We start from the raw sequence: 92,407 nt of genomic DNA, 5'->3' as shown, positions 1-92,407 counted from the left end.
GTTGCGCTGTGCGGCATTGAACCGGATGACCCATCTGGGAATGCCCGACAGCTATGCCGTATGAAGCGTTTTCTAGTATAACCTTGTGGAAGATTGTTTCCATTTTTATTTATGCAACAAAGCCGTTCGGGACTAAATCAGTCATATATGGCGGACGGAATTTCCAACCGCGAGATTGCCGTCAAAAAAATACTGAATGAGTCATTGGAATTTGAATCGGGGACTGATTTTGGATACAGCAATGAAAATTTTGAGTTGTTGGCGGCAATTATCGAAGTTGTCTCAACAATGGTTCGGACACTTTTTGAAATAGGAAGCTCACAAGTTGTTGAATCTGCAAAGTAGGGTTGAATTACCTTAAAGTTAGGTGGCAGGCTAACTTTGAGAATATTCTATTAGGCAATTCCAAGTCGTTGATTCCATTGACCTGTAACGGTTACATAATCGCTTAAAACCTGTCCGAAGTATTGCTCAAAAAAGTCTTATGAAGAATTTATCCGTGCGGAAATTCTTCGACCTGCCGGAATGAAGAACACTTATTTTTGGGGTGAGATTGACGATTTGAATGCAAGAAAAGTTGGGCAAAAGCTCGATAATCTTTCTGTTCAATCCAGAGGGCGAAATTGGGGCCACATCGGTTCCGGCGGAATCTATTCAACTTCGGCTGATTTATTCAAACTTTATCTGGCAATCAAATCCAATAAATTGCTGAGTGCTGAGACGACCAAATTGTTTTTTTTAAGTCATCGAAAATCATCAAGCGGAATCGGCATCGGTTATGGCTGGTTTATTAGCCAAACCATCCGAAACACAACAGAATATTGGACACGAGGCAACGAAGATTGGGGACATAACGCGGTTTTAAGATGGTTTCCCGATGAAAATATTGTCGTCATTGTTTGTTCAAATGCCGGTGAAAAATTAGAAAAGACAACCGCCAACCGAGTTATCAGCGACGAAATTATCAAAACAATTTTCGATAAAGGATTCTAATTTTTTAATCTTCCCGAAATTTATTCCTAACGAGTGATATATGCCAAGATATTTAATATTTTTATTTGCAATTTTCTTAACAGTTTCAACCGATTTAGTTGCCCAAAACTCGCTTTGGGGAAATCTTGAAAAAGGTAAATATGAAGTCGGTTTGAGACTAAAAACTATAAAAGATTCGGAAGGGCGTCCGATTGAGATTTTTCTCTGGTATCCAGCGAAAAATTCTAAAAACGTAAAATCAATGACCTTTGTCGAATATTACAAACTGTCTGAAAAAAATCTGAAAGATGTCCAATTGAGCGAAAGTTTAGCACAAGACATAACAGGCGATAGCAAAGGAATTGATAAAGATACTACTGACAAAATCTTAAATTCAAAAATGAAAGCAAGTCGCGAAACGCCAATGATTAAGGGGAAATTTCCGCTGATTTTGTGGAGTTCGCGGCATTCAACCGTCGTTTCACAATCGGTTTTGTCTGAATATTTGGCAAGCTATGGTTTCATCGTCGCTTTTGCTCAATATGCCGGCGAACCTTTACCGTTTCCTTTTCAAATCAACGAGCCTGAGAAAAAATTGGAAGTTTTGGAAACTCACGTAAAGGGTTTGGAGTCTGCTTTATCGAATTTGCGATTGATGAAAAATGGGGATGCCGAAAAAATCGCAGTAATTTCGTGGAGTTACGGCGGCGAGTCTGCTCTCAAATTGCAAATGCGGCAATCGGATATTGATCTAGTTATCGGTTTAAGCTCGATTCGTTTCGACCGCGGGCCATACCAAGGTAGATTTATGCTTGAAGCGAAGAAGTTAAATATTCCCTACGTCTTACTTTGGGAAACAATCGGGACAAACGGACAACCCGAACCGATTCCTTTGATTTTTAATGAATTGCCGAAGGAATCTTATTATTTGGAATTCAAAGAGTTACGACACGGTAACTTTAATGTTTTGGAAGGCTTTATTCCAAGCCTGTTCGGGATAAAAAAAGTTCAGCCGTGGTCAAAAAATGATGGTTTTGCTCAAATAGGTTATGAAACGATTTGCCGGTATTCGCTTTCTTATCTGGATTATTTTTTGAAAGGCAAGAAAATGAGTAACTCATTACTTGAAAAAGGTTTGCCAAATGGCTTTGTAAAAACTAATAAATTTGGAAAATAAAACCTCCGTTAATTATTTCGGTAAGTTTGCAGTCCTTGTATTAAAAAACATTCTGGCAATTTATTTTGGTTTGGCGAAATGCCAATGGAGACACGGACAGCGTACTTGGATGTTAATCGAAAGAGCGGTTGGCTACAAAAGCCACTTTCTCTCAATTGAGGGAGCCAATTTCGGTCGTTGAAAAAGACTCTTTGCCTGGCTTTGAAAATCCCGTAATTTTTTGCGTATCATGCTCCATACCAACTATGAAGCCATTCGACTTTCAAAAACACACCCGCATCATATTCGGCGAAGGAAGGTTTAAAGAGTTAGGCGAGATTGCCTTGAAACTGGGTTTTCGTCGCACCTTGATTGTTGCAGATATTGGTCTCTTTGAATGCGGCTATGTCGAACAGGCAACCAAATCTTTACAACAATCGGGCATCACGGTTTTCAATTTTCATGAATTTGAAGCCAATCCCGACACGCGAATGATTGAACGCGGGCGCATGTATGCCGCATCGCTCGACATCGATTCGCTTGTCGGACTTGGCGGCGGAAGTTCTATGGATTGCACCAAGGGCATCAATTTTCTGCTCACCAATGGCGGCGCGATGCGCGATTACTGGGGCTATGGTAAAGCGACAAAACCGATGTTGCCGATGATTGGCATTCCGACTACCGCAGGCACAGGCAGTGAAGCGCAATGCTACGCCTTGATTTCCGATGCCGAGACTCATGTGAAGATGGCTTGCGGCGACCCCAAAGCGGCATTTAAAGTTGCGATACTCGACCCGCGCCTTACCGTCTCGCAACCTGCAAAAGTGACCGCCACCGCAGGCTTTGATGCCATCTCGCACGCCGTTGAATCTTATGTGACCACCAAACGCAATCCGCTTTCGGAAATGTTTTCACGCGAAGCCTGGCGACTGTTGGAAGCCAATTTCGAGCGAGTCCTCGGCGACCCAACCAACATCGAAGCGCGTGGCGCGATGCAACTTGGCGCTTACTTTGCCGGGGTAGCGATTGAAAATTCCATGCTTGGCGCAACCCACGCCTGCGCCAATCCCTTAACCGCGCACTACAACACCCCGCACGGCGATGCGATTGCCTTAATGTTGCCGCACGTCGTGCGCTGGAATGGCGCAGTAGTCGCGGCGCGCTACGAAGAACTCGCGCAAGTTGCTAAACTTAAATTTCAGGAAAACCCGGTCGAAGCCTTAGCCCTGCGACTTGAAAGCTTAATTAAAGCAGGCAATTTACCCAGAGGCTTGGCAAGCGCAGGAATCAACATTGATGATTTAGAGATTCTTGCCAAAGACGCGGCGACCCAGTGGACAGGCACCTTCAATCCGCGTCCGTTTGGCGAAATCGAAGCTTTGGAGGTTTACCAGTGCGCGTATTAATAAATCAACAGGCAAAAGGCAAAAAGCAAAAGGCAAAAATATTTACTGCCAAATTTGCATTACCTGGGTCGCTTTCGCGTGTTGTGAAGGCGATGGTATCACAATTAAACCCGCCTTTGTTTATGGGAGAAAAACTTCCTAATCAAAGAGCAAAGCGAATTTTCAGATGGGCATTACCAACAAAAGCATTGGTACTTTTGCCTTTTGCCTTTTGCCTTTTGCCTTTTGTCTTCAACGCAACGCCTTTTGCCTTTTCTCAGAAATACACCTTCGCGGGCGAATGGGGGCAGTTTCGCGGCAATTTGCAAAACACCGCGATTTCACTTTCCAGTGTGCCGCGCGATTTAAAGGTTCTATGGACCTATGACGCGGGCGAATCTATCGAATCGTCTGCGGCAATCAAAGATGGCGTGGTTTATGTCGGCTCGCATAAAGGCGAATTGATTGCGCTTGATTTAAACAGCGGCGCAGTACATTGGAAATATTCGACGGGCGATATTGAAACTTCTTCACCGGCGGTCGCGAGTGGCATCGTTTATATCGGCGATATGACGGGGGTTTTTCATGCCGTCAATGCGAGTAACGGGCAAAGGCTGTGGACTTACAAGACCAATGCCGAAATCAAATCTTCGCCGGTCATTGTTGATGATAAAGTGCTGATTGGTTCGTATGATGAAAACCTTTACTGTTTCAATGCGCGAAGCGGCAAATTGCTGTGGCAGGCGAAAACCAGCGGCTATGTGCACTGCACCCCCGCAGTCGTTGGCGGCATTGCTTATGTTGCCGGTTGCGATGAAATTTTTCGCGCCATTCGCGTATCGGATGGCAAAGAGCTTTATCAAATTCCCGCAGGCGCATATGTCGGCGCATCGCCGGTGATACTTGATGGTTTCGCTTATTTCGGCAACTTCAACAATGAAGTGATTGGTATGAATTTGACCACCAAACGCATTGCCTGGCGTTATTCGCATCCGCAAAGACAGTTTCCCTTTTATGCTTCGGCGGGCGTAGTTGACGGGCGTGTAGTGGTTGGCGGGCGCGACAAAATGGTTCATTGTTTGAACGCCCGCACCGGCAAAGCCTTGTGGACATTTACCACCAGAGCGCGTGTGGAATCATCGCCGACGCTTGCCGATGGTCGGGTGTTTGTCGGTTCAAACGATGGACGATTTTATGTATTGGATTTTCAAACCGGCGCAAAGGTTTGGGAGTATAACGCCGGTGCGCCGATTTCCGCATCGGCAGCCATCGCATCGGGCAAAATCATCGTTGGTTCACAAGACGGCAAACTCTATTGTTTCGGATGATGTGAAGTCAGTACATTTAGCAACCCTTCAGTTGAGCAAGCGGGCTGAGACCGCGCATCGGTTGATAAATCGCTATAGGTTGAATAAAAAAAGCCGAAGCCTTCACGAGCTTCGGCTTTTTTATTTGAATTGTTCACGAGCAAGGCGCGGTCTCAGCCCGCTTGCTCAACTTCAATTTTGTAAGGTTTTTAGAAAGAGAAACGGAAACCGAATTGCGCCTGGAACGGAATGCCAAGCGGTTCGGAAAATCCTGTCGCTCCGTAAAAGTTAATCGGTCGTTTGAAGTCGGGCGTGCCAACAACCTGTTGATACGCGGCTCCAAAATTTGCCGTGTTGAACAGATTGAACGCCTCAAAGAACAATCCCACTTTGAAACGGTCATTGCGGAAATTGAAATTTTTGGCGACCCGCAGATTGACTTGCGAGAATATATCGCCGCGTTCGCTGTTGGGCGGTAAATGATTCTGGTCATTGCCATCGCGAGTTTCCGTATCGTTGAAGATACCGTCTTTATTGATGTCATCAGCGCCTTCGGGGAAGATGCTGTACGGACGCGCTGAGGCAAATTGCAGGATGGGCGATAATTGAATGCCCCAAGGCAAATCAAAAATTCCCGATACCACAAAGCGATGACGTTCATCCGAACTTGTGGGACCGAAATCTGCCGCCGCATCAAATTTGTTGAACGGATTTTGCGGCGCTTGTCCGAAATCGCCTGACAGACCAAACCAGGTCACAGCTTTCGACAAGGTGTAATGGGTGTTCAATTGAAAACGATTGCTGTAGCGTTTGCGCAGCGACACCGTGAACGCATCGTAACGCGAGCGCCCATCGGATTGCGCCACAGTGATTCTTGAAAAGGGATTGGGAATGCCGAATTCCTGCGTGAGTTCGGCGGCGTGGGCTGCGAAAGCATCAGCCAGGAGTCTTGGCGGCGTCGGGCTGTTGCGGTCTGCGCCGATGAGCGGCCCGATGCGCGGATTGATGTCTAAACCGGTGAACTCATGGAGTCCGAGAATGTGTATGTAATCGAATTCCAAAGCCATGTTTCGACCGATTTCCTGCGCGAAACCGATGTTGGTTTGCTGGCTGTATGGCGATTCAAAATTCGGGTCGATCAACCGCCCGCGAATCGGAATGAGCGGATTGGTAAACGGTCGCGGAATCGTTGGAACCGGCGATGATAAACTCAGTCCATCATCGTCATTGACCAGTTGCCCGTAAATTTCATCGTGCGCCTGTTGCACCGCAAAGGTGACGACGTTTTGGAATGACTGGTCATAGTAAAGTCCATAACCGCCGCGCACCACCGAACGCCCGTCGCCGAATACGTCATAGGCAAACCCCAGACGCGGTGAAAAATTATTCGTGTCGTTTTGCGCGATGCGTTGTCCGTATGGACTTCCGATAATCTGCAAAGCCCGGACGGCGCGATTTCTCTCCTGACGCTTGGCATCAACGAAACCCAGGTCAACGTCATAACGCACACCAAGGTTGAGTGTGAGTCTGCGTGAGACGCGCCAGTCATCCTGGGCGTACCCGGAAAATTGATGCGAGTTATCTAAGAAAGCTGTGCTGGGGTCGCCGCCCGCCAGCACGATTTGAATGACGCTTCCGGGGGTGTTCAGCCCCTGCGGATAAGTCGCCGTATCGGTCAAAATATTTCGTATGGTGTCACCGAAAAGATAATTGGGGGTGGATACGAAATTGAAGAAGCCGCCGATTTCGGGAATGAACACATAATCGCCGCCGAATTTCAGCGCGTGATTGCCGACATTCCAACTGAGGTCATCGCGGAATTGATGTTTGCGTTGCGTAGTTTGTTGCGGCACATTGGCATTGCGCCCGACAACGATGCCATCTGCGAATGCCAGATTCGGCAAATCCGAGGTTGCGAGAATGCGGTTGTTGAAGGTTGACCATTGATAGAGGAATTGATTGACGGTTCTGGAATTGGCTGTCCACGTCCATGAACCGAGAAGACTATGCAGGTCATTCAACTGTCTATCGCCTCCGCTCAAATCGGTTTGCACGATTAAAAAGCCCGCCTGGTCATTTAAGGCTTCATTGTTTTGTTGCGCATAACGCAACGAGAAGGCGTGATTATCTTGCGGATGCCAATCGCCTTTCAGGGTGTATTGCGTATCATCGAAGGGTTGCGGGAAAAATCGGTCAACGTTGTAACCGAGCGGCGCGAGCAATTGAATTTGACTCACAGTATCGGTCGGGACAATGGACGTCGCGCGCTCGCGTGTATGTTCAACGGTGCCAAACCAGAAGAGCTTGTCTTTAATCGCCGGACCGCCGAGTGAGCCACCGAATTGTTGGCGACTGAAGGCGGGTTTAACGACATCGTTGGGGTCGGAAAAAATAATCGGATTGGCTTTGGCTAAAATTTTCGGCGCGCTGGCGTTGAATGTATCATCGCGGAAAAATCCGAACAGCGAACCGTGCAGGTCATTGCTTCCGCTTTTGTTGATAACCGAAAGCAAAGCGCCGCCCGACCGCCCATTGGCTGCGGAAAATCGTTGGGTCGAAAGGGCGAATTCCTGAATGCCTTCCATCGAATAATTCTGCAAAATGCCGCCGACGACATTGTCTTTGTTGTCACCGCCATCAATGGTGATGTTGACATTGCGACCTGTCGAACCGCCGATGGAAAAAGTTCCGGTGCGGGCTTTGGTCGGATCGAAAGACGGCGCTTGCGTAGCGCCCGGAATGAGTACCGCAAGCGAAGCGAATGAGCGACCGTTGACCGGCAGGCTCTCTAATTGTTTTTGGGTGACCACGCCGCCGACATCGGTCTTAGTCGTTTCAACAACCGGCGACGATTCACCCGTAACCGTGACCTGTTCGGCAGAGCCTGCGGGTTTGAGTGCCGGTTCGATGGTCACACGCGACAAGACATTGACGGTGACCGGTTCCTGCACATATTTGGCAAAGCCACCGGCTTCGATTTCAATGCGATATTCGCCCGGCGTCAGTTGCGTCAGTTCAAACGCGCCGGTGTCGCTGGTGGTCACCAGGCGTTCGGCATTGGTGCCTTTATTGATGGCTTTGACCGTCGCGTTTGATACGACAGCGCCGGATTGATCTTTGACAACGCCTGTCACAACGCCGGTGTTTGCGGTCTGCGCAACGAGCGCGACGGGCGTCGAAATCAGTAGGGTCAATAGAGTCAGTAGGGATGTGATGGTTTGTTTAAATCTGTTCTGTTTCATTTTAACCTCCATACCAGTGGCTTTCATAAGCACACGGGTTTCCATTGTGGCTGATTACGCAGGCTGGGAAGCCATAATCAAGAAGGAATCTAATGGACAAATAATTCGGACAACGGCATCAGACAAACGCTTTGCCGCGCCTTTGCCCTTTGGGGTTTAGCAGCAGGAATTTTCAGGATGGAATTAGCACGGGGTATTTAAAACTTCTCACCCTCGCCTAATGCTAAACATAGCTGAGAACACTGGGTGATTGAAAATTTAGCAAGCGTTATTCCAAGCGGATTTCAAGTCGCGCCAAAGCGCGATAAAGGATTGATAGCGCACGGGTAAAATAAAAATACTGAGAACCAGGAAAAATTCTACCTGGCAATGAAAATACTAGATTCTGAATTTCTTTCCGAATTTATGGAAAACGCCCGTTTTTTCGCCATAAAACCGCAACATCTTTTTGCAACGGCTTAAAAAGTTTTACATTGTTGAAACCTTTATTGATTCAATATATTGAACACTTATCCAATATATTGAATTTGATAACAAGTGGTTAATCGACGGTTTTTAGATAAACATCAGGGCGGTGAATTTCCATCAGGCGCTCAGGATGGGCTGGCGTTGCAAATCCGAATTTACCGTAGAGCGCGTGCGCGTCGCGGGTCGCAAGCGTCCAACGCCTTAACCCTTGCAGGTCAGGTTAGAAACTGAAACGGATACCGAACTGTCCCTGAAACGGAATGCCGATGGGTTCGGAAAATCCCGTCGCGCCAAAGAAATTTGTCGGCTTCTTGAAGTTCGGACTGCCAACCGTGCCATCGAATGAGTTCCCGAAGTTCGCGGTGTTGAAGATATTGAACCCTTCAAAGAACAGCGACAGTTTCAGGTTCTCTGTGAATTTATGGTTCCAACCGACTCGCACATTCACCTGCGAGAATTTGTCGCCGCGTTCGGTGCCCGGCGGCAGTTTATTCAGGCACTTTTGTTTATCAAACCTCATTTCGAGAGATTTTACGCTAGGTTATAGGGAGCGTTTTTTGTTAAAATAACCGCATCTTTGATTCGTAAAATTCCGATGCCTCACTCACTTTAGGAGGAAATTCATGAGTAAAACTATTTTACTGATATTGGTTTTGCTGCTTGTTTTATTGCCGCTCAAATCGACCGCGCAAACCGGCAACACGATTGCCGGATTTATCATGGATAGTTCGCGTCGCCCGGTAGCCGATATTTATGTCGAGTTACTTGACGATGTGGATTTGGTAATAAAAAGGAGTCGGACGACCGGGTCAGGAAGATTTGTCTTTAGCGGCTTGACGCGAGGCAATTATCAAATTCGGGTAGTTACTGCCGGAACCATCTATGCGACTCCGCCAACGGAGCGGGTTGAACTGATTGTCGTTTCGGCATCGGCAAACAGCGGACGGGCTTACGAAGAGAGAGTGCTCACCTTGCGAACGATGGATGAGGTCAAATCACCGAACAAGGTCAAACCTCCCGGAACCGTCTTTTCCCAAAACGTTCCGGCTGAAGCGCAAAAACATTATCAAGATGCCATTGAGAAACTTGATTCGTCAGGCAGCCTTGATGAGGGCATCGGCTTATTGAAAAAAGCAATTGAAATCTTTCCGCAGTTTTATTTCGCCTTAGAGCGATTGGGAGTGGAATATGCCAAACAGCGTCAATATGAACTGGCGCAGGAAACCCTGTTGAAAGCCATAAAAGTGAATCCCAAAGGCCAGCTTAGTCTGCATACGCTGGGGATTGCACAATACAATTTGAAGCAATTAAACAGCGCGGCAGAATCGCTACAACGCGCGGTTGCGTTAGCGCCGAATTCCGTAAATTCGCAATTCTGGTTTGGCATCGTGCTGTTTCGCAGCAGCAAATTCGCAGAGGCTGAAACTCCGCTTAAACGAGCTTATGAACTTGGCGGCAAACAAATTCCCGATGTCCACATGTACCTGGCGCAAATTTACAGCAATACCAAACGGTATAAGGAAGCTGCGGATGAACTGGAACTCTTTTTGAAAGAAGCGACCGATGCCAAGGATACCGATAAAATTAAGGGCTTAATCCAACAACTGCGAACCAAGGCTAATCAATAAATTGCCGATAAAACCGGTGACGTGTAATGAAAAGATGGATTGACGGATGCGTAACAACAAAAATCAAATCCGGCAAATTCATCACTCTCTACAATAACTACGGGCAGCAAATCTTATGAAGGCTCCGCTAGCCAAACTCTTTTGAATACCGGTTGATTCAATACGCAGATCGTTTTGCCTGTTGATTGCCAAAGCACCGGTCATAGCGCGCGCCTTGCGATAGAATGCTGATCGCCCCACAAGGCTTTATCACGTTATAGCGGTTTGCAAATGAGTTTACCCAGTCTCTGTTGAGCGCGCGGTCAAAGACTGCCTGTTCAACCTCAGTAAATCGTTTTGCCAACCGCTATAACCTGGCAATTTTCTGGAGCAGTTCGATATTGAGCAGATGAGAAAGTTGCCCGACATTCAATCATCAAGCGTTGCCTAACTTTCAGATTAAAAATTAAAAAGCCCATCCATTGCTGGATGGGCTTTTGAGTTATGGCAAATGACTTGCCGTTTAGAAGGTGTAGCGAACGCCGAGACGAACCGAACGCGCACCCTGGAAGGTGGTTGGCAGACCATAACTGGTTTGCTTGCGTTCAGGATTCGATGCCGCGTTCAAGTAGGTAAGGATTTGATCCCGGATACCACCGGTCAACAATTTGTTAATCGTTGTCGGTTCATCACCAAGACCCAGGTTGCCGCCCAGTGTCACAGCGCCGAAAGTTCTCTGCACTTGCAGGACGTTGCTTTCATCGAAGAGGTTGATGACGTTGAAATCAAACGCCAAGGTCGAGCTTTCTGTGAGTCTGATCTTGTGCGAAACGTTGAAGTCAGTCTGTGTGAAAGCTTCCGTTCTGCCCAAATCACCACGTCCATTGAGAATCGTCTGTGCGACGTTATAGAGGTTGACGAAAGTGGTGAGCGGGGTGCCGGATTGAGCAGTCGTAAAGAACCCGAATTCAGTGGTGTTCTTGGCGCTGCCCCACCAGTTCCAGTTGTAACCGCCAAACGCATTGAAAACATGCGGACGATCTGTCGGCAGGCGACCATCATCGGGTTCACCCGTGGTGGCAAAGCCGGCAAACGGCAGGTCGAAGAAGCGGTTGACGCCCGGTGAAGTGCGACCGAGTTCGTCAGAGCTTGCCAGTCCTGAGTAATTGCCATAGAGACGGCTCCAGGTGTAGGCAAGGTTATAGAAGAAGTGGTTCGCCAAACGACGGTCAAAGACAACTTCTACAGCGTCATAAACGCGCTTGGGTGACGCGACTTTGGCAAAGCCAAACTGATTCGCAACATCCAGGTGCAAGCCGCTGCCCGGATTTCCGATAATGTAAGCTTCACTGCCCTGAGCGTTCGGGAAGCCTGCGTCTTCAATCGCGTCCAGGACGTTCTTGTGACTGTAACGGGCTCTGACAAGCATCTTCTCGGTCAATTGATGTTCGACACCAACGGTGAATTCGCGTTGACGGAACTCTTTCAGATTGGGGTCAACCTGACCGTCGAAAATGGTCGCGTCCGGGTTGTTCGAGGCGATGCGGAAGTCAAGCTGGCATCGGGTTCTGGCACCCGGGACGTTGATCGGGCAGTTTCCGCCAAATTGATCAACCGTGCTGCCGAGGATGAGAGCTTTCGTATAGGTGTCGAAGCGCTCACCCGGGAAGATTTCAAAATAGTCGTTGCGGAAGAATTCGCCGCCGAATGAACCGCGCGGCAGTTCAAATTTCAAGCGGTCGGTGTATTCACCATAGCTGGCAAACAGTTTGGTTTTGCCATTGCCTAAGAGATCGTAAGCGCCGCCAATACGCGGCACGATCTTATCACCCCAACCGAAGTTAATCGGCGGCGCAAAACCGTTGAACGACGGCAGGTCTTCTTTTTCAAAGCGCACACCGGCGTTGATTGACAGGCGGCTGGTCGGCTGCCATTTGTCTTGCACATAAATGGACTGAGCGGTGTTGCTGGCAGTACCTTTTCTGGCAAAACGCTGCAAGAGTCCAGCGCCAATCGCTCCGGGAGATGACGGCAGGTCAACGCCGGAGACGTCGGCGATAGAGAAGCCATAGGAGAGCGAAACCACGCCGAAATCAGCGGTATTGCTGTTGTCAACGTCGTTTTCAATCTTTGAATGTCCGTAACCGCCTTTGAATTCGTGACGTCCGGCGAAACCGCTGAGCAGATAGCTGACATCGCCTTCAAAGTTGGTCTTTTTGGAAACGTCAAAGTTGTTGTGCGAGTTGCTGGTGACGTTCTGGAAACCTTGCGCGCATCCCGCCGAAGCCGGAGGTGCTTGTCCGCCGCAGATGTAGCGGGTGACGTCCGGGACTAAGTAACCGGTGGTCTTCTCGTTCAAAAATCCGCGCGAGAAACGGAAGCTGCCAACCAATTTACTGGTCGGCGTCCACACCGCATTGGTGGTGATGTTGTTGGAATTTTGACGACCGCCTTGACGTTCGGACAAACGATGTCCTCTGAGAACGCCGGTTGTGCCGCCGAAGTTTACGGATGATGGCGCGCCACCAATCGAAATCGTGCCAAACGGTAGCAATCCATCGACAACAATGGGGTTCCAGGTGTAGGTTCCGGTGACGCGGAGCGTATCCAACGCCGCCCAGTCGAGTCGCCCAAAAGCGTATTCGTTAATCTGTTTGGCGCGGTAAATTTCCGAATCCGTCTGCACTCTGGTGCGCGGGTCGGAAGAGAAGAAGTTGGTTTCGCGGGTGGTTAGAAGATATTGCGGCGTATAGCTTGCCAAAAACCACACGCGATCTTTGATGACCGGACCGCTCAGGGTTGCTGCCGGGTAGAAATTCTGGAAATTATCTTCCGGCGGGGTCAGGAATTGGTTGATCTGTACAAAGCTGGCACCAGTGCCGCTTCTGAATGCCTGTAGGAACGGACGGTTGCTGGCGGTGAGTTCATCGTTTTCAAAGTGCAAGCCGAAATTGCCATGCCAGGCATTGCTGCCGCCTTTGGTCACGACGTTAATCACGCCGCCGGTTGCGCCACCGAATTCAGCTTCAAAACCGCTGGTTTTAATCTGAATTTCCTGAACGAATTCGAGCGGCAGGTTATTGTTTTGATTGATCACGCCGGTGCGGAAATTGCTGACTTCCTGACCATCAATGATGAAGGAGTTTTCCGAACCCGAAGCGCCGTCCACTTGGAACTGACCGCTCATCGGTTCCGGGCGGGTTGCCGGTGAAAGTTTGAGAATGCTGGTAAAATTTTGTCCCTTCGGCAACGATTCAATCACTTTGCTGGTGATGTTGGTCTGCACCTTGTTGTCGGTTGGGTCAATACGCGCAATGTCGCTGCCGGTGACATTCACCTGCTCCTGCACGCCGCCCGCTTTCAAAGCGATATCAATAACCGTTGCTTTACCGAGAACAACCGTGACATCTTCTGCCTGTCCGGGCGCAAAGCTGCCGGCGCTGACGGTCACTTTATAGGTTCCCGGTGGAACCTGCGCTGCACGATAGAAGCCTTTGTCATCGGTCGTGATCGTGCGGTTGAAAGCTGCGCCTTCGACTTTTACCGTCGCTCCCGGCACAACTGCTCCACTGGTATCGGTAATCGTTCCTTCAATCGAACCCGTGGTTTCCTGTGCCATGACAGGCGCAACCGAGCCGATTGCAAGAACCAACAGCAATACGATGCTGTAGATTTTTTTCAACATAGTTTCCTCCATATTAGGGGTATTAGTATACATTTTACTATTAGCTAAATTCTTCTCTGAGTTAATGAGCCAGAGAACCAACCTAGTTTTCGAGATTTTGCCCATTAATTAAAGTGATTGGAGGCATATTCGAGCAAATAACATTCCATCACTGCGGTTTTTGGGTTCATTTGATTAAATTCTGTTTTTGTAGCATTTAAATAAAGCACAGCGGACGCCGTCGGAACCTCGCTTCAGTCAAAAAAAATGATATTTTGGATTTTACTCCAAAATTTTGAATCTCATTTCCCCTGATTACCGGTTATTTTGATTTTGGCGTGACCGGCTGAAAACCGCGAGAAATCCCATTAAAAGAGGGCTGCTCAGGTCATACGGCTTGGCTAAAGCTGATGGGCAGCCGTTTTGCCAATTCGTTCGTCAGTTTGCCAACGACCCCGTTTTGCAGCCGCTCGACGCTTTGCCAGCTTTTCACAATTGCGTGCTCGAACCATTCCATATGCAGAAACGGTTGCCAAGTCCTGATAAACCGGCAACCGTTTCTCACTCTCTCAACGATGCAATTCATTGAATGGTGTCGGATTCCGAGTCAGGCAATATCATCGGAATCGGTGAAGCATGGTGATGCACCATAAGCCATTTGCCACCACGTTGGATGAAAAGGTTGGTTGCCGCAGCCTGCACGGTATCGAAATTGGTATCCTGAAAAAGCGTAATATTTTCAATGCAGCTTACCCACGCCACTTCGCCTGAATAATGGATGGAAACCTCTGTAGGAAAGATACGCATCCTTTGTTCACCGGCAAATATTTGTTCCCAGCTATAGCGCACTTTCGCCCAACCCACCACGCGATCCCAACCCGGATGCACGCAACAGACATACTCTTCGTGCTCCCATAACCCTTCCATGCGCTCAATCATTCCCGATTCGATGGCGCGGTAAAAAGCGGTGTTGGCAAGTTTGATTTCCTCGCGGTCGTCCATACGGCGGCAAGCCTATAACGAGCGCCTTCAGATTTCAAGTTTGCATGAACATTCATCGACCTGAATCTCCCCGTAAGAGTTGTGAAGCGTGTCGTCGGGCAGTACACTTTACACTTATCTTTGAAGGAAGATTTTGACTATGAGTAAACCAAGCCCACAGACCGATATTGAACAATTAATTGCCGATGAATTCGGCGTCAATGCAGATTATGTCATCAGTTTATTGCAGCAGTTTAAACAAAATCCATTATCCATAGGCGACGAATGGCAAGGTTATTTTCAAGAGCTTGCCGCCAATCGTACTTTCGCCGAGCCGCAGTTCAGCGCACCGATTGAACCAGCTAAACCCTCACCTCAAACCGGCGATGTCCAAACTGAACCCGAAAGAGCCTGGGGCAGCGTCGCAAGCGAACCCGCTAAACCGCAAGCGCCGGTTGAATCCCCAGCGCCTGCCACGGCGCAAACGACAACCGCGCCAACCTCTGCGCCACAACCTCTAGCGCCGGTTGAGCAACCCGTTGTCGCGCCCGCGCCAGTGCCAACACCGACCGCTCAGCCAACAACGGTCAGCGAGCCAATCGAACGCTTGCCGATACGCGGTCCCGCTTATCGCATCGCCGAAAATATGGAAGCGAGTTTGCAGGTGCCGACCGCAACTTCGTTTCGTGAAATTCCGGTTAAATTACTTGATGAAAATCGCCGTCTTATCAACCAATTCCTCAAAGCCAGCGGGCGCAAAGTCTCTTTCACCCACATCGTGGCTTATGCGATTTTGAAAGCCCTGGAAAAATTCCCGCAACTAAACGACGCTTACTTTGAAGACGAATCGGGTGCCTTTCGCTTGCGCAACCAAGACGTCAACATCGGTGTTGCCGTCGATGTCACCAAAAAAGATGGTTCGCGCACCTTGCTGGTTCCCAACATCAAAGGCGCAAATCGCCTGAATTTTTCGCAACTGCTCGGCGCTTATGATGACATCGTGCGCCGCGCGCGGGATAACAAATTGCAGGTCGCCGATTTTCAAGGCACCACCATCAGCCTTACCAATCCCGGAACCATTGGCACGACAGCTTCAAACCCGCGACTGATGAAAGGTCAAGGCGCAATCATCGCTACGGGTTCAATCGAATACCCGCCGCAATTTCAGGCGATGTCGCAAGAAGCTTTATCGCATCTCGGCATCAGCAAAGTGATGACCACGACTTCAACCTATGACCATCGCATTATTCAAGGCGCGGAGTCGGGCGCTTTCCTGGCGCTCATTGATGAAATGCTGCGCGGCAAGCATGAATTTTACGAAGGCATCTTTGTTGATTTGGGAATTCCCTTCCGTCCCTATCGCTGGGCGATTGACATCAATCCGGCAATCATCGGCGAAGAGTTACAGGAAGCCCGCAAACAATCGCGCGTCCTGCAACTCATCAATGCGTACCGCGTGCGCGGACATCTGCTTGCAGACATTGACCCGCTCGGCTGGAAAGATGTTCGTTACCATAAAGAACTGGACATTGAAACCTATGGACTAACGATCTGGGATTTGGACAGAAAGTTTTTCGCCGACGGACTCGGCGACCGCGACACGGCAACGCTTCGCGAAATCGTCGATATGCTGCGCGAGTTTTATTGCGGCAAAGTCGGCATCGAATATCGCAACATTCAAGGTCCCGAAGAGAAGGAATGGATTCGCTCGCGCATCGAACGCCCGCAACCTGAGGTGCCGGCACAAACTAAAGAACAAATTCTCTGGAAGTTGATTTCCGCAGAACTCTTCGAGCGTTTCTTAGGCACCAAATATCTCGGTCAAAAACGTTTCTCCATCGAAGGCAATGAAACGGTTGTCGCGCTTGTAGACCAATTGATTGAAAGCGCCGCGCGCTACGGGGTTCGCGATGTCACCGTCGGTATGGCGCATCGCGGCAGATTGAATGTCATCGCCAATGTGATTGGCAAATTCTGCGAACGCATCTTCACGATTTTTGAAGGCTCGATTCATCCGAAATATCCGAGCGATTATGGCGATGTGAAATATCATCAAGGCGCAAGCGGCATACGTGAGACCGCCGACGGTCATCAGGTGGCGCTTTCGGTTGCCTCGAATCCCAGCCATCTGGAATTTGTTGACCCGGTGGTTGAAGGCGTGGTGCGCGCCAAACAGGATGCCGCGCCGCTCGATAACCCTCTAACCAGACTCGCGGTGTTGATTCACGGTGACGCGGCGTTTGCCGGCGAAGGCGTGGTGCCTGAAACCTTGAATATGTCACAACTGCCGGGTTATAAAACCGGCGGCACCATTCACCTCATTGCCAATAATCAACTGGGCTTTACCACGCCGCCCGAAGAAGGACGCTCATCGACCTACAGCACCGACATTGCCAAGATGATTCAAGTGCCGATTTTTCACGTCAACAGCGACGACCCGGAAGCGGCTTTCAACGTTTTGCAAATCGCGTTGGATTATCGCCAGCAGTTTCAAAAAGACGTGGTGATAGATGTCATCGGTTTTCGCAAACACGGGCACAACGAAGGCGATGAACCGACCTACACACAGCCGGTGATGTATCAACGCATCAAAGAGCATCCCGGCGTTCGCGAACTCTATGCGCGCAAGCTCATCAAAGAAGCGACGATGAGCGAAGAGAAAATCAAATCGCTGATGGATGAACGCTGGCGGCGTTATGAAAATGCCCAACTCGGCGCTAAACAAATCATCGAACAGCAGGGCAAAGAGATAACCATTCCCGCGCCAAAACCGGAAGCGCAAACTATTGAAGTCATCAAAACCGGAGTGGCGCATCCGGTACTGAAAACCATTGCCGAAACCATCACCCACGTGCCCCATAATTTTAATCTCAATCCCAAAGTTGTCGGCTTGCTGACCAAGCGCGCCAAGATGATCGAGGTTGGTGGGTTGGTTGATTGGAGCACGGCGGAGGCTTTGGCGTTTGGTTCGCTTTTAGTTGAAGGCGTGACCGTAAGACTCACCGGACAAGATTCTGTGCGCGGCACTTTCAGTCAACGCCATGCCGGGTTTACCGATACGCGAACCGGCGAAGAGTGGTCGCCGCTGACGCTGCTGGCTTCCGACAATGCGCAGTGTTTTATTTATGACAGTCCGCTTTCGGAAACCGGGGTGCTGGGATTCGAGTATGGTTACAGCATTGCCGCCCCCGATGCGCTGGTTTTATGGGAAGCGCAGTTCGGCGATTTCGCCAACGCCGCACAGGTCATCATTGATCAGTTCATCGCTTCGGGCGAAGAGAAGTGGACACAGAAATCGCGCCTCGTGTTGTTATTGCCGCACGGTTACGAAGGTCAAGGACCTGAGCATTCGAGCGCCCGCATCGAGCGTTACCTGCAACTTTGTGCCGGTGATAATATTCAAGTCGCCAATTGCACGAATGCCGCGCAGTATTTTCATCTGTTGCGCCGTCAGGCTAAACAAACGGCAAAACCGCTGGTGGTGATTACCCCGAAAAGTCTGCTCAGACTGCCGGAAGCCTCATCCCCGATTGATGAATTCATCAGCGGCGGCTTTCAACCGGCGCTTGCCGATGATGGATTTGCCGATGCAACACAAGTGACCAAAGTGTTGCTGTGTAGCGGTAAGGTTTATTATGACCTGGCGGCAGAGCGTAAAAAATTGAATGACCGGACGACGGCAATTTTACGGCTCGAACAACTCTATCCCTTTCCGAAAAATTTAATCAGTGAACAACTCGCCCGCTATGCCAAAGCGGTCAGTGTTCGCTGGGTACAGGAAGAACCGAAAAATCAGGGCGCGTGGTCGTTCATCGAACCGCGATTGCGCGAGTTATCAGCAACGCATCAACAGCTTGCCTACATCGGTCGTCCGGCAAGCGCCAGCACCGCGACCGGCTCGCACGCCATTCATATGATGGAGCAACGAAAACTGGTGAAAGAAGCCCTCGGTTAAACTCACCGGTTATCAATTTAGCTTTGAATCACAAAAGGCTTTTTCAAAAATTTTTGAAAAAGCCCTTTTTTTTTAACCCTTCCTGAAAAACAGAAATGGCGAATTCGCCTGAAATCTACAATTGACCGGTGGGTGGTGAACCGATAAACTGTGAAGCACCTACTGGGTCAATTTCAAGAGATTCTTCTCTCCCTGTTGCCCCTTATCGAAGTTTTATTAATCAATTTGTTGAGTTGCTAAAGGAGTAGCCAATGGCTGATACCCGGCAGACCAAAGCTCAACTGCTTGTGAGGCTGCGCGAAGCTGAACAGGAGTTGGAAAAGCTGCGCGCCGAATTGTCTGCCCGGCGTGACCTTGAAAATCTGCTGTCCTTAAAAGAGCGGGAACCCAACCCGATGCGCGCTGTTTTAACCAATGAACTCGAAAAAGCCCATCAGGTTGAAGATAGCTTAAAGGCTTGCGAAGAAAAATATGAAGCCTTTATCGACCAATGCGCCGAAGGCATCTGGCGCGTTGAACTCGCTGAACCGATGCCCATCACTTTACCCGAAGACCAACAGATTGAGCATTTTTATGCGCACGGTTATTTAGCGGAATGCAATCCGGCGATGGCAACCATGCATGGCTTTACCGATACGAAAGGGCGGGTTGGAGCAAAATTCGGTGATTTATTCGCCCGCTCAGACCCCCAAAATCTGAAAATATTACAGGCATTTATTCGCTCCGGATATCATTTGACCAATTATCAATCTCACCGGTATGACAAAGACAACCACCTGAAATATTTTTCCAACGATTTTCTCGGCATAATTCAAAATGGCTATCTGCTAAGAGCCTGGAATCTGCAAAGAGACGTTACGCCAAGCAAGTTGCTTGAGCTTGAGCTAACCGAAAAGAATGCCTTGCTCAATCAAGAGGTTGATGAACGCAAACAAATCGCTTATGAATTGCTCAAGGCGCAATTGAATATTCAAACGCTGCTGAATGCCATTCCCGATTTGCTTTTTCGCGTCCGCAGCGATGGCACTTATCTGGCGTTCAAGTTACCGCCGGAAAGTCAGGTATTCGACAACCCGCCCGATTTGGTGGGTAAAACGGTTTACGAAGTGCTGCCGCCGGAAGTCGCTCGACAAGCGATGCATTACATTACGCAAGCCTTAAAAACCGGCGCGATGCAAAAATTTGAATATCAACTGACGGCTGTCGGACAAGCCGGTTGGTACGAAGCCCGGGTGATTGCGAGCGGCAAAGATGAAGTGATTGCCATTGTCCGCGACATTACCGAAAGCAAAGAGGCGGAACTGGGGTTGCGTGAATCCGAAGGGCGCTTTCAAAGCCTGGCGCGCAGTTCGCCGGTCGGTATCTATCGTTTGGACAAAACCGGCAAATGCGTTTACGTCAATGAGCGTTGGAGTGAAATTGTCGGCATCAGTAAAACAGCGGCGCTCGGCTATGGCTGGATAAAAGCGTTGCATCCCGATGACCGGGAAAAGATGTTGCAGGTTGCCCGCGATACGTCGCGCGCCGGAACCGATTTTCACGACGAATATCGCTTTCAACGACCCGATGGCAAAACCGTTTGGGTTTACGGGCAGGCGGTGCCTGAGCGCGATGCGCATGGCGACCTTATCGGTTATGTCGGCACGCTCACAGACATTACCGAGCGCGTCAAATCCGAGCAGGCGCTGCGTGAATCCGAAGAACGCTTTCAGGCTTTAGCCCGTTCTTCACCGGTTGGCATCTACTGTTACCAAACCGATGGGCGGTTTGTTTACGTCAATGAACGTTGGGGAGAGATTGTCGGACTGAGCCGTGAACAGGCGATGGGGTTCGGTTGGGTAAAAACGCTGCACCCCGATGATCGAGAGAAAGTTTTGAAGATCGGGAGAGAAGCCACTAAAACCGGCTCGGAAATCAGCGTGGAGTATAGAATTTTAAGACCGGATGGCAGGATTGTGTGGATTTATGGTCAAGCGGTTCCCGAATACAACAATGAAGGGGAACTCATCGGCTTCATTGGCACCCTGACAGATATTACCGAACGGGTCAAAGCCGAAGAGGCGTTGCGCGAAAGCGAAGCGCGGTTCCGGGTTATCGCCGAAGCGTCGGTTGGCGTCATTATGATGTATGACACCAATTCGTTTCTCTATGTCAATCCGGCAACCGAAGCCATCACCGGCTATTCGCGAGAAGAACTTTTACGGATGAATCCGTTTGATTTGATGCATCCCGATTATCGGGGCTTTGCGGCAAAAAGATTTCAATCGCGTTTGCAAGGCACGACGGTAGAAAAAAGCATTGAGTACAAAATCGTCACCAAAAGCGGCGAAGAGCGCTGGGTCGAATTTTCGGTCGGCGATTTTATCAACTATCAGGGCAAAAAGGTCGCGACGGCAACGGCTTTCGATATAACCGAACGCAAACGCGCTGAGGAATTACTGGCTGCCGAAAAAGAACGCCTGTCGGTTACTTTGCGTTCAATCGGCGATGGGGTCATCGCCACAGATACCGACGAGCGCATCGTACTCATCAATCGGGTTGCCGAAAAACTGACCGGTTGGAAACAGGAAGAGGCGATAGGCAAACCTTTAAATGAAATTTTTCATATCATCAATGAAAGAACCAGAGAAATCCGCGAAAGCCCGGTCAAGAAGGTGCTGCAAACCGGCAAAGCTGTCGGCATGGAAAATCGCACACTGCTGATTGCCAAAGATGGCAAAGAGTATCCGATAGCCGATAGCGGCGCGCCCATCCACAATCGACAAAGTCAGATTATCGGCATGGTGCTGGTTTTTCGCGACACCACCGAAGAGCGCAAACGCGAAGAAGAACTCTTGAAAGCCAGCAAGCTTGAATCCATAGGCATACTGGCGGGCGGCATTGCTCACGACTTCAACAATATTTTAGCCGCCGTGCTGGGCAATATCTCGCTGGCTAAACGCTTCATCGACGCTGACCATAAAGCTTATGCGCGGTTGGGCGAATCGGAACTCGCAACCCTCAGAGCCAAAGATTTAACCCAACAACTTTTAACCTTTGCCAAAGGCGGCGCGCCGGTTAAAAAAACCATCTCCATCGCGCCGCTGTTACGGGAAAACATCAGCTTTGCGCTGACCGGTTCAAACATTCAACCCACCACCAATTTTCAGACCGGATTGTGGCTCACGGAAATTGACGAAGGACAAATCAGTCAGGTGATTCATAATCTGGTGCTCAATGCGCGGCAGTCCATGCCGCTTGGCGGCATGATTGAAATTTCGGCAATCAACCTGGATATTCACCCCAATACCCTTATTCAAGGCATCCCCATCAAGCCCGGTCATTACCTCAAAATCGCCATCAAGGATGAAGGCGTGGGCATCGCCGAAGAACATCTGTCGAAAATTTTTGACCCGTACTTTACTACCAAACAGAGAGGCAGCGGGCTGGGACTCGCCACTGCCTATTCGATCATTAAAAATCACGAGGGCTATATTTTCGTGGAATCCCAGCTCGGCAGCGGCGCAAGTTTTATAATTTATCTTCCGGCTTTAAATAAACCGGCGGCTGAGACCCTCGCGTCGATTGAGTCGAGCGCTTCCGGCAAAGGGAAAATTCTGGTGATGGACGATGAGAAAATCATCCGCGATATGCTCAATGATATGCTGGTTGACCTGGGGTATGAATTTACCGGAACCGCGAGCGGCGAAGAAGCAATTGCGGCGTACAAAGACGCGCTGCAACGCCACAACCCGTTCAATGCGGTGATTATGGATTTAACCGTGCCGGGCAAAATGGGCGGACAAGAAGCGGTTAAAAAAATCCTGGAAATTGACCCGCGCGCGAAATGTATTGTTTCAAGCGGCTATTCGACCGCGCCGGTGATGGCTGACCATAAAAAATTCGGCTTTGTCGAAGTCATCGCCAAACCTTTTCAAATTAGTGAACTCAGCGACGTGCTGCACAATGTTTTAAGCAAACCCGAATCTCTAAACTGAGCAACCGGCTTTCCGCAAAGCGCCGCTTTTGTGATAGATTTCTTCGCTCAATTAAACAGATTAAAGTCAGCGCCCATCCCGGAATTTTATGTGTGCGCAAGGGCGATGAGAGGCGGATGCCGAAAATATTTTCAGGTAACATCAAGCCGGCATCTGCCATCAAAAATCTGATATTTCATTTCAAGCACAGGAGAATTGATGTCGATCAAATCTGACGGTTGGATTAGGCGCATGTGCGAAGAAGAGGGCTTAATCGAACCTTATGAAGCGCGTTTGATTCGCCGGGTTGATAATCGCCGCATCATCAGTTGCGGGCTGTCGAGTTACGGATATGATTGTCGACTGGCGCGCGATGAATTCAAAGTTTTTTCACCCGTGACCGGCACTGAAATCGACCCGAAAAATTTCGATGCCGCGAGCCTTTTAGATGTTCCTTTGCGACGCGCCGAAGATGGTTCCGAATACTGGTTATTGCCGCCGCACTCTTATGCGCTCGGGGTCACCATCGAACGTTTCAATATGCCGCGCCGCGTTACCGCCCTGGCGATTGGCAAGTCGACCTATGCGCGGTCGGGGTTGATTGCCAACACCACGCCACTCGAAGCCAACTGGTGCGGGCGTTTAGTTGTCGAGCTTTTCAACGCTGCGAATTTGCCGGTGCGACTTTATGCCGAAGAAGGCTTCATTCAAATTCTCTTTTTTGAATCCGACGAAGATTGTCTGACCAGTTACAGCGACCGGGGCGGAAAATATCAAGACCAGAAAGGTCTGACGCTTCCAAAACTTTAAGCTTATGCAGTTCGCAAAAAAGAAAGCTTTAATCTTAGCTGCCATCATCGTCACTTTGCCGAGTGTAGTGGCATTTTATGTTTACTGGCGGGCGGTGGCGCAGCCGATGAGAAAGCCCACATCCGCTGAACGTTTCGGCAAATGCCCGAATATTATTTTGTGGGCATGGGAGCGCCCGGAAGATTTGCGCTTCATCAATCCACGCGAAGTCGGCGTAGCAATTTTAACCAACACCATTCATTTGAAAGGCGAGGAAACTTTCGTGCGCCCGCGCCTGCAACCGCTGCAAATTTCCAAAGACGCCTTTGTGATTTCCGTGACCCGCATCGAAACCGACCGGCAGGAGAAACCGAGTTTCTCAGATGAACAACGCAAAAAGGTGCTCGCAAAAATCCTCGCCACCATCAACAACCCGCTGACCTCCGGCGTGCAGGTCGATTTCGATGCCCGCGAAAGCGAACGCGAATTTTACCGACAACTGCTCAAGGATTTGCGCAAAGAATTACCGACCACCATGCCGCTTTCCATCACCGCGCTTGCCAGTTGGTGTCTGTATGACAACTGGATTAGCGACCTGCCGGTTGATGAAGCCGTGCCCATGCTCTTTCGTCTGGGCGCAGATGAAAAACAGATTCGCGCCCATATTGAAAACGGCGGCGATTTTCGCGAACCCTTAGCCGCGCAAAGTTTGGGCATTGCAACCGACGAACCTTTCACACGTTTGCCGGCTTCGCGACGGGTTTACATTTTCAGCAATCGCGCCTGGGATCAAGCAACCGCGCAACCGATTATCGAAGAGGTGAAACGATGGCAATGAAAAATCGAACTCATCAATCCCTGCAAAAATTTTTTTTGAGAATAAAGAAAGCCAAAGCCCTGATACTCATTGCCGCCATGTTTGCGGCGCTTTGCTACTATCCGCAATCGCAACTCGCCTGCGGGCCGTTTTTTAATCAAGCCTATTTCACCTTCACGGTTCACCCGGATTTTCCGCTCGACCAATACGCGGCGGGCGAACTCGGCGTCATTCAATCAAGCTATGCGCGGTCGTATCTTTACGTCGCTTATCGTTATTTCGCAGGTCTTGGGTTTGACAGCGAAGAACAAAAAGCCATCGTCGCGATGTGGCGACATCGCTTGCGCGAAGATGAATACAATCAACCCAAGGGTGACAACCAGGTCGCAAGATGGCTTGAAGCGCGAAGCAAAGTGCCGGGCGTAGAAGCTTCGCCTAATATTGAAATTTATAAAAATGCCAACGAAGAATTTTTCAGCTATGCCAACTGCACCGAAGACGCTTTTAAAAATGCCGCGAAACTGTTGCAGGAACGCATCGCCAAATACGGTGCGACCAGTCCTTTAGTTAAAGAATGGTTACAGGCTCAGGATCAGGTCTTTGCCAATTGTTTAAGCAATGTTGCGCCGCCTGCGCCTACACCTGCGAGCGCGCCCGCCTGGTTGCAAGCCGACCGCGCGTATCAAATCGCTGCCGCGAATTTCTATGGCGATAAATGGGACGAAGCCGAAAAAGGCTTTTCGCAAATCGCTACGGATAAAAATTCCCCCTATCGCCTCATCGCGCCGTATCTGGCGGCGCGCGCTCTCGTTCGCAAATCGACGCTTTCCGTAGATGACCAGAAACGTTTCGATGAACCGTTGATGAAAGAGGCTGAAGCGCGGCTCAAAAAAATTTTAAGCGACGCGAGTTACAATTCGGTTCACTCGGCGGCGCGTGGCACTTTGAATTTCGTCAACTATCGTCTGCATCCCGAAGCCCGTCTGACGGAACTTGCGCAAGCCTTGCTCAGAAAAAATTCCGGCAAAACCATCTGGCAGGATTTGTGGGATTACACGGCTTTAATGGACAAATACACCACCGATGATTTGGATGATTTTTCCGACGAGAAGAAAAAATCCGAACACCTGCCGACCATCGGCAGAAACGATGACCTGACCGATTGGCTGTTTGTTTTTCAGGTCGAAGACAAACCGGCGCTCGATTACGCCGTGCAGAAATGGACGAAAACCGGGGCGCTGGCGTGGCTGGTTTCCGCCCTCACCAAAGTCGGCGCAAACCATCCGCGAGCCGGCGAATTGATAAGCGCGGCGATGAAAGTAAAAGCCGATTCCCCTGCCTATGCGACGCTTGCTTATCACACGGCGCGGCTCTTGATTGACGGAAATAAAAAAGATGAAGCGCGAAAAATGCTCGACAGCTTGCTTACGTCGCGTACCCTCATGATGCCACAATCCGCCAGAAATCAATTTATGGGGTTGCGCCTGAAAGTCGCGCTCAGTCTCGATGACCTGCTCAAGTTTGCGGCGCGAAAACCCGCCGGGTTTTCTTATGACGATGATGGACGTGAAGTGGTGTCAACCGACCTCAAAGATTCCGACGACCCCAAACTGCGAGAATTCGCCGCCGGGCGTCTGGCTTTTGATACCGATATTTATTATGTGCTCAATTCTCGTTTGCCTTTGAGTTTATTGAAAGAGGCAGCGGCAAGCAGGACGCTGCCCGATTATCTGCGTCGCGAAGTTGCGCAAGCCGCCTGGGTTCGCGCTGTGTTACTGGATGACCATGAAACGGGCAAGGCGTTGGCAACCCTTTTGCAAACGCTTGCGCCCGATTTGAAAAATGAGTTGAGTACGTATCTCGCAGCCGCGACGCCGGACGATAAAAAACTGACGGCGCTTTATATCCTGTTGAGAAATCCCGGCGCGGAGCCTTATGTGGACTCAGGGGTTGGCAGAAGCACCTCGCTTAAAGAGATTGACAATTACCGCGATAACTGGTGGTGCGCGGAGATTATCAGAAGCGAAGATAAATTGGCGGCGGCAAGCGCAGGTGACGACCCCGAAGCGCAAAAGTACATTAAGGAATCCAATACCAACACCTCTGAATCTCCAGATTTTCTTACCGCTGCGCAAAGGGCGACGGCTGAAAAAGAGAGCGCGAAACTGAGGGCGCTCGGCAATGCGCCGAATTACCTATGTCAACAAATCGTCAATTTCGCTAATACAAAAGCGACTGACCCGCGTCTTGCAGAAGCCTTGCATCTGGCGGTCAAAGCGACGCGCTACGGGTGCACGGATAAAGACACCGGCAGATTTTCCAAGCTGGCTTACGACACTTTGCACAAAAAATATCCGCGCAGCGAGTGGGCAGCAAAAACCAAATACTGGTTCAAAGGCAACTAGCGAAATTAGCGCGGCTGGCAAACCGCGCTAAGCTCAAAGCATGTCAAACTGGGCACTTAAAATTTCCCCTTTTAGGAGGAGATGATGACGCATCCGTTTGCAAAAATCCCTTTGGAAAAACGCAAGCCGGTGTTTTTGACGGCGCTGGTCGCGAGCCTGGCTTTGATGGTGACGCTTGGCGTGCTTGGCGAACCGCTGAAAGAAAAAGACGAGAATAAACCGGTAAAAGATTTGGTAGCGCCCGGTGGCATTATGTCTTTCGAGTTTGCCAAGACGCCCGACAATGCACAAAAGATAATTGATTACTGGGGAAAAGCAGGTGTTCGGCAACAAGCCATCAATCATTTCTTCATTGATTACCTGTATCTCATCACTTACCCGATAAGCATCGGCATGACCTGTGTTGGCGTCGCATTCCTGTTGCGTGAAAAATCGCTGGCTTTTCTTGCGCATCTCGGCGGGTGGCTGGCGTGGGGACAACTCATTGCAGGGCTTTGCGATGCGATTGAAAACGCTTTGCTGCTTACTATGCTCGTGCAAGTTTCGGCAAACGCTTCGATGACGACTTCGCGAATCTTGACAATAATCAAATTCGCTCTGGTGATTGCAGGGCTTTTGTATGTATACATCGGCGCAATTATTTTAGGCGCGCAGAAATTTATCGCCACACGAGATTGAGATTCCCACACACAAGCAATGAAACCCGACACATTTTTCACAGGGTCGGGCTAATTGAATCGATTTTATTTTGCACCTTTGGCAAGCGGCAGCGAGATTTCCACCAATAATCCGGCATTCGGCGCATTGGTCGCCTTAACCCTGCCGCCGTGAAATTCGACGGCGCGTTGACTGATGGAAAGCCCAAGCCCTGTGCCGCCCGATTCGCGGTCTCTGGCATCGGCGACGCGATAAAACGGGCGAAAAATATCGGCTAATGCGGCTTGCGGTACGCCCTGCCCTTTATCGAGAACCGTAATGATGGCGTGTGATGATGTGTGATTTTCGCCTGTCGTTTCACAACGCAGGGCGACTTCAACTACAGTATCTTGGGTGGTATAGGTCACGGCATTCCGCACGACATTTTCAATGGCGCTATGCAGCAGTTGTTGATTGCCGGAAATCGCGCAATCACTTGCGGCAATCAAACGCACAGCGCGATTGCGGCTGTGGGCTTCAAAATCGGCGTCAAAGACAATCTCTTCGACCAGGCGTTTCAAATCAATCGCTTCGTTTGCTTGACTCGAAGCCCGGCTTTCGAGACGTGAAAGGGTGAGCAGTTGATTGATTAAATCATTCAAGCGGTCGGCTTCGCGGGCGATGCGTTCAAGCGCCCAACGGGCTTCTTCGCCGTCGCTTTCGCGCGCCAGTTCAAGCGCGATATTCAAGCGCGTGAGCGGCGAGCGCAGTTCATGCGAGATGTCATGCAACAGACGTTGTTGGGCATCCATCAACGATTGAATGCGTTCCGCCATCTCATCAAAATCGCGTCCCAAATCGGCAAGCTCATCGCGGCGACGGTTGCCCGCCTCTACACGGGCTGAAAGATTGCCGGCGGCGAGTTGGCGCGTCGCCTGCCGCAATTTGACCAGCGGCGCAGTAAAGTATCGCGCCAGCCCGTAACAGAGCGCGCCCGCCGTGAAAAACACCGCGATAAATTGCACATACCAGATGCCCGGCATAAACGGCAACCGCACTCCTGTCGGACGCCCGGACTCGCTGACAATAATCAATCGCTTAGCGTTGGGGCGCTCTAACCATTTAGCGAGGTAATCGGTTTTCGCGGTCTGTCGGAAACTATCGTTGCCGGTGGCGATGGCATCTTGCAAACTGGCTCTGGCATCGTCGGTCAATTCACTGCCCGCCAGCCGATTGCCGCTGTCATCAAACAAACCGGCGCGGGTGCGGGTGTTGCGTTCCAATAGTTTCAAATATTCATTAGCCTGATCTTTGCCGCGCAGTTCATAAATTTCAGCGACCGCGACGCCGTGCATCGCCAGTTGTCCGCCGACGAAACCTTTCGCCCCGCTATCGAAAACCATCATTGCCGAAAGCGAATGCACCAGTACAATGAGCGCCATCGCTACCCAGAACCAGATAAAAATTTTAAAAAACAGACTGCGCATCCGCTTTACTCCTTTGATGCCTCGCCGGTCTTGGCGTAAATGTAGCCGACGCCGCGAATCGTTTTTATGCGTTCGATGCCGTCAACGAAATGACCGAGTTTTTTGCGGAGGTTGCTGACGTGAGTGTCGATGCTGCGGTCATAAGGCGAGAAGTTGCGACCGAGTATGGATTTCACCAACTCTTCGCGCATGACGATTTGTCCTGCCGAACGCAACAGGGCTTCGAGCAAATCAAACTCAACGGCGGTAAGCGGCAAGGCTTCGCCGTTGCGCGTCACCACACGTGTCGCTTTATCGAGCGCCACATCGCCAAGCGCAATCTGTTCGGACGCGATAGTCAAGTCGGCATCACTGGGTTCAGGTTTTGCGCGCCGCAAAATGGCGCGGATTCGCGCAATCAATTCACGCGGGTTGAAAGGTTTCGGCAAATAATCATCGGCACCCATTTCCAGACCGACGATGCGGTCAACATCATCGCCACGCGCCGTGAGCATCAACACCGGCAGATTCGATTTGCTGCGAATTTCGCGCAGCACATCGAAGCCATTGATTCCTGGCAACATTACATCCAAAACCACCAGCGCATAATTTCCCGCAAGCGCCTGCTCAACGCCGAGCCTGCCGCTATGCGCCATATCGAAATCAAAGCCTTCGCGTTGCAGGTATTTCGCCAGCAATTCACACAAATCCAAATCATCATCGACAATCAAAATGCGGTTCATCACTTAACCTCATCGGCTACTTTCGCTAAATCTAAACGGTCGAGTTATGGCGCATTCGCCAATCGCGCATGAGTTTATGCGTTGCCTGTCGCCGGGTGTCCAGCAGGATTTCGCCAACTTCACAAAACTTAACATAGCCTTGACCCAAACTTCACGATGATTTACCAGACTGGCGCGTTCCAATGAATGCAGCAAATTTTTCGAGAACTTCCTGTAGCGATTTAATCGTTCAGGACATGAAAAGTTTTTTTTAAGTCGAGTCAAAGGATGACAGCAATTCAGACAAACGTCCGCATTTTGATCGTTGAACCGGAACCACAAACCGCTGCGGAGTTGCAGACGCTGTTGCATCATCAAGGCTATGAATCCGTAGTGGTACAGACCGCACACGATGCATTAATCCATCTGTACAGCGAATCGTTCAACATTGCCTTAATCAATCTCTGGTTGCTCGATATGACCGGCATTGATTTGCTCAGAAAAATAAAAAACTTGCCTGATGAGATCGCCGTCTTTTTAATGGGCGTGCAGATTACCCCGGCAATCATTCTGGAAGCGATCAATAGCGGCGCGGTCGAGCTGTTGTATAAACCTTTTGTTGCGGTCAGCCTGATTCCTAAAATCGAATTCCTGCTCAATCACAACTTGCCGATTGAACAAAATCCCACAGAGAAAAAAAGCGCTTGATTGCCAGTCCACAGCGTCATAGGACAAGGGCATTAAGTTGCTGAATTTTTTTTTAACGCGAAGAATTCAAAGAACTCGAAAAGCAATAAAGACTTATAAATTTTAAACGCTTCGTGTTGCTTCGTGGTCTTCGGGTTCAGCCTTTTTCTTAACTGAATGACACAGGCATGATAGGGGACGCAAGCTGCCGTTCGCATCAGCCCGTCGCTTCAGGTTTCATCACCCGCCGATTGCGCTTCACAAAACTTCACAAAACGCTGACGAAGACTTAACGATAGCCTTCGGCGTTGCTGCGTATAATGGAGAGATATTTCAACGGAGCAGGCGAGACTCCCGACGTGAACCCTCGCGCTGCATCAACAAATAGAAGGAGCAATTCAGTGGATAAAAAGACCTCTAAACATTTGATCAGCCGCCGCCACACCTTGCGTTTACTCGGCGCGGCAGGAGCCACCGCTTTAGTCGGTTGGGCGGGCGAACCGGCAAAACGATTCTTACCGAAAACCGCTTTCGGCTCCCTGACCCAAGCGCAATCGCTATCGTGCGTCGTCAGACCCGCATTAACCGAAGGACCCTATTTTGTCGATGAAAAACTCAATCGTTCAGACATTCGCCTGGACCCGACTACCAACGTCACCAAAACCGGCGTGCCGCTTCGATTGATATTTAATGTGAGCCGCGTTACCGGCAGCAGTTGCACACCGCTTCCCAATGCTTATGTTGACATCTGGCACTGTGATGCGCTGGGCGCTTATTCGGATGTGAGCGGCGCGGGACAATCCAGCACCATCGGGCAGAAATTCCTGCGCGGTTATCAAGTCACAGACAGCAACGGCGCTGCTCAATTCACGACCATCTATCCGGGTTATTACACCGGCAGAACCGTTCACATTCATTTCAAGGTTCGTCTCTATTCCGGGTCTCAGGAAACCTATGAGTTTACTTCGCAATTCTTTTTTGACGACACCCTGACCGACCAGGTGTTCACCAATGCGCCTTATAACTCGAAAAGCGCGCGCGGCACTCGCAACAGCAACGATGGCATCTATCGCAGCGCTATGCTTTTGCCGCTAAACGCCGAAGGGCAAGGTTATTTGGGGATTTTCAACATCGCTTTGGAAGGCGTAACGGTTGTTGACCCGCCAACGGCTGCGCCAACCATCAACGGGGCTAGTGTGAGCGGAAAAAAGTTAATCGTCACCGGCGCAAATTTTGACCTTGGGGCAAAAATATTTTTAAATGGCGAGAAACAGAAAAAGACGGCTAATGATGAAACCAACCCAACCACCATATTAATCGCCAAAAAAGCCGGAAATTTAATTGCCGCCGGACAAACGGTTACACTTCAGGTGAGAAATTCCGACAACACGCTTTCGGATGAATTTCTTTACGCCCGTCCGGTTGAATAAACCAGCTTCCGATTGATTATGTAGAAAATTGTGGGAGACAAAAATGAATCTTGTCCCCACAATCATTTATAAACAACCAGAGCCATTTGCGATTGGCTTTACTGCGACCTCAAGAAATGGTTTTTGCAAGTCGCTCGATGAGCAGAATTTTCTCATTGCTTTGCGGGTGGAAACAGCCGGTTGGCAAGTTGCAAGCGCAACTGCTCGAAATGTTCGGCAGGAATTTTGTTGATGGCATTTTCGAGTTGTCCGACAAGACCGGCGACTTCGCGTTCTTCTTCGGGTTGAATGGATTCGATGACTTCGGCAACTTCTTCCTGTGAAGGGCGACGGGTGATGCGGCGCAAACTGTTTTGCAGCAGTCGCGCCGCATTTTGCAACACGCTTTTCGATTGATAGAAAACCCCTTTTACAGCGCGTTCAATCAAACTGGTGTTTAGCCTGGCAAGCACCTCATCGATAGCGCCGCGAATCTCTTGGGCGCTGCGCCAGTTCAACCAGTTTTCCGCAAGCGCATAATCAATCAGAAAACCTTGATAATAGGTGTGAGAGACAACATCAATGGCGCGTTTCCATTCGAGAAAGAAAAATATTTTGCGAAAGATAGCCTTGAGCGGCAATAGCAACACAGTGACCAAACACCCGCGTAAACAACCGGTGTCTTGATCGTCCGCAAAGGTTTCGGTGTCTTGATGGTTTAATACGCGAGCATGCGCCGCTGCGAGTTTGCGAACCATGCGCCGTTGAAAATAGCTCTTCACCAGATCATCTACGAGCGGCACCGGAATCAGCGGCGTCAGTCCCGCCAGCACCGCGTGCAGAATAATTTGTCGTTGATTTGTGCCGCTTAGTTGCGCCATCGGTTAAGTAAAAAGTAAAAAGTAAAAAGTAAAAAGGCAAAAGAAAAAGCGCAAACCATCGGTTTTTTCTTTTGCCTTTTGTTTTTAATTTCGGTTTTGCTTTACGAAGCCATGTGGGCGTTGCCGTTTAATTCGCGGAGTTTGTTTTGCAATCGTTGAATCTCCGCATCTTTGGTGCTGATGGCGGTTTGATAACGATTGTCCATTTCGCGAATTCGCGCATCGCGTTGCGCCACTAGGGCGCTGAACGGTTCCAGTTGATTGATGCGCATTTGCAGCCGCGAAATCTCGGCATTTTTGGCAATGACAGCCGTCTTATATTTTGCTTGGGCTTCCTGCAATCGCCTATCCACTTCTTCAGAATGGCTGCCCACGAAAACTTCCAACGCCCGCGCATCTTCGCGCAATTTCGTAAGTTCAGCCTCTTTCTCCTTGAACTTTAAATCAACCTCTTCGGAATGCGCGGCAAATAGCGTTTCAAGCGCCGTGATGCGTTCAAGCAATTCGGTTATCTCAGTCTCTTTAGCCTGCAACCGGGTTTCGTACTCTTGGCGCAAATCGTCATCCGAGGTTTCAGTTTGTCCGGCGCTGCTTTGTTCAAGTTCAAAAACTTTTGCCTGCCATTGTTCAATCAACGAATCCTTTTCGATAAGCCCGGCTTCCAATTCGGCAATTCGATTTTCCTGTTCGGCGAGCAGCGATTGCTGATTGTCTCTCAATTCGTCAATCGAAGAGGTCTGCAATTTTTCAAGGTTATCGAGGTGTTCTTTGAGAAAATGGATTTCCAGATTTTTGTTATTCAACGTCGTCTGATACTTCTCGTCAAGCGATTGTAACTCTGCCTCTTTTTCGGCGTATTGTTTTCGCAAAGCGCCGACGAATCCGACGCGCTCGCGCAATTCCGCAAGTTCCGCCTCTTTTTCTTCGAGCGATTGACGGTGTTGGTCTTCTGCTTCCTGTAGCTTGATGCCGAAACTCTCAGCATTTCGTTTGCTCAGTTGTTCAAATTCATCGGCGCGTTTTTTGAGTGCTGCAAACGCCGCTTGACGCGCCGAGGTTTCACTCTCAAGGGTTTGATATTGGCTTTGCAACTCGCTGAATGCGGCTTCGGTTTCCTGTAACTTCGCATCGCGCTCAGCCATTAACGCGCCGAGATTGTCAACGCTCTTCAGGTGATCAAGGAGTTGCGAAATCTCTGCATCCTTTTCGTGAAGCGCTTTTTGATAGGTGGCATCGAGGTCAGCAAGTTTGGCATCAATGAAACTCTCGCGGTCTAATTCAAGAAGCGGCAAATCGCTTTTTTGAAAAATTTCCAGTTGCGCTTGCAAGCGTTCCAACTCCGCATCCTTTTCCGCGAGTTTGGCTTCGACGGCTTGCAATTGCCCACTCATCTCAGCTTTCGCGTCAGTATATTCTTGAACCAAAGCGTTGACGGCATTTTGCAGTTCCTGAACTTCGGCATTTTTCTGTTCAAGGGCAAGCGTTTTTTCACGAATCAAGGCATCGCGTTCAAGAGTTAAAGCTTCGAGTTTTTCTGCGGGACTGGTTTTTTCAAAGCTTTCGAGGCGTTCCTGTAGTCGCAGAATTTCCAAATCCTTATCGCTCAGTTTGAGTTGAAATTCTTTTGCGGATTCGAGCAACCGCGATTCCAAGGTCGCGGTATATTCAAGGTCGCTTTTGTTGATTCTCAAGCGTTCTTCAAACACCGCGAGTTCCTCATCTTTGGCTTTGAGCGAGTGTTGTGCGGTGGTCAATTGTTCTTCCAAAGCCGTGAGTCTTGCCACGTTGGTTTTGACATCCTGGTCAAGCGCAGACAGTTTAGCGGATTTTTCAGCAACTTCATGTTCAAGCATAACAATCGTTTCCAGATTCCTTGCGGCAGCAAAATGATTGGTCAGGTCACGCTCTGATAATTCATTTTTTACCGATTCGCGGCGTTTAAAAATTAACCAGCAAATGCCAAAGCCGATAGTCAGTCCTACAATTAAACCAATCAGCATCGGTAAGGTGAGGCTTTCCATTGCTTTTTTTCTCCTCTAACGGCAAACCGAACCTCAACCACTTATTCGGACGGTTTCGTCACTTTGGTTTCCACTTTAATCGTTGCTTCGCCGCTACTTGCCGCGGGCGCTTGTCTCAACCGATTGCCTAACGTTTCGCTGACCGATTCGGGAATCTCGGCTGGCGTTTCTTCAACCGGCTGATGATTACCGTTTTTCTGACGAACCGCTGTCGAATAGGCGTTGTTGGCTTCATCAAGCCGATCCATTGCATAAAGCACCCGACCTTTATCCTGATGGGCTTCCGGGTAATAACCGCCGCGTTGTTCGATGGCGCGGTCAAAGGCGTCAAGCGCGGCGCTTTGATTTCCGGTTCGCACATAAGCGGTTCCGAGTTGATAGAAAGCCTGTGGATAAACGCCGCCCGATTGTTGAATGGCGGTTCGGTAAGCTTCGATTGCCGCATCGTAATCCGATTGTCGCGCATAAAACGTGCCCATCTGGAAATAGCCTTCAGGAAACCGTCCGCCCTGCTGTTGGATGGCTTTTTGCAATTCGTTGATGGCATCCGCAAGCGCCGTCGCGCGACCGAGCGCGCGTCCGAGTTCAAAGTGGGCGCGTGGATAATGACCGTCGCGTTGTTCGATAGCCAAGCGAAATTGTTTGATGGCGTCTTCGGTTCGACCGAGACTAAACAGCACACGCCCCAAATCGAAATGGGCTTCCGGGAAAAGCCCTGTCACATAGGTTGCATATTGGTTGAGTTCGGCGACCAGATTAGCGGTCGCGCCTTTATGCTCATCAAGCGTCGCTTCACTCGAAAGCAACCCGGTAGTTGCCGCGCGCGGCGCAGATTGAATTTCGCGTTGCGCGATAGCGGTTTCAAATTCAACTCGCGCCTCTTCGAGCGCACCCATTTGATAAAGCGCGCGACCGAGATTGCGATGCGCTTCCGGGTCTACGCCATCACGGAGTTCAATCGCCTGACGAAATTCTTTAATTGCTTCGTCCAGTTGACCGCGCCCGTACAGAATCAATCCCAAATCGTGGTGCGCATCGGCAGCCGTATCGCCTTGCGCAATCGCTTGTTTAATCGAATCGGTGGCGCTATCAAGTTTGCCAAGTCGCGCCAACGCATTTCCTAAATTGCGATAAGCGTCGGGGAAATTGCCGCCCTGTTGGTCAATAGCCGTTTGATAAGCCTGCACCGCGCCATCCACGTCGCCGCGCGCATAAAACGCATTGCCGAGATTGTAGAACGCCTGCGGGTAACGTCCGCGCCGTTGTTCAATGGCTTTATTGAAGGCGTGTATTGCCTCATCAATTTCACCCGAATCGTAAAGCGCCACGCCCAGGTCATGCCAGGCGAACGGGAAAGCTTCTTCGGGATTGTCTGTAGCGCGGCGCAAACTGGTAATCGCTTCTTCGACGCGCCCGCGTTCACAAAGCGTCACGCCCAAATCGTGATGGACGAGGATGTATTCGGGGTGCAAATCGAGGGTCGTGCGATAGGCATTGATTGCGCCGTCAAGATCGCCCAAATCATAAAGCGTGTGTCCCAGGTCGCGATGCGCTTCAGCCATTTCGGGATTGATACTGATAGCGGTGCGGAACCCAAGCGCGGCTTCTTCGAGGTCATTCATTTCATAAAGCGCCCGCCCGCGCAGATAATGGGCTTCGGGAAAAGCGAGGCTGCTCATGGCAATCACTTCGTTACAGGCATCAATCGCCGCAGCGGTGTTGCCGTTGGCATAAAGCGATTGCGCAAGATTGAGTTTGGCTTCGGGGAAATCGGACTGTAACGCAATGGCGCGTTGCAAAGCCTGAAGGGCTTCGTCGAGCCTGCCTGCCTGATGCAACGCCTGACCGAGTTTCTGATGCGCCCAGGGCATATCGTTTTGCAAATCGGTGGCGCGTTGCAAACTGATAATCGCCGACTCAATCGCGCCTGAACGCAACAGCGCATTGCCGAGGCTGTAATGCGCCGCCGCGAAATTTTCATTTTCAGCAAGCGCCTGACGATACGCCGCAATCGCATTGGTGTGGTCGCCGAGTTGTTCGTATGCGAGACCGAGACTGTAATGGGCTTCGGGATAGGCAGTGCCTTCGCGCGTGGCGAGCGCGGCTTTAAAAGAGCGCACGGCGCTTGGCGCATCGCCTTTGGCGCTATGGGCGTTGCCGAGCCAGAAATGGGCTTCGGGGAAAGCTCGTTCGTCGGTCTGTTCAATGGCAGTTTGCAAGGCGGCAATCGCGTCGTCGAAATGCCCTTTGCTGAAATGCGCCAGACCTAAATCATAATAAGCCTCGGCGAATTTGCCTTCGCGTTGCTGAACTGCCGTGCGCAGGGCTTGGATGGCGCTGTCGAAATTGCCGACCGAATAATAGGCGCGACCAAGATTGCGATAGGCTTTCGGAAAGCGCGTCTGTTGTTGAATCGCCAGGTGCAATTCGCGGATGGCTTCGTCGTACTCAGCCAAATCCAGAAGCGCCAGACCGAGATTATGATGCGCGGTGGCAAAATCGCCATTGCTTTGGGCAAGCGCCGCGCGATAGGCGGTAATCGCTTCGTGCGTGTTACCGCTGCGATAGAGCACGACGCCGAGGTCTTGATGGGCTTCAGGAAAATGCGGGTTTTGCGCGATGGCGGTTTTAAATGATTGCGCGGCGAGCAACGTCTGTTCCTGCAAAGCGTACAGGCGACCGAGTTCATAATGGGCTTCCGGGTAATTGCCGCCGCGCTGTTCAATGGCTTTGTTAAAGGCGTTGATAGCGTCGTCGCCTGCGCCCTGGGCATTGAGCGCCATGCCTAAATCGTAATGAGCGCGGGGAAACAGCGGGTTTTGTTTGATGGCTTGGCGATAGGCGTTGATCGCTTCAGTGAGGTTTCCTTGTCGGGCAAAGAGATTGCCGAGTCCGTGATACGCCCAGGGGAAATCCCCTTGCTGTCGAATCGCCGCCTGGTAAGCTTCACGGGCTTCCGCAACGTTGCCCTGTCTTGCGAGTACACGACCAAGTCCGTGATAGGCTTCCGGGTAATGCGTCTGTTCAGCGAGCGCGGCGTGAAATTCAGCGGTGGCGTCGTCGAGTTGTCCGAGACCATAAAACGCGCGACCAAGTTCAAAATGGGCTTCGGGAAAACGCTTTTGACGATTCGCCAGACACTCGCGAAACGCCGTGACCGCGGCTTGCAAATCGCCTTTTTCGGTGAGTACGCGACCGAGTTCAAACTGGGTTTCGGGATATACGCCCTGCCGTTGCTCCAGGGCTTTGCCAAGCGCGCGAATGGCTTCGTCTAACTTGCCGCTTCGGGCATAGGCGACGCCGAGGTTATGCCAGGCTTTGGGAAAAATTTCCTGGCGTTGTTCAATGGCTTTTTTAAACGCCTCGATTGCGGTTGCCGCGTGCCCGCTTCCCAGCAGGGTGAGTCCTAAATCGTGGTGCGCCCAGGCATGATTGCCGCCGCGTTGTTCGATGGCTTTATTGAAAGCTTTGATGGCTTCCGGGTGATTGCCGATGCGGGCAAGGGCGTTGCCGAGATGGTAATAAGCATCGGGATTTTCGGGCTGTTGTTCGATAGCTCGTTGAAAGGCTTCGAGCGCGGCTTCCGGGTTGCCTGTGGCAAGTAAGGCGTGCGCTAAAAAATAGTGAGCGCGTGGAAAATTGCCATCACGCATTTCAATGGCGATGCGGTAACGTTCGATGGCTTCGTCAAGTAGCCCTTTGTTATAGAGTTCAAGCGCGCGTTCAAAATATTGCTGTGCAGTATTGAGGGGGCTATCCATTACCAAAACTCCTTGATTGATTCTGCAAAAACCCTGTTCGGGGATGAACAGGTCAGGGGCGCTATTTTACTCATAAAAGCAACGGTTTGGTTAATCAAAAATGCATCTCTAAAATATTAGCGAAACAGACAGCGTCTACACCTCGCCAACTGCTCTGGTAGAGAAAAGTACCAATGCTCAGATTTTTCCGCTGATTTATGGTCGGGAGATGATAATACAAATGCACCTGCAAAAAATCACGCCATTGCCGAAGCGACCAGCATTTCCAGAAACTTGCGCGCGGCGGTGCTGAAAATTCTGCCTTTGCGATAGATGATGCCGACGGAGCGAATATAAGGTTTGGTAAACTTCACGGCTTTCAAGGTTCCTGCGCGGGTTTCCGCTTCGGCAACCGTTGCCGGCAAGATAGTGATGCCCTGCCCCGATTCAACATACAGTTTCATGATTTCAATGTTATCGAATTCCATCACATAATTCGGGGTGATGCCCTGCGTGCGAAAAATTTTATCCAAAGCTTTGCGCGAGGGAATGTCGCGTTCATAACCGATCAACCGCTCATCTTTGAGATGCTCGATGTCAACCCGTTTGCGTTTTGCCAGCGGATGTTCAGGATAACAAATCAATGAAAGCGGTTCCGAGCGATAGGGAATGATTTCAAGTTGCGGTTGGGCTTTCGGATAGGCGACGATGCCGATGTCATTGGTGCCGTTAATCACATCATCATAAACTTTATTGGCGCGGCTGTATTCGATATGCAGGTTGGCTTGTGGATAATTTTTTATAAAATTCTTAACAATCGGCGAAATTTCATGAAGCCCGACCGAATAAATGGTCGCCACCCGCACCTGCCCGCTCACGAGATTGCCGAGGGTTTTCAATTCTTCTTCGAGCGCGTTATAACGGTCGAGGATTTCCCGACAACCTTTATAAAACGTGAGACCGGCGGCGGTCGGCACCAGACCTTTGCGGCTGCGTTCGACAAGCTGACGCTCGAACTTCTCTTCAAAAGCGCGAATCTGTTGACTGACGGCAGATTGAGAAATGAAATTCTTAGCCGCCGCTTTGGAAAAACTGCGCGTATCAATCAAATCGCAAAATACTTTCAGAGATTCTATATGCATAGCCTTCCTTCAGGTTCCCGCTCTGATTGGCTCATCATAGCGAAGGCAAAAGGCAAAAGGCAAAAGGCAAAAGTACGCTGTTGTCTCAGGGGCAAGCGGTTTTACTTGAAGTGAATGTCCGTTTTTGAAAATAAAAGTTCACGCCCGGGACTCGGCGGATGAGGCAGATTTAGCGGATACATTCAATCTGCCCAATCCGTTTCATCCGTTCAATCCTAAGATAAAACTTAACCTTGCGCGGCTGTGCTTTAAAAAATCCAATACGAACTGCAAATCCGGCATCCTCATCGGGAATATAAAACCTTGCCGTGCGGATTCATTGAAAGAGAGATTTTGCCCAACTAGAATGACAAGATGAAAAGCAAAGCGGATACATCGACCGGTTTCATTGAATTGCTGCGCGAGAACTGCGATTTTCGCAATCTCATGATGAGCCGGTTCATTTCGCAAGCCGGTGACTGGTTCAATTTCGTGGCGCTTTCCACACTGCTTTTAAACCTCACCGGTTCAGGCGAAGCGGTGGCGCTGGTGCTAATCATCAAATTATTGCCGACCTTTTTTTTCGGGCCGCTTGCGGGTGTGGTTGCCGACCGCTTCAATCGCAAAACCATTATGATGGTTACGGATGTGTTGCGCGGCATATTGGGTTTCGGCTTTCTTTTCATTCAGCGCGCCGATCAGGTGTGGATTGCTTATGCGCTGAGCGCCGTACAGATTATCCTTTCAACCTTTTTTGAACCCGCCGAATCGGCTGCGGTTCCCAACATCGTGCGTCGCGAAGACCTGGTTTCGGCAAATGCGCTCAGTTCGGCGACCTGGTCAATCACCCTGGCATTGGGCGCGGCAGCGGGCGGCATAGTCACCGATTTATTCGGACGCAATACGGCATTCATCATCGATGCGCTGTCATTTTTTCTTTCCGCCTTTTTCGTCCTCATCACGCGCGTTCCGCCGACGCCAAAAAAAGCGAACCTCGAATCGAAACTCTCATTTGCCGAAGCCACCGGCATCAACGATTTAGTTGAAGGGGCGCGCTATTTGAAAGCCAACCCGCGTGTGGTTTCGGTGATGTGGATTAAAAGCGGTTGGGGGGTAGCAGGCGGCGGCGTGCTGTTTTTACTGGCGATTTTCGGCAAAGAGGTTTTTCCGATTGGCGCGGACGGCAGCACTTCGATTGGCATTTTGTACGGTTGTCGGGGATTTGGCGCACTGATTGGGCCGATGATTGCCCGCGCCATAACGAGCGCCTCAATTCCGACAATGCGGCGTTCGATTACCGTCGCGTTTTTCATCAGCACATTTTTTTATTTGCTCTTTGCGACCTCACCGTTTTTTGCGCTTACCTGTTTATGCGTCATCGGCGGTCACGCGGGCGGCAGCATTCAATGGGTCTTTTCAACAACCCTTTTACAATTTTCAACCGACAATCGTTTCTTAGGTCGCGTCTTTGCGCTCGAACAATCACTTATGACGCTGACGCTTTCGACCTCGACCTATCTCACTGCCAAAGGCATGGATAGTTTCGGCTATCATCCCAAACCACTCGCTTCGATGCTCGGTTTCGCGTTCATCATTCCCGGCATCATCTGGTGGGTGATTCAAAGGCGACTCGACAGAGCCGACGCGCATAAACTCGAACCCTCACAACCTGTCATCGAAACCGGCGATTAGTTTCCGGTTTCCGGTTTATCGTTTCCGGCTTGAAGTGGTAAATTTCGATTTCGAGACGAACAGTGAATTTGCAGCAACAACCAGAAACCAGAAACTAAAAATCAGGAACCAGAAACTATGAAAATTCTTGTCATCGGTTCGGGCGGCAGAGAGCACGCCATCTGTTGGAAATTTGCCCAAAGCCCGCACACCACCGAACTTTTTTGCGCGCCCGGCAATGCAGGCATTTCGCAAGTTGCAACCTGTTTGAAAGCCAATCTAAATGACCTTGATTCGCTTGCCGCGCTTGCCGAACAACACCGGATTGATTTGACCTTTGTCGGTCCCGAAGCGCCGCTGGTTGCAGGCATCGCCGAAGTCTTCGCCAAACACAACCTGCGCATCGTTGCGCCTTCACCGAAAGCCGCGCAACTTGAAGGCAGTAAAATTTTCTCCAAAGAATTTATGGCGCGTCATGGAATACCGACCGCGCGATTTACGATTTGTGATTCGGCTGAAGCCGCGCTTCGTGCCGCGCAAGATTACCAGTTTCCTATCGTTGTCAAAGCCGATGGACTTGCCGCCGGTAAAGGCGTGCGCCTTGCGGATAGCCAACAGGAATTTGCAGAAACCATCAAAGCGATGATGGTTGACCGCGTATTTGGCGATGCCGGACGGCGCGTGTTGTTGGAAGAATGTCTGGTCGGTCGTGAAGCGTCGCTGATGATTTTCACAGACGGGCGCGATTATAAAATCATCGCGCCGGCGCAGGATTACAAACGCGCCAACGATAACGACGAAGGTTTGAACACCGGCGGCATGGGTTCGTTTTCCCTACCCGGTCTTCTGGATGAGGCGACGATTGCCGAATGCGAACGCCATATCATCAAGCCGACGCTTGCGGGACTGCTGGCAGAAGCCAATCCGTTTTGCGGTGTGTTGTACATCGGCTTGATGCTCACCAAAGATGGCGCAAAAGTGATTGAATACAACGCGCGCTTTGGCGACCCGGAAACCCAATCGATTATGGTGAGGCTCGACAGCGACCTCATCGAAATTTGCGAAGCGATTATCGATAAACGCATCGGAGAAATCGACATTAAATGGAGCAATGATGCGTCTGTGTGCATCGTCGCGGCATCGGGCGGCTATCCGGGCGACTTTGAAAAAGGCAAAGTGATAACCGGACTTGCTGAAGCCCAAGCGGTCGAAGGCGTGACGGTTTTTCATGCGGGCACGGCGTTTAATGACAATGCCGAGTTCGTGACCTCAGGCGGTCGCGTGTTGGGCGTGACGGCGCGCGCTGCAACTTTGCAGGAAGCCCGCGCGCGAGCATATGAAGCGACGCGCAAAATCCATTTCGAGCGCATCCACTATCGCAAAGACATCGCAGTTTAAGAAATTCAAACGGGGATAGACCGGATAGATGAATGTTTATTTTGCTATCCCGCCCATCCCTGTTAATCAATGGCATGAAATTAAGAAAAGCTGTAGCGCAGACTGTCTGGTCTGCGCCGACTCAGGAAAGTATGTCCTCGAAATTTCAAAGGGTCTTAGACCAAGACTGCCGCAGGTTAGACAACCTGCGCTACATCCGCGCCGCTTAACTTCATGCTAATGCCCTGTTAATTTTGAGTGATCTCTGTAGTAGTTGAATAACCCTGCTGTTCAATATGTCTAAGAAGCGTTGGACTATTTTTGCGTTGGTGTTTGCCGGTTGGTTGCTCGTCGGTTTGGCGTTTGGCATCAATGATTATCTGTTTTCCGAAGTCCACGTGCAGTTCTATCAGCAACCGCTGTCGCTTTCAAGCGTCTTGATGTGGGAATTGGTTTACTGGCCCGTGTGGGCGAGTTTTTCGCCATTGATCTTTTTCATTGCCCGGCGCTTCCCATTGGAACGCGCAAAATGGTTGCGTAACTTTTCCATTAACATCGCCGCCGGACTGCTCATCACCATCATTCATCGCACAGTGTATCTGTCGATTGCCTGGTTGTTTTACATCGCGCCCGACGAATCGCTTGATTCGCTGGCAAGTCTCTTTCGTCATCTTTTATTTTTCAATCTGCCGACCGGGTTTATGGCATACGGGGTGATTTTGCTGGTGGCGCATGTCATCAATTATTACAAACGTTATCAACAGGAAGAGGTGAAAGCTTCGCACCTCAAAGCCGAACTTGCCGAAGCCAAATTGCAAATCACCGAGGCTGAGTTGCAATCGCTCAAGATGCAACTGCATCCGCATTTTTTATTCAACACGCTCAATTCGATTTCCGCGCTGCTTGATGAAGACGCCCAAGCCGCTGATGAAATGCTGGCGCGTCTTGGCGATTTTCTGCGTTTGACGCTTGAAAATTCGGGAGCGCAGACGGTCACGCTTCAGGAAGAGTTGGAATTTTTGCGGCGTTATCTGGATATCGAGCAGGTGCGTTTTCAAGACCGTTTACAGGTGCAATTTGACATCGAACCGCAAACGCTTTCGGCGCAGGTGCCGAATATGATTTTGCAACCGATGATTGAAAACGCTATTCGTCACGGCATCGCCGAACGCATCAGCGGCGGGCGTATTGAAATTCGCGCGCGCAACCAAAACGCCAAACTACTCCTGGAAATCAAAGATGATGGCGCGGGACTTCACAGCAACCCGGCGACCTCGAACGGGCAGGGCGTCGGACTTGCCAACACCCGCGCGCGCTTGCAACAGATTTACGGCGCGCTGCATCGTTTCGAGTTAGTGAATGCAGAGGAAGGCGGAACACTCGTAACCCTTGAAATTCCTTTCATCGTTGATGCGGCAACCCGTCTTACGGTATAGCGATGGCGAAAGAAAAAATCCGCACAGTGATTATTGATGATGAACCGCTGGCACGCCGCCGCGTGCGAAAACTGCTTGGCGCAGATAGTGAATTCGCGATCATCGGCGAATGCGCCAATGGTCATGAAGCCATTCAGTCAATCCTTAACGAAAAGCCCCAACTAATCTTTCTTGATGTGCAGATGCCCGAAATCAGCGGCTTTGATGTGCTTGATGCGCTTGATGAAAACGCTTTGCCGCTGGTGGTATTCGTCACCGCGCACGACAAATATGCGGTGCGGGCGTTTGAAGTGCATGCGATTGATTACTTGCTGAAACCCTTTGACCGGGCGCGATTTGATAAAACCATTGCCCAGGTCAAGCGCCGATTGCACACGGAAAGCAATGATGAATTGAATACGCGGACGCTCACCTTATTGGAAGAGTTGCGCGCCAAAGCGAATTTTCTTGAGCGTTTTATTATTAAATCGGGCGGGCGAATTTTCTTTATCAAAACCGATGATATTGACTGGCTCGAAGCCGAAGGAAAGTATGTCCGTTTGCATATCGGCAAAGATGCGCACTTGTTGCGCGAAGCCATCGGCAATCTCGAAGCCCGGCTCGACCCGAAAAAATTCCTTCGCATACATCGCTCGACCATCGTCAACCTCGAACGCATCAAAGAACTCGAAACCTGGTTTAATCATGAATACCGTGTGGTGTTGCGCGACGGAACCAAACTCATGATGAGTCGCAGTTGCCGCAAACGCCTCGGCGAATTGCTCGGCAGCGAGTTGTAGTTTTGCCTGGTGTTTCAGCAATGATGAATGCGGCTTCAGATAACCACATCAGGAGAAGCGGGTTGCCTCGAACTTGCAGCCGATTCAAATGAGACGTTTTGATAAACTTCTTTGAGCGGCAATTCGCATTCAACCCAAGTCAACTTCACAGTATCGGCTAAATCGTTGAACTCTCTTTGCAACCACGAATCGTCGCTTTGTCGGATGAATTGTGAAATGTGCGGGCGATGTTGAGCGATTAGCAGATACTCCGTGAAACTCGGAATCGATTTGTAGTGCGAAAATTTATCGCCGCGGTCATAAGCTTCTGTTGATGGCGAAAGCACTTCGACAATTAGTGCCGGATTGGTAAGCGCATCAATGCCGCCAATCTCTTCAAACTCAGCTTTCCCGCAAAGCGCAGACAAATCCGCATAATGATAGGGTGGCATACTCGGAACTTTTAAGCGAATGTTGGCAGGAAAAACTTCACAACCACGCCTGGATGTACAGTTGCTTAATGAAAGCGCAACACTCATTTCAATCCGCGCATGATTTGGACTCACGCCGCTCATCAAGAAAATTTCGCCGTTCCAAAATTCAAAGCGTTCTTCGGACGTGCGGTCGAGTTCGAGATATTCTTCAAGAGTGTATGAGGTTTTCGGAATTGCTGACATCAGGCTTCTCCTCAATTTCGTTTTGCCGCTAGTTTACCTCTACTGCTTTCCATCATTCAATTGCTTTGTCAGTAATCGTCAAAGCGGCAACGGATAGTTTTTCAGGCAAGCAATTCGTGCCGCAAACCAACAATTCGCGCCATTAAATAGCCACTTGGTGACAAATCGCTAGTCGCTTTTTAGCCGCTCATCTTAAATTTTTTGTAAGTTCAAAAGCTTCGGGTGAAACAAAGGAGTTCTTTTTAGAAGCGGTCTCCGGTCTTTCGGCTGGGTTCCGCAAACTCAAAAAAAATTGGCTATCGGGGACTGCGTCTAAAAAGAAATTTTTCGAGTAGAAGGAATGCCAGGGTTATGAGCAGATCAACCATCGCGCCACAAACCGTCAATCCATCCTTTAACGAAATTGCGCGCGACCGCACAGGCATCGGCGGTCATCTGGTGAGACTCACGACCCTGTTTTCACCGAGATGTGGGAGCGGTTCAGTTGTTACGGCAGGCGCGCTGCTGCTCGCATTCCTCATACGCCATATCAAAAAGCTGAGTGCGGCGTGAGTTGAAAAATGCCAACGAAAGTTTGGCATTAAACCTAGATTTTTCCCGCTTCATAAGCGACAATGACACGTTAAAAACCAGCCACAGTTCATCGAACATGGAGAGATTGAATGTTTTCACTTAAACGCTTTGGGCACGTAGCGTTTTTCGCATTGCTTGCTCTGGCTTTTTCGACTCCCGCGAATACCCTTGCCAGTGATGGTGAAGCAACCGGCAAAACCATCACGATTCCGCGTCTTTCCGGCAAACCGACGATAGAAAATTTCCTGGGGATGAAACCGCATAATGGGTCATCGCCTGAAATGGTCAAGGTCGAAGGCTTCACCCAACGCCAGCCCAAAGACGGCGACCCTGCCTCACAAAAAACCGATGCTTATCTAGGGTACGATGACAAAAATCTTTATATCGTCATGGTGTGCTTCGATTCCGAACCCGATAAACTCCGCGCCCGCATGACCCGACGCGAAGGCGCATTTGGCGATGATTTTGTCGAAATCACCCTTGATACTTTTCACGACCGTTTGCATGGTTTCGTGTTCTGGTCAAATCCTGTGGGGGTGCAAGCCGATGGACTCTGGAATGAAAACCGCGCGCCGGGTCCTGACGACGGACCCGATTTTTCTTTCGATACGGTGTGGGATTCCGAAGCCCAAATTACCGAAGATGGCTATGTCGTCTATATGGCGATTCCCTTTAAAAGCCTGCGCTTTTCACCAAATGACGAGCAGACCTGGGGCATCACCTTGCTCAGACACATTCCACGCGCCAACGAATGGTCATACTGGCCGCATGTGTCGAGCCGCGTTCAAGGGCGTTTAAATCAGGCGGGCGTGGTACAGGGACTTGCGAATATCTCGCCTGGTCGCAACATTCAATTGATTCCCTATGCCGCCTTGCGTTCGTTTCGCGCCCTCGATACACGCGATTTCAACAATCCGCAATTCGCCAGCAAGCGCGCCGAATTCGATGGCGGGCTGGATGCGAAATTCGTTTTAAAAGACAGTCTGGTTTTGGATTTAACCTTCAATCCCGATTTCAGCCAGGTGGAATCCGACGAACCGCAAGCCACCGTCAATCAGCGATTCGAGGTTTTCTTTCCCGAAAAACGCCCGTTTTTCCTCGAAAATTCCGGCTTTTTTCAAACTCCAATCAATTTACTCTTCACCCGCCGCATCGCTGACCCGCAATTTGGCGCGCGACTCACCGGCAAACTCGGCAAATACAATATCGGCGCGTTGATTGCCGATGACGAGTCGCCCGGTAAGGCGGTTGCAAACGGCGACCCGCTCGAAGACAAACGCGCGCTGTTCACGGTTGCCCGCGTCAGCCGCGACATTTTGAATCAATCGAGCATCGGCGCAATCTATACTGACCGCGAATTTGAAAACAGTTTCAATCGCGTCGGTGGCATCGATGCGCGATTTAAATTGAATTCGCAATGGGTGACCAGTATGCAGGCGGTTGCCAGTTCCACCCGCTTTCTCGATGGCACGAAGATGAACGGCACGGCTTATTATGCCAATCTCGATTTCACCTCAAGAAAGGTTGGTTATTTCGCAAGCTATCAGGATTTCTCGAAAGGCTACCGTACCCAGACCGGATTTTTTCAACGCCCGGATATTCGCGAGACGACCAACTTTTTCCGCTATACCTTCAGACCCGAAGGAAAACGCTTAATCTCCTGGGGTCCGAATGCGATTGCCATTCACAGTTGGGATCACGATGGCACGAAGTTAAACGAATCTTACATTCAGGAACTCAATTTTGAATTTGCCCGACAAACCTTTGCGCAGGTTTTTTATGCGACTGAAAGCGAAGTGTTAAGACCGCGTGATTTTCCGGGACTCACACGCGCGACCAATTACCATCGCACCAATCAAGGTTTCCAAATCAACAGCTCTTACTTTTCCGAAGTCAGCATTAATACGGAATGGCGGTTCGGACAGCGGTTGAATTTTGTTCCCGCTGCGGGTGAGTTGCCGGAAATCGAAAACCGCACCACAGGCTTTTTCGGACTGACGGTAAGACCCGCCACGCGACTCAAAATTGATAACACCTACATCTTTGAACGGCTGGCGCGGCGTGACAGCGGCGCGGGCATTTTTAACAATCACATCTACCGTTCAAAGTGGAACTGGCAATTCAACCGCGCCCTCTCTTTGCGATTGATTTTCCAGTACGATACGGTATTGGCAAATCCTGAGTTGACCTCTTTGCAAACCACGAAAAATTTCAATGCCGATTTTCTCGTTACCTGGTTGCCGCATCCGGGCACGGCGCTCTACATCGGTTATAACAGCAACCTGCAAAATCTTGACCCGGCGTTGCGCGTCAATGATTTCGGCATTCTTAGACCCAGAGACCGTTTCATTAATGATGGCCGGCAATTATTCGTGAAGTTTTCATACTTGTTTAGACTGTGAAAAAGATGTTTTCACCACAGAAACACAGAGGAAAGATGAAGAGGTGAGGAGGTGAAAAGGTGAAGAGGTGAAACATCCAAATGTTTCCCTTCTCCCCTTCTCCCCTTCTCCCTTTCTTCTTCTTTGTGTCTCGGTGTCTCTGTGGTTTTTCTAATCCCCAATAGATGAAGGAGAAAAAATGGAAGACCTGCGTTATCCGATTGGCAAATTCAATTTTCAAGAAGAACTGAACGACGAGCAGATTAAAGCAGCGATTGAAGCGATAGCCGAAACGCCCGCGAAATTACGCGCGGCAATCGCCGGACTCACCGACGCGCAACTCGATACGCCCTATCGCGAAGGCGGTTGGACAGTGCGACAGGTTGTGCATCATGTGGTTGACAGTCACGTGAACAGTTATATTCGCTTTCGCCTGGCGCTCACCGAAGAGGTACCGACCATCAAGCCTTACGATGAAGGCGCGTGGGCTGAACTCATCGACGCGAAAACTTTACCTGTAGAAGTATCGCTCGCTCTGCTTGAACCGTTGCACGAGCGTTGGGTCACGCTGCTTCGCGCTCTCACCAGTGAAGATTTACAACGCGAATTTCGCCACCCGGAACTCGGCACCGTGCCCCTTGCAAAAAATATCGGCTTGTACGCCTGGCATGGTAAACACCACACCACGCACATTACCAATTTACGTGAACGGGAAGGATGGAGTTAGAAGAAAGGGAGAGTGAGAGAAAGAAAGGGAGAAAGGGAGAAGGGGAGAAAGGGTGATAAAATTTGTTTGGCGCTTATTTAACTCTCTGCATCGGACGCATTATTTCGAGATTTAGAAAAATTCGGACTGCAAGAAAAATCTCCCTTTCACCTCTTCACCTCTTCTCCCCTTCTCCCTTTCTCCCCTTCTCCCTTTCTCCCCTTCTTCTTTCAGGGTTCAAGACATTTGCGGGTTGCAGAAGAATCAGCGGCGCGACGCGCTTCGGCATTTTGTGTCGCGCCGGGTTTGATTTTGTCGGTGACGCAAATTTTATCGCGAGTGATTTTCGCTACGGCTAAATATGAAGTGATTTTATTGGGATTATCGGGGTCTTCGCTGGCATTGACGCGAACGATTAAAGCGATGGGAACCGCTTTGCCCGCTTTTTTCACCGCTCGCCATTCGGCTTTGGCTCCGAGCGAACTGAATGCCGAAGTTACCACTGTCCAGTAATCCAGTTCATGTTTTTTGCCGTCGGGCGCAATTACGGTGACGGATGAGCGTAAATCGCCCTCTTCGACTAAGAGTTTATACCCGGCAATCCCCGGACAACTTTGCACACTGCTTTCGCTTTCGCGGTCAAGGCGAATCGTCTTGCAGGATTTTTCTTCGAGACTTGTATAAACGCTTGTCGGTGTTTGCGCGGTTGCAGAAACACCAAACGCCAGCAGGTTGAGGAAAAGCAACAGCGCCAGACGGCTCAAAAATATTTTCATTCAGTTCATCCGATAACAATCGCCAGAATTTGTTGAGGCACGGTGTAATTGCGCCCATTCGAGGTGCGGCTGTAAAACAGCAAGCCTTCATCATTGCCGAGAATCGAACTGTCAATCCAGGTAACGTGCAAAGTGCCTGTGCTATCGACCGCCATTGAAACGCTGTGCGCGCGTCCGCGATTGCGTGTGGCGTTGGAAATCTGCACCGGGTCGCCAAAGCTTTGCCCGTTATCCGAAGATTTCAACACATAGGCTTGACGACTGCGGTCTTCATCGTTGTTGTAAGCGACATAAACGACATTCTCAAATGCCGTCACTACGGTTTTATGAATATCCGCGCCGGGATTGTTGCTCAGGTTAAGCGGTGTCACGAAGCTATCACCGCCATCGGTTGAGCGCGAAAAGAATGCTTGCGAAGAACCGTCTTCGACCACTTCATTCCAGACGACATTGATTTGCCCTGAAGATGAAGTTTTGATTTGTGGCTCGGCAGCGGCTCCTGCGCCGGAGATTTTTTTCGGTTCTGAAAACGTGTTGCCGCCATCGGTTGAGCGCGCATACATAATGGCGCTGATGCCCGACCCCTCATCCTGCCAAATCACATGAATATTGTCATTCGGGTCAACGGCAATTTCCGGGTCAAAGGCATTACCGGCAGAACGCGACACATCGACCAATTCCGTGAAGGTATCGCCTAAATCGGTCGAGCGCGTAAACACCACGCGGCGATGAGCCGCAGGCAAATCGTACCAGACGATGTTGAGGCTTTCTGCCGAGTCGAGCGCAATGCGCGGCGCAAATGCCCCGCCATCATTGGGCGTAATATTTCGGGCTTTTTTAAATTTTGCGTTCTTGAGTGAACGCAGCAAATAAACCTGCGTCGTACCATTTCGATTATCGTGATAGGTGATATAGATATGCACTTTGCCGACGCGATTGACGGCAACCGATGGACCGAACGCTTCGCCGTTGGAATTTGACAGGTTGCGCGTGACCGGGAAATTATCCCAGTTCAACCCGCCATTGGTTGATTGCGTGAAAAAGATTTGGCTGCCCGGGGTTCCGGCGCTTGGAGGTTTCGTAGCCGTCGACATCATCAATAACAATCTGTCTGTTCGGTCGATATTGATGGACGGCGCGCGTTGCGCGCCCGCGCCCGGAATCTGGGCTTCAACAACGGGAACGATAATTTGACGATAAGGCAATGCGCCCGCCATCACGATTAAAGCGAGCGTGAAAAAGATAAGGATGAATCGTTTGTTCATGATTTCTCACCGGAAGATTTTCAATTGGGAGAATGAGCGCAAGGTTGATGTTACACGACTCGGAAAGCTCACTTCAACCGTTTCATTCGACATTCATCATTTGCAAACCTTGCTATCAATGCATTCAGGGAAACCTTCAGCTCCGGATTGTCATCTTGAATCGAATTTTGAAAGCCATTAAAATCCCCGCTGTCTTTATTGCTCCTTCACGATGTGCAGACAATCGATTGTCGTTTCAGTTAAACCGAAAAACTTCGGGAGTCTAATTTATGAAAAAACTCTTGGCTCTGATGTTCCTTACTGTCGCCTTGCTTGCGATAGGCGCGGGGCACAACCACACACGCAAAACGCAAAGCGCCGCGCCGACCTTCAGCAATGAAGTGGTGCGCATCTTTCAGCGTAATTGTCAGGTCTGTCATCATCCGGGCGACATCGCGCCGTTTTCATTGATGAGCTATCGCGAAGCGCGTCCCTGGGCGCGTTCGATTCAAGAGCGCGTGGTGATGCGTTCGATGCCACCCTGGAAAGCGACTGCCGGTTGCGGCGAATTTCAAGATGCGCGGGTGTTGACGGATGAAGAGATTTCAACAATTTCGCAATGGGTCGAAAACGGCTCCCCCGAAGGCGATACCGCGATGCTGCCTGCGCCGCTCGATTTCAGCAGCAACTGGGCGCTTGGCGAACCCGATATGATTCTCACGCCCGATGAAGATTACACCGTCGAGCCGGGGCGGGATATTTATCGCTGCTTTACCATGCCGACGAATTTGAAAGGCGACCGCTTCGTTCAAGCGGTTGACATCAAACCGGGCAATCGCAACGTTGTCCATCACGTCATTTTGTACATAGACGAAACCGGCGCATCGGTTGACCTCGATGCCAAAGACCCGGGTCCCGGCTATACGTCGTTTGGTGGGCCAGGCTTTGATTTATTCGGCACGCTTGGCGGTTGGGCGCCCGGCGAACGCGCCCGCCTGGTTCCTGATGGCGTGGCTTATAAAGTGAAAGCCGGTTCGCGCATCGTCGCGCAGGTGCATTATCATCCGCGAGGTCTCACGGAAAAAGACCGCACGCAAATCGGCATCTATTTTTCCCGAAAGCCAGTAACCAAGGGGTTAAATTGGGCGCCGATTCTTAACACCAATTTCACCATCCCTGCCGATAATGCGAACTATCCGGTTAATGCCGCATTGCCTATTCCACTGGGTTTTGACGCGCATGCCATCGGCATTTTTCCGCATATGCATTTGCTCGGTAAAAAAATGAAAGTCGAAGCGCGGTCAATCGGCGGGACTGAGTGTTTGATTAACATCGATGATTGGAATTTCAACTGGCAGGGGGCGTATTACTACAAAGAGCCTGTCGCATTGAAAGGCGGGACGCTGCTCACCTTGAATGCGATTTTTGATAATTCGGCGAACAATCCTTTCAATCCCAATTCGCCGCCTAAAGCGGTGCGCTGGGGCGAACAGACGACCGATGAAATGGCTATCGCGTTTGTCCTGTTTACCTTTGATTCGGATAACCTGGCGCTGTCGTCGCCGCATATTAACGGCGTGGAATTTGACGCGAGCAGCAATCGCTTGATTGTTACAGGCAGCGGTTTTTTAATTGGCGCAGATATTGAAATCAACGGCGTCAGAGTGAAAGACACGCGCAATCACAAAAAGGCGAAGAAAGCCAGCAAACATCTCTATTCAAGCGATGATTGGCAGAGGCTCTTGCCACGCGGCACAACAGCAAAAATCACTGTGCTCAATACCGACGGGGTGCGTTCTGCGGAATACGGTTTCACCTTGCATTAGAATTGAGTCCACAACGTCAAGGGAACCTATGACTACGAGTGTTTCAACGAATTGGCTTGAACTGATTGAACGGCTGCCTGCCGACAGCCAACTGATTTTGCGCAATATCGCTTGGGAAGAGTACGAAGAGTTGCTTGAGCAAGTCGGTGAAGCATCAGGATTGCGAATCAATTATCAAGATGGGATGTTGCAAATTATGACTCTTTCATCCGCTTAACGGACGCAATTTAACCATTCATCTTTTGCAGGAAGACCGTTATATCGAATCCCCCACAAGTCTTGCTTTACCTTTGCTCACCGCTCAACGGCTCACAGATTTTCTCATTCGTATGCGCAACGAAGGCGAGTTTCAAGCTCTTATCGCCTTTGATGAATGGCTGCAATCCCAAACCCCAGTCTAATTTTTTCTTCTCACTTAACCGTTTGAATTTTCGCGAGGCTCACCGCAATCTGGGCGGCGACGCGGGCGTTGTTGGTAAGCAAGGCTTGATTGGCGCGCAGCGAACGCCCGGCGGTTATCTCCTTCATCTGTTCAAGCAGAAACGGCGTCACCGCTTTGCCGCGAATAGCGCGCGCCTGTGCGAGTTTCAACGCCTCACCTGTCGCGCGTTCGATGTCGTTTGCCGGTATTTCAAAGGCTTGGGGAATCGGCACACAAACCAGTAACCCGCTTGTCGATTGCATCTGCCAGTGAGCGAGCGCGAGTCGCGCAACTTCGTCAGCCGATTGCACACTGACATCGACCGGCAAGCCACTCGAACGCGAATAAAATGCCGGAAATTCTTGGGTTTGAAATCCCACAACCGGTACACCGAGGGTTTCCAGTTGCTCGATGGTTTTCGGCAAATCCAAAATCGCTTTGGCTCCCGCACACACGCAGATTACCGGAAACTCTGCGAGCGCCGTTAAGTCCGCCGATATATCGAAGGTCTCGCTGACGCCGCGATGCACGCCGCCGATGCCGCCGGTTGCAAAAACCTTGACGTTGCCAAGCCAGGCAAGTTTCAGCGAAGCCGACACGGTCGTCGCGCCCCATTTGCGCCTGAGCATCACGCCCGCGAAATTGCTTAAACTGACCTTTTCAATCGGGCTATCATCGGGCGCGCAACTTTTCGCAAACACCTTCAATTCATCGTCGCTCAGTCCAATGGTTGGGCGTCCGTCAACGATAGCCACGGTTGCGGCAAGCGCGCCGATCTCCCGAATGATTTGTTCGCAGGCGCTTGCGGTTTCCAGATTGAGCGGATAAGGCAAGCCGTGCGCGATGACGGTGGATTCGAGCGCCACGACGGGCTGCTGATTGATAATCGCCTGTTGAATCGGTTCAGGAATATTTATTCTCGCATTCGTCATTTATCATTCGTCCCCAGTTGTAAATTCGCGTGTAAGCATAGCAATAACGAATGACGAATGACGAATGACTACGGTATACTTTCGCGCGCAACGCTTGCAGGAATAAATTCTTTGACAGGAGATCAAGACAAGCATGGATAACGTGATAGCTGTGATTCTGGGTGGAGGCGTTGGTCAGAGACTTTTTCCGCTAACCCGTCAACGAGCCAAACCGGCGGTTCCGCTCGGCGGCAAATATCGGTTAATCGATATACCGGTTTCCAACTGCATCAATTCGGATGTGCTTCGCATTTTCATTCTTACGCAATACAACTCCGCTTCACTCAATCGTCACATCGCGCGCACCTATCGGTTCAGCCGGTTCACCAATGGCTTTGTCGAAATTCTCGCGGCGGAAATCACGCCGTCGAGTCCCGACTGGTTTCAAGGCACCGCCGATGCGGTGCGCCAATGTTTTCATCACCTCGAAGATTACACCGATGATACGGTTCTGGTTTTATCGGGCGATCATCTCTATCGCATGGATTACCGCAAATTCGTCGAACGCCATCAGGTGACCAATGCCGATTTGACGATTTCCGTCACCGCGGCGCGCGCCGAAGACGCTTCGGGGTTTGGTCTGTTAAAGATTGACGAGAGCGGGCGGGTCATCGAATTCAAAGAGAAACCCAAAGGCGAGGAACTTGAAGCCATGCGCGTTGATACCACGACGCTTGGACTGAGCGCCGAAGAAGCCTCGCGTCGCCCGTTTCTCGCGTCGATGGGCATTTATGTTTTCAAGAAAAAGGTGCTCGGCGAGTTGCTGTTGAAGGATATGCCGACGGCGATTGATTTCGGCAAAGAGGTCATCCCGGAAGCTTTGTCGCGTTATAATGTCCAGGCGCATTTGTTTGACGGTTACTGGGAAGACATCGGCACCATCAGCGCCTTCTATCGCGCCAATCTCGATATGACCTTGCCGTTACCGCCGTTTAATGCTTTTGATACGGAATCGCCGATGTACACCCGCCCGCGTTATTTGCCCGGCTCGAAAATTCTCGATTGTCAGGTGCAAGGCAGCATCATTACCGAAGGTTGTATCTTGAACGGGTCGGTCATCAAAAATTCGGTTATTGGCATTCGCGCCCGCGTTGAACACGGCTCACACCTTGAAGGGGTGTTGATGATGGGGTCGGATTACTATCAAACGCTTGATGTGATGCAGATGGATATCGCCGCAGGCCGACCGCGAGTTGGCGTCGGGCAAAACTGTTTTATTCGCAAAGCTATCATCGATAAAAATGCCCGTATCGGTTCGGGCGTGCGCATTGTCAATGAAGCCAACCGGCAACATCACGATGGTGACGGTTTTTTTATTCGCGAAGGCATTGTCATCGTGCCGAAAAACGGCGAGATTGCCGATGGCACAGTGATTTAGCGGGTTAATTTTTTAGAAACCATCCTGCCCGCGCTGGTGCTCGCGGCTAAATCCGTTTGCTCATTTAACCTTTTCGTGAAGCCACCTTGCATTTTTGTTACAAATGGTTTTTCAATCGGCGCTGCGTTGAAAAACCATTACCACTTCGCTATAGTCAATCGGCATACTCAAACAGTTGCAAAAGCTCCGGTGACAACTTATTCCCCTCACGCAAGAGCTTTCGCTTTACAGTAACGATCAATTCCAATTCGGAGGATGAACATCATGTCAGCATTAACAGATAAATACGGACCGATTTACATTTTAGCGGAACAGTTGGGCGGCACCGGCTTGGCTGCCAACGAAGAGAACGGTCACATAACCGTTAGCGGTACGTTGCCAACCAAATATGATGTGAATAAAGTCTGGGATAAAGCCAAAGAGATTGATCCGGGTCTTGATGACGGCGATTTGACCTTGAATTTCTCTACCGCGCGTTCAGACATCTATGGACATTACACGGTCGAATCCGGCGATTCGCTTTCCAGAATTGCCAAAGAGGTGACGCACGGAAAACTTACCTATCAACAGATTTTTGAAGCCAACCGTGATCAATTGAACGACCCCGATATGATTAAAGTCGGTCAGAAACTGGTGATTCCGAATTTTGAGTAATCAAGCTCAAATGGTTAAACCGAAAGTAGAGCAAGCCGCAAAATGCTTGCTCTACTTTTTTTCAGGAGAATGACAATGAAAGAACAACTGGTGGCTTTATTGACCGCAAAAGTCGGGCTTGATGAAGAGAAAGCCAATCAAGCCGTCGATACGATTTTGGAATATATAAAATCCAACCCCGAACAAATCACCGAGTATCTGGGGAAATTCGGGATGGGCGGAGTCGCCGATAAAATCGGCGGGTTGTTGGGCTGATTTGCGTTCGGCAATTCTCTCATATGAAATATCGGCTGGCAATTTTCGACTTCGACGGAACTTTAGCCAACTCATTTCCCTTTTTTGTTCGCGTATTCAATCAACTCGCCGAACAGCATGATTTCAAGGGAATCGCTCCGGATTTGGTGCCGACTTTCAGGCATTACACTGCCAGGCAGATGATGGAATATGTAGGAATGCCTGCCTGGAAACTTCCGCTTGTGGCAAAGCACTTTATCTCTTTGATGCGGCAAAATGCGGCAAGCATCCCGCTGTTTGAACAGATTGACGAGGTGTTGCCGCATCTGGCGAATAACGGCGTGACACTGGCAATCGTTTCATCAAACTCATATGACAATGTAAGCCGGATTCTGGGTCCTGCAAATAAAAAGTTAATTGACCAATTTGAGTGTGGAATGTCGATTTTTGGCAAACCCGCGAGAATCCAGAAGGTACTCAGAAAGACCGGCATTTCCTGTCACGAATCCATCTATATCGGCGACCAAGTTACCGACCTGGAGGCAGCGCGTAAGGAAAACGTAGCTTTTGGAGCGGTGTCCTGGGGGTATGGAACGATTGAATCACTCAGAGCACATTTTCCTGAAGAAGAATTCGATCAGGTTTCCGCTTTAAAAAGAATTGTCTGAACAACCCATTGAACATACACGAAATTCACGCAGGCAAGTGAGTTCATCCGTTTGTCATCGCGACCACAACGGTTCAATGGCATGAAGTTAAGACCGGCAGCCAACGCCAATCACCGTATCAACGCTTCTCTTCCCTATCGCAAGCCACTGAGTCGTTTCAAAATTTTCCCTGCCGAGCCGCGCAAAAATCGTTCAAGCGAATATTCCGAAGCCAGTTGCTGATTGGCAATTGAATAGGTCGGATAAACATGAATCATCGATGAGAGTTCGCTGATCTTCCAGTTTTGCGCGATGGCGATTGCCCATTCGTGAATCACTTCACCGGCGCGTTCGGCAACAACGGTTGCGCCCACCACGGTGCCATCTTTTTTATGAATGACTTTGATAAACCCTGAGGTATCGCTTTCGGTTACGGCGCGGTCAACGCGCCCCATCTCGACGACCCGCGCCTCGAGGTTGTCGCCATACTTGACTCGCGCTTCAGCTTCCGTCAATCCGGCGTGAGCGATTTCGGGATCGGTGAAGGTTGTCCAGGGAACCGATTGCGCCAGCCCTTTTAACGAACCGGGAAAGAGCGCATTGCGCGCCGCAATAAAAGCCTGATAGGCGGCATAATGGGTAAATTGCGGACCGCCCAGACAATCACCCGCCGCATAAATATGCTTGACATTGGTTTGTAAATTTTCATCAACCGGAATGCCCTTTTCGCTAAACTGCACACCGGCTTTCTCCAACGCCATCGTATCAATATTGGGGGCGCGACCGGTGGCAACCAGTAAAGCGTCGCAACAGAATTCGCCGACATTGGCGCGTAGCGTCATCCCACAGGAAGTTTGCGCGACAGAAAAGACTCTGGCATCGAGAAAAAGTTTGGCGCCCTCCGCTTGCAAACAACGGGTTAAGACCGCCGCGGCTTCCGGTTCATCTTTAGGAAGCAAACGCGGGCGGGAATGCAGAAGGGTGACATCGGAACCCAGTCTTAAAAAGGCTTGCGCCATTTCGATGCCGACGGGTCCACCGCCCATCACTACAAATTTTTCCGGCAGGGTTTCCATCTCGAAGATGGTCTCATAGGTCAGGTAAGGCACTTCGGAAAAGCCTCTGATTTGCGGCAATCGCGGTCGCGCTCCTGCACAGATGAGAATGTTTTTTGCAACGATTCGCTTTTCGCCTTCAGCCATCGTAATGGCGAGCGTCTGCGGGTCTGCAAACCGCGCTTGCCCCATCACCACATCGATGCCCTGAGCGCCCAACGTCCGGGGTTCTTCGTGCTGATAAATTGCGGCAATCGAACTGCGAACATAAGCCATCACCGCTTTGAGATTGACCGGCTCCAGCGCCGCCGTCAGACCAAAGCGCGAAGCCAGGCGTGTTTGTTGCGCAACCTTTGCGGCTTTGAGCAGGGCTTTACTCGGCACACATCCCGTCCAGGTGCAATCGCCGCCGATGCGATGCTTTTCAATCAGGGCAACCCGTGCCCCAACCTGCGCCCCAACCTGTGCCGCCGTCAATCCGCCGGAACCTGCGCCGATAATCGCCAGATCGTATTTTTCACTCATTGAACCGCTCCTGTTCATTAGCTAAGGGGCGCAGGGATGCAGCAACTCAACAGCTTTCATCATCGGATGCCCCCACACCATAACCCATTTTTTGCGTAACCGAATTTGACAGTCTCCCCTGGCTGATTTCGCCTGTCCCATCAGCTTTTTATTTTTTGAGCGCCGCGAGAATATCGCCGATTGGCGGTCTTTCGCTCTGGTCATTGCCAACCTGCGAAAGCGTTAAACGTCCCTCGCGGTTGACCACAAAATCGCCGCCTTTTTGCAAAGTATCGCCATCGGGCAAACGCCCCAACTTGCCTTGAAAAATAAATTTCATGTACCGGCGAATAATGTTTGGCCCGTAGGCTTGCCAGATGGAAAATCTGCCAAGCCCGTAGGCGTGATAAGCCGCAAGCTCCACATCTGACAAGAAACGCATTTGCGGAAAAAATTCCGCAGGGCGTTCAATGCGCTGGGCTTTAAAAAACCGCTCCAGAAAATGTTTGCGAAAATATGGCAGCCAATCGCTCAGAATTTTCACAGGCGCAAACGAAATTACCAGTATTTGCGCGTTTAATTCCGTCAACTCTCGTTGTATATCGGGCTGATGCAACTGCACCAGATGCTCGGCTCAAAGCACTCAAGCAAGATGGCGCAAAAACACCAGACTTACGGGCTTCGCATAATTTGCAAGATGGACACTATCGCCATCAACTGCCGGCAAAGTGAAATCGGGCGCGAGTTCGCCAATTTTAGGTTGGCGCAATTGGTTATCGGGCATTTCTTTCTCCGGTAAACTGCGAAATCTTTGTCAGTAGTCCGAACGTGAGGCAGAGCATTTGAATCCGCGCGCTCCTTGCGGTCGGGTTACTGATTATTTTCAACCTTCAACATCGGTCGCGTAATCTACACTCAGTTTAATTTGTCCGCAACGCGCACAAGCCAGCACATCAACGAAACGCTCTTCGTTATTGTCTGTGAACAAAACCGTCACTTCTTTGCCCGCAAATAAATAGGCAGGGCGCATTGCGCTGCCGCACGCTGCGCAAGCCGGCGGCTTTGCCTGAGACCCATTCAGCCTGGCTGCGCGAGCGGTCTGCTCATCAGCCGTTGCCGCCGACTCCTCATCTTCGAGATAGATACCGCGCCGGTTGAGTTCGGCTTCGGCAATCTGCAAAGCGGTTTCGTGATAATCGTCATAATCTTCGCAAACGATTTGCAACAGTTCTTCGTCAGAAAATTTCGCGATGCGTTCTTTGAATTCTCGTTGTTGTTCTTCACTCCACATAATTGCTCCTTTCTATCGTGACAGGTCGCCAAGCCGGTGTTGCAACAAGGTCACAGCGACGAGTGCGGCGGTTTCGCTTCTGAGTATCCGTCGTCCGAGGGTGACCGCTTTGGCTCCACATTGGTTGAAGCAATCAATCTCGTCATCGCCCCAACCGCCTTCGGGTCCAATCATCACCGTCACCGCGTCTTTATTGATTAATTCGCTCATTGTCTGGTCAAGTAACGCGCCGCCACGTTCATTAAAAAAAATGATTTCGCCCTGTGATTCGCTGTCATGAGTTGCAATAAATTTGTCAATCGCGCTTGGCTTTTCGATTGCAACCAGGGTTCGCCGCCCCGATTGTTTCAACGCTTCAAGGGCAATGCGATGCCAGCGGTCTTGCCGTTTGTTCGCCTGTTCGGCATTTAATTTCATATCGGCGCGCGCGGTCGCCAGCGGCACAATGCGCGATACCCCGAGTTCGGTGGCTTTCTGCACAATCAAATCAAACTTCTCACCTTTCACCAGCGCCTGCGCCAAAGTGATAGCAAGCGGCGATTCAACTACATCGGTTAACGCTTCACCAATTTCAACGACTGCCAATTTGGATTTGGCTTCCACGAACTGGCAGCGATATTCCTGACCGCACCCGTCGAAAACAAAAACTTCATCGCCCGCCTGCAATCGCAAAACGCGCAGCAGGTGATGCGATTCGTCACCGGAAAGGGTGATGCGACGGTCGTTAATCGCATCGGGCGAAGCGTAAAATCTGCGACGTTGCATCAGATGTCACCTCTTCGCGCCACCAGCATTGACCACTCGCCGGCTTCCTGACATTCGATAATTTTTAAATTGAATTGCGCGGCGCTTCGCTGAACATCTTCGCGCAAAGTGGTGAGAATACCTGAAAGAATCATCACCCCCGCATCTTGCAAACACGCGGCAAGGTCGCCCATCAAGGCAATGATGACTTCGGCGGTCAGATTGGCGACCACCACATCAAAGGTCTGCCCGGCAAATTCGGCGGGTTCACCGACTCGCGCATCAATATTTTTTTCAACCTTGTTGATGGCAATGTTTTCCCCGGCGACTTCGACGGCAAGCGGGTCAATATCAATCGCGGTGATGCGCGACGTCGGCACAAGCAGCGCCGCGCCGATGGCAAGAATCCCTGTGCCGGTGCCAACGTCAATCATGGTGCCGCCCTGCCAGTATTTTTCGATGGCTTCAAGACAAAGCCGTGTGGTTTCGTGGGTGCCTGTACCGAATGCCATGCCCGGGTCGATTTGAATAACCGCGCGAGCCTCACGCTTTTCGGGCACTTTCCACGACGGCGCAACCAGCAAACGATTGCCGATATGGATTGGCTCAAAGCCTTCTTTCCATTTCTGCATCCAGTCCTGTTCGGGAATCGCTTCGAGGGTAATAGCGAAAAGCGAATTTAAAATTCCGGCGCGCGCAAATTCGGCTTCGATGAGCCTGGCTAAATTGTCAGAATCGCGTTGCTCGTCAAAGTAAGCGCCGAGTTTTGTACGCTCCGGTGATTCTTCAAGAGTGATGGTTCCGGTTGCCCCCATATCAAATAGTATTGAACCGGCGAGTTCTTCCGCATCCGGCGCAACGGTGAGGCTCACCAGATGCCAGATTTTATTCGAGAATTTGTCATTCATAACCTGCGGCAATACTACTTGTGAGCGCGAGGCTTTTCAAATTGCGGCTGGCAAAGTTCCGGTGAGATTGCAATTCGTCATCAATCCCGGCTTACAAAATTTAACCCTTCACTTCACAGGTTCAGCGTGGTGGGTTAAGCTTTCGGCAAATCAAAACCTTTGCAACGCAAGCTTTCGGCAATTCTTGCGTGAAGGAGTAACGGAAATGAGAAAGCAACCTGCAAACCTCAGCCGGTCGTCTGCGCCCTTGTTGCGTGATTTGCGCGAGATGATTACCGATGCAAAACAGTTGGTCGCTCAATCGGTCAATTCAACGCTGGTGATGTCGTATTGGAGCATCGCGCACCGCATCCGTCAGGATATTCTCAAAGGCAAACGTGCTCGTTACGGCGAAGAGATTGTCGCGACAATGTCACGACAATTGGTAGAAGAATTTGGTAATGGTTTTACTGAGAAAAACCTGCGTCGCATGATTCAATTCGCTGAAATATTTTCCGACTATGAAATTGTCGTTACACTGTCACGACAATTGAATTGGAGCCATTTCGTTACGATCATTTCGCTCAAAGATACGTTGCAACGCCAATTTTATGCGGAGATGTGTCGCATTGAACGTTGGAGTGTTCGTACCCTCAGACAGAAAATCGGCGGGATGCTTTATGAGCGCGCGGCGCTTTCCAAAAAGCCTGCAAAACTAATCGAAAAAGAGTTGCAGACGTTGCGCGAAGATGACCGTTTAACCCCCAGCATGGTTTTTCGCGACCCCTATTTTCTGGACTTTCTCGGACTCAAAGAAACTTTCGATGAAAAAGATTTGGAGTCGGCGATTATTGTTTTAGCAACGACGACGGGCAGAGTTTTTCCAGAACGCATTTATCGCATTGCGGGCGGCGGGCGATGCACACAGCGCGACCGTGATAAATCAACAGGTGCGAAAAATCTATCCAGTCATTTTTCGGCACCAGTTCAAGCAAATCCTGTTCTATCTTTTCCGGCGCGCTGTTTTGCGTGAGTCCCAATAACTGCGTAAGGCGCGAAACGTGCGTGTCAACCACCACACCTGACGCCACCCCGAACGCATTGCCCATCACCACGTTTGCGGTCTTGCGCGCTACGCCGGGGAGTCGCAACAACTCCTTGAAATCCTGCGGCACCTGCCCGCCGAATTCTTCGACCAGCAATTTACAAGCGCCCTGAATGGATTTCGCTTTGTTGCGATAAAATCCGGTCGAGCGAATATCCTGTTCGAGTTCGGCAAGCGGCACCTGCAAATAATCTTCCGCCTTGCGGTATTTGCGAAACAGCTCGGCGGTAACCATATTCACCCGCTCGTCTGTACATTGCGCCGCAAGAATCGTCGCAATCAACAGTTCAAGCGCATTGGCGTGATTCAAACTGCATTTGACATCGGGGTAGGCTTTTCTGAGTAAACTGATAATTTTTCGGGTGCGTTGTTTTTCTTCGGCGCTCTTCACTCGGCTCTCCTGTTTACGCTTCACTTGTGTCTTGCGCGGCAAGTTGTTTTTGCATGGCTTCGGCAAGTGCCGTGAGTCCTTTAAACGGGCGAATCATCACTTCAAACTCGACAATTTTTCCGTCTTCATTGAAGCGAATGAGGTCTACGCCTTTTAAAGAAAATTCGCCAACCCGCGCGCTGAATTCCAAGGTCCAACTCGTGCCGTCGGTCATCTCGCGGTGATAGTGAAAATCTTCGAGCACCATCGAAGCAGCGGTGAGATAACTTGCCGTGAGTGTTTTACCTTCTTTCGGTTTCCACAAAAACGGCGAATGAAAACGCGCCTCGTCGGCGAGCAATTCGCCCAGCGCATTCATATTTCGCGTCTTCACGCATTCGTGCCAGTTTGCCAATGCCTGTTCAATTTTAGTCATTTTTCCTCGGTGTTGAGTCAATGAAGTAACAGAAAAATACCTTAGCACAGAAGAAGGGGAGACGAGGAGAAGAAGGGTACTCAATTTCTTTACACAACCAAAACGAACTCTCCGATCAATTGATCAAAAGAAGCGGTGAAAAATTTCGTCTCCCTCTCTCCCTTTCTTCATTTCTTCATTAAAGTCTCTGTAGTGAAAATTTTTTCAATCCCTGTTCATTAAGGCTTCAATGTCTTCAATGGTTTTCGGCACCCGCGATGATAAGACCTCTGCGCCTTCCGTTGTAACCAGCACATCGTCTTCGATGCGAATGCCGATGCCGCGATAACGCTCATCAACCTCCTCTAAATCTGCGGCGATGTAAAGTCCCGGCTCAATTGTGAGCACCATTCCCGGCTCCAGGGTGCGCCATTCATCGGCGACTTTGTAAGCTCCAACGTCGTGAACATCCATGCCTAGCCAGTGACTGGTGCGGTGCATATAAAATTTTTCGTACTGTTTTTCTTCGATAATTTTGTCAATCTCGCCTGTCAGTAATCCGAGTTTCAGCAAGCCTTCGACCAGCACGCGAACCGTCACATTATGCGGGTCAATGAAAGTCGCGCCGGGACGTACCGCTTCGATGGCAGCGAGTTGAGCGTCCAGCACGACTTGATAGACGTCGCGCTGCGCCTGAGTGAACCGACCGTTTGCAGGCATGGTGCGCGTCACATCGCCGGTGAAGTAATCGAATTCCGCGCCCGCGTCAATCAACAGCAAATCGCCGTCTTTAATCGGCGCATTGTTGGTGATGTAATGCAACACCGTAGCGTTTGCGCCGGTGCCGACAATCGGCGCGTAACCGTGACGAGGGCTGCCGTGTTTGCGAAACACATAACGCAATACGGCTTCGATTTCGTATTCGTACATTCCGGGCTTTAACGCATGCATTGCCGCGATGTGACCTTCGCTGGTAATGTCAACGGCGCGTCGCAAAGCTTGTAAATCATCTGCGGTCTTAACGAGCCGCATCTCATGCAGCAGGTCAACCGGGTCAACAATGGCTTTTGGCCCATAGCCGTTGCGCTGCCGGTCGCGTTGAAAGCGGCGAAGCCAGCCAACCACACGCTCATCAAAGCGCGAATCATTGAAGCGATAATAGAGGGTATCGGCTTTGGCAATCAGTTTCGGCAATTCTTCGTCAAGTTTGTCGATGGTGAAAGCGGCGTCGGCAAAGAAGTCGCGACGCGCGCCCTCTTCACCGGCACGCCATCCTGTCCACACCTCTTTGGCGCGGTCTTTGGGTTGCACGAAAAGCACGAAGCGGGTTTCCGAGTGGTCAGGTACAAGAACGGCAACCGCGTCGGGTTCTTCAAAACCTGTGAGGTAATAAAAATCCGAATCCTGTCGGTATTCATGTTCGACATCGTTATTGCGAATGCACATTGCGGCGGCGGGAAAGATTGCCGCGCCGCCTTTGATGTGCTGCATAAATTGTTCGCGCCTTTGTCTGGCTAATTCGCTAGAGTTATTTGAATCGTGCGTCATGCAAATCTCTTATTTATTGGTGACAATCAAGGTGGCTTCATATTCAGCCGGGTTGATTGGTTGTCCTGATCTCGGTGTTGGCGTCAACGAAATGAGTTTAACGGTGTAGCCTTTGAATGAATTTTCTTTCGGTATCAGATGGGTGTTCAAGGCGACCGCCGATGATTTCTTTTTGAATACCACATCGAGATTGACTTTGGCATTGCCGCTCCACACACAGGTCACATCCTCAGGGCAACGTGATTCTTCGCTGACAGCGGTAAATTTAATTTTGAGTTGGGTGTCTTTAACGACAACCTTCTGCCCGATTTTGATGGTGAACTCTTTGCCCAATTCGACCTTTTTTGGCGAGGCAGGGTCTTGATGAAATCCTAAGACCACCAGTAGCAGGAGCGAAAAAAGGGTTTGCTTCATAAATTTTCTCCCTTCAAAGTTTCGTTAGCACGGGTACTTTGTTGTACACGTTCAGGCTGAGATGGGATGCAATCCATAATAATTGGCGTTCACTCATTCTATCCACTCAAAATTTAAAACCCTTTCAGGGATTTGTTGAAGCGTTTTGTCCGGTAGCGCAAGAGTTTTGACTATAAAGCAACAAAAATCACCGGGCAACCAAACCGCCGCCTGAGATTGGCGCGTGATAACTGACTATCGTTTTTGTGTCGGAACCAACTTTCGTGAGCGATGGCGAAGCGTCAATCGCTCCTTAGCGAATGCAAAAGCGGCGACCGGTCACCGCACTGCAAAAAACGTTTTCATCGCCCTCGTTTCAGGCAACTTTTGACGTTTTGCGGTTTTGAGTCAACGCTTTCCTATGCTATAAATTCAAGCAGCATTCTTAAACAGAAGCGCGCAATAATTGATACCGGCAAGCAGTTCTTGTCATTCAGACTTTTGGCGACATTCGTAATCTTAATTTTCCTATGCGGCTAGCCGTGGGATTGCCATTGTACTATTCCAACGATTGACCCCAACACCTGTGCGGGAGGTTTAAGATGAAACGTGTCCTTAGCATCTGCTTATTTGTGTCTTGCCTGGCATTGCTCCTCTTTCTGACGCTTGATTCCACTCAGGCTTCAATCGATATGCCAACTGTGGTCACCTTTACCAAAGATGTCGCGCCGATATTGCAAAAAAACTGTCAGGTCTGTCATCGTCCGGGCGAAGTCGCGCCCATGTCATTTATGACCTACAAAGAGGCGCGACCGTGGGCGCGCTCGATTAAAGAAAAAGTCGTGACCCGCGAAATGCCTCCCTGGTTTGCCGACCCCAAACACGGTGAATTTTCCAATGATTGCCGATTGTCGCAAAAAGATATTGATACGCTTTCAAGGTGGGCAGACAGCGGCGCAAAAGAGGGCAACCCGAAAGATTTGCCGCCCAATCCGAAATTCACCGCAGGCTGGCAAATCGGTAATCCCGACGTCGTTTTAACCATGACTCAGGATTTCCAGGTTCCTGCCGAAGGCGTCATCCCCTATAAATATTTCGCGGTGCCAACCAATTTCGCCGAAGACAAGTATGTGCAATTTGCCGAGATTCGTTCGGGCGACCGCGCCCATGTGCATCACGTCATCGTCAGTGTTCGTTACCCCGATGGCAACCCATTGCCCCAAGCCGGTGAAATCAACCCGCAGGCGCTTGCCGCAGCGCGCGCGCAAAATGCCAACTCGCAGGCGCGCAGCGCCGAAGATTCCGATGGTCGTCTGGTGGGGTGGGCACCCGGCGAAGCGCCGCAAATCATGCGCCCCGGTCAAGCCAAGTTAATCAAGAAAGGTTCGGTGCTGATTTTTCAGGTGCACTACACAACCAACGGCGAAGCGGGCAAAGACCGCACCAGTGTCGGTTTGATTTTTTCAAAAGTCCCGGTTGAAAAACGGGTCATTACGGCAGGCGCTTCGGCGCGCAATCTGGTCATCCCGCCGGGCGACCCGCATTATGAATCGTCGGGCACTTTCACCTTTAAAGAAGACAGTCACATCGACAGCCTGCACCCGCATATGCATGTGCGCGGCAAAGATTTTCTCTATCGCTTGGTCTACCCCGATGGCACCTCAAAGATTCTGCTTTCGGTGCCGCGTTTTCATTTCGCCTGGCAGTTGACCTATTTCTTTAAAGAACCCGTAGCCGCGCCGAAAGGCAGTCGTCTGGAATGCATCGCCCATCACGACAATTCGATTAACAACAAGTACAACCCAGACCCCACCAAAGAGGTGCGTTGGGGCGATCAAACCTGGGAAGAGATGATGATTGGCTATCTCGATTACACCATCGATAAACAGGATTTGCGACAAACACAACCGCAACCCGCCGGTAAAGGCAGCAAATAATCAAAGGAGGAATTTTTATGAAACGCTTATCACTCATCCTGTTGGTTATTTGCTCGGCAGGTTTAATCCTCAGCACCCAAAAACCGCAAGCCGCCGCGCCGACCTTTGCCAAAGATGTCGCGCCCATCATCTTCAACAAGTGTGCCAACTGTCACCGTCCGGGTGAAGTCGCGCCCATGCCGCTTACTTCATACAAAGAAGTTCGCCCGTGGAGCAAAGCGATTCGCGAAGAAATCATTAAACGCGAAATGCCGCCGTGGTTTGCCGACCCGCATACCTCTACGCTCAAATTCAGCAATGACCGCAGGCTTTCGCAAACTGAAATAGAGACGATTGTCGCCTGGGTAGATAGCGGCGCGCCCAAAGGCAACGATAAAGATTTGCCGCCCCTGCCGAAATACACGCCGGGTTGGACGTTTGGCGAACCCGACGTGATTATCGAAATGCCTGTGGATTTTGAAGTCCCCGCCGAAGGCGAACTCCCCATGCAGAATTTCTATGTGCCTGTGCCTTTCAAAGAAGAGCGCTGGGTCGAGAAAGTTGAACTGCGACCGGGCAACCCGGCGGTCGTCCATCATTCGATTGCCAATGTCGTGAATCTTCCCGAAGGCACTAAAATCGTCAATGGCAAAGCGGTGCGCGACGGCGCATCAACAACTGCGCTCAACAGTCAATCGGCAAGAGAAACCGGAGGGCTTACGGAAGGCGGCGCGCGCGAAGTCGCACAGACGCAGGATTCGTTCACCCGCTCAGGCGCATTTAAACTCGTAGGGCAAGCGCCCGGCAAAGGCTTCGAGCAACATTTTCCGGGAACTGCCAAACGCATCCTGCCCGGTATGTACATTCAATTCAATATGCATTATCAACCGAGCGGACGCGCCGAAAAAGACCGCTCACGTCTCGGACTCTGGTTTGCCAAAACGCCAGTCACCCACGAAGTATTGACCAAAGGCGTGAGCGACACCATTTTTATCGGCGGCAAAGAACTCAGCGAAACCCGCACCGTGAATGGCAAAACCATTAAGGTTCGCGGCAAGATTCCCAACATTCCGCCACATGCCGATAATTGGGAAATCGGCGGCGAAGTGTTCATCAAAGAAGCCATCACGCTCTATGCCTTTGCGCCGCATATGCACCTGCGCGGCAAAGACATCAAATACACGCTCATTTTGCCTGATGGTCGCCAACAGGTATTGCTCAACGTGCCAAAGTTCGATTTCAACTGGCAGTTGCATTATGAACTCGCCGAGCCGTTGAAAATTCCTGCGGGCAGCCGACTTGCAGCCGTCGCGCATTACGATAATTCCATCAAGAATCGTTACAATCCTGCGCCCGACAAAGAGGTCTTCTGGAGTGAACAGAGTTGGGATGAGATGTTCATCCCGTGGTTTGAATACACCGTCGATAGCAAAGCGTTGACGAAATCAACGGCAACGCCGAGCGCCAGCAAACAACAGTAGGCAATCGACAGTAAGCAGTAGGCAGAATGATGTTCTATGATTAGACTCAATGTTGATTTTACTCTGGTCTTTTCACCGCAGCGACGCAGAGAACGCGGAGATCGCGCAGAGGCGCGATTATAGTTTTTCAATCAATTTCTTAATCACAAGCCACCTGACATGAAACGATTACTATTTCTTACTTTGTTTGTTTTCTTGTTGCCGTTTCAATTAACTGCGCAGCAATCAAAACCTGCACAACAACCGTCGCGTCCTACGGAACCCACAGACCCGATGCCGCCGCCTAATCTCGATTATTTCATCGGCAGTTGGTCGTTTGAATGGAATGTGCCGGAATCACCGTTGGGACCGGCGGGCAAAATCAAAGGCACGGAAATTTATAAGAAAGGCGCAAAGCCCGCGACTTATGAAAGCGTCATCGAAGGCGAAACCCCGGCGGGCGCTTTCAAAGGGCGCGCGACACTCGCCTACCACGAAAAAGAAAAATCGGTGATGCGCGCGGAATCGGGAATGTTCGGCATAAACCTCATCAAGAGCGGAACCATTGGCGGCGACCTCGGCGGTTATTACACCATCTTCTGGGAAACCGCGCCGATAAAAAAACAGGGCAAAACCATCAAATTAAAAGGTCGAACGCAAATGCTTTCGCCTGCAAGCTTCCGCGTGCAGATGCAGATTTCGGTTGATGGCGGAGCGTACACCAACTTTGGCAATCCCTGGTTTCGCAAAACTGAAAGTCAGTAGTCGCAGGTGTTATTACTAACCATCGGGCTACGGTAATGACTTCTTTCAATCGTTCGAGCAAATCATGAAAAAAATCTCGGCAATTCTCATCCTTATTTTTTTACTCAACATTGCACTGGGCTTTGCGCAATCGAAAAGCAAATCACCCATCGACCCGAAAGTTGCAGCCGAAGCCCTGAAGTTGCTCGACGATTATATGGACGCCTGGAACAACAAAGATATAGCGGCGTGGGAGCGCACTTTTCAATTTCCGCATTATCGTCTGGCAGGCGGCAAAATGTCCGTACTGGAACGACCCGGTATGCAGGACGCGGCGCGACTCTGGAAAGCGATGGCTGACACGGGCTGGCATCACAGCAAATGGGATCATTGCCGCATCATTCAGGCGACCGCCGATAAAGTTCACGTCGATACCCAATTCACGCGCTATCGCGCCGATGGTTCGCGCATCGGTTCATATGAATCGCTCTATATTCTCACCAAAGAAAACGGGCATTGGGGAGTCAAACTGCGTTCGAGTTTCGCGCCATAAATTTTCACTCAGGCTTTGCAGCAAATTCATTGCATCACTGTTTCATTTTTTGATTGTCGGAATCGTTTGTTTGTTGTCGCGTCGGGTTTGGACGTTTACAATTGCCGCTTCCACAGACAAGGAGAGCGCCGTTGTTATGCGAATGTTGAACACCATCTTTTGCTTCACGCTCATACTGATATTGAACCTTGGAACGTTGGCGCAAAACGCTGTGCCGGGACTCATTAAAAGTGAATTCATTTACGAAACCGCGCCGTTTCCCGAATGCCATGCCTCAACGATTGCCGAATCGAATGGCAAACTGATTGCCGCGTGGTTTGGCGGCACCAAAGAAAAACACCCGGATGTCGGCATCTGGGTTTCCAGATTTGAAAACGGCAAATGGACAATCCCCGTCGAAGTCGCTAACGGCATCGTGCCACCTGATAAGCGTTATCCGACCTGGAACCCTGTGCTCTTTCAACCACGGGCGGGGGCGCTCAGACTCTTTTACAAAGTCGGGCCAAGTCCTTCTTCGTGGTGGGGCATGCAGATGACCTCAACCGATGGCGGCAAAAGTTGGAGCCAACCGACGCGACTCCCGGATAGCTTTGCCGGACCAATTAAAAATAAACCGGTTGAACTTGCAAACGGCGAATGGCTTTGTCCATCAAGCAGCGAAGATCAAGGCTGGCGCGTGCATTTCGAGCGCACGGCGGATTTCGGAAAAACCTGGCAACGCACCGAGGCCATCAACGATGGTAAAACTTTTGGGGTGATTCAACCGACGGTTTTTTTTCACAAGCGCGGCAAACTGCAAGCTTTGTTTCGCAGCCGTCAAGGAAAAATCATCGAATCGTGGTCTGAAGATAATGGCAAAACCTGGAGCCAGTTGAATGCAACGAATTTACCGAATCCCAATTCCGGCATTGATGGCGTGACGCTCAAAGGTGGTCGGCATTTATTGGTTTACAATCACGTTCCGACCATAGCAGGAAAATGGGGCGACCGCGCGCCGCTCAATGTCGCCGTAAGCCTTGACGGTAAAATCTGGAAAGCCGCGTTGGTGTTGGAAACGGGTCCGGCTTCGGCAGAGTATTCCTATCCGGCAGTCATTCAAACCCGCGATGGACTGGTGCATATCACTTATACGTGGAATCGCAAAAAGGTAAAACATGTGGTTCTCGACCCGCGAAAACTCAAACTCAGTGAAATAAAAAATGGCGAGTGGACGAAATGATTAATCATTCAAATACTAAAAATTTCTTTATCCGATTGATGCGCCTCAGACAGTGCAGTTTTTCAATTTTATTCGCCATGCTGATGTGCTTTCCGACGTTTGGCATTGTCGAAAAACCATCATCCGATATACGGGTGATGAGTTTCAATATTCGTTACGGCACCGCCAACGACGGCGAAAATCGTTGGGATAATCGCAAAGATTTTCTCGTCGCAACCATTAAAGCCTTTGACCCGGATTTACTGGGGACGCAGGAAACCCTCGCTTTTCAACGCGATTTTCTGGCAAAAGAGTTGCCGCAATATGATGTCTTCGGCGTCGGGCGCGATGATGGACGCGAACGCGGCGAGATGACCGCGCTCTATTACAAACGCGAGCGATTTGAAAAACTCGACGGCGGTCATTTCTGGTTGAGCGAAACCCCAGAGCAGCCGGGCAGCAAAAGTTGGGACACGGCGATTACGCGCATGGTGAGTTGGGTCAAGCTCCGCGACCGGCGCTATCCAAAAGCCAAACCGTTAGTTTTTTTCAATACCCATTTCGACCATCGCGGCGAAGCGGCGCGACTCGAATCAGCGCGGCTCTTGCGTCGTCGCGCAGCAGAAATGAGCAAGACTTGTTCGGTGATTGTCACAGGCGATTTCAATGCCGGTGAAGCAAGCGAACCATACAAAGCCTTGTTCGGCGCGGATGACAAAAAACCGATGCTCTTGCGCGACAGCTTTCGCATTGCGCATCCCGCGCGCAGTGAAAACGAAGGGACTTTTTCGGATTTCAAAGCCGAAACCACCACAGGCGCGCGCATTGACTGGATAGCGATTTCAAAAGAGTGGCAGGTCATTCGTGCCGATATTGACCGCGCGGCTCGCAACGGGCGCACGCCTTCGGATCATTTCGCAATGACTGCGGTTTTGCGCTTGCGATAATGCGCGAAGCAACAGTCCGCAAATTCAGTGGAAAACCTAAGCTCAACAACGCCCATTCACATTGGCAATATTTTCTAAAAGCCATTCATCGCATGGAGTTCAATTAATGGCGAAACAGGAGATGAAATGAATTTGTCAAACAGCTTGCCCGGCAAATTTTTATCAGCAGTTTTTTTATGTGCGGCGCTGGTTTTTCCACTGATAACTTTTTCGCTTGAAAAAACCGTGGCGTTTGCCGATGAATCGGCATTGCAACAAACATCGCAACAGCCACCGGCTGACCCTGCAAGTGAACAGATTTATAAACAACGCTGTGCTGTCTGTCACGACAATCCGCAAGACCGCATTCCGCCGCTCTTTTTAATTCGCCGACGCTCAGCCGAAGACGTGATTCACACCCTCACCAACGGCTCAATGAAACAACAGGCGGCGGGACTCAGCGCCGATGAGATTCGTAAACTGGCAATTTACCTCACGGGCAAACAACCGGGCGCATCCTATCAGGAACTCGTCGAAGCCAATCATTGCAAAACGCCTGAAAGCGCCATCAATCTGAGCGCCCCGCAATGGAACGGCTGGGGTCGTGACCTCGATAATTCCCGCTTTCAACCCCGTCCCGGAATCAAAGCCGAAGAGGTGCCGAAACTCAAAGTCAAATGGGCGTGGGCACACCCCGGGCCGATGGCGACCGGACAGCCGACTATTATCGGCAATCGTTTATACATCACCACCGAAGTCGGACAGATTTTTTGTTTGAACGCGCAGACCGGTTGCACGATTTGGACAACCCACGCGGGGGCTGCGGTTCGCGCCGCGATGAGCGTGGGCAATCTTCCCGCCGGTTCAAAAGCCAAATTTGCGCTCTATCTCGGCGATGAAAAATCGACGGTGCAGGCGCTTGATGCAATGACCGGCAAGGTACTCTGGAAAACCAAAATCGAAGACCATTTTTTATCGCGCATCACCGGCTCGCCTGTGCTTTATCGCAATCGCCTCTATGTGCCGGTGTCGTCGTTTGAAGAGACCGCCGGACGCGATGCCAAATATGAATGCTGCACCTTTCGCGGCAGCATCGTGGCGCTTGATGCCTACACCGGCAAAATCATCTGGAAAACTTATGCGGTGCAAAGCGCGCCGAAACCCTTCAAGAAAAATTCCGCAGGCACGCAAATGTATGGTCCGGCGGGCGGCGCGATCTGGTCGGCTCCGACTCTGGATTTAAAACGGCGAGTGATTTATGCCGCGACCGGCAATTCTTATACGGATGTCGAAACCAAACATTCCGACGCTATCATCGCCCTGGATATGGCGACAGGGAAACTCAAGTGGGTGAATCAAGTCACACCGAAAGATAATTTTCTGGTCGGTTGTCGTCAGGCAGGCGTTGGCAATTGTCCCGAAGAAGCAGGTCCTGACCATGACTTTGGCAGTTCGCCGATTCTTCGCGCCCTGCCGAATGGCAAACAGGTGATTCTCGCGGGACAAAAATCCGGCGTGATGTACGCGCTCGACCCCGATAATAACGGCAAAAAATTATGGGAAGTTAAAATCGGCAATGGCGGCGCGCTTGGCGGCATCGAATGGGGTTTTGCTGCCGATACGGAAAATGTTTATGTGCCGGTTGCTGATGTGAGCGGCGCCAATCGCAAGCCCGGCATTACCGCTTTGAAAATTGCCACCGGCGAACAGTTGTGGCATGTGCCTGCGCCGCCCGCGAAATGCAGTTGGGGGACGACCCGTTGCAATAACGCGCAATCGGCGGCGGCAACTTTGATTCCCGGTGTGGTGTTTTCCGGCACGACCGACGGACATTTGCGCGCTTATTCAACCAGAGATGGCAAAGTGTTATGGGATTATGACACGGCGGCAATGATTGATACGGTAAATGGCGGCAAGCAAAAAGGCGGCACGCTTGATGGCGGAGGACCGACTGTGGCAAACGGCATGCTCTACACCAACTCCGGCTATGGTCGTTTAATCGGGCAACCGGGCAATCTGTTGTTGGCTTTTTCGGTAGAGGGGAAATAGAGCGCGGACAAAAATTCAGAGTTGTTGGCAAAATGATTTACTGAAGTTGAGGAAGCGGGCTTTGACTGCGTTTCACAAATTGTCGTGGTCAAAGCCCGCTTTCTCAAACAGATTCAATTTCAATTGCCAACGGTTCTAGGGTTTCGCTGGCGACGCGGGTTTCAAAAGCGTCTGTTCAAACCACGCGACCATCGCGGCGCTGGCGCGTTTGGCATCTTCGCCGCGAAAACCATGTCCTGCGCCTGGGATAGTGATGAAATCGGTCTTCACATTATTTTTTTGAAAGGCTTCAAAAATAATTTTGCTGTTGTTGATGGGAACCAAATCGTCTTTATCGCCGTGAATCAGCAAGGTCGGCGGGTCATCGGGCGACACATGAACGATGGGCGAATAATCGGGCGCTTTCTCTTTATCAAAATTCAACGCCGGAAAGCGATAAGGTTTACCATCAGGCGGCAGCGGCGGATTGACGCCGCGCGTGATGGGTCGCAAATCAACCGGCGGAAAATAAGCGACGACTGCCGCCACGCGGTCGCTCTCTTTCATAAACGCTTCCTGAGCATTGGGGTCGCCGTTATCCGATGCCGTGCCAAGCATCAATGACAGATGACCGCCCGCGCTGCCACCGAATACCCCCAGGCGATTGGGGTCAACATTCCATTGCCTGGCGTTATAGCGAATGTAGCGCACGGCGCGGCGCACATCGGCGACAATCTCAGGAATGAAATATTTCGGGCTGCTGCCGTGACGCACGGCAATCACCGTAAAACCTTTGTCCAATAAATCCTGAAAGCGCGTTGCCATCTGTTGCGGCGGACTGTAAGCCGAAACCCAGCCGCCGCTCACCATAAATAAAACCGCCGCGCCATTAGGTTTGGCTTTCGGCTTTAAAATATCGAAGGTGAGCGCCATTCCGTCTTTGTGCCCGTAAATCACATCGGGAACGATTTCAATATCGGCAGCGCCGCGCACAACCGGTGTCGCGCCTGCCGCGAGAATGAATAAAACTAACATCGCGCGTTTTGTCCAAAGCATAGGAATCTCCTTTTCGATTGTAAATCAAATCTCCCGCCACAATTGTAGCGGGTTGCCCTTGGCTGTGATAATCGGCATCGGCGCGCTGGTCGATGAAGCTTGGCAAACGATGGTCGCCAATGGCATTGAAAAAATATTGCGGGTCGATGCGTTCGCGAATTTGCGGATCGGCAAATTCGTGCAACCTATTCGGCGTTTCCATAAAATGCGAATCGGCATCGTGAATCGCCAGTGTCCCTGCGTAAGTCATCGGACTTATCCTCCTGAATAATTGCTCCCGATTATTCTATTTTGATTTAGCCCGGTTTGCTGGTTTATCGAACCACCATCTCAGTATAGCTGAGAGAATTTGTTGCTTCGTCTATGCAATCGCCTTCAATTACCGGCAATCACCCCGGCGTTTTGCAACTGCTTGATGCGGGTTATATCAAAATTCAACTCGCGCAAAATTTCTTCGGTGTGCTCGCCCAGAAGCGGCGCGGCGCGCTCAATTCGCGCCGGAGTTTTTTCAAAATGAATGGGAATGCCAACCACGCGAATCTGCCCGATGGATGAATGTTCGATGACGGGATTCATCTCCAGGGCTTCGACCTGCGGGTCAACAAAAAAATCGTCGTAACTCATGACGGGCCCGCACGGCACACCTTTTTCGATAAGCACTCTGACCCATTCATCGGTCGTTTTCCGGTGAAAGTGCGGCTGCAATCTTTCAAACAGTTCATCCTTGTGCCAGACGCGCTTGGCGTTGGTGTCATACTTCGGGTCATCTGCAAGTTCCGCCGCGCCGAGCGCCTCGCACAAAATCTGCCAGAATTTATTGGTCGCCGCGCCGATAAAAATCAAGTCATCTTTGGTTTCAAACAGGCGATAGGGAAAGATGCCGAGCGCGCCTTCCTGCTCGCGTTCCAATGCGCGCACGTAATAATGCGATTGCACGGACATCACCGCTTGCAGTAATGAAGTCTCAAGCTTTTGTCCTTCGCCGGTTTTTTCGCGGTGATAAAGCGCCGCCGTAATGCCCGCGAGTCCAAGCATCGCGGCTTGATAATCGGAAACCGCCACTGAACAGATGGCGACTTTGCCGCTATAGCGAGTATTCTCTTTTGCCGCGCCGCCCATCGCCTGCAACACCGGGTCGTAACCCGGGCGTTTGTGATAAGGACCTTTGGAACCAAACGCTGTTGACGAACAGTAAATCAGTTTGGGATTGATTTCGCGCAAGGTCTCATAATCGATTTTGAGTTTGGCAGTAACGCCCGGTCGAAAATTTTCAATCACCACATCGGCGCGTTCGACCAGTTGGTAAATCACTTCGCGACCGGACTCAGAGAGCAGGTCAATTGCAAGACTGCGTTTATTGAGATTCCAGCCTTGAAAGAACATGCTCTCGCCGCTAAAAAACGGACCCCAGGCGCGTGACAAATCGCCGGTGAGCGGTTCGACTTTAATTACTTCCGCGCCCATCAGTCCAAGCAGCATGGCGCTGTAAGACCCGGCGATGAAACTGCAAAAATCAAGCACTCGCACGCCGGTTAATGCCCCTGTGGTTGGTTGTAAATTTTCTTTTCGAGTCATGCGTTGTGGTCTGCCTTATCAATCAAAATAGTCAATAAAACCGGGCGATTATTTCACCTCGACGAGTTCGATGGCGATGGCGTCGGGACCTTCAATCATCGCCGCGCGGTTTTTACTTTTGCCGAATGCATATGGCATTTGCAAAATTTTGACGCCCGATTTTTGTAAGCGTTCAAGCGTTGCATCGAGGTCTCGGACACTCAGCCCAATGTGGTCAACGACGTGCCCGCGCGGGCTGACTAAATCGCCGCTTCGTTGTTTGGGATAAATAATCAAGCTGATGTTGTCGAAACGCACAGTGGTTGCCGGTGAGCGAATGACGCCAAGCGGTTCACTCGGCGCGGCAAACGGCACATCACATGGCGCGCGAGTTTGTGCGCGACCGGTTGCGCCAAGATTTTTCACATACCACTCAGCGGCGCATAAGGGCGCACGGCTGTAGAGATGCGTGTGAATAAAGCTTCGCGTATTCGATGTGTTGATTTCTACCAAAGCTCCATCGGGCGCTTTCATATAGGCGAATAACAAATTGGCACTGAGCCGGGTCATCGGTGTGGCAAACACTACGCCGTTAGCGAGATGTTTTTGATAATCGCTTTCCATCGCGGGGCTTCCCCAACCGAAATGCCAGATGGCGCTGTCGGGAGCAAGGGCGGGCGGCTTTTTCACTTGGTTAAACAGCAGATAAATATTTTCGCTTTGAACGGCATCAAACCCCGCAAGCGCGGTTCGCTTGGTCACCTCAAAGGTCCGCAGATAAAAATCCATCGCTTTCGGCGGGTCAATGGAATTGAGGTGGAGATGATGAAACCGAATAACATTTGGTGATTGGTCAGGCGAACCGGCAGAAGGTTGCTGCGGATATGAAATTACCGGAATTAAAATACCGAACATGAGAAGTGGCAGCAAAACAAGCGGTCGCATCGAGGTCTCCTGCTCAATAAAACCCGCCTCGAATCAGCTTAACGAGAGCGAGTTGATAAAAAAGTTGCTTTGGATTTAACCCACAGAAATTGCTTACGCGCGCGTTGTCAGTCGCTGCTAATTTCACTATACTAACCGGTCGGTAAGCAAGGTATTTGCGATGCATTTTGCAGTTTTGCACAAATAAAGTTCTCAATTATCAACTTCTGTGGGCGATTTACAAAAAATCAGGCTGGTTTATGCGCCTGATTTTCGCATTTTCCAAAAGTAAGGCAAGCGTTGGATAAAGCCGCAGTGGAAATCCTTTAGCCTTATCTGAACCTTTCAGACATCACCAATCAGTTCGTTACCAAAACGGCTCTTTTCAAATAGACCCGGAACGATTTATTCAACCACTTGCTGGAAAATTTTGCGCATTCCAATTGAAGGAGAAGTTATGAAAGAGACCCCTGAGACCAATAAAAAAACCAAAGCCGATGTTTCGCGAAGAAAATTTATTACCCGCGCAGCCATTGGCGCAGGCGCAACTGCGGTCAGCGCGTTCAGCGAAACGAAAGCCGCATCGGCAATCGACAACCCGGACATCAAACCGATAAAAGTTCCCGATGAATTCGCGCTTGCCGCAAAAGCGCAGTTCGCAAAAGCCGAATTTCCGATGACCGGCGCGCAGGTTTTCGCGCGGGTTTGTAAAGAAGAAGGTCTCGCCGTTCTTTTCTCCTGTCCGGGCAATTACTCCATCGTCAACGCCATTGCCCAGGAAGGCATTCCCACTTATTCGGGGCGTCACGAAGGCGCGATGTGTCACGCTGCCGACGGGTTCTGTCGCGTGACCGGCGAAGTTGCTGCGGCATCGGGCACTGAAGGTCCTGGCTTCACCGACATGATTAACGCCATCGCTGCCGCCAATGCTGCGCGTTCGCCTGTACTGGTGCTTGCCAGCAACATGGCGATTGTCAACGAAGACACCGAGGCAGGGATTCAACTGGGCTATCAACAACCGACCACCGAAGGCTTGAAAAAATACGGCAAGCGGTTGATTACGCCTAAACGCATTCATGAATACGGCGCATATGCGTTTCGCCAGTTGCGCACCGGCGTGCCGCGCCCCGTGCATCTGGATTTCCCCGCTGAAGTGACGCGCGCAAAATTTGAAAAACCGAGCGACCTTGATTACTACTACGACAAGACCAAATATCGCACCACGGCAAAACCTTATCCAAATCCCAAAGACATAACGGCAGCGGTTGAACTTCTGAAACAAGCCCAGCGTCCGATGATTGTCTCAAGCAACGGGGTTTTCTATAGCCGCGCCTGGGATGCTTTGAAAACCCTGGCGGAAAAAGCGCAGATTCCGGTGGTCGAATCGGGCGCAATGAAAGGGCAATTTTCCGATGCCAGTCCGCTTTCGGCAAACGCTGCGCCCGGTGCGCTCGCCAGCGCCGATGTCGTCGTACTGGTCGGGCAATATTGTATGCCGACGGTCGGCGAATTCGCTTTCGGTCCCGATGCCAAATACATTCGCATTGACCCTGTGGCTGAAGACATCGGACGCAATCTGCCGATTGATGTCGGCATGGTGAGTTGCGAAAAAGCCGCGCTTGAAGCTTTAGCCGAGGCGATGCCGGCGATGAAACACGATGCCTGGATTGCCGAGATTGCCGCGGCGCGCAAAAAATTTGAAGATGAACTTGAGACTTTTTATGCCAAAGGCGCAAGCTACACAGATGCCGTGCATCCTGCGGTGATTGCCAAAGAGCTGAGTGATTTTATGTATCGCGGCAAACTGCCCAAAGAGCAAACCACATTTGTAGCGGGTGGTTATGGCATCGCGCGTTACGTGCGGCGCTGGCTGCGCGGGTATCGCCCGGGGCAGATTCTAAACGGCGCATATCAATATGGCGCGATTGGTCCAGATGTTGGTTACGCAGTTGGTGCAGCGGTTGCGGTGCGTCATGGGGTGAGTGTTCAGGCTGCGCATAAAAGCGCGCCGGTCATTTGTGTCACTGGCGATGCGGGTATCGGTTATACGATTATGGAACTTGAGACTGCGTCGAAATATCGTTTGCCCATCATCGTTATCGTTTATAACAACAATGCGTGGGGAACCTGGACAGGCAGCAGTCGCAGTCCTGTCACCTTGAGTTTGCACCTGTTTCAAGAGAATGTCCGTTATGACAAAGTCGCCGAAGGCTTGGGCGCGCACGGTGAATATGTGACCAAGCCCACGGATTTTCGCGCGGCGTTGGAACGCGCCTATCAAATCGCTATCAAAGAGAGCCGTCCCTCGCTCATCAACTGTCAGGCGAAAAAAGAATTCTGGGTCAGGCAACAATACGAACCCGGTTTCTTAGGTACGGTTGAACCGGGCTGTATGTCATACAATCATTAAAAAGTAGGCAGTAAGCGGTAGGCAGTAGGCAGTGTAAAAAAAAAGTCTGACTTCTGACTACCGACTACCGACTACCGGCTACCGATAGAATGGCTAAAAGTCAATTGCAGGTGATTCGCGAAAGTTTGCAAACTTATGCCGACCGGGGCATCTTTCGCGAATTTAGCGAAAGCAAAACCGGGCAGTTTCATTTCGTCTGGTTGTTGCATCGCGAGATGAATTTGCAAGTTGATACGGCAACACAGACGTTAAGATTTAAACAACTGTTGCCGGGCATTCCTACAGGGTCTGCGCTCCATGCGGAATTGAAAAAATTTTTAACTGAACGTCACGACCGCCGCTTGCCCGAACATCGGCGGGTTGATCGCAGGCGCGCAGAGGTTTCCTGTAGCAGTCGTGGAGGAATGGTTTCCATCTCGCTCAAGGTCAAAAAAAATCAGTATACTTACGGGGTTAATCGTCTGGTTAATTTGATTCACGATTTATTTGTCTATCTTCGCGATAAACATCCCGATTATCTGGTGGAGAATTTCGATGTTCCGCAAGAATAGTTTTTTAATCAATCATCCTTTTCGGTTACGCCGCATCGTGGCGCTGAGCTTTATGATTTTCGTTTTCGCAGTGATGTGGGCGACGAACCACGCAAGTGCGCAAGCGCCGCGTCGCAACCCTGAAGCGCAAAAGTTGAAAAACCCTGTGCCTGCGGATGCCGAATCGATTGAAGCCGGACGCGCGCTTTATAAACGCCACTGCGCGCCTTGTCACGGGGCAACTGCCAAAGGCGACGGCGGGATGGCGCTATCGGGCGGCACGCCTTCGGATTTGACCGATGAGACCTGGGATTACGGTTCGACGGATGGCGAAATTTTCGTTGCCATTCGCGACGGGGTTTCGGCTGATATGCTGGCTTATAAAGAAAAACTCACAGAAAAACAGATTTGGCAGGTGGTCAATTTTCTTCGCAGCCTCGCACCTAAATAGAAATCCGTAACCCGGATGTTACGGATTCGGCGGCAAGCTTAAAACTTCAATTTATCTTCCATTCACTTCATTAATACTCTGCAACGCGCAAATTTGAATTGCCCATCCGTCAAGGGGATGTAACAATTTTTACTGTTTAAAGGAATCAACTGTGAACCAATCGCCTGTCAAATTGATAACTACAGCCCCTGCGCTCGAAGAAGTCATTCGCGCCATCACCAAAGCCTCGGTCATTGGTGTCGATACCGAAACCACAGGGCTTGACCCGTTCACCAGCGAGGTGCGGCTGGCGCAAATTGCGACCGATGAGCAAACCTTTGTCATCGATCTCTTCGAGATTGACGCCTTCAATGATCCGCACCTGCGCCAGTTTTTCTCGCAACCGCATCCGATCAAAATTTTTCACAATGCCAAATTCGACCTCAAGATGTTGCTGCATCATTTCAACCTTGAAGCCTATGGCATCTTCGATACCATGCTGGCGAGTCAACTGATCAGCGCCGGGCGCAGTGAAGGCGGCAACAGTCTCGCGGCAGTGGTCTCGCGTTACCTCAATCAGGAACTTGATAAATCGCTGCAAGTCAGCGATTGGTCGGGCAAGCTAACCGATGCGCAATACGAATACGCGGCAAAGGATGTCACCATCCTGCTGCCGCTCAGGGAACGCATGACGCAGGAGTTGGTCAAACTTCACATGGTTGAAGTGGCGAAACTCGAATTCGATTGTGTGTTGCCGGTTGCGGCGATGGAAATTGCCGGAATGTATTTGAGCGCCGATTGCTGGCGCAAACAGGTCGAAAGTGTCGAACGCGAACACGCGGCGATTTCCTCAGACCTCAAACGCGAACTCGCATCCGGCATCGAACAACTCTCGCTGTTTGATGAACCGACCATCAACCTCGATAGTCCTTCGCAAGTCACCGACGCGCTCGCGCGCATGGGCATCAAGGTCGAGGGCACGCGCAGTTGGCAATTGCAACCGCTCGTCAAAGAGCATCCGGTGATTGAAAAATTGCTCGCCTATCGCCATGTGCAAAAAGCCCTGTCGAGTTATGGCTTGAATTTTTTGACCCACATACACGCGGCGACCGGGCGCATTCATTCGGATTTTCGCCAAATCGGCGCGGCGGGCGGACGGATGAGTTGTTCCGAACCAAATTTGCAACAGGTGCCCAACACCAAAGAATATCGCTCATGCTTTCGGGCTCCGGCAGGGCGCAAGCTCATCATCGCCGATTATTCGCAGATTGAATTGCGTATCCTAGCCGACTGGTCACAGGATACGGCGTTGGTGAAAGCCTTGATGTCGGGCGAAGATTTACATCGGGTGACGGCAAGCCAGATGTTCAATGTGCCTCTGGACGGAGTAACCAAAGAGCAACGCGCCGCCGCCAAACAACTCAACTACGGGATTATGTACGGACTGGGCGCATCGGGGCTTGCGGCACGCATCGACTGCTCGAATGGTGAAGCCGAAAATCTGATTAAAAAATATTTCGCCGCTTACAAAGGGGTTGATGGGTTTTTGCGTGAAGCGGCAAATCGCGCTGTGCAGGAACACGAAAGCCGTACCCGGTCAGGGCGTTTAGTCACCTTCAACTTTGATCCCAATGACCGCTCGCAAGTCGCCGCGACACAACGCTACGGCAAAAATGCCCCGGTGCAAGGCAGTTCCGCCGACATCACCAAACGCGCCTTGACCTTGATTTATGAAGCATTGAAACCGTTTGACGCGAAAATCGTCAATTGCATTCACGATGAAATCGTTATCGAAGCCGCTGAAAATCAAGCGCAAGAAGGCGCGAAGGTTTTGGAACAAACCATGGTTCAGGCTGCCCGTGAATACATTCGCAGCGTTCCGGTCACGGTTGACATAGCGATTGCCGATGCGTGGTTGAAATAAATTTATTGAAAATGCGATTAACCCATTTGGACTCGCAAAAGATTGCGGTCATAATAACCGGTCTGGAAAATCAAAACCCATACGATCAGGAGAGTGTTATGAAAAAGAGTTTAATCCTTGTCGGTGCGACAATGTTTTTGATGACTTGTCTGGCTATCGGCAAAACCATTTCGCTTAAATCCGAAAATCCGCCCGCTTACTCGTCCATTTATGATTTCACCATGAAGAGCATTGATAACAAAGACATCAAGCTCGACGCTTACAAAGGCAAAGTCGTGATGATTGTCAACGTTGCCAGCAAATGCGGATACACCCCGCAATACGAAGGCTTGCAGAAAATTTATAACAAATACAAAGATCAGGGCTTTGTGATTTTGGGTTTCCCGGCGAATAACTTTATGGGACAAGAGCCGGGCACCAATGAAGAGATCAAAGAGTTTTGCTCGCTCAATTACGGTGTAACTTTTCCAATGTTTGCCAAGATTTCCGTTAAAGGCGAAGACAAACATGTGCTTTACAAATATTTGACGGAACCCACAACCAATCCGCAATACGCCGGTGAAATCACCTGGAATTTCAATAAATTCCTGATTGGTAAAGATGGCAAAATCATCAACCGTTTCTCCACCAAAGACAAACCCGAAGACGAAAAGGTTACTCAGGCTATCGAACAGGCTTTGAAATAAGCCGGTTTCGATTTAACCGATTTCCTGAAAAGCAGCGCGGGCACATAAATCCCGCGCTGCTTTTTTATTGCCTGAATCATCAGCAAGGTTTATTTAGAGCCATTTGTGATTGAGTCCAAGCGACTCGCTAACGACGCGCTGGTTCAACCTGGAGCGCCTTGCCCTGGAACTCAGGGGATGTTGAGAGAGCGGTCATTGACCGCGACGCTTATGAGTAAAAGCAATCGCAAATCGCTCTAAGTCAGATGGGTTTCCAGAACGGTCAACGGGTAGGGAGGCGATGAACAGTTATCTACGATTTAGTTGTGGGTATCATCTTCGTTAATGAGCTTCAAAACCTTATTGGTCAGTTTTTCCACTTCGGCATTTGGCAAGCTATCGCTTGGGCTTTCCTGTTTAAGTTCAGCGGCAATTCTCGAAAACGTCACCAGCAGGTCAATACAATCGTGACAATCTGCCAGGTGATGTTCGATACCGGCGCGTTTTTCCGCAGGAATGCTGTTTTCATAGTAGGCAGCGATTTCGATTTCACTAAGACAATGGGTTTTGTCACGACCCTCTTCCCCGCCAGCCCCACCCGTTTGCGAGTCTTTATTTATTAATTCCAGTATTTTTTTCAGATTCATTCTTAACTTCTTATTCAAAATTTCATTCACGAGTTCTTTGCGGGGATGACACTAAAGAACTGCAAATTCAGGCATTTACTTCCTAAAATCCATTTGATATTAGGGTTGCTATAGCTTAAAGACGGAAATCAAAATCAAAACGATGCAAAAATTTAACTTTATCAATAAATTTTTTAACGACCCGGTTGCTGTCGGGCTTTTTCCAGTAACGGCTGCAAATATTTATAGACGGTTTCCATAACCAATCGTGTGCCTTCGGGATTCGGATGAATGCCATCCTGTTGATTTAATGTTTGCATACCCGCTACCCCTTCAAGAAAAAATGGAATCAGGGTGACACGGTGCTCTTTAGCAAGTTGCGGAAAGGCTTCGTGAACTTTGCGACGATAATCCGCACCGGAATTGGTTGGCGCTTCCATTCCGGCAAGCAACACGGTTGCGCCTTTGGCTTTGGCGCGTTCAATAATCGCGCTGAGATTTTTTTTCATCGCCTCGACCGGTTGCCCGCGCAACATATCATTCGCGCCAAGTTCAATAATCACAAATTTCACATCGCCGCTTTCCAGAGACCAGTCAATGCGGCGCACCCCGCCTGCCGACGTATCACCGGAAATTCCTGCATTGATGACTTCATAATCAAATCCATCGGCACGCAATTTCTCTTGCAGAAGTGACGGATAGCTTTGTTGCGGCGACAGTCCGTAACCTGCGGTCAAGCTATCGCCGAAGGCGACGACCTTCGCCGAGTTTTTCTGAGGCGCAGACGTCTTGTTGGCGGTCAAGGCAGGAGACGATGGCGCATTGGATACCTTATCAGCGGTAGCCTCTTTCGCGTTATTTTGACAAGCCGCCAGACTGGTGATGGCGACCAGCGCCAAGCTGAAGAATATTTTTTTCATATGATTGAATTATCAAATAAGTTCAGCCAAGTCTAGGTTGCCGATGAAGGGGGGAAGTTTTTCGCCAAGCAGGAGGCGGCGGGCGACGTGCCCAAGTTGCCCTGCCGCATAGCGCGCCTCACTAGCCAGTTGCGGGTAGCCGCACAGCGACTGACCGATGCGCTCAAGTGAGCCTTGCGAACGTTTGGACAAATTTTCCCAACCACCCAACCAGAGGGCGAGCGCCTGCATAAACGCCAGCGGTGTCGGGAAGGACTGGCGCGGCGGCTGCGGTTGTTCAGCGCGCCCGTGGAACGGACGTAAGTCTGCACAATATTGATAGGGTTCAATGCTGAGGAAGCCGCGTTCGTCGGCAGCATATATGACGTTAAGGTCACGACCTCTTGCCAGTTGTCTTACATCGCGTTTGACTTGCAGGTGATCACATTCTTCAATGAGCAGGTCTAGCCCATCCAGAAACTCTATGGCATTTTCCGCCGTCACCCCTTCGTCAAAAATTCTAACTTCGAGATAAGGGTTGATCCGCGCGATGCGGCGCGCTGCGATCAGCACTTTGGCAGTGCCGAGTTCATCGAAACCGGCGTTGAGGCGATTCAGGTTGGACAGGTCGAGCCGGTCAAAATCAGCCAGCCTGATCTCGCCGCACAAGTGTTCCTGGGCAACCGTCACAGCAGCTTCACCGCCGACCGACAGCCCGATTACTCCTATGCGTTTGGTGCGCAATACTTGCTGCTCATCACGGGTGATCTTGTCTTGATTGCGGTTGGTGATTACCTCGAAATAATCGTCTTCACTCAGCAGGTGCGCAACCTTCTTTTCCCAAGGCAGGTAAACCCAGTTGCCGCAGACGGCTTGCCCACCACACGCCGCCAGTCTGTCGGTGACGAACGACTGCCGCTCTTTAAGGTTTCGGGTGTCCGGAAATTTCACCAGAGCGAGGTCGGCGAGTTGCCGGTCAAACGTATCAATAACCGCAATCTGCTGACGCCGGCAAAAATCCTTGAACTCCGGCAAAGCCTCATGCGTCAACTGAATGACCACCGCCCGCCAGCTCAATTCCGGCTGAACAGGTGGCGCTTTGACCTCATTGACAAAATTTTCAAAATTGTATGTGTTAATCATATTGCGCCTGTTCAATAAATCCGCGAACGGCATTGAAAGTAATCAGATGAACTGAGTTTCGCGGCTTCCACTGCAAGCAGTTTGGTAAACGACGACCGGTGTTTATACTCAACTCAAAAGTTGTTCAGTTTGCTTGCTCGTATACTCGCTTTTCACCCGTCTCGCAATCGACTTCTTCCAACTCGCTGGCTGCGCACGTGTGAAAAGAGACAACCACCATATTCTCGTTTTCCGGAAAGAATTCATGCGGAACGCCTTGACCTATTACAAGCCATTTATCGGTCAGTGAATCGTTTGCTGCAAACGGCACCATCCGCTGGTATTCCTCTGCGACCTTCGCCATCCCCTGTCCTTTGATGGTCACCATATGCTGAATACTATTAGGATGATAATGGCACCCTGACCAAGCATTCTTCTTTAGAACAAAAATCCAACTTGATTGAATACCTTCAGGCAGTTGACACTCTATGGAACTCAGGTCAATTACTGACCAGACGAATGATTCTTGAGAATGTTCGATAGCCTCGCTCAATTGCTCAATGGTCTCTAAGAAAGTTTTTCGATTGACGAGGAATTCGACAGCGGCATTTAGTTTTTCAAGGTCAACATTCATTTGCTTATCCCTCCGAGAAGCTATTTGCGTTTGACTCGACTGCGGCTTCACATATTTCACAGCTTGAGTTCCCACACCTGCCCCACTAAGTCCTTGCCGAAACTGTGGTGCGCTTCTTCCTGAACGAGTTGAAATCCGGCTTCTTCATAAAGATGCCGGGCGGCAGCCAACACGCTGTTAGTCCAGAGCATGAGCTTTTTGTAGCCTTTCTGACGGGCAAAGCGCACGCACTCATTCACCAGTCGCTTGCCGATACCGAGTCCGCGGGCGCCCGGTTCGACCATCAGCAGCCGTAATTGCGCGACGGTTTTCGACCGCTTAACCAGAAAGACCGAGCCGATAATTTCGCCGTCGCGCTCGGCAATCCAGCAATATTCGCGCTTGGGGTCAAAGTTGCGGATGAACTTCGCCACGATCTCCGACACCATCGCTTCATATTGCTCATCCCAACCGTACTCCTCGTTGTAAACCAATCCTTGCCGGTGGGTGACCCAACCCATATCACCGAGTTGGTGAGGGCGGATGATGTAGGGGACGTTTTTTTCGGTACGTTCGCCAAGCAACCGTTCAATCGTGTTCATGGCACCGACCAGACGGTTTTGTTCGGAAGGCGAGAGTTGATTGAGCGTAGCCTCGATCTGCTCGTTCGAGTGAGCGTTGAGTTCCACGAATGCCTGTTGCCCTTTTTCGGTCAACGACAAGACTGCCTGGCGACCATCACTCGCGGACGGCTGTTTGGCGATCAAACCGCGTTTCTTGAATCGGGCTAACAGGCGGCTGAGATAGCCTGCGTCCAAACCCAACTCGCTGCCAAGCTCGGTCGCCGTCGCCTTTTCCCTGTACGCGAGTTCATAAATCAGCCGCGCCTCCGTCAGAGAAAAAGGACTCTGTAGCAAATGTTCCTCCAGCGCCCCGATTCGCCTGGTGTAAAACCGATTGAACCGGCGCACTGCCTCAATCTGTTTCATCAGTTTACTGATTGTCATCATTATCGCCATCCTTTACGTTTGAAACAACATTGACTTTATCAACTATATATTTGACTTTGTCAAATATATTTTTAGCGCAACGAAATTTATTCTCTGTCCGTAGAGCGATGAAGGGGGATTGAAGTCTCATTGGGCGATTAGCGCCGCTATCTTCCGGCGTGTATGATTGAATCTGTTCGGGTTGATGCGGGACGAAAACGTCTGAACGTCAAAAAACCAAGGACGCCCGGCACCGAACGCTTGAGCGGACGCTCATCCTCTGCGCAGAATTTTCAGGTAGACGACATGATCGAACTGTATAAAGTTACAAAGCAAGTTGCCTCCGGCAGTGAAACCTTAACCATTCTCGATGAATTAAGCATGGTAATCCCTGATGGTCAATTCGTCGCCATTGTCGGACCTTCCGGCAGCGGCAAATCGACGCTTCTCGGACTGATTGCCGGACTTGATGCGCCGACTTCGGGGAAAATAAAAATTGACGGCGTATCGATTAACGATTTAAACGAAGATGCGCTCGCAGAACTACGCGGCGAAAAAATCGGCATCGTCTTTCAATCGTTTCATCTCATTCCGTCGCTCACGGCATTTGAAAACATTCTGGTGCCGATGGAAATCGCCGGAGCCAAAAACGCTTTCGCGCATGCCAAAGAGTTAATCGAAGACGTAGGACTGACGGCGCGCGCCCATCATTACCCGTCGCAACTGTCGGGCGGCGAACAACAACGTGTAGCGATTGCCCGCGCCTTTGCCAATAATCCTTCGATATTGCTCGCAGATGAACCGACCGGCAACCTCGACTCGAAAAACGGCGGACACATTTTAGAGTTGATGGTCAACCTCAATCGCAAACGCAAAACCACATTGGTGTTGATTACTCACGACCGCGAAATCGCTGCGATGGCTGACCGACTGGTCTCCTTGCGCGACGGGCGCGTGGTCAGCGACAGCACCAGCAATGCGGCAGTAGAAGAAAACGAAGCACTTTCTGTTTAGATTGCCATGAAAAGTTGTTTTGAGATTTCAGACAGAAAATAAAATTTCAGACGGAAAATCACGATTCGTTATTTGAATTCCGGGTTCCCCGCGGATGCGGCGGATTAAGCGGATAAGCGCGGATTATCCGTCCTCATCCGTCGCATCCGCGTTATCCGCTGGGAAATTCAAACTCAAAGGTAAATTGAGTGAAATTCCGTCGAACATGCAAAACCATTTTCACTGCTCATAAAAACTGATTTGAACCGGATTGATTTATGAATTTCATCATTCAAATGGCTCGCCGTGAATTGCGCTCATCGTGGCGCAGGTTGTTATTCTTCTTTGTCTGCATCGCCATCGGCGTATGTGCCATCGTTGCTTTGCGGTCGATGATTCAAAACGTCAACCGCGCCATTGCCGGTGACGCGCGCGCCATTTTAACCGCCGATGTCCAGGTCGATTCAGACCGCCCGTGGACTGATGAACAACTCGAAATCATCAATCGGGTGATGCAAGCGCCGCGCGTTGTCAGTCGCACAGAGACCATCGAATCGGCGACCATGGCGCGTCCCGCCGATGAAGCGAACGAAGCGGTGATGATGGTCGAACTCAAAGGCATCGAAGCGAATTACCCGCTGGTCGGCGAATTCAAAATGCAGGACGGCAGCAATTTCGATTTTTCCCTGCTACAGAATTTCGGCACGGTGGCTTCGCCCGCTATGCTTGACCGTTTGAGTTTGAAAGTCGGCGATTCGATAAAAATCGGCGAAGCGACATTTCAGATTCGCGGCGTGTTTGATAAAGAACCCGGGGTTGCCGGTGGCGGCTTTCGTTTGGGACCGCGTCTGTTCATTGCGCGTTCCGATGTCGAAGCCACAGGGCTTACAGGATTTGGCAGTCGAGCGCGGCGCAAAATTCAATTCACCACCATTGAAAATCAAGCCGAACCGCTCACCAAACAACTGAAAGCCGCGCTCAAAAATCAACTGGTGTCGGCGCGTTCCTATCGCGATGCTGAAGGCAATTTGAATAACTCTTTGCAACGCGCCGAAGATTATTTGTCGCTCACCGGCTTGGTGGTTCTGGTGCTTGGTGGCATCGGCATTTCCAACGTCACGCGGGTTTTCGTTGAGCAGAAGAAAAAATCCATCGCCGTGTTGAAATGCATCGGCGCAACTGGCTCGCGTGTTACCGTTGCCTATCTTTCGCAGGTTCTATTGCTCGGCTTTACCGGCAGTGTGCTCGGCGTCATCTTAGCGCGTGGGGTGCTTGCCCTGGTGAAATATAATTTCGCGGATTTGCTTCCCGAAAATCTCTCTTATGAACTTCGCCCTTACGCGGTCTTTCAAGGCATTGGCGTCGGCGTGCTCATTTCATTACTATTTTCGGCTTTGCCACTCTTGCGCATTCGCAAAATCAAACCGAACCTGTTGTTGCGCGATGATGTCGCGCACGTCAAACAACGTTTCGATTTCATGCGTTGGGCAACAGGTTTCATTGTCGTCGCAGGACTCGTCGCCCTGGTTTCGTGGCAAGCGGGTTCCCTGCGCGTCGGCTTTTTCTTCTTGCTTGGTATTGCTGTCACTGCGGGGTTGCTTTATCTCGCAGCTTCGCTTCTCATCGCCCTCGTGCGGCGCACCAAAAATGTTCAATCATTTGCTTTCCGCCAAGCCATCAACAGTCTTTATCGACCAGGCAATCAAACGCGCGTGATTGTGATGGTCGTTGGCCTCGGCGTCTTTCTGGTCATCGCCATTCAATCGCTTGAAAAAAATCTCTTGCGCGATTTGGATTTGGGCAAACGCTCGAATATGCCGAATATGTTTTTGATTGATGTGCAAAAAGACCAGGAGCAACCGCTCGCTCAGTTCATCAAACAGGAAACCGGCGAAGAGCCGCTACTGGTGCCAACCATTCGCGCGCGCATCACCGCGATTAACGGACGCGACATTGATTTCGAGAATGAAGATATGCGGCGCGAACGAGGCAGACTTGGACGCGAATATGTGACGACTTTCAGAGCCAACCTTGAATACAACGAGCGCGTCATCGAAGGCGAGTTCTGGGAACCGACGCCTTCACCGGAAGGTGAAATTTCCATTGAAGAGAGCATGAAAGGATTGCTCGGTCTGGATGTCGGCGGCAACATCACCTTTGATATTCAAGGGCGCAAGTTGACCGCGAAAGTGACGAGCATTCGCAAAGTCGATTGGCGCAATTCGCGCACCGGTTTTATGGTCTTGTTCCGACCGGGCACTTTAGAGAATGCCCCGCAGATGATGGTCGGAGCGATTAACGGGCCAACCGACGAAATCGAAAAATCGCGTTTTGAAAAACGCCTGCTCGATAAATTCCCGAATCTCTCGGTGATTGATGTAACTGAAATTGTGCGCTCAATCACGCGAATTATTAACAACGTCACGCTGACGGTTTCCTTTACCGGTCTGTTTGTCTTTTTGAGCGGCGTGTTGATTTTGATTGGCTCGATAGCGATTACCAAATTCCAGCGCATCTATGAAGCGGCAGTTTTAAAAACGCTCGGCGCAAAACGCAAAACCTTGCTGGTGATTCTGCTTGCCGAATATGGCTTGCTGGGATTGGTGTCGGGACTCATTGGCGCATTCGCCGCCGAAGGGTTATCTTACGCGACCTCGAAATACATCTTTGACATCGAATGGGCATTCACGCCGCAGTTAAATTTCATCGGGGTCGCGGCAACCATTTTGTTAGTCACCATCGTCGGCGCAATTTCGACTTTGGATGTGCTGACGCAAAAACCACTCGGCATTCTGAGAACGCAATAAAGCAATTTAAGGTAGCTTGCTATCCAAAAGCGTGAGTTTTACTATCAGGCATATGAATTATCAAAACATCATAACCATTGAGCCGGGAAAGCGTGGCGGCAAGCCTTGCATCAGAGGCATGAGAATCACGGTTTATGATGTGCTTGAATATTTAGCGGCAGGCATGACGCACCAGGAAATCCTTGATGATTTTCCTTATCTAACCGAAGAAGACATTCGCGCCTGTCTCAGTTACGCTGCTGACCGGGAAAAAAGTTTGATGGTTGTTCAAGAGTGAAATTACTTTTTGATCATATGGGATTGGATAAAGCATCCGACATGGAAGTTTGAGAGCGTGCAAAAATTGAAAATTATTTATTAGTCACAAAAGATGCCGATTTCAGCGACCTTTGTATGCTTTACGGCTTCCCGCCAAAAGTGATTTGGATTCGTCGCGGCAACTGCACGAATCATACGATAGAAGAACTTTTGCGCAATCATCATGCAATGGTTCGGACAAAAAATGAGATGAAAAAATAAGCCAATACCGATTAAATGGATGTTTCCAGACACCAGACAATCGGAGATTGGCTTATGACTTTCGTCAACCAGATTTTAGATCAGATGACCAA

The 92,407-nt window shown here is 50.4% G+C and carries 75 protein-coding genes and 3 pseudogenes; 44 read left to right on the top strand and 34 right to left on the bottom strand.

Going from position 1 to position 92,407, the window contains the following annotated elements:
• The first annotated feature begins 147 nt into the window (after positions 1-147).
• The 5 genes and pseudogenes from AB1757_25355 to AB1757_25335 all read left to right on the top strand — a co-directional run bounded on the left by AB1757_25355 (position 148) and on the right by AB1757_25335 (position 4,841).
• Positions 148-345, top strand: a complete 198-nt coding sequence (locus AB1757_25355; GenBank protein MEW6130386.1) for a hypothetical protein — start codon at positions 148-150, stop codon at positions 343-345.
• 138 nt (positions 346-483) lie between these two features.
• Positions 484-993: pseudogene (locus AB1757_25350) on the top strand (serine hydrolase domain-containing protein).
• A gap of 40 nt (positions 994-1,033) precedes the next feature.
• Entirely contained in the window at positions 1,034-2,149 is a 1,116-nt protein-coding gene (locus tag AB1757_25345) for a hypothetical protein (protein MEW6130385.1), read from the top strand.
• A 245-nt stretch (positions 2,150-2,394) separates the two neighbouring features.
• The gene (locus tag AB1757_25340) at positions 2,395-3,534 is read left to right on the top strand and encodes an iron-containing alcohol dehydrogenase (GenBank protein MEW6130384.1); all 1,140 of its coding nucleotides are present in this window, start codon (positions 2,395-2,397) and stop codon (positions 3,532-3,534) included.
• Entirely contained in the window at positions 3,522-4,841 is a 1,320-nt protein-coding gene (locus AB1757_25335; protein MEW6130383.1) for a PQQ-binding-like beta-propeller repeat protein, read from the top strand. The genes AB1757_25340 and AB1757_25335 overlap by 13 nt, the downstream gene beginning before the upstream one ends.
• A gap of 188 nt (positions 4,842-5,029) precedes the next feature.
• Here the strand turns inward: AB1757_25335 and AB1757_25330 are convergent, their stop codons facing one another.
• The 3 genes and pseudogenes from AB1757_25330 to AB1757_25320 all read right to left on the bottom strand — a co-directional run bounded on the left by AB1757_25330 (position 5,030) and on the right by AB1757_25320 (position 9,050).
• On the bottom strand, positions 5,030-8,062 hold the full coding sequence (locus AB1757_25330; GenBank protein MEW6130382.1) for a TonB-dependent receptor: 3,033 nt from the start codon (positions 8,060-8,062) through the stop codon (positions 5,030-5,032).
• A 541-nt stretch (positions 8,063-8,603) separates the two neighbouring features.
• A pseudogene (locus tag AB1757_25325) lies at positions 8,604-8,750 on the bottom strand (GNAT family N-acetyltransferase).
• Positions 8,751-9,050 (bottom strand): hypothetical protein, encoded by a 300-nt coding sequence (locus tag AB1757_25320; protein MEW6130381.1) that lies wholly within the window; start codon positions 9,048-9,050, stop codon positions 8,751-8,753.
• A gap of 103 nt (positions 9,051-9,153) precedes the next feature.
• Here AB1757_25320 and AB1757_25315 point away from each other — a divergent pair, with 103 nt between their 5' ends.
• Positions 9,154-10,158, top strand: a complete 1,005-nt coding sequence (locus AB1757_25315) for a tetratricopeptide repeat protein (GenBank protein MEW6130380.1) — start codon at positions 9,154-9,156, stop codon at positions 10,156-10,158.
• 502 nt (positions 10,159-10,660) lie between these two features.
• Here AB1757_25315 and AB1757_25310 read toward each other — a convergent pair.
• Together AB1757_25310 and AB1757_25305 are read right to left on the bottom strand one after the other, a co-directional pair.
• Positions 10,661-13,822: a carboxypeptidase regulatory-like domain-containing protein gene (locus AB1757_25310; GenBank protein MEW6130379.1), complete on the bottom strand. Its 3,162-nt coding sequence runs from the start codon at positions 13,820-13,822 to the stop codon at positions 10,661-10,663.
• A gap of 561 nt (positions 13,823-14,383) precedes the next feature.
• Positions 14,384-14,803, bottom strand: coding sequence for a nuclear transport factor 2 family protein (locus tag AB1757_25305; GenBank protein MEW6130378.1), 420 nt, complete (start codon positions 14,801-14,803; stop codon positions 14,384-14,386).
• 139 nt (positions 14,804-14,942) lie between these two features.
• On the opposite strand from AB1757_25305, the gene AB1757_25300 reads away from it, so the two are divergent.
• The 6 genes from AB1757_25300 (at position 14,943) to AB1757_25275 (ending at position 27,382) form a co-directional block, all read left to right on the top strand.
• Positions 14,943-18,737: a multifunctional oxoglutarate decarboxylase/oxoglutarate dehydrogenase thiamine pyrophosphate-binding subunit/dihydrolipoyllysine-residue succinyltransferase subunit gene (locus tag AB1757_25300; GenBank protein ID MEW6130377.1), complete on the top strand. Its 3,795-nt coding sequence runs from the start codon at positions 14,943-14,945 to the stop codon at positions 18,735-18,737.
• A gap of 251 nt (positions 18,738-18,988) precedes the next feature.
• Complete coding sequence (locus AB1757_25295; GenBank protein MEW6130376.1) at positions 18,989-22,714, top strand: PAS domain S-box protein; 3,726 nt, start codon at positions 18,989-18,991, stop codon at positions 22,712-22,714.
• A gap of 198 nt (positions 22,715-22,912) precedes the next feature.
• Positions 22,913-23,503 carry a dCTP deaminase gene (gene dcd, locus AB1757_25290; protein ID MEW6130375.1) on the top strand — a complete coding sequence of 197 codons (591 nt, stop codon included), beginning with the start codon at positions 22,913-22,915 and terminating at the stop codon, positions 23,501-23,503.
• Between the two features lie 4 nt (positions 23,504-23,507).
• Positions 23,508-24,320, top strand: a complete 813-nt coding sequence (locus tag AB1757_25285; GenBank protein ID MEW6130374.1) for a hypothetical protein — start codon at positions 23,508-23,510, stop codon at positions 24,318-24,320.
• The gene (locus tag AB1757_25280) at positions 24,317-26,704 is read left to right on the top strand and encodes a hypothetical protein (GenBank protein MEW6130373.1); all 2,388 of its coding nucleotides are present in this window, start codon (positions 24,317-24,319) and stop codon (positions 26,702-26,704) included. Before AB1757_25285 ends, AB1757_25280 begins: the two co-directional genes overlap by 4 nt.
• 81 nt (positions 26,705-26,785) lie before the next feature.
• Positions 26,786-27,382, top strand: coding sequence for a hypothetical protein (locus AB1757_25275; GenBank protein MEW6130372.1), 597 nt, complete (start codon positions 26,786-26,788; stop codon positions 27,380-27,382).
• 65 nt (positions 27,383-27,447) lie between these two features.
• Here the strand turns inward: AB1757_25275 and AB1757_25270 are convergent, their stop codons facing one another.
• Together AB1757_25270 and AB1757_25265 are read right to left on the bottom strand one after the other, a co-directional pair.
• A complete protein-coding gene (locus AB1757_25270; GenBank protein ID MEW6130371.1) occupies positions 27,448-28,827 on the bottom strand; it encodes an ATP-binding protein in 1,380 nt (459 codons plus the stop codon).
• 5 nt (positions 28,828-28,832) lie between these two features.
• Positions 28,833-29,549 carry a response regulator transcription factor gene (locus AB1757_25265; protein MEW6130370.1) on the bottom strand — a complete coding sequence of 239 codons (717 nt, stop codon included), beginning with the start codon at positions 29,547-29,549 and terminating at the stop codon, positions 28,833-28,835.
• Positions 29,550-29,816: 267 nt separating this feature from the next.
• On the opposite strand from AB1757_25265, the gene AB1757_25260 reads away from it, so the two are divergent.
• Both AB1757_25260 and AB1757_25255 read left to right on the top strand, forming a co-directional pair.
• Positions 29,817-30,236, top strand: coding sequence for a response regulator (locus AB1757_25260; protein MEW6130369.1), 420 nt, complete (start codon positions 29,817-29,819; stop codon positions 30,234-30,236).
• Positions 30,237-30,616: 380 nt separating this feature from the next.
• Positions 30,617-31,645, top strand: coding sequence for an intradiol ring-cleavage dioxygenase (locus tag AB1757_25255; protein MEW6130368.1), 1,029 nt, complete (start codon positions 30,617-30,619; stop codon positions 31,643-31,645).
• 152 nt (positions 31,646-31,797) lie between these two features.
• On the opposite strand, the gene AB1757_25250 is transcribed toward AB1757_25255, so the two are convergent.
• From AB1757_25250 to AB1757_25235, 4 genes are all read right to left on the bottom strand, one after another.
• Positions 31,798-32,505 (bottom strand): hypothetical protein, encoded by a 708-nt coding sequence (locus tag AB1757_25250; protein ID MEW6130367.1) that lies wholly within the window; start codon positions 32,503-32,505, stop codon positions 31,798-31,800.
• Positions 32,506-32,606: 101 nt separating this feature from the next.
• Complete coding sequence (locus AB1757_25245; GenBank protein MEW6130366.1) at positions 32,607-34,526, bottom strand: hypothetical protein; 1,920 nt, start codon at positions 34,524-34,526, stop codon at positions 32,607-32,609.
• Positions 34,527-34,567: 41 nt separating this feature from the next.
• Entirely contained in the window at positions 34,568-38,287 is a 3,720-nt protein-coding gene (locus AB1757_25240) for a tetratricopeptide repeat protein (GenBank protein ID MEW6130365.1), read from the bottom strand.
• 236 nt (positions 38,288-38,523) lie between these two features.
• A complete protein-coding gene (locus AB1757_25235) occupies positions 38,524-39,408 on the bottom strand; it encodes a LysR family transcriptional regulator (protein ID MEW6130364.1) in 885 nt (294 codons plus the stop codon).
• 354 nt (positions 39,409-39,762) lie between these two features.
• On the opposite strand from AB1757_25235, the gene AB1757_25230 reads away from it, so the two are divergent.
• From AB1757_25230 to AB1757_25215, 4 genes are all read left to right on the top strand, one after another.
• Complete coding sequence (locus AB1757_25230; protein MEW6130363.1) at positions 39,763-41,079, top strand: MFS transporter; 1,317 nt, start codon at positions 39,763-39,765, stop codon at positions 41,077-41,079.
• 117 nt (positions 41,080-41,196) lie between these two features.
• A complete protein-coding gene (purD, locus tag AB1757_25225) occupies positions 41,197-42,456 on the top strand; it encodes a phosphoribosylamine--glycine ligase (GenBank protein MEW6130362.1) in 1,260 nt (419 codons plus the stop codon).
• A gap of 275 nt (positions 42,457-42,731) precedes the next feature.
• Complete coding sequence (locus AB1757_25220; GenBank protein MEW6130361.1) at positions 42,732-43,871, top strand: histidine kinase; 1,140 nt, start codon at positions 42,732-42,734, stop codon at positions 43,869-43,871.
• A gap of 2 nt (positions 43,872-43,873) precedes the next feature.
• Entirely contained in the window at positions 43,874-44,650 is a 777-nt protein-coding gene (locus AB1757_25215; GenBank protein ID MEW6130360.1) for a LytTR family DNA-binding domain-containing protein, read from the top strand.
• 35 nt (positions 44,651-44,685) lie between these two features.
• Here the strand turns inward: AB1757_25215 and AB1757_25210 are convergent, their stop codons facing one another.
• Positions 44,686-45,306 (bottom strand): Uma2 family endonuclease, encoded by a 621-nt coding sequence (locus AB1757_25210; protein MEW6130359.1) that lies wholly within the window; start codon positions 45,304-45,306, stop codon positions 44,686-44,688.
• 351 nt (positions 45,307-45,657) lie between these two features.
• Here AB1757_25210 and AB1757_25205 point away from each other — a divergent pair, with 351 nt between their 5' ends.
• The 3 genes from AB1757_25205 (at position 45,658) to AB1757_25195 (ending at position 48,987) form a co-directional block, all read left to right on the top strand.
• The gene (locus tag AB1757_25205) at positions 45,658-45,858 is read left to right on the top strand and encodes a hypothetical protein (protein ID MEW6130358.1); all 201 of its coding nucleotides are present in this window, start codon (positions 45,658-45,660) and stop codon (positions 45,856-45,858) included.
• 110 nt (positions 45,859-45,968) lie between these two features.
• Entirely contained in the window at positions 45,969-48,281 is a 2,313-nt protein-coding gene (locus AB1757_25200; protein ID MEW6130357.1) for a DUF5916 domain-containing protein, read from the top strand.
• A 178-nt stretch (positions 48,282-48,459) separates the two neighbouring features.
• A complete protein-coding gene (locus AB1757_25195) occupies positions 48,460-48,987 on the top strand; it encodes a YfiT family bacillithiol transferase (GenBank protein ID MEW6130356.1) in 528 nt (175 codons plus the stop codon).
• Between the two features lie 209 nt (positions 48,988-49,196).
• Here AB1757_25195 and AB1757_25190 read toward each other — a convergent pair whose 3' ends face one another.
• Together AB1757_25190 and AB1757_25185 are read right to left on the bottom strand one after the other, a co-directional pair.
• Positions 49,197-49,742 (bottom strand): hypothetical protein, encoded by a 546-nt coding sequence (locus tag AB1757_25190; GenBank protein MEW6130355.1) that lies wholly within the window; start codon positions 49,740-49,742, stop codon positions 49,197-49,199.
• Positions 49,743-49,747: 5 nt separating this feature from the next.
• A complete protein-coding gene (locus AB1757_25185) occupies positions 49,748-51,007 on the bottom strand; it encodes a sialidase family protein (protein ID MEW6130354.1) in 1,260 nt (419 codons plus the stop codon).
• 269 nt (positions 51,008-51,276) lie between these two features.
• On the opposite strand from AB1757_25185, the gene AB1757_25180 reads away from it, so the two are divergent.
• Together AB1757_25180 and AB1757_25175 are read left to right on the top strand one after the other, a co-directional pair.
• A complete protein-coding gene (locus AB1757_25180) occupies positions 51,277-52,812 on the top strand; it encodes an ascorbate-dependent monooxygenase (protein MEW6130353.1) in 1,536 nt (511 codons plus the stop codon).
• A 28-nt stretch (positions 52,813-52,840) separates the two neighbouring features.
• Entirely contained in the window at positions 52,841-53,029 is a 189-nt protein-coding gene (locus AB1757_25175; GenBank protein MEW6130352.1) for a hypothetical protein, read from the top strand.
• A 194-nt stretch (positions 53,030-53,223) separates the two neighbouring features.
• Here AB1757_25175 and AB1757_25170 read toward each other — a convergent pair whose 3' ends face one another.
• Positions 53,224-54,165: a pseudouridine-5'-phosphate glycosidase gene (locus tag AB1757_25170; protein ID MEW6130351.1), complete on the bottom strand. Its 942-nt coding sequence runs from the start codon at positions 54,163-54,165 to the stop codon at positions 53,224-53,226.
• A gap of 133 nt (positions 54,166-54,298) precedes the next feature.
• Between AB1757_25170 and AB1757_25165 the strand changes: the two genes are divergently transcribed.
• The 4 genes from AB1757_25165 to AB1757_25150 all read left to right on the top strand — a co-directional run bounded on the left by AB1757_25165 (position 54,299) and on the right by AB1757_25150 (position 57,138).
• Entirely contained in the window at positions 54,299-55,582 is a 1,284-nt protein-coding gene (locus tag AB1757_25165; GenBank protein ID MEW6130350.1) for a glucose-1-phosphate adenylyltransferase, read from the top strand.
• Positions 55,583-55,846: 264 nt separating this feature from the next.
• Positions 55,847-56,236 (top strand): LysM peptidoglycan-binding domain-containing protein, encoded by a 390-nt coding sequence (locus AB1757_25160; GenBank protein ID MEW6130349.1) that lies wholly within the window; start codon positions 55,847-55,849, stop codon positions 56,234-56,236.
• A gap of 75 nt (positions 56,237-56,311) precedes the next feature.
• Positions 56,312-56,491 carry a hypothetical protein gene (locus AB1757_25155; protein MEW6130348.1) on the top strand — a complete coding sequence of 60 codons (180 nt, stop codon included), beginning with the start codon at positions 56,312-56,314 and terminating at the stop codon, positions 56,489-56,491.
• Between the two features lie 23 nt (positions 56,492-56,514).
• Positions 56,515-57,138 carry an HAD hydrolase-like protein gene (locus tag AB1757_25150; protein ID MEW6130347.1) on the top strand — a complete coding sequence of 208 codons (624 nt, stop codon included), beginning with the start codon at positions 56,515-56,517 and terminating at the stop codon, positions 57,136-57,138.
• A 134-nt stretch (positions 57,139-57,272) separates the two neighbouring features.
• Here AB1757_25150 and AB1757_25145 read toward each other — a convergent pair whose 3' ends face one another.
• The 6 genes from AB1757_25145 to prmA all read right to left on the bottom strand — a co-directional run bounded on the left by AB1757_25145 (position 57,273) and on the right by prmA (position 61,619).
• Positions 57,273-58,697 carry an FAD-dependent oxidoreductase gene (locus AB1757_25145; GenBank protein ID MEW6130346.1) on the bottom strand — a complete coding sequence of 475 codons (1,425 nt, stop codon included), beginning with the start codon at positions 58,695-58,697 and terminating at the stop codon, positions 57,273-57,275.
• A gap of 148 nt (positions 58,698-58,845) precedes the next feature.
• Positions 58,846-59,298, bottom strand: coding sequence for a hypothetical protein (locus AB1757_25140; GenBank protein MEW6130345.1), 453 nt, complete (start codon positions 59,296-59,298; stop codon positions 58,846-58,848).
• Positions 59,299-59,319: 21 nt separating this feature from the next.
• The gene (locus AB1757_25135; protein MEW6130344.1) at positions 59,320-59,460 is read right to left on the bottom strand and encodes a hypothetical protein; all 141 of its coding nucleotides are present in this window, start codon (positions 59,458-59,460) and stop codon (positions 59,320-59,322) included.
• A 99-nt stretch (positions 59,461-59,559) separates the two neighbouring features.
• A complete protein-coding gene (locus AB1757_25130) occupies positions 59,560-59,967 on the bottom strand; it encodes a hypothetical protein (protein MEW6130343.1) in 408 nt (135 codons plus the stop codon).
• Between the two features lie 12 nt (positions 59,968-59,979).
• Positions 59,980-60,732: a 16S rRNA (uracil(1498)-N(3))-methyltransferase gene (locus tag AB1757_25125; protein MEW6130342.1), complete on the bottom strand. Its 753-nt coding sequence runs from the start codon at positions 60,730-60,732 to the stop codon at positions 59,980-59,982.
• A complete protein-coding gene (prmA, locus tag AB1757_25120; protein ID MEW6130341.1) occupies positions 60,732-61,619 on the bottom strand; it encodes a 50S ribosomal protein L11 methyltransferase in 888 nt (295 codons plus the stop codon). The genes AB1757_25125 and prmA overlap by 1 nt, the downstream gene beginning before the upstream one ends.
• Between prmA and AB1757_25115 the strand changes: the two are divergent.
• A pseudogene (locus AB1757_25115) lies at positions 61,507-62,274 on the top strand (DUF1016 N-terminal domain-containing protein). The gene prmA and the pseudogene AB1757_25115 overlap by 113 nt on opposite strands.
• Before the next feature lie 172 nt (positions 62,275-62,446).
• Here AB1757_25115 and nth read toward each other — a convergent pair.
• The 4 genes from nth to AB1757_25095 all read right to left on the bottom strand — a co-directional run bounded on the left by nth (position 62,447) and on the right by AB1757_25095 (position 65,450).
• Positions 62,447-63,094, bottom strand: a complete 648-nt coding sequence (gene nth / locus AB1757_25110; protein ID MEW6130340.1) for an endonuclease III — start codon at positions 63,092-63,094, stop codon at positions 62,447-62,449.
• Between the two features lie 13 nt (positions 63,095-63,107).
• Positions 63,108-63,509 carry a nuclear transport factor 2 family protein gene (locus tag AB1757_25105; GenBank protein MEW6130339.1) on the bottom strand — a complete coding sequence of 134 codons (402 nt, stop codon included), beginning with the start codon at positions 63,507-63,509 and terminating at the stop codon, positions 63,108-63,110.
• A gap of 204 nt (positions 63,510-63,713) precedes the next feature.
• Positions 63,714-65,036, bottom strand: a complete 1,323-nt coding sequence (locus AB1757_25100) for an aminopeptidase P N-terminal domain-containing protein (GenBank protein MEW6130338.1) — start codon at positions 65,034-65,036, stop codon at positions 63,714-63,716.
• 9 nt (positions 65,037-65,045) lie between these two features.
• Positions 65,046-65,450, bottom strand: coding sequence for a hypothetical protein (locus AB1757_25095; protein MEW6130337.1), 405 nt, complete (start codon positions 65,448-65,450; stop codon positions 65,046-65,048).
• A 581-nt stretch (positions 65,451-66,031) separates the two neighbouring features.
• On the opposite strand from AB1757_25095, the gene AB1757_25090 reads away from it, so the two are divergent.
• From AB1757_25090 to AB1757_25060, 7 genes are all read left to right on the top strand, one after another.
• Complete coding sequence (locus AB1757_25090) at positions 66,032-67,366, top strand: thiol-disulfide isomerase (GenBank protein ID MEW6130336.1); 1,335 nt, start codon at positions 66,032-66,034, stop codon at positions 67,364-67,366.
• A gap of 17 nt (positions 67,367-67,383) precedes the next feature.
• Positions 67,384-68,826 (top strand): thiol-disulfide isomerase, encoded by a 1,443-nt coding sequence (locus AB1757_25085; protein ID MEW6130335.1) that lies wholly within the window; start codon positions 67,384-67,386, stop codon positions 68,824-68,826.
• Positions 68,827-68,985: 159 nt separating this feature from the next.
• Complete coding sequence (locus AB1757_25080) at positions 68,986-69,570, top strand: hypothetical protein (GenBank protein MEW6130334.1); 585 nt, start codon at positions 68,986-68,988, stop codon at positions 69,568-69,570.
• A gap of 64 nt (positions 69,571-69,634) precedes the next feature.
• Positions 69,635-70,102, top strand: a complete 468-nt coding sequence (locus AB1757_25075) for a hypothetical protein (GenBank protein ID MEW6130333.1) — start codon at positions 69,635-69,637, stop codon at positions 70,100-70,102.
• 136 nt (positions 70,103-70,238) lie between these two features.
• Positions 70,239-71,321, top strand: a complete 1,083-nt coding sequence (locus AB1757_25070; protein ID MEW6130332.1) for a sialidase family protein — start codon at positions 70,239-70,241, stop codon at positions 71,319-71,321.
• Positions 71,318-72,247, top strand: a complete 930-nt coding sequence (locus tag AB1757_25065; protein ID MEW6130331.1) for an endonuclease/exonuclease/phosphatase family protein — start codon at positions 71,318-71,320, stop codon at positions 72,245-72,247. The genes AB1757_25070 and AB1757_25065 overlap by 4 nt, the downstream gene beginning before the upstream one ends.
• A gap of 126 nt (positions 72,248-72,373) precedes the next feature.
• Positions 72,374-74,275: a PQQ-binding-like beta-propeller repeat protein gene (locus AB1757_25060; protein ID MEW6130330.1), complete on the top strand. Its 1,902-nt coding sequence runs from the start codon at positions 72,374-72,376 to the stop codon at positions 74,273-74,275.
• A gap of 135 nt (positions 74,276-74,410) precedes the next feature.
• On the opposite strand, the gene AB1757_25055 is transcribed toward AB1757_25060, so the two are convergent.
• From AB1757_25055 to AB1757_25040, 4 genes are all read right to left on the bottom strand, one after another.
• Positions 74,411-75,310, bottom strand: a complete 900-nt coding sequence (locus AB1757_25055; GenBank protein MEW6130329.1) for an alpha/beta hydrolase — start codon at positions 75,308-75,310, stop codon at positions 74,411-74,413.
• On the bottom strand, positions 75,225-75,560 hold the full coding sequence (locus AB1757_25050) for a hypothetical protein (protein MEW6130328.1): 336 nt from the start codon (positions 75,558-75,560) through the stop codon (positions 75,225-75,227). The genes AB1757_25055 and AB1757_25050 overlap by 86 nt, the downstream gene beginning before the upstream one ends.
• A gap of 125 nt (positions 75,561-75,685) precedes the next feature.
• The gene (locus tag AB1757_25045; protein MEW6130327.1) at positions 75,686-76,885 is read right to left on the bottom strand and encodes a CoA transferase; all 1,200 of its coding nucleotides are present in this window, start codon (positions 76,883-76,885) and stop codon (positions 75,686-75,688) included.
• A 48-nt stretch (positions 76,886-76,933) separates the two neighbouring features.
• Positions 76,934-77,809, bottom strand: a complete 876-nt coding sequence (locus tag AB1757_25040; protein MEW6130326.1) for a VOC family protein — start codon at positions 77,807-77,809, stop codon at positions 76,934-76,936.
• A gap of 436 nt (positions 77,810-78,245) precedes the next feature.
• On the opposite strand from AB1757_25040, the gene AB1757_25035 reads away from it, so the two are divergent.
• The 5 genes from AB1757_25035 to AB1757_25015 all read left to right on the top strand — a co-directional run bounded on the left by AB1757_25035 (position 78,246) and on the right by AB1757_25015 (position 83,768).
• Complete coding sequence (locus AB1757_25035) at positions 78,246-80,198, top strand: thiamine pyrophosphate-binding protein (GenBank protein MEW6130325.1); 1,953 nt, start codon at positions 78,246-78,248, stop codon at positions 80,196-80,198.
• An 89-nt stretch (positions 80,199-80,287) separates the two neighbouring features.
• On the top strand, positions 80,288-80,749 hold the full coding sequence (locus tag AB1757_25030) for a hypothetical protein (protein ID MEW6130324.1): 462 nt from the start codon (positions 80,288-80,290) through the stop codon (positions 80,747-80,749).
• Positions 80,733-81,179 carry a c-type cytochrome gene (locus AB1757_25025; protein ID MEW6130323.1) on the top strand — a complete coding sequence of 149 codons (447 nt, stop codon included), beginning with the start codon at positions 80,733-80,735 and terminating at the stop codon, positions 81,177-81,179. Before AB1757_25030 ends, AB1757_25025 begins: the two co-directional genes overlap by 17 nt.
• Positions 81,180-81,330: 151 nt before the next feature.
• Positions 81,331-83,082, top strand: a complete 1,752-nt coding sequence (locus AB1757_25020) for a bifunctional 3'-5' exonuclease/DNA polymerase (GenBank protein MEW6130322.1) — start codon at positions 81,331-81,333, stop codon at positions 83,080-83,082.
• Between the two features lie 98 nt (positions 83,083-83,180).
• Positions 83,181-83,768: a glutathione peroxidase gene (locus tag AB1757_25015; protein ID MEW6130321.1), complete on the top strand. Its 588-nt coding sequence runs from the start codon at positions 83,181-83,183 to the stop codon at positions 83,766-83,768.
• Positions 83,769-84,067: 299 nt separating this feature from the next.
• Here AB1757_25015 and AB1757_25010 read toward each other — a convergent pair whose 3' ends face one another.
• The 5 genes from AB1757_25010 to AB1757_24990 all read right to left on the bottom strand — a co-directional run bounded on the left by AB1757_25010 (position 84,068) and on the right by AB1757_24990 (position 88,017).
• On the bottom strand, positions 84,068-84,394 hold the full coding sequence (locus AB1757_25010) for a hypothetical protein (protein MEW6130320.1): 327 nt from the start codon (positions 84,392-84,394) through the stop codon (positions 84,068-84,070).
• Positions 84,395-84,567: 173 nt separating this feature from the next.
• Entirely contained in the window at positions 84,568-85,293 is a 726-nt protein-coding gene (locus tag AB1757_25005; protein ID MEW6130319.1) for an arylesterase, read from the bottom strand.
• A gap of 12 nt (positions 85,294-85,305) precedes the next feature.
• Positions 85,306-86,415 carry a ThiF family adenylyltransferase gene (locus AB1757_25000; GenBank protein ID MEW6130318.1) on the bottom strand — a complete coding sequence of 370 codons (1,110 nt, stop codon included), beginning with the start codon at positions 86,413-86,415 and terminating at the stop codon, positions 85,306-85,308.
• A 124-nt stretch (positions 86,416-86,539) separates the two neighbouring features.
• Positions 86,540-87,028, bottom strand: coding sequence for a cupin domain-containing protein (locus AB1757_24995; GenBank protein MEW6130317.1), 489 nt, complete (start codon positions 87,026-87,028; stop codon positions 86,540-86,542).
• A gap of 56 nt (positions 87,029-87,084) precedes the next feature.
• Complete coding sequence (locus AB1757_24990) at positions 87,085-88,017, bottom strand: helix-turn-helix domain-containing GNAT family N-acetyltransferase (GenBank protein MEW6130316.1); 933 nt, start codon at positions 88,015-88,017, stop codon at positions 87,085-87,087.
• A gap of 162 nt (positions 88,018-88,179) precedes the next feature.
• Between AB1757_24990 and AB1757_24985 the strand changes: the two genes are divergently transcribed.
• The 4 genes from AB1757_24985 to AB1757_24970 all read left to right on the top strand — a co-directional run bounded on the left by AB1757_24985 (position 88,180) and on the right by AB1757_24970 (position 92,315).
• Complete coding sequence (locus AB1757_24985) at positions 88,180-89,010, top strand: ABC transporter ATP-binding protein (GenBank protein MEW6130315.1); 831 nt, start codon at positions 88,180-88,182, stop codon at positions 89,008-89,010.
• A gap of 257 nt (positions 89,011-89,267) precedes the next feature.
• Entirely contained in the window at positions 89,268-91,796 is a 2,529-nt protein-coding gene (locus tag AB1757_24980) for an FtsX-like permease family protein (protein MEW6130314.1), read from the top strand.
• A 52-nt stretch (positions 91,797-91,848) separates the two neighbouring features.
• The gene (locus AB1757_24975; GenBank protein ID MEW6130313.1) at positions 91,849-92,073 is read left to right on the top strand and encodes a DUF433 domain-containing protein; all 225 of its coding nucleotides are present in this window, start codon (positions 91,849-91,851) and stop codon (positions 92,071-92,073) included.
• 65 nt (positions 92,074-92,138) lie between these two features.
• Positions 92,139-92,315, top strand: a complete 177-nt coding sequence (locus tag AB1757_24970) for a DUF5615 family PIN-like protein (protein ID MEW6130312.1) — start codon at positions 92,139-92,141, stop codon at positions 92,313-92,315.
• Positions 92,316-92,407: the final 92 nt, after the last annotated feature.

The sequence above is a fragment of the Acidobacteriota bacterium genome (assembly GCA_040754075.1).
GTDB lineage: Bacteria > Acidobacteriota > Blastocatellia > UBA7656 > UBA7656 > JBFMDH01.
This window is presented reverse-complemented; position numbering and strand designations above follow the sequence as displayed.

Bases quoted from the DNA above. Each gene is read 5' to 3' on its own strand.
- AB1757_25355 (MEW6130386.1), top strand. From the start codon at position 148: ATGGCGGACGGAATTTCCAACCGCGAGATTGCCGTCAAAAAAATACTG.
- AB1757_25345 (MEW6130385.1), top strand. From the start codon at position 1,034: ATGCCAAGATATTTAATATTTTTATTTGCAATTTTCTTAACAGTTTCA.
- AB1757_25340 (MEW6130384.1), top strand. From the start codon at position 2,395: ATGAAGCCATTCGACTTTCAAAAACACACCCGCATCATATTCGGCGAA.
- AB1757_25330 (MEW6130382.1), bottom strand. From the start codon at position 8,062: ATGAAACAGAACAGATTTAAACAAACCATCACATCCCTACTGACTCTA.
- AB1757_25320 (MEW6130381.1), bottom strand. From the start codon at position 9,050: ATGAGGTTTGATAAACAAAAGTGCCTGAATAAACTGCCGCCGGGCACC.
- AB1757_25315 (MEW6130380.1), top strand. From the start codon at position 9,154: ATGAGTAAAACTATTTTACTGATATTGGTTTTGCTGCTTGTTTTATTG.
- AB1757_25310 (MEW6130379.1), bottom strand. From the start codon at position 13,822: ATGTTGAAAAAAATCTACAGCATCGTATTGCTGTTGGTTCTTGCAATC.
- AB1757_25305 (MEW6130378.1), bottom strand. From the start codon at position 14,803: ATGGACGACCGCGAGGAAATCAAACTTGCCAACACCGCTTTTTACCGC.
- AB1757_25300 (MEW6130377.1), top strand. From the start codon at position 14,943: ATGAGTAAACCAAGCCCACAGACCGATATTGAACAATTAATTGCCGAT.
- AB1757_25295 (MEW6130376.1), top strand. From the start codon at position 18,989: ATGGCTGATACCCGGCAGACCAAAGCTCAACTGCTTGTGAGGCTGCGC.
- dcd (MEW6130375.1), top strand. From the start codon at position 22,913: ATGTCGATCAAATCTGACGGTTGGATTAGGCGCATGTGCGAAGAAGAG.
- AB1757_25285 (MEW6130374.1), top strand. From the start codon at position 23,508: ATGCAGTTCGCAAAAAAGAAAGCTTTAATCTTAGCTGCCATCATCGTC.
- AB1757_25280 (MEW6130373.1), top strand. From the start codon at position 24,317: ATGAAAAATCGAACTCATCAATCCCTGCAAAAATTTTTTTTGAGAATA.
- AB1757_25275 (MEW6130372.1), top strand. From the start codon at position 26,786: ATGATGACGCATCCGTTTGCAAAAATCCCTTTGGAAAAACGCAAGCCG.
- AB1757_25270 (MEW6130371.1), bottom strand. From the start codon at position 28,827: ATGCGCAGTCTGTTTTTTAAAATTTTTATCTGGTTCTGGGTAGCGATG.
- AB1757_25265 (MEW6130370.1), bottom strand. From the start codon at position 29,549: ATGAACCGCATTTTGATTGTCGATGATGATTTGGATTTGTGTGAATTG.
- AB1757_25260 (MEW6130369.1), top strand. From the start codon at position 29,817: ATGACAGCAATTCAGACAAACGTCCGCATTTTGATCGTTGAACCGGAA.
- AB1757_25250 (MEW6130367.1), bottom strand. From the start codon at position 32,505: ATGGCGCAACTAAGCGGCACAAATCAACGACAAATTATTCTGCACGCG.
- AB1757_25245 (MEW6130366.1), bottom strand. From the start codon at position 34,526: ATGGAAAGCCTCACCTTACCGATGCTGATTGGTTTAATTGTAGGACTG.
- AB1757_25240 (MEW6130365.1), bottom strand. From the start codon at position 38,287: ATGGATAGCCCCCTCAATACTGCACAGCAATATTTTGAACGCGCGCTT.
- AB1757_25235 (MEW6130364.1), bottom strand. From the start codon at position 39,408: ATGCATATAGAATCTCTGAAAGTATTTTGCGATTTGATTGATACGCGC.
- AB1757_25230 (MEW6130363.1), top strand. From the start codon at position 39,763: ATGAAAAGCAAAGCGGATACATCGACCGGTTTCATTGAATTGCTGCGC.
- purD (MEW6130362.1), top strand. From the start codon at position 41,197: ATGAAAATTCTTGTCATCGGTTCGGGCGGCAGAGAGCACGCCATCTGT.
- AB1757_25220 (MEW6130361.1), top strand. From the start codon at position 42,732: ATGTCTAAGAAGCGTTGGACTATTTTTGCGTTGGTGTTTGCCGGTTGG.
- AB1757_25215 (MEW6130360.1), top strand. From the start codon at position 43,874: ATGGCGAAAGAAAAAATCCGCACAGTGATTATTGATGATGAACCGCTG.
- AB1757_25210 (MEW6130359.1), bottom strand. From the start codon at position 45,306: ATGTCAGCAATTCCGAAAACCTCATACACTCTTGAAGAATATCTCGAA.
- AB1757_25205 (MEW6130358.1), top strand. From the start codon at position 45,658: ATGAGCAGATCAACCATCGCGCCACAAACCGTCAATCCATCCTTTAAC.
- AB1757_25200 (MEW6130357.1), top strand. From the start codon at position 45,969: ATGTTTTCACTTAAACGCTTTGGGCACGTAGCGTTTTTCGCATTGCTT.
- AB1757_25195 (MEW6130356.1), top strand. From the start codon at position 48,460: ATGGAAGACCTGCGTTATCCGATTGGCAAATTCAATTTTCAAGAAGAA.
- AB1757_25190 (MEW6130355.1), bottom strand. From the start codon at position 49,742: ATGAAAATATTTTTGAGCCGTCTGGCGCTGTTGCTTTTCCTCAACCTG.
- AB1757_25185 (MEW6130354.1), bottom strand. From the start codon at position 51,007: ATGAACAAACGATTCATCCTTATCTTTTTCACGCTCGCTTTAATCGTG.
- AB1757_25180 (MEW6130353.1), top strand. From the start codon at position 51,277: ATGAAAAAACTCTTGGCTCTGATGTTCCTTACTGTCGCCTTGCTTGCG.
- AB1757_25175 (MEW6130352.1), top strand. From the start codon at position 52,841: ATGACTACGAGTGTTTCAACGAATTGGCTTGAACTGATTGAACGGCTG.
- AB1757_25170 (MEW6130351.1), bottom strand. From the start codon at position 54,165: ATGACGAATGCGAGAATAAATATTCCTGAACCGATTCAACAGGCGATT.
- AB1757_25165 (MEW6130350.1), top strand. From the start codon at position 54,299: ATGGATAACGTGATAGCTGTGATTCTGGGTGGAGGCGTTGGTCAGAGA.
- AB1757_25160 (MEW6130349.1), top strand. From the start codon at position 55,847: ATGTCAGCATTAACAGATAAATACGGACCGATTTACATTTTAGCGGAA.
- AB1757_25155 (MEW6130348.1), top strand. From the start codon at position 56,312: ATGAAAGAACAACTGGTGGCTTTATTGACCGCAAAAGTCGGGCTTGAT.
- AB1757_25150 (MEW6130347.1), top strand. From the start codon at position 56,515: ATGAAATATCGGCTGGCAATTTTCGACTTCGACGGAACTTTAGCCAAC.
- AB1757_25145 (MEW6130346.1), bottom strand. From the start codon at position 58,697: ATGAGTGAAAAATACGATCTGGCGATTATCGGCGCAGGTTCCGGCGGA.
- AB1757_25135 (MEW6130344.1), bottom strand. From the start codon at position 59,460: ATGCCCGATAACCAATTGCGCCAACCTAAAATTGGCGAACTCGCGCCC.
- AB1757_25130 (MEW6130343.1), bottom strand. From the start codon at position 59,967: ATGTGGAGTGAAGAACAACAACGAGAATTCAAAGAACGCATCGCGAAA.
- AB1757_25125 (MEW6130342.1), bottom strand. From the start codon at position 60,732: ATGCAACGTCGCAGATTTTACGCTTCGCCCGATGCGATTAACGACCGT.
- prmA (MEW6130341.1), bottom strand. From the start codon at position 61,619: ATGAATGACAAATTCTCGAATAAAATCTGGCATCTGGTGAGCCTCACC.
- AB1757_25105 (MEW6130339.1), bottom strand. From the start codon at position 63,509: ATGACTAAAATTGAACAGGCATTGGCAAACTGGCACGAATGCGTGAAG.
- AB1757_25100 (MEW6130338.1), bottom strand. From the start codon at position 65,036: ATGACGCACGATTCAAATAACTCTAGCGAATTAGCCAGACAAAGGCGC.
- AB1757_25095 (MEW6130337.1), bottom strand. From the start codon at position 65,450: ATGAAGCAAACCCTTTTTTCGCTCCTGCTACTGGTGGTCTTAGGATTT.
- AB1757_25090 (MEW6130336.1), top strand. From the start codon at position 66,032: ATGAAACGTGTCCTTAGCATCTGCTTATTTGTGTCTTGCCTGGCATTG.
- AB1757_25085 (MEW6130335.1), top strand. From the start codon at position 67,384: ATGAAACGCTTATCACTCATCCTGTTGGTTATTTGCTCGGCAGGTTTA.
- AB1757_25080 (MEW6130334.1), top strand. From the start codon at position 68,986: ATGAAACGATTACTATTTCTTACTTTGTTTGTTTTCTTGTTGCCGTTT.
- AB1757_25075 (MEW6130333.1), top strand. From the start codon at position 69,635: ATGAAAAAAATCTCGGCAATTCTCATCCTTATTTTTTTACTCAACATT.
- AB1757_25070 (MEW6130332.1), top strand. From the start codon at position 70,239: ATGCGAATGTTGAACACCATCTTTTGCTTCACGCTCATACTGATATTG.
- AB1757_25065 (MEW6130331.1), top strand. From the start codon at position 71,318: ATGATTAATCATTCAAATACTAAAAATTTCTTTATCCGATTGATGCGC.
- AB1757_25060 (MEW6130330.1), top strand. From the start codon at position 72,374: ATGAATTTGTCAAACAGCTTGCCCGGCAAATTTTTATCAGCAGTTTTT.
- AB1757_25055 (MEW6130329.1), bottom strand. From the start codon at position 75,310: ATGCTTTGGACAAAACGCGCGATGTTAGTTTTATTCATTCTCGCGGCA.
- AB1757_25050 (MEW6130328.1), bottom strand. From the start codon at position 75,560: ATGACTTACGCAGGGACACTGGCGATTCACGATGCCGATTCGCATTTT.
- AB1757_25045 (MEW6130327.1), bottom strand. From the start codon at position 76,885: ATGACTCGAAAAGAAAATTTACAACCAACCACAGGGGCATTAACCGGC.
- AB1757_25040 (MEW6130326.1), bottom strand. From the start codon at position 77,809: ATGCGACCGCTTGTTTTGCTGCCACTTCTCATGTTCGGTATTTTAATT.
- AB1757_25035 (MEW6130325.1), top strand. From the start codon at position 78,246: ATGAAAGAGACCCCTGAGACCAATAAAAAAACCAAAGCCGATGTTTCG.
- AB1757_25030 (MEW6130324.1), top strand. From the start codon at position 80,288: ATGGCTAAAAGTCAATTGCAGGTGATTCGCGAAAGTTTGCAAACTTAT.
- AB1757_25025 (MEW6130323.1), top strand. From the start codon at position 80,733: ATGTTCCGCAAGAATAGTTTTTTAATCAATCATCCTTTTCGGTTACGC.
- AB1757_25015 (MEW6130321.1), top strand. From the start codon at position 83,181: ATGAAAAAGAGTTTAATCCTTGTCGGTGCGACAATGTTTTTGATGACT.
- AB1757_25010 (MEW6130320.1), bottom strand. From the start codon at position 84,394: ATGAATCTGAAAAAAATACTGGAATTAATAAATAAAGACTCGCAAACG.
- AB1757_25005 (MEW6130319.1), bottom strand. From the start codon at position 85,293: ATGAAAAAAATATTCTTCAGCTTGGCGCTGGTCGCCATCACCAGTCTG.
- AB1757_25000 (MEW6130318.1), bottom strand. From the start codon at position 86,415: ATGATTAACACATACAATTTTGAAAATTTTGTCAATGAGGTCAAAGCG.
- AB1757_24995 (MEW6130317.1), bottom strand. From the start codon at position 87,028: ATGAATGTTGACCTTGAAAAACTAAATGCCGCTGTCGAATTCCTCGTC.
- AB1757_24990 (MEW6130316.1), bottom strand. From the start codon at position 88,017: ATGATGACAATCAGTAAACTGATGAAACAGATTGAGGCAGTGCGCCGG.
- AB1757_24985 (MEW6130315.1), top strand. From the start codon at position 88,180: ATGATTGAATCTGTTCGGGTTGATGCGGGACGAAAACGTCTGAACGTC.
- AB1757_24980 (MEW6130314.1), top strand. From the start codon at position 89,268: ATGAATTTCATCATTCAAATGGCTCGCCGTGAATTGCGCTCATCGTGG.
- AB1757_24975 (MEW6130313.1), top strand. From the start codon at position 91,849: ATGAATTATCAAAACATCATAACCATTGAGCCGGGAAAGCGTGGCGGC.